The 103,317-nt window shown below is 42.0% G+C and carries 74 protein-coding genes (1 of these 74 only partly in view); 28 read left to right on the top strand and 46 right to left on the bottom strand.

What is annotated here, in order from left to right; genetic code table 11:
• Nucleotides 1–359 precede the first annotated feature (359 nt).
• Together NEE14_RS15835 and NEE14_RS15830 are read right to left on the bottom strand one after the other, a co-directional pair.
• Entirely contained in the window at nt 360–1,244 is an 885-nt protein-coding gene (locus tag NEE14_RS15835; protein WP_251966226.1) for an MlaD family protein, read from the bottom strand.
• 31 nt (nt 1,245–1,275) lie between these two features.
• Entirely contained in the window at nt 1,276–2,454 is a 1,179-nt protein-coding gene (locus tag NEE14_RS15830; RefSeq protein WP_251966225.1) for an N-acetylmuramoyl-L-alanine amidase family protein, read from the bottom strand.
• A gap of 355 nt (nt 2,455–2,809) precedes the next feature.
• Here NEE14_RS15830 and NEE14_RS15825 point away from each other — a divergent pair, with 355 nt between their 5' ends.
• Nucleotides 2,810–4,096 (top strand): M64 family metallopeptidase, encoded by a 1,287-nt coding sequence (locus tag NEE14_RS15825; RefSeq protein WP_251966224.1) that lies wholly within the window; start codon nt 2,810–2,812, stop codon nt 4,094–4,096.
• Nucleotides 4,097–4,266: 170 nt separating this feature from the next.
• Nucleotides 4,267–5,760 (top strand): IMP dehydrogenase, encoded by a 1,494-nt coding sequence (locus NEE14_RS15820; RefSeq protein ID WP_251966223.1) that lies wholly within the window; start codon nt 4,267–4,269, stop codon nt 5,758–5,760.
• 84 nt (nt 5,761–5,844) lie between these two features.
• Here the strand turns inward: NEE14_RS15820 and NEE14_RS15815 are convergent, their stop codons facing one another.
• Nucleotides 5,845–6,687 (bottom strand): phospholipase A, encoded by an 843-nt coding sequence (locus NEE14_RS15815; RefSeq protein WP_251966222.1) that lies wholly within the window; start codon nt 6,685–6,687, stop codon nt 5,845–5,847.
• 154 nt (nt 6,688–6,841) lie between these two features.
• On the opposite strand from NEE14_RS15815, the gene NEE14_RS15810 reads away from it, so the two are divergent.
• The gene (locus tag NEE14_RS15810) at nt 6,842–8,635 is read left to right on the top strand and encodes a MutS-related protein (RefSeq protein WP_251966221.1); all 1,794 of its coding nucleotides are present in this window, start codon (nt 6,842–6,844) and stop codon (nt 8,633–8,635) included.
• Nucleotides 8,636–8,664: 29 nt separating this feature from the next.
• On the opposite strand, the gene NEE14_RS15805 is transcribed toward NEE14_RS15810, so the two are convergent.
• From NEE14_RS15805 to ilvD, 16 genes are all read right to left on the bottom strand, one after another.
• A complete protein-coding gene (locus NEE14_RS15805) occupies nt 8,665–9,459 on the bottom strand; it encodes a M48 family metallopeptidase (protein WP_251966348.1) in 795 nt (264 codons plus the stop codon).
• 50 nt (nt 9,460–9,509) lie between these two features.
• On the bottom strand, nt 9,510–11,738 hold the full coding sequence (locus NEE14_RS15800; protein WP_251966220.1) for a S9 family peptidase: 2,229 nt from the start codon (nt 11,736–11,738) through the stop codon (nt 9,510–9,512).
• 499 nt (nt 11,739–12,237) lie between these two features.
• Nucleotides 12,238–13,437 (bottom strand): aminopeptidase C, encoded by a 1,200-nt coding sequence (locus NEE14_RS15795; protein WP_251966219.1) that lies wholly within the window; start codon nt 13,435–13,437, stop codon nt 12,238–12,240.
• Nucleotides 13,438–13,549: 112 nt separating this feature from the next.
• Nucleotides 13,550–17,239: a methionine synthase gene (metH, locus tag NEE14_RS15790; protein WP_251966218.1), complete on the bottom strand. Its 3,690-nt coding sequence runs from the start codon at nt 17,237–17,239 to the stop codon at nt 13,550–13,552.
• 79 nt (nt 17,240–17,318) lie between these two features.
• Nucleotides 17,319–17,780, bottom strand: coding sequence for an SsrA-binding protein SmpB (gene smpB / locus NEE14_RS15785; RefSeq protein WP_251966217.1), 462 nt, complete (start codon nt 17,778–17,780; stop codon nt 17,319–17,321).
• A gap of 15 nt (nt 17,781–17,795) precedes the next feature.
• Entirely contained in the window at nt 17,796–18,353 is a 558-nt protein-coding gene (locus tag NEE14_RS15780; protein ID WP_338578753.1) for a YIP1 family protein, read from the bottom strand.
• A 49-nt stretch (nt 18,354–18,402) separates the two neighbouring features.
• Entirely contained in the window at nt 18,403–19,188 is a 786-nt protein-coding gene (locus NEE14_RS15775) for a hypothetical protein (protein WP_251966215.1), read from the bottom strand.
• Nucleotides 19,189–19,308: 120 nt separating this feature from the next.
• On the bottom strand, nt 19,309–20,097 hold the full coding sequence (locus NEE14_RS15770) for a hypothetical protein (RefSeq protein WP_251966214.1): 789 nt from the start codon (nt 20,095–20,097) through the stop codon (nt 19,309–19,311).
• Between the two features lie 22 nt (nt 20,098–20,119).
• The gene (locus NEE14_RS15765) at nt 20,120–21,367 is read right to left on the bottom strand and encodes a porin family protein (protein ID WP_251966213.1); all 1,248 of its coding nucleotides are present in this window, start codon (nt 21,365–21,367) and stop codon (nt 20,120–20,122) included.
• Entirely contained in the window at nt 21,364–21,894 is a 531-nt protein-coding gene (locus NEE14_RS15760; RefSeq protein ID WP_251966212.1) for an RNA polymerase sigma factor, read from the bottom strand. Before NEE14_RS15760 ends, NEE14_RS15765 begins: the two co-directional genes overlap by 4 nt.
• 408 nt (nt 21,895–22,302) lie before the next feature.
• Nucleotides 22,303–23,781 carry a glycoside hydrolase family 10 protein gene (locus NEE14_RS15755; RefSeq protein WP_251966211.1) on the bottom strand — a complete coding sequence of 493 codons (1,479 nt, stop codon included), beginning with the start codon at nt 23,779–23,781 and terminating at the stop codon, nt 22,303–22,305.
• Nucleotides 23,782–23,972: 191 nt separating this feature from the next.
• On the bottom strand, nt 23,973–25,016 hold the full coding sequence (ilvC, locus tag NEE14_RS15750; protein WP_251966210.1) for a ketol-acid reductoisomerase: 1,044 nt from the start codon (nt 25,014–25,016) through the stop codon (nt 23,973–23,975).
• Between the two features lie 49 nt (nt 25,017–25,065).
• Nucleotides 25,066–25,809, bottom strand: a complete 744-nt coding sequence (locus NEE14_RS15745; protein WP_251966209.1) for an acyl-[acyl-carrier-protein] thioesterase — start codon at nt 25,807–25,809, stop codon at nt 25,066–25,068.
• A gap of 26 nt (nt 25,810–25,835) precedes the next feature.
• The gene (ilvN, locus tag NEE14_RS15740) at nt 25,836–26,387 is read right to left on the bottom strand and encodes an acetolactate synthase small subunit (protein ID WP_251966208.1); all 552 of its coding nucleotides are present in this window, start codon (nt 26,385–26,387) and stop codon (nt 25,836–25,838) included.
• Between the two features lie 18 nt (nt 26,388–26,405).
• A complete protein-coding gene (gene ilvB, locus NEE14_RS15735; RefSeq protein ID WP_251966207.1) occupies nt 26,406–28,100 on the bottom strand; it encodes a biosynthetic-type acetolactate synthase large subunit in 1,695 nt (564 codons plus the stop codon).
• Nucleotides 28,101–28,120: 20 nt separating this feature from the next.
• Nucleotides 28,121–29,956: a dihydroxy-acid dehydratase gene (gene ilvD, locus NEE14_RS15730; RefSeq protein WP_251966206.1), complete on the bottom strand. Its 1,836-nt coding sequence runs from the start codon at nt 29,954–29,956 to the stop codon at nt 28,121–28,123.
• A gap of 797 nt (nt 29,957–30,753) precedes the next feature.
• Between ilvD and NEE14_RS15725 the strand changes: the two genes are divergently transcribed.
• From NEE14_RS15725 to NEE14_RS15690, 8 genes are all read left to right on the top strand, one after another.
• The gene (locus NEE14_RS15725) at nt 30,754–31,950 is read left to right on the top strand and encodes a DUF4105 domain-containing protein (protein WP_251966205.1); all 1,197 of its coding nucleotides are present in this window, start codon (nt 30,754–30,756) and stop codon (nt 31,948–31,950) included.
• 73 nt (nt 31,951–32,023) lie between these two features.
• Nucleotides 32,024–33,637, top strand: coding sequence for an alkaline phosphatase family protein (locus tag NEE14_RS15720; RefSeq protein WP_251966204.1), 1,614 nt, complete (start codon nt 32,024–32,026; stop codon nt 33,635–33,637).
• Nucleotides 33,638–33,755: 118 nt separating this feature from the next.
• On the top strand, nt 33,756–37,136 hold the full coding sequence (gene secA, locus NEE14_RS15715; protein WP_251966203.1) for a preprotein translocase subunit SecA: 3,381 nt from the start codon (nt 33,756–33,758) through the stop codon (nt 37,134–37,136).
• Nucleotides 37,137–37,237: 101 nt separating this feature from the next.
• Nucleotides 37,238–38,413 carry a glycerate kinase gene (locus tag NEE14_RS15710; RefSeq protein ID WP_251966202.1) on the top strand — a complete coding sequence of 392 codons (1,176 nt, stop codon included), beginning with the start codon at nt 37,238–37,240 and terminating at the stop codon, nt 38,411–38,413.
• A 109-nt stretch (nt 38,414–38,522) separates the two neighbouring features.
• Complete coding sequence (locus tag NEE14_RS15705) at nt 38,523–39,254, top strand: hypothetical protein (RefSeq protein WP_251966201.1); 732 nt, start codon at nt 38,523–38,525, stop codon at nt 39,252–39,254.
• A 245-nt stretch (nt 39,255–39,499) separates the two neighbouring features.
• On the top strand, nt 39,500–41,383 hold the full coding sequence (locus NEE14_RS15700) for an ABC-F family ATP-binding cassette domain-containing protein (protein ID WP_251966200.1): 1,884 nt from the start codon (nt 39,500–39,502) through the stop codon (nt 41,381–41,383).
• A 14-nt stretch (nt 41,384–41,397) separates the two neighbouring features.
• Entirely contained in the window at nt 41,398–42,573 is a 1,176-nt protein-coding gene (locus NEE14_RS15695) for an MFS transporter (protein WP_251966199.1), read from the top strand.
• Nucleotides 42,574–42,844: 271 nt separating this feature from the next.
• Nucleotides 42,845–43,222 carry a hypothetical protein gene (locus tag NEE14_RS15690; RefSeq protein WP_251966198.1) on the top strand — a complete coding sequence of 126 codons (378 nt, stop codon included), beginning with the start codon at nt 42,845–42,847 and terminating at the stop codon, nt 43,220–43,222.
• A 91-nt stretch (nt 43,223–43,313) separates the two neighbouring features.
• Here the strand turns inward: NEE14_RS15690 and NEE14_RS15685 are convergent, their stop codons facing one another.
• Both NEE14_RS15685 and NEE14_RS15680 read right to left on the bottom strand, forming a co-directional pair.
• The gene (locus tag NEE14_RS15685; protein ID WP_251966197.1) at nt 43,314–44,561 is read right to left on the bottom strand and encodes a DUF4934 domain-containing protein; all 1,248 of its coding nucleotides are present in this window, start codon (nt 44,559–44,561) and stop codon (nt 43,314–43,316) included.
• 107 nt (nt 44,562–44,668) lie between these two features.
• The gene (locus NEE14_RS15680; RefSeq protein ID WP_422394717.1) at nt 44,669–46,183 is read right to left on the bottom strand and encodes a Gfo/Idh/MocA family protein; all 1,515 of its coding nucleotides are present in this window, start codon (nt 46,181–46,183) and stop codon (nt 44,669–44,671) included.
• A 564-nt stretch (nt 46,184–46,747) separates the two neighbouring features.
• On the opposite strand from NEE14_RS15680, the gene NEE14_RS15675 reads away from it, so the two are divergent.
• The 4 genes from NEE14_RS15675 (at nt 46,748) to NEE14_RS15660 (ending at nt 51,250) form a co-directional block, all read left to right on the top strand.
• Nucleotides 46,748–47,947: a pyridoxal phosphate-dependent aminotransferase gene (locus tag NEE14_RS15675; protein ID WP_251966195.1), complete on the top strand. Its 1,200-nt coding sequence runs from the start codon at nt 46,748–46,750 to the stop codon at nt 47,945–47,947.
• Nucleotides 47,948–47,961: 14 nt separating this feature from the next.
• Nucleotides 47,962–49,206: an ABC transporter permease gene (locus NEE14_RS15670; protein WP_251966194.1), complete on the top strand. Its 1,245-nt coding sequence runs from the start codon at nt 47,962–47,964 to the stop codon at nt 49,204–49,206.
• 126 nt (nt 49,207–49,332) lie between these two features.
• Complete coding sequence (locus tag NEE14_RS15665) at nt 49,333–50,469, top strand: PCMD domain-containing protein (protein ID WP_251966193.1); 1,137 nt, start codon at nt 49,333–49,335, stop codon at nt 50,467–50,469.
• A 22-nt stretch (nt 50,470–50,491) separates the two neighbouring features.
• Nucleotides 50,492–51,250 carry a porin family protein gene (locus tag NEE14_RS15660; RefSeq protein ID WP_251966192.1) on the top strand — a complete coding sequence of 253 codons (759 nt, stop codon included), beginning with the start codon at nt 50,492–50,494 and terminating at the stop codon, nt 51,248–51,250.
• 71 nt (nt 51,251–51,321) lie between these two features.
• Here NEE14_RS15660 and map read toward each other — a convergent pair whose 3' ends face one another.
• Nucleotides 51,322–52,179: a type I methionyl aminopeptidase gene (map, locus tag NEE14_RS15655; protein ID WP_251966347.1), complete on the bottom strand. Its 858-nt coding sequence runs from the start codon at nt 52,177–52,179 to the stop codon at nt 51,322–51,324.
• Nucleotides 52,180–52,337: 158 nt separating this feature from the next.
• Between map and NEE14_RS15650 the strand changes: the two genes are divergently transcribed.
• The 6 genes from NEE14_RS15650 to gcvP all read left to right on the top strand — a co-directional run bounded on the left by NEE14_RS15650 (nt 52,338) and on the right by gcvP (nt 61,931).
• The gene (locus tag NEE14_RS15650) at nt 52,338–54,686 is read left to right on the top strand and encodes a transglycosylase domain-containing protein (RefSeq protein ID WP_251966191.1); all 2,349 of its coding nucleotides are present in this window, start codon (nt 52,338–52,340) and stop codon (nt 54,684–54,686) included.
• Between the two features lie 43 nt (nt 54,687–54,729).
• On the top strand, nt 54,730–56,790 hold the full coding sequence (locus tag NEE14_RS15645) for an acetate--CoA ligase family protein (protein ID WP_251966190.1): 2,061 nt from the start codon (nt 54,730–54,732) through the stop codon (nt 56,788–56,790).
• Nucleotides 56,791–56,896: 106 nt separating this feature from the next.
• Nucleotides 56,897–57,748, top strand: a complete 852-nt coding sequence (locus NEE14_RS15640; RefSeq protein ID WP_251966189.1) for a DUF3298 and DUF4163 domain-containing protein — start codon at nt 56,897–56,899, stop codon at nt 57,746–57,748.
• A 17-nt stretch (nt 57,749–57,765) separates the two neighbouring features.
• The gene (gene rsmG / locus NEE14_RS15635; protein ID WP_251966188.1) at nt 57,766–58,434 is read left to right on the top strand and encodes a 16S rRNA (guanine(527)-N(7))-methyltransferase RsmG; all 669 of its coding nucleotides are present in this window, start codon (nt 57,766–57,768) and stop codon (nt 58,432–58,434) included.
• Nucleotides 58,431–59,066 carry an MBL fold metallo-hydrolase gene (locus tag NEE14_RS15630; protein WP_251966187.1) on the top strand — a complete coding sequence of 212 codons (636 nt, stop codon included), beginning with the start codon at nt 58,431–58,433 and terminating at the stop codon, nt 59,064–59,066. Before rsmG ends, NEE14_RS15630 begins: the two co-directional genes overlap by 4 nt.
• Before the next feature lie 12 nt (nt 59,067–59,078).
• Entirely contained in the window at nt 59,079–61,931 is a 2,853-nt protein-coding gene (gene gcvP / locus NEE14_RS15625; RefSeq protein ID WP_251966186.1) for an aminomethyl-transferring glycine dehydrogenase, read from the top strand.
• A gap of 80 nt (nt 61,932–62,011) precedes the next feature.
• Here the strand turns inward: gcvP and NEE14_RS15620 are convergent, their stop codons facing one another.
• The 14 genes from NEE14_RS15620 to NEE14_RS15555 all read right to left on the bottom strand — a co-directional run bounded on the left by NEE14_RS15620 (nt 62,012) and on the right by NEE14_RS15555 (nt 82,151).
• Nucleotides 62,012–62,698: a hypothetical protein gene (locus tag NEE14_RS15620; RefSeq protein WP_251966185.1), complete on the bottom strand. Its 687-nt coding sequence runs from the start codon at nt 62,696–62,698 to the stop codon at nt 62,012–62,014.
• A gap of 113 nt (nt 62,699–62,811) precedes the next feature.
• Nucleotides 62,812–63,474, bottom strand: a complete 663-nt coding sequence (gene bioD, locus NEE14_RS15615; RefSeq protein WP_251966184.1) for a dethiobiotin synthase — start codon at nt 63,472–63,474, stop codon at nt 62,812–62,814.
• 13 nt (nt 63,475–63,487) lie between these two features.
• Nucleotides 63,488–64,276: a malonyl-ACP O-methyltransferase BioC gene (bioC, locus tag NEE14_RS15610; protein ID WP_251966183.1), complete on the bottom strand. Its 789-nt coding sequence runs from the start codon at nt 64,274–64,276 to the stop codon at nt 63,488–63,490.
• Nucleotides 64,243–64,908 (bottom strand): DUF452 family protein, encoded by a 666-nt coding sequence (locus NEE14_RS15605; protein ID WP_251966182.1) that lies wholly within the window; start codon nt 64,906–64,908, stop codon nt 64,243–64,245. The genes bioC and NEE14_RS15605 overlap by 34 nt, the downstream gene beginning before the upstream one ends.
• A 117-nt stretch (nt 64,909–65,025) precedes the next feature.
• Nucleotides 65,026–66,183 (bottom strand): 8-amino-7-oxononanoate synthase, encoded by a 1,158-nt coding sequence (locus NEE14_RS15600; protein WP_251966181.1) that lies wholly within the window; start codon nt 66,181–66,183, stop codon nt 65,026–65,028.
• On the bottom strand, nt 66,180–67,454 hold the full coding sequence (gene bioA, locus NEE14_RS15595) for an adenosylmethionine--8-amino-7-oxononanoate transaminase (RefSeq protein ID WP_251966180.1): 1,275 nt from the start codon (nt 67,452–67,454) through the stop codon (nt 66,180–66,182). Before bioA ends, NEE14_RS15600 begins: the two co-directional genes overlap by 4 nt.
• The gene (gene bioB, locus NEE14_RS15590; protein ID WP_317259003.1) at nt 67,451–68,428 is read right to left on the bottom strand and encodes a biotin synthase BioB; all 978 of its coding nucleotides are present in this window, start codon (nt 68,426–68,428) and stop codon (nt 67,451–67,453) included. The genes bioA and bioB overlap by 4 nt, the downstream gene beginning before the upstream one ends.
• 64 nt (nt 68,429–68,492) lie before the next feature.
• Entirely contained in the window at nt 68,493–68,834 is a 342-nt protein-coding gene (locus NEE14_RS15585) for a hypothetical protein (RefSeq protein WP_251966178.1), read from the bottom strand.
• A 23-nt stretch (nt 68,835–68,857) separates the two neighbouring features.
• On the bottom strand, nt 68,858–70,375 hold the full coding sequence (locus NEE14_RS15580) for a peptide MFS transporter (protein WP_251966177.1): 1,518 nt from the start codon (nt 70,373–70,375) through the stop codon (nt 68,858–68,860).
• 30 nt (nt 70,376–70,405) lie between these two features.
• The gene (locus NEE14_RS15575; RefSeq protein WP_251966176.1) at nt 70,406–71,476 is read right to left on the bottom strand and encodes a DUF4831 family protein; all 1,071 of its coding nucleotides are present in this window, start codon (nt 71,474–71,476) and stop codon (nt 70,406–70,408) included.
• A gap of 227 nt (nt 71,477–71,703) precedes the next feature.
• Nucleotides 71,704–73,179, bottom strand: coding sequence for a SusD/RagB family nutrient-binding outer membrane lipoprotein (locus tag NEE14_RS15570; RefSeq protein WP_251966175.1), 1,476 nt, complete (start codon nt 73,177–73,179; stop codon nt 71,704–71,706).
• Between the two features lie 25 nt (nt 73,180–73,204).
• Nucleotides 73,205–76,462, bottom strand: a complete 3,258-nt coding sequence (locus NEE14_RS15565) for a SusC/RagA family TonB-linked outer membrane protein (RefSeq protein ID WP_251966174.1) — start codon at nt 76,460–76,462, stop codon at nt 73,205–73,207.
• Nucleotides 76,463–77,441: 979 nt separating this feature from the next.
• Nucleotides 77,442–79,058, bottom strand: coding sequence for a RagB/SusD family nutrient uptake outer membrane protein (locus tag NEE14_RS15560; protein ID WP_251966173.1), 1,617 nt, complete (start codon nt 79,056–79,058; stop codon nt 77,442–77,444).
• Nucleotides 79,059–79,097: 39 nt separating this feature from the next.
• Nucleotides 79,098–82,151 (bottom strand): SusC/RagA family TonB-linked outer membrane protein, encoded by a 3,054-nt coding sequence (locus NEE14_RS15555; protein WP_251966172.1) that lies wholly within the window; start codon nt 82,149–82,151, stop codon nt 79,098–79,100.
• Between the two features lie 426 nt (nt 82,152–82,577).
• Here NEE14_RS15555 and NEE14_RS15550 point away from each other — a divergent pair, with 426 nt between their 5' ends.
• The 4 genes from NEE14_RS15550 to NEE14_RS15535 all read left to right on the top strand — a co-directional run bounded on the left by NEE14_RS15550 (nt 82,578) and on the right by NEE14_RS15535 (nt 88,080).
• On the top strand, nt 82,578–84,689 hold the full coding sequence (locus NEE14_RS15550; RefSeq protein ID WP_251966171.1) for an alpha amylase C-terminal domain-containing protein: 2,112 nt from the start codon (nt 82,578–82,580) through the stop codon (nt 84,687–84,689).
• Nucleotides 84,690–84,698: 9 nt separating this feature from the next.
• The gene (locus NEE14_RS15545) at nt 84,699–85,673 is read left to right on the top strand and encodes a type I phosphomannose isomerase catalytic subunit (RefSeq protein ID WP_251966170.1); all 975 of its coding nucleotides are present in this window, start codon (nt 84,699–84,701) and stop codon (nt 85,671–85,673) included.
• 84 nt (nt 85,674–85,757) lie between these two features.
• Complete coding sequence (locus tag NEE14_RS15540) at nt 85,758–86,321, top strand: methylated-DNA--[protein]-cysteine S-methyltransferase (RefSeq protein WP_251966169.1); 564 nt, start codon at nt 85,758–85,760, stop codon at nt 86,319–86,321.
• 88 nt (nt 86,322–86,409) lie between these two features.
• A complete protein-coding gene (locus tag NEE14_RS15535) occupies nt 86,410–88,080 on the top strand; it encodes a putative transporter (RefSeq protein ID WP_251966168.1) in 1,671 nt (556 codons plus the stop codon).
• 141 nt (nt 88,081–88,221) lie between these two features.
• On the opposite strand, the gene NEE14_RS15530 is transcribed toward NEE14_RS15535, so the two are convergent.
• From NEE14_RS15530 to NEE14_RS15490, 9 genes are all read right to left on the bottom strand, one after another.
• The gene (locus NEE14_RS15530; RefSeq protein ID WP_251966167.1) at nt 88,222–89,451 is read right to left on the bottom strand and encodes a serpin family protein; all 1,230 of its coding nucleotides are present in this window, start codon (nt 89,449–89,451) and stop codon (nt 88,222–88,224) included.
• Between the two features lie 69 nt (nt 89,452–89,520).
• Complete coding sequence (locus NEE14_RS15525) at nt 89,521–90,717, bottom strand: class I SAM-dependent methyltransferase (protein WP_251966166.1); 1,197 nt, start codon at nt 90,715–90,717, stop codon at nt 89,521–89,523.
• A gap of 6 nt (nt 90,718–90,723) precedes the next feature.
• The gene (gene rseP, locus NEE14_RS15520; RefSeq protein WP_251966165.1) at nt 90,724–92,049 is read right to left on the bottom strand and encodes an RIP metalloprotease RseP; all 1,326 of its coding nucleotides are present in this window, start codon (nt 92,047–92,049) and stop codon (nt 90,724–90,726) included.
• Between the two features lie 32 nt (nt 92,050–92,081).
• Nucleotides 92,082–93,230, bottom strand: a complete 1,149-nt coding sequence (locus NEE14_RS15515) for a 1-deoxy-D-xylulose-5-phosphate reductoisomerase (protein WP_251966164.1) — start codon at nt 93,228–93,230, stop codon at nt 92,082–92,084.
• Nucleotides 93,231–93,242: 12 nt separating this feature from the next.
• Nucleotides 93,243–94,121: a M23 family metallopeptidase gene (locus NEE14_RS15510; protein ID WP_251966163.1), complete on the bottom strand. Its 879-nt coding sequence runs from the start codon at nt 94,119–94,121 to the stop codon at nt 93,243–93,245.
• Between the two features lie 13 nt (nt 94,122–94,134).
• Nucleotides 94,135–94,656, bottom strand: coding sequence for a ribosome maturation factor RimM (rimM, locus tag NEE14_RS15505; RefSeq protein WP_251966162.1), 522 nt, complete (start codon nt 94,654–94,656; stop codon nt 94,135–94,137).
• A 13-nt stretch (nt 94,657–94,669) separates the two neighbouring features.
• Nucleotides 94,670–95,974 carry a UDP-N-acetylglucosamine 1-carboxyvinyltransferase gene (murA, locus tag NEE14_RS15500; protein ID WP_251966161.1) on the bottom strand — a complete coding sequence of 435 codons (1,305 nt, stop codon included), beginning with the start codon at nt 95,972–95,974 and terminating at the stop codon, nt 94,670–94,672.
• On the bottom strand, nt 95,971–96,570 hold the full coding sequence (locus NEE14_RS15495) for a DUF4290 domain-containing protein (RefSeq protein ID WP_251966160.1): 600 nt from the start codon (nt 96,568–96,570) through the stop codon (nt 95,971–95,973). The genes murA and NEE14_RS15495 overlap by 4 nt, the downstream gene beginning before the upstream one ends.
• Before the next feature lie 152 nt (nt 96,571–96,722).
• Nucleotides 96,723–97,679, bottom strand: coding sequence for a diacylglycerol/lipid kinase family protein (locus tag NEE14_RS15490; RefSeq protein WP_262922336.1), 957 nt, complete (start codon nt 97,677–97,679; stop codon nt 96,723–96,725).
• 205 nt (nt 97,680–97,884) lie between these two features.
• Between NEE14_RS15490 and spt the strand changes: the two genes are divergently transcribed.
• From spt to trxB, 3 genes are all read left to right on the top strand, one after another.
• Nucleotides 97,885–99,072 (top strand): serine palmitoyltransferase, encoded by a 1,188-nt coding sequence (gene spt / locus NEE14_RS15485; protein ID WP_251966158.1) that lies wholly within the window; start codon nt 97,885–97,887, stop codon nt 99,070–99,072.
• Nucleotides 99,073–99,620: 548 nt separating this feature from the next.
• The gene (locus tag NEE14_RS15480) at nt 99,621–100,274 is read left to right on the top strand and encodes a LolA-like putative outer membrane lipoprotein chaperone (protein ID WP_251966157.1); all 654 of its coding nucleotides are present in this window, start codon (nt 99,621–99,623) and stop codon (nt 100,272–100,274) included.
• Between the two features lie 31 nt (nt 100,275–100,305).
• Nucleotides 100,306–101,259: a thioredoxin-disulfide reductase gene (trxB, locus tag NEE14_RS15475; RefSeq protein ID WP_251966156.1), complete on the top strand. Its 954-nt coding sequence runs from the start codon at nt 100,306–100,308 to the stop codon at nt 101,257–101,259.
• Between the two features lie 91 nt (nt 101,260–101,350).
• On the opposite strand, the gene NEE14_RS15470 is transcribed toward trxB, so the two are convergent.
• On the bottom strand, nt 101,351–103,317 hold the 3' portion of the coding sequence (locus NEE14_RS15470) for a cation:proton antiporter (protein WP_251966155.1). It continues 328 nt past the right edge of the window; only the last 1,967 of its 2,295 coding nucleotides appear in the window; the start codon falls outside the window, past its right edge; it ends in the stop codon at nt 101,351–101,353.

Below are 103,317 nucleotides of genomic sequence, written 5' to 3'. Positions count from 1 at the left end.
CGTTTATATTTCTCCCAAAACTTTTTTCGCTCTTATTAGTACTGCAAAGTTTAGAAATAAATTCTAAAAAAAAAAATCTATTTCGACTTGTATTTTTCAAATAAATTTATCTCTCTTAATTTCAATAATTTAATCTATAAACCTAACATTCAACGCATTACGATTTCAACCATAGAAAAATTAAACTAAAAGCCTAATTTCTATTATCATTTTGTCAGAAACCCGTTTATGAATGTCAGGCAATTAAGAACACCTATTCTTCTTATAAAGAAGAAATTATGGCAATGCTCTGAACCATCTCTACAAACATCCCAAAAACAGAAAGACAAAAAGCAAAATTTTTCATTTTATCTAATGCATCAGAATACAGAGAAGTGAACATAGCGCTTCGGATTCTCACGTAAATCAAGCAGAAGTTTTGACGCATTGTCGGAAGTACTGTTCAGATTATCGTACAGAGCCCTATCGTTCAGGAGTAAACCTAAGGTATTATCCTTTGAATTAAACTTCTCAGTCGTCACTTTCAAGTTAGCCAAAGTAGCATTAATGCTTTCAACAGTTGATTGTAAATCCAAAGTTTTCAATTCACCACTGACATCCGAGAAATTGGCTGTTATGGTTTTCAGGTTTGTCACAATCACCGGCACATCACTCGATAACAACTGATTTAACTGGCGAGTAGAAACCTCCAAGTTGGCTGTAGACTTTTCTACATGTTCCAAAGACTGAGTCAAAGCTGGATGATTTACGATCTTTTCAAGTCCGCCTAAAATGGAATCAATCTTCGGCAACATGGCTTCTACCGAAGGCAGCAAGTCTTCCTGAACGGATTGCATCATATCTTCTGTCATCCGACCTTCAATCGTATCTCCCGGTTTGTAATATTCCGAAACATACTTGTTCAAATGGATATGAAGCTCAGCTCCACCTAAGAAACTGTTGACGATGCTGATATAGCTTCCTTTATTTATTTTCATTTCTTCTTCCAAGCTGATGTCTACGATTATTTTATCTTTTGATTCATAATCGTATCGAATCTCACGAACCAAACCCACTTTGAATCCTTCCACATAAACCGGGCTGGAAATTGTGACTCCTTTCACATTCGTAAAAGCAACTTCATAGTGATTTACAGGCTTAAATAGATTAATGCCTTTCAAATAATTGATTCCGAAATAAAGTAAGATCAGGCTGATAATAGAGACTAATCCAATCTTTGCTTCCTTGGTGAATACTTTTTTCATCTTGTTATCCTGTTATTTTTTTAGTTTCAAATTAATTATTTACTTGTTTTCCATCCTTAAAAACGACAATATAAGCGTCTTTAAAGTCTTTTACAACGCTACGCCACAATTTCTTTATTTCGTTGTAACTGGACGTTGACCCGTAAAAGTATTTATAAAATCGCCTTCCTTCTACACACTCAACAGGTTCGTACCCTTTGAACAAGCGGGAATTAGCCGATAACTTCTTATCAGATGTCAGAATTTGAATCTTATATAAAGTTCCCGAAGAGGTCTGATTCGAAATCTGCTGTTCACTGTTTCTTTTTGAATCTGACTGAGCGGCCATACGTGCCTTCTTCTTTCTCAGTATATCTTCCTCACTTCCTGCCGGCGGATTATCATCTGTATCATAATCGGTAGCAGAAGAAGCAAAGTCTGCAGCATAATCATCCGCCGCTGGCTCCACAACATCCCAGCTTTTTCCAAACGAAGTACCCTGGCGGGCATCATATTCCCGTTTATAGCGGTCAAAAGCATTTGATATAGCCTTGGCCAGCTGTTGTTGTCCGGATTCTGAAGCCAAGTAACGTTCTTCTTCTCTATTTGAGATAAAGCCCACTTCAATCAGGACGCTTGGCATACTGGTCTTTCTCAAAACCAGAAAACCGGCCTGTCTGACACCTCTGTCATCTCGCCTGGAAGAAGCGAAACACGTTTGTATGTCGGAGGCTAATGCAATACTCTGCTGCATGTGTTTATTCTGGATAAACTCAAATATGATATATGATTCCGTTGAATTAGGATCAAATCCCTCATATTTCTGTTCGTAATTATCCTCTAACAAGATAGCTGAATTTTCCCGCATAGCGACTGCCAGATTTTCTTCCGTACGGGCCAAACCTAACGTATATGTTTCAGTTCCTTTTGCCTGATTACCCTTAGCTACTGAGTTCGTATGAATGGATATAAACAAATCGGCTTTGTTCCGATTGGCTATTTCGGCCCGTTCATCCAGTTCTACAAATTTGTCAGTACTACGCGTATAAACAATCCTCACATCGGAATGTTTACTCGCAATAAGTTTCCCCAATTTCAAAGCGATAGATAAATTTATTGCTTTTTCATTGATGATTTTCCCCCGTGCACCTGGATCTTTTCCTCCATGCCCAGCATCAATCACAACGACAAAATCCTTTACAGCTGCCTGTAAGACTACTGGAACAACCATAAAAAGAGATGCAAATGATATAATATACAATAATTTACGAATCACTTTCTGAAGTTTCTGAAAATTCGGTCACAAAGGTAATGTTTTTTTAATTTGACTGGTAATACTTTAGATATAATTAAGAGCTACCCCTGACTACCTCCTGACCAATATCCTACTATATTTTAATTGTTTGACATCTGTCGAAAAGCTTTTTCATATATGTGGTAAAGCTTTTTGACAGATATGAAAAAGCTTTATCATATATGTCAAAAACACAAAAGACAACGAATAAATATTATTTCGATATATTTTCACATCCAAACAAACCAATTTCAAACTAAAAACACTACATTTGCCGAAAAACAACAGCATTATGAAGAAAACAATACATTTAATTTTAGGCATTCTCTGTTTTATACCGAGTTTATTTGCCCAAACAACATTCGACACTTACTTTGAGAGGAAGAGTCTGCGAATTGATTTTTCTTTAAGTGGAAACGCTAAGGAACAGTCGGCCGCCATTGAACAGTTACGAAAGGAACCGGTCTGGGGCGGACCTTTAAATAACTTGATCGATCAATTTTATTATGGAGGTTATTACGTAAACATCTATGATAAAGCGACAGACAAATTGATCTACTCGCGCGGATTCAATACATTGTTTGAAGAATGGAGAACGACAGATCAGGCAAAAACCGAAACACAAGCCTGGACAAACAGCGTATCGGTCCCTTATCCGAAGAATCCTATCGTTATGGAACTGACGGCACGCGACCGGAGCGACATGCAGTTTCATACCTTATTAAAGATGGATATCGATCCGAGCAGTATCTTTATTGACCAGGGAAACTTAAAGGCAAACCGGGTAACTCCTATTCTTAGCAACGGCGATTCGAATGAAAAAGTAGACCTTGTCTTCTTGGCTGAAGGCTACACCGCTGCCGAACAAGATAAATTCGTAGCCGATGCCAAACGATTCATGGAAGCTTTGTTCAAAACTCCACCATACGACCAGCGCAAAAATGACTTTAACGTATGGGCAGTTGGCAGTGTTTCGGAAGAATCGGGTACCGACAGCTCTGGTAAAGGCATCTTTAAAAACACCATTTTCAATACAGGCTATTACACATTTGGTATTGACCGGTACCTGACTACCCGTGACATGAAGTCTATCCGTGATGCAGTCTGGAATGTTCCGACAGATGCAATCTTCATCTTAATTAATGCGGATACATATGGAGGCGGAGGAATGTATAACTTCTATGCCTGTGGTACAGCCGATCATCCTAAGACTCCGGTGGTATTTACCCATGAATTCGGACATAGTTTTGCCGGACTTGCCGACGAATACTTCTCATCTGAAGTAGCTTATAACGACTTCTATAATCTGAAATTTGAACCTTGGGAACCCAATATTACCACATTGGTCAACTTCGAATCAAAATGGAAAGATTTATTGCCTGCCGGCACACCTATTCCAACGCCATTAGATGATGCCCATAAAGATAAATGTGGAGTATTCGAAGGCGGAGGTTATTTGTCAAAAGGTATATATCGCCCGGTAGATCACTGCATGATGCGCGACTATGCACCTTTCTGTCCGGCCTGCACAAGAGCAATCAACCGGATGATTGACTATTTCTGCGACAAAAAATACTAACAGCAAACAGATTTACTTCTGATAACCCTAAAAAGGAAGTCTTCCGTCAAACGAAAGATTTCCTTTTTTTATGGAATAGCATGAATCTTTCCCTTGCCAATATTATAAATCCAAGTAAAATCCTTATCTTTGCAAGATAAAACTTTCATCCAGTAAATAAATAGAATCTTATGGCAATTTACTTAAATGATGTATCAAGAACTTTTGGTGAATACTTGCTTATTCCTGGGTTAACAACAAAAGAATGTACTCCGGCGAATGTATCGCTAAAAACTCCACTTGTTAAACACAAAGCAGGCGAAAAAGCCGCTATCGAACTGAATATTCCGTTTGTATCAGCTATCATGCAATCTGTTTCTGGCCCGGATTTGGCTATCGAACTCGCTCGCAACGGCGGTTTGTCATTTATATTCGGATCTCAGACAATCGAAAGCCAGGCTGAAATGGTTCGTAAGGTAAAGAAGTTCAAAGCTGGATTCGTTGTTAGTGATTCAAACTTGACTCCCAACCATACATTAAAGGATGTAATCGCACTGGTAAAAAAGACAGGACACTCAACCATCGGTATTACAGAAGATGGAACGCCTAACGGGAAATTACTGGGTATGGTAACAAGCAGAGATTATCGCGTTGAAAAAGATGATCCGGCTACTCCAGTAAAAGAATTTATGACTCCATTCTCAAAGCTTATCGTTGGAGAATTAGGAGTTACATTAAAAGAAGCCAATCAAATCATCTGGGAACACAAATTAAACACACTGCCAATTATTGATCAGAATCAGAATCTGCAATATTTTGTATTCCGCAAAGATTACGACAGTCATCACGAAAATCCCAATGAATTGTCAGGTAAAGATAAAACATTGCTGGTCGGTGCCGGTATCAATACACGTGATTATAAAGAACGTGTTCCTGCATTGGTTGAAGCCGGTGTTGATGTAGTTTGTATCGACTCTTCTGACGGCTATTCTGAATGGCAATCTGATACGCTTCACTGGATCAAAGAAACCTATGGCGACAAGTTGCTGGTTGGTGCCGGTAATGTAGTTGATCAGGAAGGTTTCAACTACCTCGTAGAAGCCGGAGCCGATTTCGTTAAAGTTGGTATCGGAGGCGGTTCTATCTGTATCACCCGTGAGCAGAAAGGTATTGGCCGTGGTCAAGCTACAGCTTTGATCGACGTAGCCAGAGCTCGCGATGCTTACTATGAAAAGACAGGAATCTATGTACCTATCTGCAGCGATGGTGGTCTTGTTCACGACTACCACATGGTATTAGCTTTAGCTATGGGTGCTGACTTCCTGATGATGGGTCGTTATTTTGCCCGCTTCGATGAATCACCTACCAAGAAGCTTAAAATAGGAAACAACTTCGTAAAAGAATATTGGGGCGAAGGTTCTAACCGTGCTAAAAACTGGCAGCGTTATGACATGGGCGGAAATGAAGCACTGAAATTTGAAGAAGGTGTTGACAGCTACGTTCCATACGCAGGTAAGATGAAAGACAACCTCGAAGTAACTTTAGGTAAAATCAAGGCAACCATGTGCAGTTGTGGTTCAATCACAATTGAACAGCTGCAGAAGAGTGCTAAAATTACGTTGGTTTCTTCTACTTCAATTGTAGAAGGTGGAGCTCACGACGTTATTCTGAAAGATCAGAATTAATTCCAGATAAATATAAAAACAAGTGTATCGAACCAATTGAGATATGGGTTTGATACACTTGTTTTTTTATGTCTAAACAGGCCGTTAATACAAACTGAAATCTTGGGGTTTGATCACAAAGCCTACCCGAAGCATGTTTTTATATTGATTATACTCCAATAAATTCTCGCCATAACCATTATAATACTGAATAAAGAAGAACTGATTTTCCCGTTTGTTAAACTTATAACTTAATTCAAGTTGCGTATTAAAACCAAACCAGGCCTTCCTCTGTGTAATCAAGGCTCCAATCTGCAAGCGTTTATTACAAGTCCGATAATTTACCGCAAATTGAAAGATACCGTTATATTTCAGGATATCTTTATTGTTTTCACCATCAATAATTGGAATCCAGGTTTTAAACTGTGTTTCCCAATTATCATTTAAGACCAAAGCACACGAAAACGTTATCTTATTCCAACTTCGAGAATCGATGCTGTCTCTCCCATTCGATTCATGTTCCAACATCAAATAAGCTTTTCCGATATATTTGTTATGCCGGATAATCAGATGTCCTAATCCAATTCCGGGATTAAAGTTCAGATCACGCATAGGAAGCGATTCACGGAATACATCCCAAAAAGCTTTCTGCGTATATTGAATGAATAAATAAGAATCGAAAGGGAGTTTACTTTTCGTCAGCCTTTGGGAAATACTCAATTGAAACTTTACATCCGAATTATGGCCCGTCGGCTTGGTACCTAAAGGAATACCGCCTGAAAAATAGTTATCACGGAACAACGTAAAATAAGGCATCTTGTCTAATACAGCACGCACACTATCCGCATTGTACCTTACCTTCACGTCTACGTTTTTCTCCTCCAAAATCTGCCCCCATGATAAGGACACAAAGAAACACATGCACACAAGAATAATAAACCGTTTCATCTCTCTTTAACCTATTTTCTTACGGACCCAAAGTTATTAAGAATAAAATCAGCCCAGAAAACGGACAAAATGTAAAAGTGTTCTATTTGTACGCGTTATTGTGCACTTTGGATTTTATTGTAAATTTGTTCTCTCAAAACAGACTAAAAGGAAAATGGAAAATCTATCAACGTACTATCAAGAGCTCATACATACACTTACTATCGAGAAAAATCAATTGAACCGGACAATCCATATCATCGGAACCATTCGATTACTATTGGTTATCGGAGCCTTGCTTCTCCTATACTTATTCTACCACGAAGGCTGGCAGATTATCGTTGGAATCATCTTACTTTTCGGACTACCTTTCATCGGATTGATGATCTTCCACAACCGGTTATTCTTCAAACGGAAATACATTGATACCCGATGCGAACTTGTATCCAACGAATTGAAGGGCCTTGACCTCGACTATCAGGCATTCGATGGTGGTTCGGAATTTATTGAAGGAGGACATTCTTTCGCTTTAGATCTGGACCTATTCGGGAACAAATCTCTTTTCCAAGCTATCAACCGGACTGTCACCGTAGAAGGAAAAAAGCGATTAGCCACGTGGCTCAAACAGCCATTAGACCAGAAAAACGATATATATCAACGGCAAGAAGCCATTCAGGAGTTAGCCAAGCAGCCAGAACAATTCCAACATTTCTATACCAACGGGAAAATGGCTCAAGAGGAAAGCAACAGCCTGCATAAGATGAAAGATCTGAGTCAGGAAACTTCGTTCTTCAGCCAAAGCACATTTTGGAGAATCATGATTTGGGTCATACCCATAGGTTGGATATTATTAGTAATCGGTCATGTTGTGGCCGGCATAGCAGAGAAATGGTTCGGAATTTATATAGCTTTTTGTCTGGTCGTCGGTTATTGGCGTGCCAAAGAAGTGAACCGGCTTTATCAGTCTGTCGATAAAATGGAACTTATATTCAATGGATATGCGAATCTGATCAAGTGCATTGAAGAAAGAGATTTTTCCTCGTCTTTATTACGGCAGCTAAAACAGTGTTTCCAACGTAACAACCAATCAGCTTCCGTATCCTTGAAACAACTATCGCACCACATCGGAGCATTGAACCAGCGCTTTAGTCTGGCCGGTGTTCTATTGAATCTATTTTGTTTACGCGACATTCGCCACGCCATCGCTCTGGAAAGATGGAGAGAGCGGCATCAATCCGATATGTTATCTTGGATAGAAACGCTGGGAACCTTCGACGCGTTCTATTCCTTAGGTAACTTTGCCTTCAACCATCCGAAATATGTTTATCCAGAAATAGCGGATACATATTTCCAGATGCAAGGGAAAGGACTCGGGCATCCGCTAATGAAAGCGGATATCTGCGTAACCAATGATATTGATATACCCCGGAAGCCCTGGTTCCTGATTATTACCGGAGCCAACATGGCTGGAAAAAGTACCTATCTGCGGACCATCGGTGTCAATTATTTACTGGCATGTACGGGTTTGCCTGTCTGTGCGGAGAAACTGGTAGTTTATCCTGCCCATCTGGTAACCAGCTTACGGACTTCAGACTCGCTGTCTGAAAACGAATCCTATTTCTTTGCGGAATTAAAACGGCTGAAAATGATTATCGACCGTTTGCAATCAGGAGAAAAGCTATTTATTATATTGGATGAAATCCTTAAAGGAACCAATTCCATTGACAAGCAAAAAGGATCATTAGCCTTAATGAAACAACTGATAGCCAACCAGAGTTGCGGCATCATTGCTACGCACGACCTGGTATTGGGAACTTTGGAGCAAGAGTTTCCCGAACAAATCAAGAATTTCTGTTTTGAAGCTGACATCCAAAATGAAGAACTCAGCTTTTCGTACCGGATGCGGCCTGGAATCGCACAGAACATGAATGCTTGCTTCCTAATGAAAAAAATGGGAATAACCGTCTGACCAGGTTATTCCCACATTTTATACATCATTTATTTCTTGCCATATTGGGCCTTGATGCTTGGCAAGGCTTTCTCAATATCAGCGATTCGAGTCGCATCGCTGGGATGCGTACTCATAAACTCGGGCACTTTACCGTTTGATCCCGCCGACATTTTCTGCCAAAAGCCAACCGCGACATCCGGATTATAACCAGCCATCGTCATCAGGACAAGTCCCATATAATCGGCTTCCGTTTCATGTTTCCTTGAAAAAGGTAACATCACACCGTACTGTGCTCCTAATCCGTAAACCGTACCGGCAACCTGCTGCACTGCCGCGCTCTTATTTGCCACTGCCGCACTAAGAATAGCACTTCCATACTGTGCCACAATCTGCTGACTCATACGTTCATTGCTATGTTTTGCCACGGCATGAGCCACTTCATGTCCTATCACAACAGCCAGTTCATCATCCGACGATACCAGATTCATCAATCCTTCATATACAACAATCTTTCCTCCCGGCATGCAGAAAGCATTTACCTGATCATCTTTGACCAGATTAAATTCCCACGAGAAATTCTGGATTTCGCTCTCCAGACCATTCTGTTTCAGATAAGCTTCAGTAGCTGCCGCAATCTTCTTCCCTACACGAGTCACCATACTGGCATCCTTGGTTGAAGTTGACTTTTTGGCAGTCTTCATATAATCTGAATACTGCGTCAAACTGGCGGACAGAACCTCTTGGTCACTTACCAGCAACAATTGTTTACGACCGGTTAATGGGACACTTCCACAACCGTATAACATAAACAATACTCCCATTGATAAAATCCACTTTTTCATATTCATATTATAGATCATTTATCGGTTCCTCTTTGTTGGACTATCCGGTTTTATTTACCTCCGGCAGGCAAATGCTCCAGCCAGTACTTAGCCATCGATTTACGTAAATGCAGACTGGTACCCTTACGCTCATAGATTCCATGACTACGCATCGGGTAACTGATCTGCGAGAACATCTTGCCATATTCTACCAATTTATCTACAAGCATCTCACAGCTCTGATAGTGTACATTGTCGTCGCCCGTTCCGTGGATTAACAGCAAATTACCTTCCAACCCGTTGGCATACGTAATCGGAGAACCTTTCCGGTATCCTTCCGGATTATTCTGAGGTGTATTCATATACCGCTCCTGGTAAATCGTATCATACAAACGCTGATCAGATACGAAGGCAATAGCTATACCCGTATGGAATACCGAAGGATAACGGAACATACAATTCAATGTCTGGCTGCCGCCACCACTCCAGCCGGTAATACCGATACGGCTCAAGTCAATGAACGGATACTGACGGGCCAGATCCTGAATACCTCTTGCCTGATCTTCGCACGCAAAGGTTCCGACTTCTCCATAGATACATTTACGCCATTCACGGCCTCGGGGAGCATTGGCTCCACGGTTTTCGATACTAACATAAATATATCCCTGATTTACCATATACTGATTCCATAAATCTCCACCAGACCAGACATCCTGAACCGTTGAACCTGCCGGCTCTCCGTAGACTTCGATAATCACCGGATACTTCTTGTTCGGATCAAAGTTCACAGGCTTGATCATACATACATCGAGCATCAGGTCTCCACTTTTGGCTTTTACAAATTCTTTCGGGTTCAGTCCTAAAGCCTTGTATTGTGCTTTCGCTTCCGCATTATCTTCGATCATACGTACCGACTTATGTCCCGGGAAAGAAACCATATCTATCACCGGAGGCGTTACGGCGTTACTGAACGTGTGTACAGCCCACTTTCCTGTCGGCGACATGGAATAACTATGCTGGCCGGCCTCATCCATCGGGCTCTCCCGCTTTACTTCTCCCTTACCAAACAACTTGGCACTGTACAGATAGCGTTGGGTATAATTATCAGGAGAAGCGATAAAATAAACCAGCCCTTTCTTCATATCCATACCCACTGTCGAGATATAATCAAAATCTCCGGCTGTAATCGGTTGGATATCTTTTCCATCGCGGCTCACCCGATACAAATGACGCCAACCGCTCCGTTCGCTTTCCCAAGTAAAATACTGATTGTCTTTCAACCAACGAATATGATCGTTCGTTTCAACCCAGGCTTTATCCTCGTCGGTAAAAATATGCTTTGGCTGGCTGCTCCCGATCTGAGCAATCCACACCTTATTGGTATTCTGCGGACGGTTCAGCTGCTGAATAAACAATTCATTGCTATTCGGGATAAATTCCATGCGTGGAATATAATGATTTCTCGGATCACCCGGAATATCAATCCACGTTGTTGCACCGCCATTCACCGGTACATATCCTACCTTCACTGCCGAATTGGTCGTTCCTGCCTTCGGATAAGGGAAATGAAGAATCTTGGGATACAATGAATCTACATTATCAATGATATCAAACACGCCCGTACCTTCGGTATCACTCTGCCAATACGCAATATATTGTCCGTCCGGACTCCAACGGAAACCGTCACGACAACCAAACTCTTCTTCATACACCCAGTCGAATGTACCGTTGACAATAGTCTCGCTACCATCCGTTGTCAGTTGTTTAACCGACTGAGATGTGAGATCTTCCACATAAATATTATTTTCTGACACATAAGCCACCTTGGATGCATCCGGCGAAAATTTGGCAAACATCAAAGAAGATTCCGGACGATCCTTTCCGATCTGACGGAAACTTTTATCAGACAAATCCAATACCCAATAATCGCCTCTTGTATCATATCTCCATACACGCTGTGTATTGGTATAAACCAAGACCTTGCTGTTATCTGCACTCCACGAGATGCTCCTTACTGGAACTGACTTTCCTGTTGCTTTATCGACAAACCACGATGCCGGAATCAATACTTCCCGCTCGTTGTCTTTCGCCCGATAAGAAACGATATCCGTACCGCCCTGTTCCGGATTGGCTTCCACGCGGCTGTAATGTTCGCCGTCTTTCAGCCAGCTCATCGCTCCCATACCTTTTGTCTGAATAACCTTACCCGCAACAGCATCTTCCAGATTTAATTGCACTTGCGCCTGCGATCCTCCGCCTAACAGCAAAAGGATCGCAGTCAACCATCCTGTCCACTTCATGATATTTATCCTTTTGTCAATTATTACTTAAATTTATCTACCGTAAAGATAATTCTATTTTCTTTTCAATCGATCTTTTTTCAAGTAAAATCTATATTCACTAACCATTTTCTTCCAATCCGCCCTTCTTGACGAGACACGGACCTTGAATCACCTCATCTATCAGATAACCAATAAAATAAAACAGACATGAATGATCTTTCAACAAACAAATAACAAGAAATACTTCAAAAGACGATGCCTTTCCAAACAAAACCAACGAAAACCGAAAACGATTCTCACGGGTTTCGTTTTTGATTCCCGTAAGTTTCTATTCCAAAACACGCCGGCTTTTCATCAAAACACGCCGGCTTTTACCGAAAAGCCGGCGCGTTTTAGAACAAAAACAGGCAGCAAATATATTCCCGTTCTATATCCTTATAAAAAAGGCAGTTATCGCTTCATCCCAAAATACAGATGAAGCAATAACTGCCTAACTATCCTTATTGATTATCTTACCTTATTTGATATGAAGTTTATCCTTGATAGCCTGAGGAAGAGCATCCTTGTGAACAACAATATTCATTGTCTTATACTTCACAAAGTTCTCAGAGATGTACCAAGTTCCTTTGTATTTATTATCAGTTCCCCAAGAGTTCTTGATCATATAGAACTTCTTTCCGGTCTGATCTTTAGCAATACCGTAAATCTGCATACCATGATCGTCGGTAGTTTCGTAATTATCATAAGCCTGCTGACGCATTTCTTGCGTAATTTCCAGCTCTTTGCAAGGTTTCTCCATCATCTTCTTGATTTCGGCATCCTTTTCAGAAGTACTCAAACCCAACCAGCGATCCTGATCAGAACCACTGCGTTCCATTGATTCGATATCAGGAATTACACCGATACCATTACGGGTAAAGCCCTTTTCACTTACATCCGAACCCCAGGCAATTGTATATCCGGTGTTGATTGCATTGTCAAATACCTGCATCAATTCATCGATCGGAAGATTATACGAATCAGCCCAACGCCAGTTATCTTCTACTTCGATAGGGAATTCTGTATAGAACGGATGGTGTGTATAAGAAGTCAATGATACATAATCGTCCGGATTAATACCTAATTCAGCAGCAAAGCTCTTCGGTGTATATTCCTTTCCGTTGTAAGTAAATTTCTCAGGAGCTGTACCTAAATAAGCATCAATAATTCCATCAAAACCTTTTTTCCAAGCGGTAGAAAGTTTGCGGTTCGGATTCTTGATGATCTCATCCAGATAAGCACGTGATGCACTTTCCAATTCATTATGAACGTGCATGTCTTCACCATATTGCAAACCGTTCATCACTGATTCCGGAACAATACCATATTCTTTCCAAGCCTGAAGTACATCTTCAAATGAACCGCCCTGTGCATAGTTTAATTTACCATGCAGACGAACAAACTTTTCAGCTTTGTCTTTATAGTTCTTGCTGACAATAAACATTTCAGACAAATCGTACTCGCCTTTGCCCATACGCAACAACTCTGATTCCAAGAATCCCAGCGTAGAGAAACACCAGCATGTACCTGTACGGTTCTGATTCTTCACCGGAGTTATCTTTAACTCTTTCACCGTAGTGAATACATATCCTTCGTCTTCTGTCTTCTTTTTATCCTTTGCAGAGACGGATGAAAGCGCGAATGCAAGCATCAGCGCAGATACAAAAAATTTCTTCATGACATGATGAATATTAAATTAAAACAATTTAGTCAGCAAATATACAAAAATGTATGGATTATGCAAATCCAGTCTTTATTTGCTCTTTATCTGCACAGAAAGAAACAAGCTTTCACCGTATATTTTTGCTGAGTACTTTCCGTATAGTTTCTTCCGGCAATCCGCGACGGGCCGCGTAATCTTTGGCTTGAGCCTCATCAATCTTACCGATCATGAAATATTCACTTTGCGGATGTGCCAAATAAAAACCACTGACAGATGCGGTCGGAGCCATCGCTCCGTTTTCCGTCAGCTGAATTCCTATCTGCGATAAATCTAACAGCTTGTCCAACTCAAAGTTCAACAACTGATCCGGCAACGAAGGATAACCGACAGCCGGACGAATACCCTGATATTTCACCTTAAACATATCTTCCATCGAAAGATGTTCATCCGGAGCATATCCCCAGTATTCTTTCCGCACCTTTTCGTGTAAATATTCTGCCGTCGCTTCCGCCAGCCGGTCGGTCAATGTCTGCAGCAACATGGCATGATAAGCGTCATTGTCCTGTTCAAACTCAGTCTTCAGCTTTTCATATCCAGCTCCACCGGTCACGGCAAAAGCGCCGATATAATCTTTCTTTCCGGCCGACTTCGGCATAATGTAGTCCGCTAATGATTTATAACAGCCATCCCGTTTTACCTGCTGTCTCAGTGTGGGTATCCGAAGATCGTTTACCCAAATATCATCTCCGTCACTTACTGCCGGGAAAAATCCATATACAGCCTTGCAATATTCTACCTTTTCTTTCGCCAGACGAGTCAACAGACGTTGGGCATCCTTAAACAGTTGCATTGCTTCGGCAGCCTTAGCCCGTTCTTTTTCCGGGAATCCAGCCAGCCACATGGCCCGACAGGAATCACATCCATGAATACGGGAAATCTCGTCGAACCGTCCCGTCAATCTCCAGGCATGGAAAAAGAAGGTCCAATGAATATAAGGAATAATCTCTTCAATTGGAATGAAAGGAAGGACATGCACTCCCATCTGACGAGGCTTAACCGGCTGATAAGAATCCCAATCCAACCGGACAGCCTTCGCCCGCGCTTCCTGCAACGGAACCAGCTCGACCTGTTGTTCTTCCATGGTTTCCCTCAAATCCTGATACTCCTTATTCAAATCTGCCACATAAGCATCGTGCGTAGCCGGATTCAACAGCTTGGCAGCCACCAACGGATTCTGCGAAGCATCCGATACATGAATAACCGTTCCGGTATAATGCGGCGCGATCTTAAAAGCCGTATGCAGTTTGGAAGTAGTAGCTCCGCCCACCATAATAGGAATATGTAATCCGGCCTTTTGCATTTCATCCACTACGTGCACCATTTCGTCCAAAGAAGGCGTAATCAAACCCGACAAACAAAGAATATCCGGTTTCTCTTCCTGCACCGTTTTGATGATGGTCTCGGCAGGAACCATCACGCCCAAGTCGATTACCTCATAATTGTTGCAAGCCAGGACGATTGAAACTATATTCTTTCCGATATCATGCACATCGCCTTTCACCGTCGCAAAAACGACTTTACCAGCCTTAGCAGAAGAAACGGTTTCTTTTTCTGCCTCAATAGCCGGCTGAAGAATGGCAACTGCCTTTTTCATCGTACGGGCTGTCTTCACAACTTGAGGCAAGAACATCTTCCCGGCTCCAAACAAATCGCCCACTTTATTCATGCCGCTCATCAAAGGACCGTCTATAATAGCCACAGCACGCGGATAAACCTGCAAAGCTTCCTGCAAGTCAGTTTCCAGATAGTCGCCAATACCTTTTACCAAAGCATATTCCAACCGATCTGCCAAAGGAAGCGTTCTCCAGACTTCCTGCTGCTGATGATCTGTATTTCCCTGTGCCTGGACATGCAACTGTTGCGCATAAGCAATCAGCTCTTCCGCAGCTTCCGGCCTGCGATACAAGATAACATCTTCCAGCAAATTCCGAAATTCAGGTTCGATATCTTCATACAATACGGAAGTAGAAGGATTAACGATACCCATATCCATGCCTTTTGCTATCGCATGATAGAGGAATACGGCATGCATGGCTTCCCGAACGTAATTATTTCCACGGAAAGAGAAGGACAGGTTACTAATACCACCACTTACTTTCGCGCCAGGCAGATTTTGTTTGATCCACTCGACTGCCCGGATAAAATCCAATGCATAGCGGTTGTGTTCGTCCATTCCGGTTGCAATCGCCAGCACATTCGGATCAAAGATGATATCATTCGGATTAAATCCGATTCCTACAAGCAACTGATAAGCTCGCTGGCAGACTTCTATTTTCCGTTCGAATGTATCAGCCTGACCTTTCTCGTCAAAAGCCATGACAACGGCAGCGGCGCCCAGTTGCTGTACACGACGTGCATGCTGCAAAAAGCTTGCTTCACCTTCCTTCAAGGAGATCGAGTTAACAATACTCTTTCCCTGCACACACATCAAACCGCTTTCGATAACATTCCATTTCGATGAGTCAATCATTACCGGAACACGGGCGATATCAGGTTCTGCGGCAATCAGATTCAAAAAGGTTACCATTTCCTTTTCGGCATCCAATAGTCCGTCGTCCATATTGATATCAATCACTTGCGCTCCGTCTTCCACCTGTTTTCGGGCAATACTCAAAGCTTCCTCATAATTCTTCTCTTTAATGAGGCGAAGGAACTTGCGTGAGCCGGCCACATTACAGCGTTCGCCCACATTGACAAAGTTATTTTCCGGTTTTACCTCCAACAACTCCAGACCGGATAACCACAGACAATCTGGTTTAGGAGCAGGCACATGCGGTTTAGCACCAGCAACCAAAGCCGGAAACTTAGCAATATGCGCCGGTGTCGTACCACAACAGCCACCTAAAATATTGACCAGCCCTTCTTCCACAAAAGGCTTTACATGTTCGGCCATCGTTTCCGGCGTTTCATCATAACTGCCTAAACTGTTCGGTAATCCGGCATTCGGATAAGCACTGATATAATAGGGAGCTACATTGGCCAACTCTTCCAGATAAGGTTTCATATCCGCCGCTCCAAAAGAACAGTTCAACCCGACACTAATAATATGTGTATGCTGAACAGAAGCCAGGAATGCCTTCAACGTCTGTCCGGACAACGTCCGTCCGCCCTGTCCCGCCAACGTCAAAGACAGCATTATCGGCAAGTCGATTCCCTTTTCTTTCAGAACCACTTCAGCAGCTTCCAGTCCGGCTTTGGCATTTAACGTATCAAATGTTGTCTCGAACAAGATAATATCAACACCACCATCAACCAAAGCTTCTACCTGTTCTTTATAAGCAGCATACAAATCCCGGTAAGTCACTGCCCGATAAGCCGGATTACTGACATCCGGACTCATGGATGCCGTCTTATTGGTCGGACCTACCGAACCTGCTACAAATATTGTTTTTCCAGGATGTTCTTTCATGTATGAATCTGCCAGTTCACGCCCTAAACGAGCCGAAGCTAAATTCATTTCCCGGACATATTCCCCCATGCCATAGTCTTCCATCGAGATGGCATTCGCATTGAATGTGTTTGTTGTGAAGATATCAGCACCCGCATCCAGATACTGCCGATGAATATCCCGAATGATATCCGGACGTGTTATACTCAACAGATCATTGTTTCCTTTTAACATACCGGGAAATGCAGCAAACTGCTCTCCCCGATAATCGGCTTCAGTCAAATGATACCCTTGGATCATTGTTCCCATTCCTCCATCTAACAGAAGAATGCGTTCTTGCAAAAGATTCAAAAAGGTTTCTTTATTCATATTCAAATTGTCATGATTATCCTATAGTCATACAGAACATTGATGTCCTATTTATATGCAAAAAAAGCATTGACTCTTGTCAATGCCTGAATGCACGAGCCATTTCCCGTTTATCATCCCTTTCCTTAATCGAATCACGTTTATCATATTCTTTCTTTCCTCGGGCGATAGCAACAATCAATTTAGCCAATCCCTTGTCATTAATAAATAAACGGGTAGGAACGATCGTAAAGCCGCTGGCCTTGACTGCCCCGGCTATCTTCCTCAATTCTTTTTTCTGCAACAGCAGTTTCCGGTCTCGACGTGCACTATGATTATTATATGTGCCATAGAAATATTCAGCAATATACATATTCTTCACCCATAGTTCACCCTTGTCGATGATACAAAACGTATCAACCAGGCTCGCCTTTCCTTGCCGGATAGATTTAATTTCAGTTCCTGTCAAAACAATACCTGCGGTATAGGTATCCAGCAGTTCATAGTCGAACGTAGCACGTTTATTTTTTATAGAAACATTCTTTTCGAATTTCTCTTTCATAGACTTCCTTTTTTATTAACGCAATCCCGGCATCAGCAAGATCAATACTTTTTCTATTAGATGCGGCATCGCTATGATTAATACAGAAGCAAAAACCGTAAACTTCATCTGGTTCGTTTCTTCTACCTGCATAAAGATGGTTGCTCCTTCCCATACGATATAAAACGTATATACAATAAAGATATACAAGAAAAAGAAATCGGGTAAAAGCATCCAGACAATATCCAACGTAAACATCAAAGCAGAAGAAAAGCCGACAAACATCTGGCACAACGGCAAATTCTTATCTTTCTTGAAAAAGCCTTGCCATAGTTCGTTCAACAAATAAGAAGCCAGATAAAAACCACCAAAAGTGGAAACAAAAGTGACAATGGCCGATTTTAACGCCAGTTCGATATCAAACTCCTGACGGGTGCAGACACTGAAAAAAGCAGCTACCGTCAAAACACCGATAAAAGGATATAAATAATTGCTTTGGAAAGCTTCATATCGCATTGAACCCGTCTCCAGCTCATCTTTCTCCCGACGCTCCTGCAACATCTTCCAGGTTTTTGTCGGTTGAGAAATCATCATTATCACTAATTTTACGATTTCCTTATACATAGTTTCTCAATCTTTTCAATTACAAATTTAGTATATTAGCACCGTTTTGCAAATTATCCGGATATTTATCCAACAAAATTGTATAAATATCTGAATATTTCCAACTATACACAGCACTTTCCTCCGAGAAATACTCCGGATAGACCAAACGGAAATTCAAGGAATCACCACTGACATATCCCCTGTCGACAGCGTTTTCTATAAAGTCTTTGATATGAAAAGCCTGAGGAACAACAGTCGAAGTAGTAAATACCGTATCATCTGCCTGGTAGGAAGAGGTAGAACGAAGGTATAACTGCAGACAGCGAAGCCCGGTTATCTCGTCTAAAACGGGCTCAGCCTTTGGATCATAAGAGATTGAAAAGGAATCTGTCTGCGTATGGTAATACTTCTTGTATTCCGGATACAGGAAGAAATATCCATCCACATAAATTCCTCTTTCGATAGAAACATCCAAATAAGATTCATCGAGACGAACAGCCAACGTATCTGGCTCCGGATTCAAAGGCCAGTTTTTTACGGGTAAATAATTAAGAATATCCACCTGATAAATAGAATCCTTATTTTCGGGAGAGGAGAAATTAACCTGATAATCAACCAAACAACAATCTCCATCTTCTACCGCCTGATTTTGGAAATCGGAAGAAGTGATCTGTATTCCCGAACGCAGCTGAATAACTTTTTCAGGAGTTAACCGGACGACTCCTGCTTGCGAACCATACGTATAGACTTCTCCACTTTCACCCATACACGAGACAAGAGCAAAAGCCAAAAGTAAGGAAATCGCATAGCCTATTCTGATCATAATTTACCTTTTATTCCTTTCGTTATAGGTGGCAAAGGTAATAAAAAGAAAGAAAAAAGTCGTATTGGTTGGGAAAAACTCCTGCCAATACGACTTGTATCTATCTGAACAAAAGATTTCTTACCTAGAAGTACTATCATCTGTTACTGACATTTGGGCTTCTTCATAATCCCAAGTCAGTTTGTTATTATCTTTATCCAATTCATTGACAAAGTTAAATCTCAAATAATAGCTCTTATTGCCTGCAGCTTTCTCTATTGAGTTGGCACGGTCAATCACATCTTTCAAATAAAATGCATTAATAATAGATGAATTGGAAGCACCCGTATCGTCTCCTTCGGCCATAGCACGCATATATAAGTTATAATACCGCTTACCATTCTCTTCTACGGCTTCCAATTCACGCGGATACATCATTTTGAATGTCAGCGTCTGCTTGCTTCCGGCTTTCACTGTCGACGGGAAGATCAACCAGCCACGTACGTAGTTATTGAACATGCTTGACTGGAAAGCACTTACCATCGGAATTTCGTTCGCTAAAATAATCGTTGTATCTGCTTCTGAAGAGATAAACGATGCCCGATACTGATCAATAAGTGTAGGTGTAGTTGTCAACGAAGCGGTCAGATAGCCCGTTGATCCCCAATTTGTATTCTCTGGCGTATTATAATCCACATGAACTCCAACAGCAACACAGTTTCCGGCGTCAAAATTACCTGAAGTTGTCAATTCAGGAATGTAAAAATAGGCACTTCCCACATCTACCATCGCCATATAACCCGCTTTTTCATTCAAGAAGACAATTCCTGTCGCAGAAAAATCTGCAGTATTTCCACCATTACCCAGACAAGAAGTAAATAAAGTCATGGCAGACACCAACGCTGCCGCTAAAAAGCTTAATTTTTTCATTTCTATTTATTATTAGTTCTTATTAAAATCCAAAACGAAAACCAAACTGCAATCCGACGTAAAAAGGCTTTTCTGAATGAATCGTTTCTACATCGCTTCCGTTGTCAAAATAATAATCAGCGCCGACTTCGGCATAAGCACTTATAAAACGAATGATCGGATAACTGACACCTACCCGGCCGTTGACAGAAAAGTAAGGTTCTTTCATCCGTTCTTTCTCAGTCACCGACTTCAGTTTCTCAACCGGAGAATACAAATCCGTACATACTTTCCCGGCAACATTGAGTTCTACCTTTCCTCCGGCCGAAGCATAAAACAAGAATTTATTCCATTCAGCTATCTTATAAGTAGCACTAACCGGTATTCCCAAGAAGTGCAGACGTTGTTCAGATTCAGCTCTGTATGTTTTATTGGTAGTCCATTCCGAAACCAGATACGAATAAGAAAGCCCCGTTTGCAATGACCACCGATCACTTAAATAACGGCTTACCGACAAACCGAACGACAATGGCATCTTATGTTTCACATCTGTCTTCGGCACCTCCTCAAAGGCTGATGTTGCATTCATCAACGACAGATATTCATTCGTCACTGCAGAACTTCTCAACGCAAAGGCATTCACCGAACTGCTGTTTCCGGCAGAGATACTTCCGGCGCCCATTCCAAATCCCCATTTCCGTGACTTTGGTTGTGCTTTTGCCTGAGCAGGTTGTTCCTCCACAACGGTTCGGGTCTGCACCGGCTGTTTTTTTACAGCAGTTGATTCTTTAGCCTGAACAGGAGATTCAGCTACCTGTTCTCCGACTGTCTCGGTTTCTACCGTATCTGCTGAAGCTGTTGCTATCAACTCTTCTAAAGATTTATCTGTAATACGATCATCAGCTTTCCGCGTATTAACTGACAAAAGCCGGGCACGAGTAACAGATTTGTTTACTACCGCCTCATGCTTTCCAACCGTATCATTTTCTTCTGCCGCAGCCACCCAATCCTCTTTTACCGCCTGTTTTTCGGCTTCCTTCTTCACTTCCATGGCCATCTTCACCAGTTCATCTTCATCTTTACTCCACGGAATACCGAAAGAAAGAACGACCAGCACGGCAACAGCTGCTGCTGCCAACCACTGATATGTATGCTTCCGATAGAAAGGAATGGACGGACGATCCAGCCGCTTTTCTATCGCCTCCCAGTCTTCTGGTGCAGTTTCGACTTCAAAGTCATACAACTTCGAACGAAACAAATCATCAATATGATCCCGGTCCACCTTTTTCATTTGTACAATTCTTTTATCCGTTTCTGCAATAACTGCCTCGCCCGAGTAAACTGAGAACGGGAAGTACTTTCTGTTATGCCCAAAGCCTCGCTGATTTCCTTATGCGAATAACCTTCTATGGCAAACATATTGAACACCGTTCTGAACCCGACTGGCAATTCCTGAATCAACTTCATCAATTCGGCTGCCGACAAATGTTCGATTGCCGAACTGTCTGACTGAACCAGATCTGCCGAACTGTCCAGATCCGTTGATTCACGCAGTACATCCGATTTCCGCAAATATTCCAAAGCTCCGTTCACAAATATTTTCCGAAGCCATCCTTCAAACGAACCAGTTCCAGTATACGAATGTATATTCATAAACACCCTTACGAATCCATCCTGCAACAAATCACGGGCCGTCTCCATGTCATTGACATAGCGTAAGCATACCGCCAGCATTCTACGAGCATATTTTTCATATAATTCCCGTTGAGCCAATCGGTTTTTGCTTTTGCAACCCGCTATCAGTTGTTGTTCGTCCATCCTCACGCCTTCATTCGCCTGTAGTTCTTCCTTTTATTTTTACGGGAACCAACATTTAGAATGATGAATTTAGTTAATAAAACGCTGCATCTATCCTGACAAAAAACAAAAATTTTTATCGCCGCAAAGATAAGTGCATTTCTTTTAATATTCCCTCCCTTTTCCTTGAAAAATTCATTTTCAGGCTTTCTGCCTTAATCTGAGCCAATTGCCACTTTAGTGAAGTCTTTATGGTCTATCAATTACCACATTTGGTCTTTCACGTTAAATTTATACTTCTTCACCCCTGTGGAACGATCGTTCCACCCTTGTGATACGATCGTTCCACAAGGGTGAAGAGATCGTTTCACCTGGGTGAAACGATAAAAATCTTGTATTGAAAAGGCTTAAAATCTCGAAGAAGCAACATTATTTTTCGTACTTCGAATAATAATAATACGTTTCTTTAGAAGGACGTCCTTCCAGATGATACCGGTTGGACGACGTAACTACAAACAAATACCCTTGTTCGCGATTAGACTGTACAGGCAGATACAATTCCGTTCCCCGAATGCCAGTGGCTAAAATATACTTGGAAGAATCCGTATTCATCGTGTCTGTCAGGGAATAATAAACCGTATACGTCAGGTCCTGCTTTTCGGAAGCAGGTTTAGTCCAGCTGAGTTTCAACTCACCATCAAGGCGTTCTACCCGGATTTCGGAAGGTGATTGCGGAACTGAATCGCACAACCAAGTAAGCGGAGGCAGCATGGCCGGATATTTGTAGTAATTATTTTTCAGCTCATCATAAATACCTTTTTCATTCGAAAGGATATTGAGGCAACGGAAGAAGGTGCAGCCTGCTCCTCCATAATAACGGCTATAGTCAATCTGGTCGGTAATATCCGTCAAAGCCCAGTCGGCTTCTTCTTTTTCCAGGCGATAAGCGCCCAAACCCGGAACAATCAGCCGGCCATTGCTGTTTTCCACCCAATTATCGACAAAGGGAAAGAAATTTTTATGCAGATAATACATCATGGGGACAATCATATCCTGCTTTCCGCTCTGCATCCAGGCTTTCGGATCCTGGTAAACACTTTCATAAGCCGTCCAACCGGCATTGGGGACTTTCGGTATTCGGCTATATTTTCCTAACGGAGAACTGCTGACCTGCACCCAGGGTTTAGCACCTTTCACCCAATCATAAATCTGTCCGACCATCCGGTTGATATTATCCCGACGCCACTGATACAGATCTTTTTTACGGCCATACTTACGGTACACATTCTTATCAGGAAAAGAATTGGCCGACTCCGGATAACGGATATAATCGAAGTGGATGCCATCAATATCATAATTCATGACGATCTCTTTCACCAACGACAGAATATAATCGGCAGTTCCGGGAACACCAGGATCAAGATACCATTCTCCTTTATGTTTCTTACAAAGCTCTGGATGCCGTTTCACTACCGACTGTTTTCCCTGTTTACGGATCAACTCGTCTTTTCCCAAAGGGAAAGTAACAAACCAGGCATGACATTCCATTCCTCGCTGATGACATTCCTTTATCGCATAAGCCAACGGATCATAACCAGGAGAAACCCCTTCTTTCCCAGAAAAGACGAACGACATTGGTTCAATAGCAGAACGATAGGCGACATCACCCCGCAACCGTACCTGAAAGAATACGGTATTGAAATTAGCTTCCTGCAAACGGTCGAGCATGTCACTCAAAGCCTGTTGCTGAGCCTTCCGGGAATGTTCAGAATTCGCGGCAAAGCGAGGCCAGTCTAACCCATAAACTGTCGTCAACCAAACGGCCCGAATTTCATACTTGGGCGAATCAGCCGCCTGCATAAAACAAGAAACACAAAATAAAAACAGGGCAACAAATCTCTCTTTCATCCTCATCTGCTATAAAAACCAGACAAAATTACAAAATGTTGCCTGTTTCTCTTTATAAATAACATGAAAAGCGATCTACAAAGGCACATGAATCCTCATCTGCCTTTTGCCACAATAAAAAAGGAATCAACCGGTGGTTCCTTTCAAAACCACGGGCTGATTCCTTATCTAATTTCCAAAAAGGACTCTTATTAATTGTTTTCCGGACGCAATTTACGGACAACAGCACCAGTACGCCACATTTCGCTTTCGCGTAACTGACGAAGTTCTTCGTTCAACTTCTCACGATAATCCGGCTGAGAGTTAGCATCGATAGAACGCTGAGCTTCATTTCCGCAAGCTACTTCGTTATACAGTTTTTCGAATACCGGTTTAACAGCATCGTGGAACGGGCCCATCCAGTCCAAAGCACCACGCTGAGCAGTTGTTGAACAGTTAGCATACATCCAGTCCATACCATTTTCACCGAACAGCGGCATCAATGACTGAGTCAATTCTTCTACTGTTTCATTGAATGCTTCAGAAGGTTCGTGTCCGTGTTCACGCAAAGTTTCATACTGAGCCAGCAACAATCCCTGGATTGCACCCATCAATGTACCACGTTCACCTGTCAAGTCTGAATAAACTTCTTTCTTGAATGTTGTTTCAAACAGATAACCTGAACCGATACCGATACCTAATGCGATAACACGTTCCCAGGCACGGCCTGTTGCATCCTGATAAATTGCATAACTTGAGTTCAAGCCACGTCCCTGCAAGAACATACGGCGTAAAGAAGTACCTGAACCTTTCGGAGCAATCATGATAACGTCTACATCTGCAGGAGGTACGATGTGTGTACGATCTTTATACGTAATCGCAAAACCATGAGAGAAATACAAGGCTTTACCTGCAGTCAGATGTTTCTTGATCATCGGCCAGCACTGGATCTGAGCTGCATCAGAAAGTAACACCTGAATAATTGTAGCCTTTTCGCAAGCTTCTTCGATGCCGAACAAAGTCTCACCCGGAACCCAACCGTCAGCTACGGCTTTATCATAAGTCTTACCCGGACGCTGACCAACAATCACGTTGAAGCCATTGTCACGTAAGTTCAAGCTCTGGCCAGGACCCTGTACACCATAACCGATTACTGCGATGACTTCATCTTTCAACACTTCTCTTGCTTTTTCCAAAGGAAACTCTTCGCGGGTTACTACATTTTCTTCAACACCGCCAAAATTCATTATTGCCATTTTCTTTTCTTTTTTAATTGGAACGGCTTTCACCGCCCTTATTAATAACTCAACTAAATATCACTTTACTGCGTACCACTACTTCGGTACCGTTCTTTTTCACTTCGATTAAGTATTCATCTTCGTTCACCTGTTCCTGATAAAAGCTTAATGTATCCCCATAATAACTTTCAGCTACATAAGCCATCTCAAACCGGCGAACTCTTTTCTCCTTAAACTGACTGAGCGGAAAAAGATCCAAAATATGCTCAATATATTTGATACTGTTTACATGACCGTTGATGTCGATATCACTGTACTTTGTCTGATATTCGGCAACAGGAGCCGAACTCGTCATCTTTATCCTTCCGGGCTTCTCTATCGGACAAGCCTTATCACAGACATAATCCATGATGCTGCCACCATGTAAGGTTAATAAATCGGCCGGCTTACGTGTTTCCATACTGATCATTGCCCAAACGGAACGAGCATACCCAATCGTTTTACCGTCTTTATCCAGCAAAGAGAAATTACGGTCAGTAAACAAACGGTAAACATTCTCGACCCATGTCTGAATACTGAACTTTTCATACTGTTCGGGCATTTCATCCAACTCAATAGCCAGACGGGAAAGCACCCAGGTATAATGATTCTCCTGCAGGAAAGCCATACCGAATCCCCGATCAGAAGCGTGGAAGCCCGCGCAATTCAGCAAATGATTTCCAAGAACACTCATCGTCAGCTTTCCCGTAAAATCCACATGGAAAGGTTCAGCTACGAACTCATAAGTTCCTATTTTAGCATCTTCCGTCATAAAAACACGATCACTTTATTTACAGATTACTTTTCCTTCTGATATCTTTCCTCCCGATGTGCCAAATATTCGTTCACCCGTTCGAAACAGCTGGTAGAAACAGCGATTCGACCTGACCGTACGAACTGAAGCACACAGTTCAGAGAACTCAATTCCTGATACAAGGAAGAAATATCTTCGCTCGTTCCTGTCATTTCCACAATTGAAAAGACCGGATTCACTTCTACGATATGGGCACTGTATTGACGTATCAGTTTCGAAGCCTCCGGAGTCGACTGAAATTCCGGAGTGGATACCTTATATAAGGCTATCTCGCGCTTAAATATTTCGTCATCCTTAAAGTAATGAGCCTGGATTACATCCATCTTCTTTTCAATCTGCTTGGCAACTTTCTCGACAATATCCGGGGTTGCCCAACAAGTAATCGTATATTTATGAACGCCCCGAATAGATGAAGCAGATACATTCAAGCTCTCGATGTTCAATTGCCGCCGAGTAAAGACGGCTGTAATCTGATTCAAGATACCTGCAATATTCTCAGAATGAACGATAATTGTATATAAAGTCTTATTTTCCATAATCTACTTCCTCCCGAATTAACATTCCAATAACATCTGATTGACAGAAGATCCCGGAGGAGTCATCGGCAATACATAACCTTCTTCTATCACACAAACTTCCAATAAGAACGGACCATCCGTTTCCAGCATCTCCCGAACTGCATCTTGCAGATCCGAGCGGTCAATTACTCTCCGCGAAGGAATTGAATAAGCGGCAGCTATCTGCATATAATCAGGATTCATCATCGGAGTGAAAGAGTATCGGCGATTGAAAAACATGGCCTGCCATTGGCGGACATTTCCCAGATAATTATTATTCAGAAGGATGATTTTAACAGGAGACTTCTGTTCCATAATGGTTCCCAATTCTTCTATGGTCATCTGTAAACCGCCATCACCCATGAAGACACAAACCGTACGATCAGGACGACCGAATGTTGCTCCTATCGCAGCAGGTAATCCAAAACCCATGGTTCCCATTCCGCCTGATGTTACAATACTACGCTGGCGTGAGAACTTAAAGTAGCGGCATGCCATCATCTGGTTCTGACCTACATCGGTAACCAAGATAGCATCGTTGTCGGTCGCCTCGCTGATTACATGTACAACTTCACCCATATTCAACGGGCCTTCTTCCGGAAATACTTCCTTACGTATTACCTGATTGAATTCTGTCTCTTCATACTGACGGAAACTTTCGATCCATTCGGTATGCCGGTTATTCTGAATCAACTCCGTAAGTAAAGCCAATGTTTTCTTGCAATTGCCCAAAACAGGAACATCAACCGGGACATTCTTACCCAATTCAGATGGATCTATATCCAAATGGATTACCTTCGCCTGCTTGGCATAGGTTTCCAGCTTTCCTGTTACACGATCGTCAAAACGCATACCGATTGCAATCAAGACATCACATTCGTTGCTCTTCACATTCGGACCTAAATTTCCATGCATTCCTAACATACCTTTATTCAACCGGTGAGTTGAAGGTAAAGCAGAAAGTCCCAACAAGGTACATCCGCAAGGAATATCAGCTTTCTCAATAAATGCCAACAATTCCTGCTGGGCATTTCCCAATTCAACTCCTTGTCCGACCAGTGCCAACGGCTTCTTCGCCGAATTAATCAGCGCAACCGCTTCGGCTACTTCCTTATAATCAATTTCCGGATCCGGATCATAACTACGTATGAAGTCAACATCCATCGGTTCATATTCTGTCATCTCGGTCTGCGCATTCTTGGCAAAATCCAATACAACCGGACCCGGACGACCACTACGGGCAATATAAAAAGCTCTCGATACAGCCCAAGCTACATCTTCTGCCCGCCGAATCTGATAACTCCACTTCGTAATAGGCTGGGTTATACCTACCAGATCTACTTCCTGAAAAGCATCTGTTCCTAAAAAGCCGGCACCTACCTGACCAGCTATCATCACAATCGGCGTACTGTCAATCATGGCATCAGCAATTCCTGTTATGGTATTAGTTGCTCCCGGGCCGCTTGTTACCAGACAAACACCTACTTCTCCGGATACACGTGCGAAACCTTGCGCTGCATGAGCAGCACCTTGTTCATGACGAACCAATATATGATGGATCTTATCCAAATGATCATATAATGCATCATAAACCGGCATAATAGCTCCTCCCGGATAACCGAAGATAGTCTTTACACCTTCATGTTCCAATGAGCGCATTAACGCTTCTGAGCCTGTTATTGTTTCTTTCATATATAATTCTTCGATTTAGCTTAATCTTCAATTATTCTTACTCCTCCCTTATCTGCCGACGAAACCATCTTTCCATAAGCCTTCAGAGCTTTCGATACTTCACGCTGACGGAACGGTGGAGTAAACGCTTTCTTTCCACGGGCTTCCTCTGCTTTCCGACGTTCAGCTAATTCCTCATCTGTCAGTCGTACCCGTATCGAACGGTTAGGAATGTCTATTTCAATAATGTCACCATCTTTTACCAATCCGATATTTCCTCCCGCAGCTGCTTCCGGAGAAATATGACCAATAGACAAACCGGAAGTACCTCCACTAAAACGACCGTCTGTGATCAAAGCGCATTCTTTACCTAAATGACGGCTCTTGATATAGGAAGTCGGATATAACATTTCCTGCATTCCCGGACCGCCTTTCGGCCCTTCATAGGTAATCACGACCACATCTCCCGAAACGACCTTACCGCCTAAGATTCCTTCGCAGGCCGCGTCTTGTGAATCAAATACCTTGGCCGGACCCGCAAACTTCCAGATGCTTTCATCAACTCCGGCAGTTTTGACAACACAACCATCAACAGCGATGTTTCCTTTCAGTACGGCCAGACCTCCATCCTTAGAATAAGCATGTTCAACATCACGGATACAACCAGCCGAACGGTCGGTATCCAATTCCTGATAATAATTCTCCTGCGCACCCATCGTAATACAGAAGCGATTACCCGGTGCACTTTTATACTTCTTCAACGCTTCTTCCGTTACATGCAGCGAAGTAATTCCGAATTGATCTATTGCTTCTGCCAATGTCAAGCCGTCGGCACGTTTAACAGAACCATCAATTAATCCGGCCTTCAGCAACTCATGCATGATTGACAAAACACCACCAGCCCGATTGACATCCTGTACATGGTAAACCAGAGTGTTCGGTGCTACTTTGCAAAGGCAAGGAATCTTACGAGATAACATATCAATATCATCCATCGTAAAATCAGCATTCGCTTCCTGAGCTATTGCCAATAAGTGAAGAACCGTATTGGTAGAGCCGCCCATGGCTATATCAAGAGACATGGCATTCAAGAAGGCCTGTCGTGTTGCAATCTGACGTGGCAAGACACTTTCATCTCCTTCTTCATAATATTTATAAGCATTCTTGACAATCAGTTTGGCAGCATCCCGGAACAACTGTACCCGGTTTGCGTGTGTAGCCACAATAGAACCATTACCAGGCAAAGCCAAACCAATGGCTTCATTCAGGCAATTCATCGAGTTAGCCGTAAACATACCCGAACAACACCCACAACCCGGACAAGCATGGCGTTCTACTTCGCCAATCTGTTCATCACTGACAGAAGTATCAGCTGCTTCAATCATGGCATCAATCAAATCCAGATGACGACCATTCCATTCACCCGCTTCCATCGGTCCTCCCGATACAAAAACGGTTGGTATATTCAATCGCATGGCAGCCATCAGCATGCCCGGAGTGATTTTATCACAATTACTGATACAAACCATGGCATCTGCCTTATGAGCATTTACCATATATTCAACGCTATCAGCAATAATATCACGCGAAGGAAGAGAATAAAGCATTCCATCATGCCCCATGGCTATACCATCATCAATAGCAATGGTATTGAATTCAGCTGCAAAACATCCCAACTTTTCAATTTCTTCTTTGACGATCTGCCCGGCTTCATGCAAATGTACGTGACCCGGAACAAACTGGGTAAATGAATTGACAATAGCAATGATCGGTTTTCCGAATTGCTCTTTCTTCATTCCATTGGCACACCACAAGGCTCGTGCCCCTGCCATTCGGCGTCCTTCAGTACTGAAGGAACTTCTTAACGGATTCTTCATATCTGTACTCCTTCTTTATTGCGTTTCTTAAGTCTCAATCTCTTTCTTATTTCTTAGTAAGAAAAAAGCCTTTCCCCGAATAGAGAAAGGCTGTAAGAAATATCGTTGTCACTTTATTCGTATCTTGCATACCTTTCTCTTTACCAACTAATGACTAGCAGGACCACGACCAAGATAATATGCAAAGAAATATTCAACATTTTTATTCTTTTGTCTTTATGTTTGTTTGACGGTGCAAATGTAGAATAATAATTCTAACCAACAAAGAATTTAAAAGGAAAATATAAGTATTTCTTTCAAATATCAATTAAAGACTTGTTTCTACTTGCACTTTAACAGTGCTCTTTTCCTTCTAACATCATTATAATTAGGGCAAAAAAACCTATAATTTATTTCTTTTATATATAATAAGGTATTAGAGATCTATGTTTTCTCAGTCCTTAAAATGAGAATCAATCAAACATATTTGCTTCCACCAGCCCATCTGTCATCTTCCGCATTATTCATGTCATTGCTTTCTCTATAGTTTGTTTTGAGAATAATTCCAACGAGAATCAAAAACGATTCTCGTTAAAATCCAATTTAAAATACGGGAGTTTCAAAAAGCGTTTATCCGGACACTTGGACCGAAATTAGCATAGGCTTGTTGTTGCACTACATATTCTTTTGTGTATGTGACAGAATTTAGGTTACTTTGTATCCAGAAAACAGGATTAGTTCCAGACGCTTTCAGGATGTTCTTTCGTCAGAAAAAGCAGATGCTACTGGACATATCCACTTTTACTTTAATAAAAAGCATGAAAAAGATTCTTTTATTAGTGGTGGGATTGCTTTTCATTCAGAGTGCTGTTTATGCCCAGCTTTTGAGTGAAAAAGCACAGATCAGCCTGCTGACAAGCTCTCCGTATGAAGGAGAAGTATTTACCCTTTACGGTCATGCTGCTCTCCGACTGAAAGACGAGCCTCGAAATATGGATTTGGTATTCAATTATGGCATCTTCAGTTTCGAAAAGCCCAATTTCATATACCGGTTTGCCAAAGGTGAAACGGATTACATGTTAGGAGTAATGAAATATAGCGATTATATTGTCGAATATCAATTACGAGGCAGTACGGTTACAGAACAGATCTTGAATTTATCGCCAGTCGAGAAAGAGCGGATATGGGGAGCTCTATTGAAAAACTATGAACCGAAAAACCGAGAATACCGGTATAATTTCTTTTTCGATAATTGTGCCACCCGACCGGCACAACTGATAGAAAACAATCTATCAGGGAAAGTCGATTATTGCTGGAAACCTGAGCCCCTGACCTTCCGGGATGTAATCAACCACTGTACGCGAAATCATGCTTGGTTGACTTTTGGATGTGACCTGGCTTTGGGAAGTCCTACGGATCGAATCATGACTCCCCACGAAATGTTGTTCTTGCCGGAATATCTGAAAGAAGCTGTTGCCAGTGCAATTATCATCTCCGACGACGGCTCAACCCGTCCTTTGGTCCGCCAAACTAATGTTTTGGAAGCCGAACCAGAGGAAGCCCCAACCGAATGGTGCACACCTCTATTGTGTGCAATCGTTTTATGGTTAGTCGTAGGTATCCTGACCGTATGGGAATCCAAACGTCACATCCATCTTTGGGGCTTGGATTGTGTGTTATTTCTGATAGCCGGTTTGTCCGGATGTGTCCTCTTCTTTTTAGGTTTCATATCCGAACATCCCTGTACATGGCCTAACTGGACAATGGTTTGGTTGCATCCGCTTCAACTACTCGTTCTACCATTTAGTATCGTAAAAAAAGCAAGAATAGCTGGATATTATTATCATTTTATTAACTTTGCGGCGATTATGCTGATGCTGGTAAGCTGGTATTTCTTACCGCAACACTTTAATACAGCCTTTATTCCATTGATTCTCACGCTTTGGATACGATCAGCCTCGGTTATTTTTGCTGGTTATTTTCGTAAGAGAGAGGAAATAGAAAAAAGGAAATAAGCAGAGGAAGCATACATCCAGGCACAGAAAATAAATTCTGGCCTGATTTTTGTAGGAGAATACATAAGTAAACATGGATAAAAAAGTACGAAAAATATTGTCTTCACTGATTGCAATTCTGGCAGTCACCAATTTGGAAGCTCAGCAACAGGTTCCTAAATTGGTGGTATGCGTCACTGTAGATCAGTTGCGAGGAGATTATATTGAGTATTTTTACAATACATTCGGCGAAAGAGGGTTTAAACGGTTATTCAATGAAGGCAAAGTTTACCAGAATATTCGCTTTGACTTTTCTAATTTAGACGAAGCCAGCGCTTTTGCAACCCTATTTACCGGTTCCAATCCATGCTTTAATGGCATATCTTCAAATTACAAGTATGATTTTTCCAATGAAAAAGAGATCTCTATTTTATGGGACTCTTCTTATTTGGGAAACTACACACGTGAAAACTATTCTCCAAAAGCATTGTTCAGTTCTACTATCGGTGATGAACTGAAAATTGCCTCCAAAGGAAGAAGTGACGTATATGCTATTGCCCCTAATGTAGAAGCCGCCATTTTGTCAGCTGGCCATGCAGCCAACGGAGCATTCTGGATTGACAACCTAAATGGGAAATGGGCAACTACAACCTATTATAAAAGCGTTCCCTGGTATGTAGAGCGGTATAACAGCGGTACCGAATCTCTATCGGCACGATTGGACAAAATGGTATGGACGCCGTCATTACCTCTTGACAAGCTGAACGCTTTTCCGTATACCTTAGACGAAATTCCTTTCAAATATACCTTCAACGAACGTGACGTTGCCTGCTATCCACGACTGAAGACGACTCCTTTTGTCAATAAAGAAGTAAACCGTCTGGCCATGCAGTTTCTGGAATACGCCGGATTCGGTACACGAACAGCACCCGATATGCTTTCGGTTACCTACTATGCAGGTAACTTCTTGGGTAATATGAATAAGGAATATACCCACGAAATTCAAGATACCTACTGCCAACTGGATAAAGACATCGAGCAATTATTAGATGCCATCGACAAAAAAGTAGGACTTTCTAAAACCCTGGTCGTATTTACGGGTAGCGGCTATTATAAAAGCGAAGAGGAATATACGCAGGAACTGGACTCCTACGTAACAGGAGGTGAGTTTCATCCCAAACGCTGCGTCGCCTTATTAAATATGTATATGATGGCTATCTATGGTCAGCAGACCAACTGGGTAACCGGTTATTATAATAACCAAATTTATCTGAATAGGAAAGCTATCGAAGATGCGAAACTGGATTTGGCAGAAGTACAGAATAAAGCAGCAGCCTTCATAAAAGAATTTAGTGGAGTTCAACATGTAACAACAGATAACAGTCTGGTGTTTGGCGACTGGAATGAAGGAACCGCCAAATTCCGTCAAGGTACTCATCACCTAAAGCGGGGCGATTTAATTATTGAATTACAGCCAGGCTGGAAAATCAATAAAGATGATCCCAAAGAAAAAGTAAAAGTAATTCGAAATAATGCAGTACTTACGCCATTGATTTTCTTGGGTAACGGCCTAAAGCCAGAGCGTATTTACCGGGAAGTAAAAGCTACGGAAGTTGCTCCGTCTGTGACCTATATCCTAAGAATCAGACCACCGAATGCTTCACAATCGTTACCACTTCGGGAATTGGCTGTTGGTAATGGACAATAGCCAATTCGTTAGAATAACTGACGATCAACCTTCCATTGCATTATAATTTTTCAAAGTAGTAACTATCCAATTGGCATAAATAAAGGAAAGAAATGCCAATTGTCAATTCAATAAAAATATGGGATTTAATGAATTTTTGACGAAGTTGTTCGGTAATAAGTCACAGCGTGACCTGAAGGAAATCACTCCGTATGTAGAAAAGGTAAAAGCCGTCTATCCGTCAATCAAAGAACTTTCGAATGATGAACTGCGTGGTCGTATCGATGCCATCAAACAGCGCATACAAGATTACGTAGCGGATGAACGCGCTAAAGTCAATTCTCTGCGCGAAGGTATTGACAGCAAAGAACTGGAAGAACGTGAAGCTATCTGGGCCGAAGTAGACAAAATTGAGAAAGAAATCACAGACAAGATGGAAATTGTTCTGGACGAAGTGCTTCCTGAAGTGTTTGCTATCGTAAAAGATACAGCACGCCGTTTTGCCGAAAACCCAGAAGTAGTTGTAACAGCAAATGATTTCGACCGGGATTTAGCAACTCGTTTTGATTTTGTCCGCATAGAAGGAGATAAAGCTATATATGCCAATCACTGGATGGCTGGAGGTAATGAAATAACTTGGGATATGGTTCATTACGATGTCCAGTTGTTTGGTGGTGTCGTTTTACACAAAGGTAAGATTGCTGAAATGGCAACCGGTGAAGGAAAAACACTGGTAGCTACTTTACCTGTTTTCTTAAATGCCTTGACCCGTAACGGTGTTCATGTTGTTACTGTGAACGATTACTTGTCAAAACGTGACTCTGAATGGATGGGCCCGTTATATATGTTCCACGGTTTATCCGTAGATTGTATTGATAAACATCAGCCTAATTCAGATGCTCGCCGTAAGGCTTATATGGCAGATATTACTTTCGGTACCAACAACGAATTCGGTTTCGATTATCTTCGTGACAATATGGCCACGAGTCCTAAAGACTTAGTGCAGAGAAAACATAACTATGCTATTGTCGATGAGGTTGACTCCGTATTAATTGATGATGCCCGTACACCATTGATTATATCCGGTCCTATTCCACGTGGAGAAGAACAACTGTTCGAAATGTTCCGCCCGAATGTAGAAGTCGTAGTAAACGCACAAAAGGAACTGTGCCAGAAATTATTGATCGAAGCCAAAAAGAAAATGGCAAGCGACGATCCGAAAGTAGTAGAAGAAGGTACAGTCCAATTATATCGTGCATACAAGGGTTATCCCCGCAGTAAAGCCTTAATTAAATACTTGAGCGAACCCGGTGTGAAAGCACAGATGTTAAAGACAGAAGAATACTTCATGTCAGAGAACATGCGTCACATGCACGAAGCAACTGATGAACTGTATATGGTCATCGATGAAAAGAATAATAGCGTCGAACTGACAGATAAAGGTATCGACTTGCTGACGGGTAACTCAGACGACCCACAGTTCTTTATTCTTCCGGATATTGCGACCGAGTTATCTCAGCTTGACCACATGGAAGGTACAGAAGAAGAAAAGCAGGCAAAGAAAGATGAAATCCTGGCCAACTATTCTGTTAAGAGCGAACGTGTACATACAATCAATCAGCTATTGAAAGCCTATACACTGTTTGAGAAAGATGATGAATACGTAGTCATCGACAACAAGGTAATGATTGTTGATGAACAGACAGGACGTATCATGGATGGTCGTCGTTATTCTGACGGTTTGCATCAGGCTATCGAAGCCAAGGAACGTGTAAAGGTTGAAGCGGCTACACAGACTTTCGCAACAATCACGCTACAGAATTATTTCCGTATGTACCACAAACTGGCAGGTATGACAGGTACAGCCGAAACAGAAGCCGGAGAATTCTGGGATATCTATAAATTGGATGTGGTTGTTATTCCAACGAACCGTCCGATTGCCCGTATTGATATGAACGACCGAATCTATAAGACAAAACGTGAAAAGTATAATGCCGTTATAGAAGAGATCGTTCGTCTGACAAATGCAGGTCGTCCGGTTCTGGTAGGTACAACATCAGTTGAAATCTCCGAATTATTGAGCCGTATGTTGACACTCCGCAAAATCAAGCACAATGTATTGAATGCGAAGTTACACCAGAAGGAGGCTGAGATCGTAGCATTAGCCGGACAAAGCAGCACAGTTACCATTGCTACAAACATGGCCGGTCGTGGTACGGATATCAAGTTGTCGAAAGAAGTAAAAGAAGCCGGCGGTTTGGCAATTATCGGTACGGAACGTCACGAAAGCCGTCGTGTTGACCGTCAGTTACGTGGTCGTGCCGGTCGTCAAGGAGACCCGGGATCTTCAGTCTTCTTTGTATCATTGGAAGATGACTTGATGCGTTTGTTCGCTTCTGAGAAGATTGCCAATCTGATGGATAAATTAGGCTTCAAGGAAGGTGAAGTTCTGGAACACTCTATGTTGAGTAAATCTGTTGAACGGGCACAAAAGAAAGTTGAAGAGAACAACTTCGGTATCCGTAAGCGCCTGTTGGAATATGATGACGTCATGAACTCACAACGTAATGTCATCTACACCCGCCGTCGTCACGCCTTAATGGGTGAACGTATTGGACTGGATGTATTGAATACGATTTACGATACCGCCATTGCTATTGCCGATCAGTTTGCAGAAAGCTTAGATTATGAAGGCTTCAAGATGGAACTGTTCAAGACATTTGCTATGGAACCTCCGTTTACTGAGGATGAATTCAAAGGAATGAAAGCAAACGTTTTGGGAGAGAAACTGTTCGAAGCAGCATTGGCAACCTATAAGCAGCGTATGGAAAGAATGGCTCAGGTTGCAAATCCTGTCATCAAACAAGTATATGAAAACCAAGGTGCTACTTACGAAAACATCATGATTCCTATCACGGATGGCAAACGTATGTACAATATTTCATGTAACTTAAAAGAAGCGTACGATACAGAATCGAAGAGTATTGTAAAAGCATTCCAGAAGAGAACGGTATTGCTGACAATTGATGAAGCTTGGAAAGAACATTTGCGTGAAATGGATGAACTCCGTCATTCTGTTCAGAATGCAAGCTATGAGCATAAGGATCCGTTATTGATCTATAAACTGGAATCATACAACTTGTTCAAAGACATGGTAGATGTTATGAACCGTAAAACTGTATCTATCCTGATGCGCGGACAAATTCCGGTTCACACCGTAACGGAAGAAGAACGCAAAGAACTGGAAGCTCGTCGTGCAGCCATGCAAGCACAAATGGCAGCCCAACAGGCAGCTGCAATCCAAGCTGCTGCAGAAGCTCGCCAGCGCATTCAAATAGAGAAAGCCAAAGAAGAGGAACGTGAAGATATGAGTAAGTACCGGGCTGAAAAACCGGGAGCAGAAGGTGAAACGACTGCAGCTCAAGGTCCTGTTCGAGCAGAAAAGCGTGTCGGACGAAATGATCTGTGCCCATGTGGAAGTGGTAAGAAATACAAAAACTGCCATGGCCAGGGATTATAATCCCCATCATATTATTTAAGATGAAAAGAATACAGACGGATTTGCAAAAGCAGGTCTGTCTGTATTCTTTTTTATTTAAACTGTTATCAGTTTGTCAGAACATGAGAAAAATAGTAATAGCCATTGATTCATTTAAAGGTTGTCTTTCATCAGAAGCATTGGAAAACTCCATCGAAAAAGGCATTAGAAAAGTATGGAAAGATGGTATAATCTGTAAATTGCCGATTGCCGACGGCGGAGAAGGAACTGTTGAGGCTTTAACCCGTGCGCTGGGAGGAAAGAAAATAACATGTCGAGTACAAGGTCCATTACGCTCGCCTGTCGAAGCGGTGTACGGCTGGATTCCAGAACGTCAGATGGCTGTTATCGAAATGGCTTCAGCAAGTGGATTACCACTAATTCCCTGGGCAGAAGGGAATGTAATGCGTACGACATCGTATGGTACCGGACAGTTGATAGCTGATGCCTTACAACACGGGTGCAAGCACATCTTATTGGGCATTGGAGGAAGTGCTACCAACGATGCCGGTATAGGCATGTTACAAGCCTTGGGATTTCGTTTCCTCGACCAGCAGGGAAAAGAAACGGGCGACGGTGGTAGCTGTTTATCTCAAATATGCCAAATAGACACATCACAGGTATTACCTCAACTAAAGACCTGCGACATAGAAGTTGCTACGGATGTCAAGAATCCTTTTTATGGAGAAAATGGTGCAGCCTTTGTATTTGCCCCACAAAAAGGAGCCAATCAAGAGCAAGTCAAATTGCTGGATGACGGATTAAGATCATTTGCCAAACTGATTCAGGCTAAACAGGGGATAAATGTTCAGGACATTGCCGGTGCTGGTGCGGCAGGAGGATTAGGCGGTGGCTGCGTAGCTTTCCTACAAGCTCATTTAACACCTGGCATCGACAAGATAAAGGAGTACCTGAATTTCGATCAGTTAATTCATGATGCCGACCTGATCATTACCGGAGAAGGGAAAGTTGACCAGCAGACTTCACAGGGGAAAGTTGTAGACGGGATTATCAGATCGGCCCAGAAATATCAGATTCCCGTTATTATACTGACAGGAAACTGCCAGGAAAAAAATGAAGAAATAGATGAGAATCCTTTCGTCTCCTGCTTTTCCATTCATTCTGCACCTGTGTCATTTGATGAAGCAATTCAACCCGAATATGCAGCACAACAGATTGAACGGATAGCCCAGATGTCTTGCAAACTGTTCCGGAACGGTTACGAAGCAAGTATTTTGTGTAAAAGAAAAGAATTATGAATTTGTAAAACTCAAACTTTCTTTTAAGCTAAAAAAGCATAACAGGTTTGGATATCTCTTATCAGTTATCTATATTAGCCGACGTTTTAAATAAATAAAGAGATTAACCATGAAAAAAATTGTATTATTAGTTGCATTTTGCTTAAGCATAGGAAATGTTTTCGCACAAGATGCAGACAAGTTAAGAGATGAAGGTGATGCTGCCTTAAAAGCAAAGAACTACCCTGAAGCCGTAGCCAAATATGGTGAGTACTTAAAATTGACAGAATACAAAGATACCGTTCGTATTTTCAACTGTGGTTTTAGCGCTAATCAGGCAAAGATGTACGAAGAAGCAGCCAAATATTTCGATATGGCTGTAAAATACAACTACAATTTGGACGATTCATACACGGGTGAAGCAATGGCTTATCGTAACCTGAACAAAACAGAAGAATTCGTATCAACTGTTGAAGCTGGTTTGAAAGCTCTTCCAGGAAACGCTAATTTGGAAAAATTACTGTATTCATATTGTATCAAGCAAGGACAGGCTGCTCAAAAGAAAGGCGATATCGAAGGAGCTGAAGCTTTATACAAGAATGTATTGATCGCTTCTAACAAGAAATATCAGGAAGGTGCTTTATATAGCTTAGGTGCCATGTTGTATAATCAGGGAGCAACGACTTTGCAGAAAGTGACTCCACTGGCTACAACAGAACCCGATAAATATAAAGCTGAAAAGGCGAAGGCTGATGAACAACTGAAAGAAGCTAAGGGTTACTTGGACAAAGCTTTAGAACTTAACCCTAACAATGCCAACGTCAAGAAACTGGTAGATGCTATTGCTGCAACTTTGCAATAAAAACAATATCTAACCAACTTATAAAATGTACGGGTTACGATAACAGATCAAAGTTATCGTAACCTTTTTTTACTTCCAACGGATCTGCTTACAATGATACGAGAATCTAAAATGATTCTCACTAATTTCAAAATCAAATTCCATTAGTTTCGAATTTAAAGCTTACCAGTCGCTTTTCTTCCCCTTTTGCCCCTAAAATTGATTCGCTTCATATATCTTTGCGTAACATTTTAAATTTAGGTTGAATGGTTAGTTTTCTTCAAGTGGATGGATTAACGAAGAGCTTTGGTGATTTAGTACTCTTCGAGAATATAACTTTCGGTGTAGCGCAAGGACAAAAAATAGGTTTGATTGCCAAAAACGGTTCTGGAAAAACAACATTGTTGAATATCATCGCCGGAAAAGAAGATTATGACAGTGGTTCTATTGTCTTCCGGAATGATTTGCGTGTCGGTTATCTTGAGCAGGCGCCACATTATCCAGAAGGATTAACCGTTCTGCAGGCTTGTTTTTATTCTAAAAATGAGACTGTACAGCTATTGGCTGAATACGAACAGGCTTTGGTGGAAGATGATACCGATAAATTGAACAGCCTGCTTGAACGAATGGACAGCCTGAAAGCCTGGGATTATGAGCAGCGAGCCAAACAAATCTTGGGCGAATTGAAGATTCACAACCTGGAACAAAAGGTGGAAAGTCTTTCCGGTGGACAGCTAAAACGTGTCGCTCTGGCCAATGTATTGATCACAGAGCCGGAACTGATTATTCTGGATGAGCCGACCAACCACCTGGATCTTGAAATGACAGAATGGCTGGAAGATTATCTGAACCGTTCAACTATCAGTATTTTGATGGTGACGCATGATAGGTATTTTCTGGACCGTGTATGCAGTGAAATCATAGAAATAGATCAAAAGCAAATTTTTCAGTATAAAGGCAATTACAGCTATTACCTCGAAAAAAGGCAGGAACGCATTGATGCACAAAATGCAGAAGTGGAACGTGCAAGCAACTTATTGCGGAAAGAACTGGACTGGATGCGCCGTCAGCCACAAGCACGCGGGACAAAGGCCAAATATCGTATTGATGCCTTTTATGAACTGGAGAAAAAAGCGCACCAGCAACGCGAAGCGGGCCATGTAAACTTAGATGTAAAAGCATCGTACATCGGCTCAAAAATATTCGAAGCCGTTGATGTATGCAAACGGTTTGACGACTTAAAGATTACCGACCATTTCAATTATACGTTTGCCCGTTATGAAAAAATGGGAATTGTAGGGAACAACGGTACCGGAAAATCTACTTTCATAAAAATGCTGTTGGGCGAAGTGAAACCAGACAGCGGACACTTCGATATCGGAGAAACAGTCCGTTTTGGTTATTACAGTCAGGAAGGTTTACAGTTCGACGAACAAATGAAAGTGATTGATGTTGTTCAAAACATTGCTGAATATATCGATTTGGGTGACGGCCGCAAGATGGGTGTCGCACAATTCCTGAATTACTTTTTATTTACTCCCGACCGTCAGCACAGCTATGTTTATAAACTGAGTGGCGGAGAAAAACGCCGTTTGTACCTTTGTACGGTATTAATGCGCAATCCGAACTTCTTGGTATTAGACGAGCCTACGAACGACCTTGACATTATCACATTAAATGTACTGGAAGAATACCTGCGTAGCTTTAAAGGATGCGTAATTGTTGTATCGCACGACCGCTATTTCATGGATAAAGTAGTAGATCATCTGCTGGTATTCCGCGGGAATGCTGATATCAAAGACTTTCCGGGCAATTATACGCAATACCGGGCATGGAAAGAGGAACAGGATCAGCTGAAGAAACAACAGGAACAAGCTTTGCAGAGCAAGCAGGCTCCGGCAGAAGAAAAGAGTCGGAAACCGGAAAAAGAAGTTAAACGGCGACTGACCTTCAAGGAAAAGAAAGAATTTGAAGCCCTCGATGCTGAAATACCGGCTCTGGAAGCAGAAAAGAAAGAATTGGAAACAGCCATGAGCAGCGGTACTTTATCGACCGATGAACTGTTGGCTAAATCGGCCCGCATCTCCGAATTAATGGAAGAACTGGATGAAAAGACAATGCGCTGGCTGGAACTGAGTGAATGGGTTTGAAAAACAGGATCAATATGGAATCATCGAACAAACCGGTTTTATGGAATCGTAACTTCGTACAATGTTGCTTTTCTTACTTTCTGATGAATTTTGCCTTTTACATGCTGATGCCTACGATGCCAGTCTATCTGACGGAAGAATTAGGTATCGGAAAATCAGAAGTCGGCATTGCATTGTCCAGTTACACGATCGGCGTTCTATGCGTGCGTCCTTTTTCAGGATATCTGGTAGATTGTTTTTCCCGAAAGCCGTTGTATTTGTTTGCTTTTACTTTATTCGGACTCTTCTTCTTCGGATATTTCTTTACAGCTCTAAGTCTGTTATTGATCATTCGGTTTCTGCAAGGCGGTTTCATGGGGTTAACGTCTGTTGCCGGCAACACCATTACGATAGATGTCATTCCTTCTGCCCGAAGAGGAGAAGGAATGGGTTTCTATGGGTTAACGATCAATCTGGGCATGTCACTGGCACCACTGGTAGCAGTTGCCGCATACGCCCACCACGGCTTTTCATCCATCGTCTGGATTTGTTTGGGTATTTCGTTAGCAGGCATACTTTCTGTCCTGTTCATCCAATATCCGGCTCGTAAACCCGTAAAACGTCCCTCCTTTTCGTTAGACCGTTTTATTCTGCTGACAGCATTGCCAGCTGCTGCAGCTTATATATTGATTGCTATCCCCTACGGCATGATTACCTCATTCGTCGTATTGTATGGAAAAGAAATCGGCATTACAGAACCGGGTTATTTCTTTGTGTTCATGGCTATCGGCGTAGGCATTTCCAGATTAATCTCTGGTCGTCTGGTCGATCACGGGAAGATACATCAAGTGGCTTCTTCATCCATTATTTGTCTGATTGTATTCTTTGCTTTATTTGCTACCATCCATGATCCAGCTGTATTCTATGGTTCTGCCCTATTCATTGGACTTGGTTTTGGCACTGGCGTACCTGCATTTCAGTGCTTATTTGTCAATGTCGCCCCACATAACTTACGTGGAACCGCTACTTCTACTTATCTGACTTCATTTGATGTGGGTGTCGGTATTGGTATGCTTCTGGCTGGTTTTATCTCTGCGCATATTAACTTGTCGGCTGCTTATCTTTTTGGGTCATTTTGCTGCGTAATCTCTTTACTGGTTTACTGGCGTTGGACAAAAGCCTCCTATGAGAAGCATAAGATATTACAATGACATTACAAAATGATGGTAATTATGGCGAATTAATCTCATTTAGCTGCTTATTTCAGCTATACAATTGTAAATAGAAAGCCATAATCCTTGATATATATCAATTACAACAACGATTTTACATTTATTAATAGTGCTAGATAGTTATGCTATAAAACATCTATATATCTTTGCCTTCGAAAAAAGAAATGATATCAACACTGGATGTTGGTAGAATGAGTTTAGGTTATATTTTAGGTTGTTTTTAGGTTTAATTATTTTAAGATTATTGATTATGAAACGTTTAGGTTTATTCGTTGCAGCCGTATTAATGAGCGCAACAGTTAGTTTTGCAAGTAACAAAAAACTTCCGTTCTCTGCAAATACATATCAGTTGAGCTGTTATTTGCAGTTAACATCTGATCAGGTTAAGGAAGTAGAAAACATCAACGATTACTTCCACGAAATGCAGAAAGCAAGTCTGCGTGCTTCAGATGATCAGAAAGAAGCTAAGATGCAGAAAGCAATCTACAGCAACTTGAAGTTGATGAAAAAGGTGCTGAATACAGAACAATATCGTAAATATGTTGCATTGATCAACGTAACTAACAACAACAATCGTTTATCTGGCTTTGATGTTGTTCCTGATTCTTATTTGGCAGATAACAAGTAAATTCAATTACTTACCCTATAAGAAAGAGACTTAGGCCCCACGCCAAAGTCTCTTTTTTTATATAGACACTGAATCTATCCATTCCACCAGTTTATTTCATCAAGACAACCACCGGATTATCATCCGCCCTGATAGCTTTTAAAGCTTGTATTTCAGCTGGAAGTTCTGCTGCATCCGAATGCTCTTCAAACCATTCTGCTATTGTTTCGGCCGGTATTAGCTGAGCAAATTCGCCATCAGCTGTTACAAAAGTAGGTTGTAAAGGCAAGAATCCGTTCAGATCGTTTTCCATTCCTTCTTCGTAAGCTGCCACCTTTACCTCTCCGCTTTTTTTCAGATAAAGCGCATTATAGGCTTTTCGCTTGTCTTGCCGATAAAGATTGACGACAAAACGCAACCACAAGAAGCGGTCGTTTTCCATGACTTCCAACGGATAGATAGCGTCGTCTTTCTGCGCGTCATACCTGTCTTCCCGCTTCCACGTCATAGCTCCGAAATCAAACCGCCGTTCAGGCAATAAACCGTCTTTTGTCACCTGATAAATGGTATCATTGAAGAGCTCGCGAAAATAAAGCTTTTTGCCTACGTGCCAGAAAGGATGTTCGGTTGGAATGAGCCCCATTTCATCTCCATTTTTGTAATGGATAAAAATCATTGAATGCCCCATCAATGCCTGTTGGAATACAGCAATGCTTTCAATATCGGCTTGGTTTCCGGAAACAATGGCTTTTTCTTCTCCATGAGAGGGAAAAGAAGCCAGCAAAGTTGTATCACGATAAAGAATGACTCGGTCGGGTTTTGTGGCAGTAGCAGATGTGTGTTTCACCAAGGTTTGCTTATCTAAGTAATCATTCGAATCAATCCCAAACAAGCCATCACTTAATTCTACTTCTTTCGATGTGCCGACAAAATTCCCATCTGTATCATAAATAGCAGAAACGCCGTCACCCTTCAAGAAATAAAGATATCCGTTTGCCGCATCGAGCCAGCCGGTCAGTTCCCGACATCCTTCCGGATCATTCCCGATATGTCCGACTGATGCTACAAACCGCCCATCAGATTTATTAAAAGAAAAACATTGCTTTTGGGACGAAGAGACAATCAAACGGTTTCCAGCCACACGTATGGAAGGAGCATTTCCGACTAAAACACTGTCGGTTGTTTCTAAGGGGATATATGTTACTTCCCGAAAATAATCAGAAGCCTTTAAGGTTGTTATGGTAGAATAGGCTGATCCTACAGGAATCGTTTCCAATTCTCCTTCCGTAGTGGAAGAACTGCAACTGCATCCTAACCATATACTCAAGGGTAAAGCCCAATACAAAGAATTTATTTTCATGGTCAGTCAGATAAATATTAAAAAGTTAACAATTTGATGAGCCAAGAAGAAAACAAGGGAACACTGCTCCCAAAAGCCTTGTTCCCTTGTCAACTGCTTACTATATTTTATTTCTTTGCAGCTTTCTTAGCAGCCTTAGCTTCTTTCTTGGCTATTTTTTCCCATTCTTTTGCGCCTAATTCTTTCTGTTTCGCAGTAAATTCTTCAGCGATCTTCATTGAAGCGGCTTCTTCTTCCGGAGTAGCAAACGCATGTTTGTATCCTTTTACATCGTTCCAATGTCCGCGAGTGAAGTCGGGGAAGGCAACGGCAGCACAACCGTTATCCATAGAAATAGCACCTAATTCAGCCAAGCTACACCATTCAGCCAAATCATATACATCCATATCCAAAGGCAGGCCGTTCTGCAGGCAGTATACCAAGCGTGAATCCATGATGAAGTCCATACCACCGTGTCCACCTACTTCCTTAGCCATCTCACCGTATTTCTTCAAGATCGGATGCTGGTATTTCGCAACCAACGCTTCCATTTCTTCCTTCGGCAAGAATGAATGTGTACTCAAATTATCAACTTTCGGCTGAACACCTGATGCTGCCATCTGTTCTGAATCGAGAGCATAACCTTCTACCGGATACTTATTGGCAAAACCTTTAGTTCCAGTCAGCTGATACAAACGGTTATACGGTTGCGGATTCATAACGTCATGCTGGATTTCGATTACTTTTCCATTTTCTGTACGAATCAAAGTAGTCGTATGATCACCATTGCGGAAGTTGTCGCACTTCTCGCCTGTAGCCTTTTCAACCAAGGCTTTACCATGAACCGATTTCGTATCCATAGCTACCAAAGTAGTCATGCGGTCGCCACGATGGATATCCAAAGCCTGAGCAACCGGGCCTAAGCCGTGAGTAGCGTACACATCACCGCGATTTTCCATATTATAGCGCAAACGCCAGCCTAACTTATCTTCTTTTCCGTTCTTCCAATAGTAATCCCAGAAATCATCCAAGTTGTGGATATAAGCACCCTGGGCACGGATTACTTCACCGAAAACTCCCTGCTGAGCCATATTCAAGGTATTCATTTCAAACCAGTCGTAGCAGCAGTTTTCCAAAATCATACAATGCTTGCGTGTCTTTTCTGTCAGGTTGATCAATTCCCAGCACTGTTCCAGATTCATGGCAGAAGGAACTTCGATGGCCGTGTGCTTACCGTTTTCAAGTGCACATTTGGCAATCGGGAAATGATGATCCCAATCAGCAGCAATATAAACCAAGTCAATATCTTCACGCTGGCAAAGTTCTTTATAGCCTTCAGCTCCAGAATAAATGGCTGCTGGCGGCAGACTTGCCTTACGCAAAATATCCTGACATTTCTCGGCACGTTCTTTCTCGTAGTCACACAGCGCTACAATCTGAACACCCGGAATGTAAGTAAAGCGCTCCACCGCACCCGGACCACGCATACCTAAGCCGACGAAACCTACACGGACAACATTTAGCTTCGGAGCTTTCATTCCCAAAGCATGTTCCTGACCAGCAGGACGTTCAGGAGTATCAATTACAATCGTTCCCTTTTCCCAATGCCACTTCGTTGAAGGAGACAAAGATTGCGCGTTCATGGATACGGGAGTACAGATAAGCGCGAACGCTGCGCAGGCTCCGATCACCCACTGAGTAATTTTCTTCATGTCTTTATTATTTATAAATTATTTAATGTATATAGGCTGAATTAAATTCAATTTTCATCTATCTCACTACCACTTACAAGTAAATAATGTAATTATCATCCTTTGAAAGGACAAATATATTCAAAATATTGGAATAATCAGCCTTTATTTCTTAAAAATTATCCGAGTATCACCAGATAGTCGCCTGTTCTACGTATGCAAGAGATTCGATTCTGCCTGGAAAGTAATTGTTTGACAATTGTCAAAAAGCTTTTCCACATATATGATAAAGCTTTATCACATATATAGAAAAGCTTTACGACTTCTGTCAAACAATCAAAAGATAACGTATTCTATATTCAAAGCTAACGAATGTTGTATTCTCTCTTAATGATAATCCGGCTGGACCAACATAAAAAGCAAGAATGAAAACTTAGAAATAAAAATCAGTTCCACCTTGGCGATTAGTAATTAATCCCTATCTTTGTGTTTCAAATGAACAAAAATTAAGAAATAATGCCGAATATCTCACAACGAGGAGTCAATATGCCGGCTTCTCCTATCAGAAAACTTGTTCCGCTGGCCAATCAGGCAAAAGCTAAGGGAATTAAAGTGTATCACCTCAATATCGGGCAACCGGATGTGCCAACACCCGAAGTCGCGATGGAGGCGATGCGCCATATTGACCGCACCGTGCTTGAATATTCGCCCAGTGAAGGAATCCGCAGTTTCCGAGAAAAATTAGTGAAGTATTACGCGAAATTCAATATTATAGTCGACGCTGACGATATTATCATTACGACCGGAGGTTCGGAAGCCGTATTCTTCTCGTTTATGGCCTGTCTGGATCCAGGGGATGAAATTATTGTTCCCGAACCTGCCTATGCCAACTATATGGCATTTGCCATTTCGTGTGGCGCAGTCATCAAAACCATCCCTTCCACCATTGAAGAAGGATTTGCTCTTCCCTCGGTAGAACGGTTTGAAGAACTGATTACTCCGCGTACCAAAGCCGTTCTGATCTGTAATCCGAACAATCCGACCGGCTATCTATATACCCAGAAGGAAATGAATCAGATTCGTGATATTGTCAAGAAATACGATCTGTTCTTATTTTCGGACGAAGTTTATCGTGAATTCTGTTATACAGGCGCACCTTATATTTCTGCCTTCCATCTGAAAGGGATTGAGAACAATGTGGTACTGGTTGATTCCGTATCCAAAAGATACAGCGAATGTGGTATCCGTATCGGAGCCCTGATCACCAAGAATCAGATGGTGAAAGAGAATGTCATGAAATGGTGCCAGGCCCGCCTGAGTCCGCCTTTAATCGGTCAGATTATTGCAGAGGCATCATTGGATACACCCAATGACTACATGCTGAATGTATATAATGAATATGTAGAACGGCGTAAATTCCTGATCGACGGATTGAACCGGATTCCGGGATGTTATTCGCCGATTCCGATGGGAGCTTTCTATACGGTGGCAAAACTGCCAGTAGACGATGCCGACAAGTTCTGTGCCTGGTGCTTGAGTGACTTCGAATATGAAGGACAAACCGTCATGATGGCGCCGGCATCGGGTTTTTATACTACACCCGGGTTAGGAAAAGACGAGGTACGTATGGCTTACGTGCTCAAAAAAGAAGACCTGGCGAAAGCGCTGATCGTACTCCAAAAGGCACTTGAAGCGTATCCGGGCCGAACCATTTAACAAAAAGGAACTGGATGAATCTGGAACTATTTATCGCAAGAAAGATACATTTCGACAAGAATGGTGACAGACAAGCTACGCCCCCGGCTATCCGGATTGCCATGATTGGCATTGCTTTAGGCTTGGCTGTCATGATTCTTTCTGTAGCCATTGTGATCGGATTCAAGAAAGAAGTGCGGAATAAAGTCATCGGATTCGGTACGCATATTCAAATATCCAATTTCGACAACAATACCTCCTACGAAACCATACCGATTGCCTTTTCGGATACCTTGTTGCAAGCGCTGGCTGCGAATCCGGCTATTGCTCACGTAGAAACCTTCGCTACCAAACCGGGGATTCTAAAGACGGAGCAGGATTTCCAAGGGATTGTCTTGAAAGGTGTTGACGAACAGTATGACTGGACTTTCCTGAAGAAAAACCTGAAAGAAGGAGATATCCTACATTTTGATCCGGATAAACGATCAACCGACGTATTGATCTCAAAATACCTGTCTGACCTGTTAGGCTTGAAACTGGGAGATTCATTCCTCACCTACTTTGTCGGCGAAGAAGTCCGCGTTCGGAAGTTTCACATTTCCGGCATCTACGAAACTGGTTTTGCCGACTACGACAAACTGTTTGTCTTTGCCGACATCAGACAAGTCAGACGTTTGAACGGATGGGACGACGACCAGGTAAGCGGCGTCGAACTATTGGTTCACGATTATGACCAGCTCGACCAGACAGCCGAAGATCTTTACTTCGAAATGGCCAACCGGCAAGACCGCGAAGGCAACAGCTATTACGTCCGTTCCATTAAAGACCTGAATCCGATGATATTCAGCTGGCTGGATGTACTCGACATCAATGTCGTAGTTATCCTTGTCCTGATGCTGGCCGTTGCCGGCTTTACCATGATTTCCGGCTTACTCATTATCATTCTGGAACGGACCAATATGATCGGCATTCTGAAAGCCTTAGGGCAGAACAACCGGAGCATACGGAAAGTATTCTTATATGTATCATTCTTCCTCATTGGCAAAGGCATGCTTTGGGGAAATGTAATCGGGATAGCCATTTGCCTGCTTCAATCAACAACCCATATTCTCAAGCTGGACCCAACCATTTATTACCTGGATGCCGTTCCTATAGATTTAAGCCTTACCTCGCTGATATTATTGAACATCGGGACACTGGCAATTTCCATGTTAATGATGTTAGGACCTTCTTATCTGATTACCCAAATAAGTCCGGCCCGGAGTATACGTTTTGAATAAGGACAAGACCTGTTCGCTTAGAGAAACGAACGGTAAGTGTAAAAAGTCACAACTTATTGGCAAATTGTCCTGTTTATTTAATTGAAGCATATCATACATGAATCATTATTTTAATTGATCGCTCAAATGAAAATATTACGAGGAATTATCACTACCCTTTGGATTTGTGTAGGATTGACATCCTGCATACAAGACGAGCCATTATGCCCGGAAGCAGAAATAGAGTCATTTACGCTCCCGGCTGAAATTCTGTTTAGCGACCCGGTAATCAACCAAGGCCAGAATACAATTCAGGTACTGTTAAACCCAAATACAGACCGAAGCGCTTTAGCTCCGCAAATAACAGTCACCGAGTATTCAACCGTATCACCAGCTTCCGGCGAAACAGTTGATTTTACGGAACCGGTAACCTATCGCGTAACAGCGCAAGACGGCATCCATACCCGCGACTATCAGGTACAGATGATCGTAATGCAAGACGAAGATGTCTATACATCGCTGATGAAAAACTTTGATTTTTCCTATTGGGAAGAAAACAGCACATTCCATTACGCGACTCCCGTACAAAAGACAAATGATGGTACTACCTACAGTATCTTTTCAACCAGTAACCAGGGTGTTGCCTTGTATCAGCAATTTCCGGTACCCGAACAGTATCCTACGTATGCAATCGCACACAATGACGGTTATGCAGCTAAAATGATAACGAAAGTAGGACCCGGGAATATTTTAGGTCTTCAATACATACCCATCGTAGCAGGTTCCTTATACACAGGTACCATGAATCTGTTAAATGCTCTCCGAGATCCATTGACAGCCACGCAATTGGGCCGATCATTCAATCAGATACCAGTCCGTTTTACCGGTAAGTATAAATATAAAGCCGGATCGGGTGATTACATTGGTTCGGACGGAAACCCAAAACCGGGCGTAAAAGATTCATGCGCCATATATGCCGTTTTCTACCGGACCGATGAAAACCTGCAAGTATTGGATGGAACAAATGTACACAGTCATCCTAATATCATCCTGCAGGCCATGCTTCCTGACCGGTCATCAACAGCAGGAGACGACTTTCAGGCATTTGATATAGAATTCAAGCGGATGAACGACGAAGTAATTGATTTCAGCAAGCATGAATATAAATTAGCAGTTGTTTTCTCTTCCAGCTTTTGGGGAGACCGCTACGAAGGAGCACCAGGCAGTGAACTGGTAGTCGATGACGTAAAAATCATTACTGAAGGCGATGAAAAGGGTTTATAGTATTAATATAGGACAAATGAATATGAAAAATATATGGATTATACGAATAGCAGCCTGTTTGCTGCTTTTATCGGTAAGCACTTCTGTTTTTTCCCAGGAATTCAGACAGAATTGGGAAAAGAAAGTCTTTGCAGCCTATAACTTAGGGGGAACAAGTCCGCTTCCTATTCCAGCTGAAATCCGTAAAATCAACTATTGGAAACCCGGATTTGGCGGCACATTAGCTTTCCATCTGACAAGATGGCTGGATGCAAATTGGGGAGTTACAACCGGTTTAGCCATCGACTTGAAAGGAATGAAAGTAGAAGCAGATGTAAAATACTTATATACAAGCCTGGTTGTCGGAGAAGGTGATCATGCCGGTAAATTCACAGGAACTTTTTCCGGAAAAGATCAGACCAATGTTCGCAACGACTATTTAGTTTTGCCTATTATGGCGGCCTGGCGGCCAAATGACCAATGGGCTGTACGCTTGGGCGGTTATGTTGCCTTTCAGAATGATGCCAAATTTGAAGGCGTAGCATCAGACGGCTATATACGCAACGGCGGACCCACCGGAGAGAAGATCACTGTAGAAAGTGCCACTTATGATTTCGCTAATGAAGTCCGTTCGTTTGACGCTGGCATAATGGCGTCGGGCGACTGGTTCTTTACAAAGAAGATGGCAGCAACCGCACAACTTTCCTGGGGCTTAGTACCTATCTTTCCATCAGATTTTGAAGGCTTATCCTATAAGATGTATAACATCTACCTTTCTTTGGGAATTGCCTATCGGCTATAAAGAGAAAAAGATGGCACGAACTCCTCCCTGTGAAACATTCGTGCCATACATTCTTTTCTGTAAGCCCTAATTCAGTGGGTCAATATTTCCAATCCATGATCCGTCATTACAAAAGTATGCTCCCATTGCGCAGAAGGCAGTCCGTCATCCGTCAATACCGTCCAGTTATCATCCGCATCAATATAAACATCATAACGTCCCATATTGATCATCGGTTCAATGGTAAACACCATTCCCGGAACCAGCAGCATGCCTGTTCCTTTTCTTCCGAAATGGGTGACTTCTGGTTCTTCGTGAAATTCCAATCCAACGCCATGACCGCATAAATCACGTACTACGGAGTACCCGTTCTTCTCGGCATGTTTCTGAATGGCATGACCTATATCGCCTACAAAGCCAAAAGGTTGAGCCGCCTCCATGCCTATCTGCAGACATTCTTTCGTCACTTCTACCAGACGGCGTTTAGCCGGAGAAACATTTCCGATCATAAACATACGGGAAGCATCCGAATAATAACCGTCTAAAATCGTTGAAGCATCTACATTGATGATATCTCCGTCTCGCAGAATTTCTTTCTCACTGGGAATGCCATGGCAAACCACTTCGTTGATAGAAGTACAGACACTTTTCGGGAAGCCTTCATAATTAAGAGGTGCCGGAATAGCTCCGTGATCCATCGTATACTCATAAACTAACTTATCAATCTGTGCCGTCGACATTCCTTCTTTAATTTCATGCTCAACCAGATCAAGAACGCCAGTATTGATTACTCCACTACGACGGATTCCTTCAATCTGCTCCGGAGTCTTTATCAGGCTTCTCTTCGGAACCAAATGTCCTTTATTCTGGTAATACAGCACTTGCTTGTCCAACTCGGTCAAAGGCTGTCCTTTGATCAAGTGCCAATTGTTGATTTTTCTTCTTGACATCATTGTTTTCCTTTTTAGTCATACAAAAGTACGCAAACCTTTTATTATAATCCCACAGTTATATAAGTATTATTCATTCTCTTTCCTAAAAAGCACAAACAGTTTGGAAAGAAATACGTATCTTTGTCATCTGTTATTATAGAAATACCCAATATACAATGGCATCAAAAGTAACAAAAGGTTTCTTAATTCTATTTTGGTCATTATTCATCGCCGGCATAGTTGCCGTCTATCTACTTTTTGCAGCTATAGCCAATGGCTCAATCGGTTATATGCCACCTGTGGAACAATTGGAAAACCCGATTGACAAATACGCATCACAGGTTATTTCTTCAGATGGAAAAACAATAGGAAGTTATGCGCACAGTTCAGACAACCGCATCTTTGTTACATACAACGACTTGTCTCCCGACTTGGTAAAAGCTTTGATTGCAACTGAAGACGTCCGATTCGCTGAACATAGCGGCATTGACGCTATCGGTCTATTCCGTGCCATTATCAAGCGAGGCATTCTGATGCAGAAAAGCGGTGGTGGAGGAAGTACCATCACCCAGCAGTTAGCGAAACAGTTATTTTCGCCAAGCGCTGATAACTTTATGGAACGACTGTTCCAAAAGCCCATCGAATGGGTAATTGCCGTACAGTTGGAGCGGTATTATACCAAAGAGGAAATCATCAATATGTACTTGAACAAGTTTGATTTCCTTTATAACGCTGTTGGAATCCAGTCGGCAGCTTCTGTCTATTTCGGGAAAACACCGAAGACACTGACCATCGAAGAAGCAGCCACGCTGGTAGGTATGTGCAAGAATCCCTCCTATTTCAATCCAGTTCGCAGAAACGAACGCACACGCGGACGTAGAAATACAGTTCTTGACCAAATGCAGAAAGCCGGATACATCACACAGGCTGAATGTGATTCTTTGAAAAAGCTGCCTTTGAAACTCCATTTTCAGAGGATCGACCATAAAGATGGTTTAGCCCCTTACTTCCGGGAGTTCTTGCGTATGACGCTGACGGCCAAAAAACCGAACCGGAAAAATTACGCTTCTTGGCAAGAACAGAAATTCAAGGAGGATTCTGTTTCATGGGAAACAAATCCGTTATATGGCTGGTGCAATAAAAATAAACGGGCCGACGGTGAGTTTTATAATCTCTATACCGACGGCTTAAAAATATACACCACCATTGATTCACGCATGCAGAAGTATGCAGAAGATGCCGTACGTGAACACATCGGAGAATACCTGCAGCCTCAATTTACAAGAGAGAAAAAAGGACGTAGCTATGCCCCGTTCTCTCGAGACCTTACAACAGGAGAAATAGATACTATTCTGATGCGTGCAATGCATCAGACCGACCGTTATCGCTGGATGAAGAAAAGCGGTATGAAAGAAGCTGAAATGCGGGCAGAATTCCAGAAGCCTGTAGAAATGCGTGTATTCACCTGGAACGGTCCTGTTGATACCATCATGTCACCGTGGGATTCTATCCGTTATCATAAAGGCTTTCTGCGTTCAGCCTTCATGTCGATGGATCCGCATAACGGATACGTTAAAGCTTATGTCGGAGGCATTGATTACAACTATTTCCAATATGATATGGTGAATGGAGGACGCCGGCAAATTGGCTCAACCATTAAACCTTATTTATATTCATTAGCCATGATCGAAGGAATCAGTCCCTGTGATGAAATGCTGCATGTCCAGCAACAACTGACAGATGAGAATGGTAAATTATGGATTCCAAGAAACTCTAATAAGAAACGCATTGGCGAAATGGTCAGCATCCAATGGGGATTACAAAATTCAGACAACTGGGTAACCGCTTACCTGATGAGTAAGTTATCGCCATACACATTTGTCCGCTTATTACATTCCTTCGGATTAAAAGGTGACATAGATCCAGTCGTTTCTGTCTGTCTGGGGACACCCGATGTTTCAGTAGGAGAAATGGTTAGTGCCTATTCAACTTTTGCCAATCAGGGCATTCGTGTAGAACCTTTATATGTAACTCGCATAGAAGACTCGTACGGTAACACCATTGCGAACTTCACAACTCAAGTCAATGAAGTCTTGACGGAAGATGCTTCATACAAGATGTTGCATATGCTGCGAAGTGTAATCGATGGTGGTACAGGCGGACGTATTCGCGGACGTTATCACATCAAAGCCCCGATGGGAGGTAAAACCGGTACGACACAAAATAACTCTGATGCCTGGTTTATGGGCTTTACTCCAAATCTGGTTTCAGGTTGTTGGGTTGGAGGTGAAGAACGATCCATTCATTTTGACCGGATGGAATGGGGACAAGGAGCGGCTTCTGCGTTACCTGTATATGGTTTATTCATGCAAAAAGTCTATGCTGATAAGTCTTTGGGTTATTCGGAAGAAGAAGATTTTGAGATTCCGGAACAATATAAAGACCCTTGTGCTAACAAATCGTCAGAATCCACAACGACTAATCAAGAAAATTACCCTAGTGGAATAGACAAAATGTTCGAATAAATCACTATATTTGCCATTATTCACTCAATAAAGCGAAGAATGTATGGTTAACAGAGAGTTGATTTGCCCTCAGAGTATCGTTGTTGTCGGTGGTTCAAATAATATACATAAGCCCGGAGGACGACTGGTTAGAAATCTGTTAGATGGGAAATTTAAAGGCAGTTTGTATGTAGTCAATGCAAAAGAGACAGATGTTCAGGGTTTAAAATCCTATCATTCCGTCCAAGACATACCGGAAACGGAAATGGCTATCATTTCTATTCCAAGCAAAGCCTGCGTAGAAGTAGTTGACGTACTGGCTCACCAGAAAAACGTAAAAGCCTTTATCATCATTTCGGCCGGATTTGGAGAAGAAACGAAAGAAGGAGGAATACTTGAAGACAAAATTCTGGAAATAATCAACGAAGTAGGAGCTTCGCTGATCGGTCCGAACTGCATCGGTTTAATGAATATTCATTTCCATGGTGTCTTTACCCAACCGATTCCTGAGTTTCATCCAGACGGTGTTGATTTTATTTCCAGTTCGGGAGGAACAGCTCTATTCATCATCGAATCAGCCTTAAGTAAAGGATTGAGATTTTCATCGGTATGGTCAGTTGGAAACTCCAAACAACTAGGTGTGGAAGATATTCTGGAATATATGGACCGGAATTTCAACGCTGCTACCGATTCCAAAATCAAGATGCTTTATATCGAACAGATCAAAGATCCGGACAAGCTCTTATATCATGCATCATCTCTCATTAAGAAAGGATGCAGAATAACAGCCATTAAGGCAGGCAGTACTGAATCAGGAAAACGAGCAGCCTCTTCTCATACAGGAGCCATTGCCAGCTCTGATTCAGCCGTAGAAGCTTTATTCAGAAAAGCGGGTATCGTTCGTTGTTATAGCCGTGAAGAATTAACGACTGTCGCCAGTATCTTTACCCTAAAAGAAGTAAAGGGTAAGAATTGTGCCATCGTAACACATGCCGGTGGACCGGCAGTCATGCTTGCCGATGCATTATCAAAAGGACGATTGAATGTTCCAGATCTAAACGGACCTATTGCAGAAGAACTGAAAAGTAAGTTATATCCAGGAGCAGCCGTTGGTAATCCAATTGATATCATCGGAACAGGAACTCCAGAGCACTTGGCAACCGCTATTGACTATTGCGAGAACCGGTTCGATAATATCGATTTGATGATGGTTATTTTCGGTAGTCCGGGATTGGTTAAACTCTATGATGCTTATGAAGTACTTCACAAGAAGATGGAAGAATGCCGAAAACCAATCTTCCCAGTATTACCTTCTATTGTAACAGCCGGTCCAGAAGTACAAAGCTTCATCAAGAAAGGCCATGTCAATTTCTCGGATGAAGTAACACTTGGTACTGCCTTGGCACGTGTCCTTAATACTCCGAAACCAGCAAGTACGGATATTCAGCTTTATGGAGTTGATGTTCCGGAAGTAAGAAGGATTATTGACCGCCTGCCATCAGAGGGCTATCTAAGTCCAGAAGAAACTCGTTTGTTACTTAAAGCTGCGAATATACCATTGGTAGAAGAATTTACTTCAAGCGACAAAGAAGAATTACTGGCTTTTGCCCGTAAAATAAAATACCCAGTAGTAGCAAAAGTGGTAGGTCCAGTACATAAAAGTGATATTGGTGGTGTTGCCTTAAATATCCGGTGCGATGAACATTTACTGTTCGAATATGAGCGTATGATGAAGTTGCCTGGAGTAACAGGCATCATGGTTCAACCGATGTTGAAAGGCCAAGAATTATTCTTAGGTGCTACCTATGAAAACAAGTTCGGTCATATTGTATTCTGTGGCTTAGGTGGTATTTTCGTGGAAGTATTGAAAGATGTCAGCTATGGTCTTGCGCCACTATCCTATGAAGAAACATTCTCTATGATTCATTCATTGCGGGGTTATCCGATTATTAAAGGTACACGCGGGCAAAAAGGAATTGATGAACAACAATATGCTGATCTAATTGTTCGCCTATCCACATTACTTCGTTTTGCAAATGAAATAAAAGAAATGGATATAAATCCATTGGTTGCAACCGATCGAGGTTTATTTGCCGTGGATGCTCGTATTCGCATCGAGAAATAATAAGAGATCATAAAGGTTGTTCTTTTCAAGAAAGGAACAACCTTTTTTATTTGTTTTACGGTAATATTCCCGTACATTTGCATAAATCAATAAAAATATAGAGAGAATGAAAACACATCTTCTGAAAACGATAATCAGTTTGGTCTTTTTCGGAGTTTTGCACACCAGCTGTCAGTATACCTCACAAAAGGAAACAGACAATGCTGTTAAATTCGATTCAATTCTGGTTGATAAGACTTATCATTTGCTGGATAATCCGGAGAATCCAAACTGCAACCTGCAAATTAAATTCATTTATCCTGTTTCTGTAGAGAAAAGTCAATTGGCCGATATCCAGAAACAATTTGTACTGGCTTATTTTGGTGAAGCATACGAAAACTTATCGCCTCAAGATGCCGTAGCTAAATACACAAACGATTATCTGGCAGCATATAAGGAACTGGAACCAGATTACGAAGAAGAACTGAAAAGAGCTGAAGACGGAACACCTATTGGTGCCTGGTTCTCTTATTATGAATTATCATCTAACCAGATTCAGTTCAATCAGCATGATTTAATCTGTTTTACGGTAAACTTTGAGAATTATACTGGAGGAGCTCACGGTGCTCATGCCTATAATCATTTTGTCATAGACTTAAAAAGTGGGAAAAAACTGACTGAAGAGGATATATTCACAGATAACTATCAAGAAGCTTTGGCTGAAATTCTGGTAAATCAAATAGCCAAACAGAATAATGTTACCGATCCAAAAGAATTGGAAAACATGGGATTCTTTAGTGTGGACGAGATCTATCCAAACAATAACTTCCTGGTTGATGAAACAGGAATTACTTATACATTTAATGAATACGAAATAGCAGCATACGTAGTCGGTCCGATTCATGTACATATTCCTTATGAGGAAGTACAATTATTATTGAAGAAAGAGAGTCCGATCGCATCGTTAGCTGGCTTATAATATGATAATTGATAAATATGGAACAAGATAACAATCCTATTCGTCCTGCCTGTGTAGACGAGCAATTGGCTATTCTGCAAGGATATTTTCCACATTTGAATGAAAAGCAGATTAAGCAGTTCAGCTCTTTATATGAACTGTATGCTGATTGGAATGCTAAAATCAATGTTATATCCAGAAAAGATATTGAGAACCTGTATCTTCATCATGTCTTGCACTCATTAGGCATTACGGCCATGTTGCATTTTAAAGACGGTTCATCCGTCATGGATTTAGGGACAGGAGGTGGATTTCCGGGAATTCCATTGGCAATTTTATTTCCAAATGTTAAGTTTCATCTGGTTGACAGCATCGGAAAGAAGATTAAAGTCGGACAAGCCGTCGCTGAAGCAATCGGATTACAGAATGTAACATTCCGTCATTGCCGGGGAGAAGAAGAAAAACAAGCATTCGACTTCGTAGTAAGCCGGGCAGTCATGCCTCTCGCTGATCTTGTAAAAATCGTCCGGAAGAATATCCGAAAAGAACAGATCAATGCTTTGCCCAACGGGCTTATCTGTCTAAAAGGAGGCGAACTGGCACATGAAATACTACCGTTCAAAAACCAGGCTATCCAATTGGACCTGTCAGATACATTCTCTGAAGAATACTTCAAAACCAAAAAAGTAGTTTACGTACCGCTATGATGGAGATCAAACAATTCACGGTTAATTTCTTTGGAGAGAACTGCTATTTGTTATATGACGAAACAAAGGAAGCCGTTCTTATAGATTGCGGATGCATGAACAGACAAGAGTTTTCTCAAGTTGAAGGATGCATCACCCAACAGCAATTAGTCATTAAGCACCTTCTTTGCACCCATTATCATGTAGATCATCTGATGGGTGCCGCTTTGGTTTATCAGCAATACGGACTTCTTCCAGAAGTTTGTCAGGAAGATACCGTCGTGTTACCGTCTATCAGCCAGCAAGCAGTGATGTTCGGATTACCCTACATACAAGAAACTGCTATCGGAGCTTATCTGAACGAAGGAGATGTGATTAGTTTCGGCCATACTAAACTGACAGTAATAGCTGTTCCAGGACATTCTCCCGGCAGTGTTGCCTTTTATGAGAAAGAACGAGGGTGTGTCTTTGTAGGCGATGCCTTGTTTGCTGGCAGCATCGGGCGAACAGATCTTTGGGGCGGAAATGCTCAGCAGTTGGTTGACTCTATTCACAAGGCATTATTTACCTTGCCTGACTCAACGGTTGTTTATCCGGGACATGGTCCGATGACAACCATTGCTTATGAGAAATCAAATAATCCTTACTTATAAAAATATCAACTTATGGATACAACTAAATTTGTTAATCGCCATGTAGGTATCACAGCGGAAGATCTTCCAGATATGCTGAAAGCTGTTGGTGTGAATACACTTGACGAGCTGATTGACCAGACTATTCCGGCCAACATACGTTTGAAGCAGCCGTTGAACCTGCCCGAACCCATGACAGAACGCGAATTCGCTGAACATATTAACGAATTAGCTTCAAAGAATGAAGTTTTTACTTCTTATATTGGAATGGGTTGGTATGATACTATTTGTCCGGCACCTATTCAACGCAACGTATTTGAGAATCCGGTTTGGTACACGTCTTATACACCGTATCAAGCTGAAGTTTCACAAGGCAGATTGGAAGCCTTACTGAATTTCCAGACAGTTATCTGTGATCTGACAGGTCTTCCTTTGGCTAACTGTTCTTTGCTTGACGAAGCTACTGCTGCAGCCGAAGCTGCAACCATGTTCTTCGGAGCTCGCAGTCGTGCTCAAATCAAGGCTGGAGCTAATGTTATATTCGTAGACGAAAAGGTATTTGCCTCTACACAGGCAGTTATCCATACTCGTGCTATTCCACAGGGAATGAAGATTGTGACAGGCGACTATAAGACATTTGCTTTCACTCCGGAAGTTTTCGGAGCTATTGTACAGTACCCGAATGCAGATGGTTCAATAGAAGACTATCAGGAATTCATCAATCGCGCACATGCTAACGGCACAAAAGTAGCTGTTGCAGCAGACCTAATGAGTCTGGTATTATTGACTCCTCCGGGAGAATGGGGCGCCGACGTCGTATTCGGAAGCAGCCAGCGTTTTGGTATCCCAATGTTCTACGGCGGACCATCAGCAGCATACTTTGCAACAAAAGATGAATATAAACGTGCGATTCCGGGACGTATCATCGGTATCTCAAAAGATGCTTACGGCCATCCGGCTTACCGTTTGGCACTGCAAACCCGTGAACAGCATATCAAACGTGAGAAAGCAACATCCAATATTTGTACAGCACAGGCTTTATTGGCAACAATGGCCGGATTCTATGCTGTTTACCACGGAGCAGAAGGATTGAAGAACATTGCCGGCCGCATTCATGCAACAGCCGGTTTCGTAGCTAAAGAGCTGGAGAAATTAGGATACAAACAATTGAACAAAGATTTCTTCGATACGCTGAAGATTGAATTACCAGCCAATGTATCTATTGAAGCATTGCGTGAAATTGCTTTGGAATGCAAAGTCAACCTGCGTTACTTCGACAGCGGTCTGGTTGGAATCAGTATTGATGAAACAACTCAACCAACAGATGTTGGTGTCCTGATGTACATCTTCTCGGGTGCAGCCGGCAAAGATTATATGTTACAGGAAGCCATTCCGTGCCAGACTTATTTTGATCCGAAGTTTGCCCGTACATCAGCCTTCCTGCAAGAAGACGTCTTCAAGAAATATCATACCGAAACAGAACTGATGCGTTATATCACTCGTTTGGGAAGAAAGGATATTTCTCTGGCTCAGTCGATGATTTCTTTAGGTTCATGTACCATGAAGTTAAATCCGGCTTCAACCATGCTGCCTCTGAGTTTGGCTCAATTCCAGAATATTCACCCGTATGCACCGGAAGATCAAGTGGAAGGTTATAAGGAACTGATCGAAAACTTATCTTCTTATCTTTGTGAAATAACAGGATTTAAGGGATGCACTTTACAACCTAATTCAGGAGCTGCTGGCGAATACACGGGTTTACGCGTAATCCGTGCTTATCTGGAAAGCATCGGTCAAGGTCATCGAAACATTGTTCTGCTGCCGGCTTCAGCCCACGGAACGAACCCGGCCAGTGCTATCCAATGTGGATTTACAACAGTTACCGTAAAATGTGATGAAAACGGAAACATTGATCTGGAAGATTTCCGGGCAAAAGCGGAAGCCAACAAAGACAATCTGGCAGCCAGCATGATTACTTATCCGTCTACTCACGGTATCTTCGAAGCGGATATCAAGGAAATGTGTGAGATTGTTCACGCCTGCGGCGGACAATTATACATGGATGGAGCCAATATGAATGCGCAAGTCGGATTAACTAATCCGGGAACAATCGGTGCGGATGTTTGCCACTTGAACCTGCATAAGACATTCTCTTCTCCTCACGGTGGTGGCGGTCCTGGCGTAGGTCCGATCTGTGTAGCAGAACATCTGGTTCCATTCTTGCCTCAACATCCGGTTCTGTTTGGAAGCGACCTGAATACAGTTGCAGCTGCTCCTTATGGTAGTGCAGGTATTCTTCCTATTACATACGGATACATTCGTATGTTAGGAACTGAAGGATTAACAATGGCTACCAAGATTGCCATTTTGAATGCTAATTATTTAGCAGCTAAGTTTAAAGATACATACGGAGTTGTCTATACTGGAACAACAGGACGTGTAGGCCATGAACTAATTCTCGAATGCCGTACCGTTAAAGAACGCACAGGAATTGATGAAAGTGATATTGCCAAGCGTCTGATGGACTTCGGTTACCATGCTCCTACTCTTTCTTTCCCAGTCCATGGAACATTGATGGTCGAACCGACTGAAAGTGAAAGTAAAGCTGAACTGGATCGCTTTGTAGAAGTTATGGAATGTATCTGGAACGAAATCAAGGAAGTTGAAAATGGAGAAGCCGACAAGGTTGATAATGTACTGAAGAACGCTCCGCATCCGGAATATGAAGTTACTGCTAACGAATGGGATCACAGCTATCCACGCAGTAAAGCTGCATTCCCACTCGAATGGCTACACGACAGCAAGTTCTGGATCAATGTGGCCCGTGTCGACAATGCTTATGGAGACCGTAACTTGGTTCCAACAATCTGCAATTGCCAGATTTAAGCCTTTATCACTCCCCTAAAATAAGTTACAGCGGCAATACCAATCTTATGAAGAATGGCATTACCGCTGTTTCTTTTCTACTATTTCTTTCGGGCTGCTACAGCCAACAAAATGCCTAAAATTACTCCTAATAGTGCGGCAAACAAGACCCGAGCTTCTTCAGGTAATAAGAAGGTAACAGTATGTGCTGGTATCCAGAAGAACGGAATCGTTTTCTTAAATACAAAATTCCACTGCACATTCCAATTCAAATGGGTTATGATTTGTGTCATCGGAATAGGTGTCAATAAGCTCTTTACCGAACCGCCGCATTGCAGTATATGTGTATCAGTTATTTTATGAAAAGTCATAAATACAGGAGCAAAAATACCGTTCATACCTAATGAAATACAAAAAGCAACCCAGAATTTATCCATACAGAAACTTGCCGCCATCACTTCGACTGCATTTGTCATTCCCATATATACTAATAATTGTGGAACACCTTTTGAGAATACAATCATAGCCATATTGATACCTACTCCCAATATTCCCCATACTACCATACGTGGAATTATACCAAAACCTGGTCGATTATAAACACCCGTGCTGATTCGTAGGCCCAAACACTCACCTAAAGTTGAAAGGATGGCAAACTTCAGGAAACTCATTATCATGCCATGTGCAGCATTAAACGATTTATACCAAGCATATAAATCAGGACTTAGTACAAAGGGCAGAAACAGGACCGCCACTAACAGGAGAAATAAAAAATCGCTCTTTTTCATCTTTTTGTTATGTTTTTCATGACTATTTTGGCAAACATAACAGAATTATCTGATTTTAACATCATGAAACCCGAATATTTTTCATTTAACAGATAAAAAAAGAGCGATATTTATTATAAAAGTGCAGCTACATCAGGCAAAGTATCGTCTTTTGTTGCATCAGGCAACAGAATAATTGGAAGCTGCGGCAATCGTTCTTTCAAATAATCCAATGTATTCTTTTCGATTGCGGCATCTTCTTCCGGATACCGGTTATAAACCAAGGCTGCGACTTTTATCCCGTATTGCTTACAAGCTGAAAGACTTAACAGAGTATGATTAATACTGCCTAATCGACCATTCGTGACTAAAATTACCGGATACTGATGTTCCTGAATATAGTCGATTGTCAGGACATGATGATCAACAGGCACCATCAATCCGCCGGCTCCTTCCAATAAGACATATTCGTATTTATCCTGCAACTGACGGGTAGCCGAGGCAATTACCGCATAATCAATGGTACGACCATCGCGGTCAGCAGCCATGTGCGGTGAACACGGATAAGTAAAGATATAAGGACAAGTCAGCCCTGAACGATCTTCTTCCGTCAATGGAATTCCCTGTATTTTCCGGTGCATTTCAATATCTTCAGAAATTTCCAGACAACCGGTCTGTACCATTTTCTGCGTGATAACTGTTTTCCCTGCGGCAGCAATAGCTTTAGCCAACAAACCTGTCGCATACGTCTTCCCGATATTGGTATCAATACCGGTAACAAATAAAACTTTTCCCATTGCTTTCTACTTATTATTTTCTGACGGCCAATACATATAATGGCCGATATGTTAATGTTACTTGTTGATTTACGGTTCCAAATCTTTCCTGATAGGCGGCACTGAATGCCCGAAGCCGTCCAGGCGTCCAAAACTCAGCATGATTCCCGGTTACACCTGTTTCTTTCAAGTGCCGCAGTACTGCTTTCGGCGAAGAGAACAACAGACGGATTTCACTTTCTTCGATATGCTCCATATCATACAGAGAGCTCAACCAGTCACGCCATTGCCCAGCCGAAGGATAGACAAGTCCTTGTCCGGTCAGTTCCCGAATTTCACCTAAATTTCCCGGTAAGAAGGTGGAAAACAACAAAACATCGCCCGACTTCTGACAACTGGCCAAGCGTTGAACAAAGGGTCCGGGAGCCGGGAACCATTGGAACACAGACGAAGATGCAATCAGTTCAAACGGACCTATCCAAGGATAAGCAGTAGCATCCGCACAAACAAAATGCGTATTTACAGCACAAAACCGCAAGGCTTTTTCGGCACAAGCCGGATACAGATCATTCAGCGTCCAGACAGCCGAAGTACAAGAGGATTGCAGATAACGGGTGAATCCACCGGTTCCGCAACCGATTTCCAAGGCCGTTGCGGGCTGGAAACCATGTTTTTGCTGATATATTTCCCATACAGCCGACAAATGCCGAGCAATCTGCTGTTGGGCTACGGCAGACTCATCATACGTAGAACAAGCCCGATTGAACTTCCGGCGAACCCGTTCCTGGTCTATTTCACTGATAGTTCGTTCCATTGTTTCCATAAGCCAAAAGGATCATGAGGAGCTTCTATTTCTTTTATCCGGACATTCCGACGCTGCCAATGTGCTAATTGATTGGCCGTTGGAAAGATCCGGTCTGATAAACCGACGATGGCCTGGTCCCACGAAAAGGATACTGGTTTATCTTTTCGTGCCTGAATAGCCTGAAACAAGAAACGAAGTTCATCGGATATCTCTTCCAAAGGTCGTGACGGCACTCTTTCCCAGGCCGCTAGTCGCTCCTTGCTGGCACACATCCGACGATTAAACCGACGGATGCCGTCTGGTGTCAGATTATCCAGTGTTCCCCGAAAAATCACTTCCGGAATACCTTCAGTATCATGGATAGGACAACCGGTTCCATTAATAGCAATCTTTTGTTCCCAGACGACCGAAGACCTCCCGCCAAAAAGTTGCTCTGCAACCCATACACCCAATGACCAGGCGATTAAGGTAACAGAACGATAAACAGACAAATCTTCATTAAAATTCAGATCTCTATAATCTGATACGAACCAGACGTCTTGATCCTCTTCTGCTTTCATCGTATAAAAGAAGGTGGGAGAAACCGACCAACCACAAAAGAACAACAGTAATCGTGCATATTTTTCGTTTATAAATTTATCTACCTGCATATGTATGAAAACACGCCGGCTTTTTTTCTAAAAATACGCCAGCTTTTTATTAAAATACGCCGGCTTTTCATAAAAATACGCCGGCTTTTTTCTTACAGTTCTTACAAAGCCTATATTTCAGGCATTTATTCCCTCTGAGAGATGTGCTACCAGATGATTAATTTCCTCATCTGTCATATCGGCTGTCAAGGAAAAACGGATGCGGGATGTTCCCTTCGGAACAGTTGGCGGACGAACCGGAAGGCAATAGAAACCATGCCGTTGCAACTGTTCTGCCGTCCATACACATTCCTCGTTTTCACCCACAATAAACGGAACAATATGACTGTTCGATATCTCTCCTCCATGGCCATGAAGCACAGCTGCCAGCCGGCGGCTGATGGCCGCCAAATGCTGACGCCGGGATTCCATCTGAAGCAAACGCCGGAACAGGAAAGTAGTCCAGGCTATCTGGGCCGGAGGCAAAGCGGTACTGAATATCAGAGGGCGCATTGTATTAATCAGATAATCACGGATCACCTGACTGCACAAGACATAAGCACCCATTGAAGCCATCGCTTTTCCGAATGTTCCAACTAATAAATCGATCTCCTGCAGACAACCGCACTCTTCGGCGACACCTAAACCACGGGCTCCTCGAACTCCGATGGCATGTGCCTCATCGACATACAGCATAACATTCGGATAGTTCCGCTTTAATGAAACCAGCCGATTCAAATCGGCCACATCACCATCCATACTGAATATGCTTTCGGTTGCCACTATGACCTGCTCATACCGGGAAGTCTCTTTTTGAAGTATCTGCTCCAGATGATCATAATCATTATGCCGGTATCGGAGGAAAGAAACGCCGCTCAACAGCAAACCGTCGATGATACTGGCATGCACCAGCTTGTCGGCTACTAAAAGCGTCTGCTTATCGGCCAAGGCAGGTAAAATTCCAGTATTGGCATGATAACCGCTATTAAACACCAGCGCGGCCTCACGTCCAAATGTATGTGCCAACAGTTGCTCCAACTCTTCATACACCGTAAAGTTTCCGGTCAACAGCCGGGAAGAGGACGAAGACAAAGGCAATGAAGAAGCTCGCAATGAATCCAAGAACTCATTCCGAAGCCCTGTATCATTGGCCAGTCCTAAGTAATCGTTAGACGAAAGATTCAGCATCCGCTGGCCATTCCGCTCAATCCATTTACCATCGTGGACAACATGCGGTAAACTACGCAAACAGCCTTTCGAAGCTAAATCATTCAATAGTTTCTGATAATCTTTCATGACAAAACTCGTAATAAACCCGTCGTCAGCTGATGCAATTCTTCGGGAGATATAATAAATGGAGGCATCACATACACTAACTTACCAAACGGACGCACCCAAATGCCTTCTTCTACAAAACGCCGTTGCATATAAGCCATATTAACCGGTTCTTTCATTTCAACAACCCCAATGGCTCCCAACACACGAACTTCACGGACCGTTGGGTAATCGGCTGCCGGAGCCAGTTCTGTTTTCAACTGAGTTTCGATGCGTTTTACCTTTTCCTGCCAACCACTCTCCAACAACAAAGAAACCGAAGCAGAAGCCACCGCACAGGCCAACGGATTACCCATAAATGTCGGACCATGCATAAAGCATCCGGCCTCGCCCGAACAGATCATATCAGCAATCGGCTGTGTAGTAATTGTAGCTGATAAAGTCATGTACCCGCCAGTCAAAGCCTTTCCGATACACATAATATCGGGTTCCACACCCGCCCATTCCCAGGCAAAGAGTTTTCCCGTCCGACCGAAGCCGGTAGCAATCTCGTCGAATATCAGCAATACGTTGTATTGATTACACAACTCACGGGCACGCACCAAATATGTCGGCGAATAAAAATACATACCGCCCGCACCTTGTACTACCGGTTCCAAAATCAAAGCTGCAATATCATCAGCGTGATGCTGAAGCAAATCTTCCAAAGGATGAATGGCTTCCTCGTTCCACTCTTCCGCAAAACGCACCGGCGGCTGCGGAATAAAATACTGTACCGGCAGACTTCCGGCAAAGATGCCATGCATACCTGTTACCGGATCGCAAACCGACATGGCGTGCCACGTATCACCGTGGTAACCGCTTCGAATAGTTGCAAATGCATGTTTCCGGGCTTTTCCCTGAGACTGCCAATATTGGATGGCCATTTTCATGGCTACTTCCACAGCAACTGAACCTGTATCTGCCAGGAAGACCTTATCCATTGATGGAGGAAGAATCGGTAATAACTTCGAAACCAGTTCGACTGCCGGCTCATGTGTAATACCGCCAAACATAATGTGGCTCATTTTCTTCAGCTGAGCCTCGGCAGCCGCATTCAAAACCGGATGATTATACCCGTGAACTGCCGCCCACCAGGAAGACATACCGTCTATTAACTCTCTTCCATCCGCCAAACGAATACGGACACCCTGCGCACTTGCTACAGGATAAACAGGCAACGGATCAATCGTTGAGGTATATGGATGCCAGATATGTTCCCGGTCAAATGCTAATAACTCTTCTGTTGTCATTTTTCCCAATCTGTTTGTTCCGTCAGCGAATAACCTTCGGAGGTGAATAATTGTCTGTCTGCTTCTACCCGGCTGCCGATTGTCGTCAGTAAATCACCGATAATAGCAGAGTTAATACCTATATATAAAGCCTTACGCTGTACCGCTTCACTCAACTGGGCACGACCACCGGAGAAACGCAAGAAAGCTTTCGGATTGATAAAACGGAAAAGAGCTACCGTTGTCAGGAATTCTTCATCAGACAAAGGGACAGCATGTTCCAATGGAGTTCCGGGTATCGGCTGCAATAAATTAAGAGGAATGGAAAGAATCTCTTCCCGCTGGAGGAAAAGAGCCATCTCAATACGCTGCTCCATCGTCTCTCCCATTCCGATAATACCGCCGCAACAAACCCGGAATCCGATTTCACGTGCCATATGGATCGTTTCCATCTTCTGCTCTATTGTATGAGTTGTACACAATTCAGGAAAATAGGAAGGAGCTGTTTCGATATTACAATGATAATTCTCCACACCACTATCATACAAAGCCTGCAATTCTTCCCGTTTCAACAGCCCCATTGACGCACAGCACTTGATACCGCAATGCTTCTTAATCGCCTTTACCGTTTCCACAATCTGCTGCATACCCTGTGCATTGACACGCTTTCCACTTGTTACCAAGGCAAAACGACCGATTCCCTGCTGATAATTATAAACAGCATGGCGCACACATTCTTCGGCTGGCAACAACGGATACAGATTGACTTTCGTCGGATAATGAGCCGACTGAGCACACCATTTGCAGTTTTCTCCGCAATTACCACTTCGGACGTTAATGATAGAACACGTATCAAACTTATTCCCCATATAATAACGGGTTATTTCATGGGCAGCAGCGTACAATGCTTCACGATCTTCATCCAGCAAAGACTTTGCCTGCTGTTCGTCCAGCCATCTGCCGTCCAAAACTTGTTGTTTTAATTCTTCAACCAACATATTTCTCTCTACTAAACAAAAAAGCGGACAGACATCCCGAAGGATATCTATCCGCTTTCATCTATGATTTATTATAATTATTCCATTCGTTTTCTTCACTGGCAACAACAGGCAAATCAAATACCACCGGACATAAGAATCCACTTATTCCTTTCTGCAGAAGTTCTGTTTCATCTTCACAAATATCTTCCTGCACCTGTACATCTACTGACATCAGACCAACCAACGAACACAAATAACCGTGCAACGAAAGGTTCTTGGCCTGAAAACGATCAGCTACATAAGTAGCCAGTTGTCCGATATTTACGGTATGATGAATACTGATAAAAGCAGCATACGCTTTCCGGCTCCATTTTCTGAAACGGAGAACAACCGGCTTATATGTCCTATACTGCTTTCTCATCGCCAATAATTGTTTACTGTACTTTACTTAGCAACTTTCTCCAATCGCTTCAGGATGATGAATATGAAAAGAGCAGCTACCAAACAGATGCCAACTAATACGCCCCAAACGACCGTCAGAGAAGCGCCCCACATCAATGCAGGGATACTTACAAGCAGATTACCAATAGCTGTAGATACAAACCAGCCACCCATCATCATACCTGCATATTTTGGAGGAGCCACTTTCGATACAAAAGAAATACCAATCGGTGAAAGCAACAACTCAGCAAATGTAAGAATCAGATAAGTTCCGATCAACAGGTTTGGAGTTACATCAGCCATATGCTGCGGCTGACCAGCTGCATCGAACGTAGGAGCAGGAAGACCGATTGAACCAATGGTCATTAATATATAAGCCACTGCTGCTACCAACATACCTAATCCGATCTTCAATGGAGCAGAAGGTTCTTTACCCTTCTTGGCCAACATACCGAACAAGGCTATTGATACTGGAGTCAATGCAACAACAAAACAAGCATTAAAATGCTGGAAAATCGGAGCACTTACATTCGTTACATCCGGCAGTCCGTTGTATTTATAAATCAAACCTGCAATTGCTGCTAGAATAACAACAGCAGAAATAGTTTTTCCTTTTCCTGTTGTACTTTGGAACAAACCAAACAGGCCATACACAATGAGGATACCAAATACAAGATTAATTACATCAAAAGCCATGCTGGCAATTCCTGTTGAAGTCGTTGCCGTATAATCACGGGCAAAATAAGTCAGCGTTGAACCGTTCTGATGGAATGCCATCCAGAAGAAAATAACCACCGCAAAAACCAGACAGAGACAAACGATACGTTCTTTAGTGGCAGCCGGACTTAATTCCTCAACCTTCGAATCAGAAGAAGAGGCTGCTACTTTTGTACGGTCAGCATGTTTGAATGTTCCACGGAACAAATAATAAACAATAATAGAAAAAACCAGCGAAGCACATGCTACAGCAAAAGCCAGGTGATAAGAATCAGCTTCGCTCATGCCTAACGATGTCTGTGCCCATTCCATCATTTTGATGGCAGCTGTAGGAGCAAACATAGCTCCGATGTTGATAGCCATATAGAAAATCTGGAAACCAGAATCTCGTTTGTTGGAGAAACGAGCCTCGTCATATAAGTTACCGACTAAAACCTGTAAGTTCCCTTTAAAGAGTCCTGTTCCCGCACAGATCAATGCCAAAGCACCGCCCATAGCTGCAATAGCAGGTATGCCTGTTCCTAAAGGAATGGCCAATAACAAATAACCGAAAAACATAATGGTGATACCGATAGTCACCATCTTCCCGAATCCATATTTATCGGCCAGCATTCCTCCAAATAAAGGCAGGAAATAAACAAAACCCAGGAAAACGGAATAAATCAAACCAGCTGTTCCTGTTGAAAAACCGAAGTTGGCTTGTAAAAATAATACAAAAACTGCGAGCATGGTATAATAGCCAAATCGTTCACCGGTATTGGCCAAGGCTAACGCATACAATCCTTTAGGTTGTCCTCCAAACATATAAGTATAAGTTAAATATAGATTAATAAATTATTGAATGATCTGCTTGATCGCTCCCGTTTCAGGATAGAAATAAACCTTCACCGGAGCTTTCTTATCTTCAAACATGACAGGCGCCAGAGCCTCACGTGTTCCAAACTGAGTAATCTGAGCTTCTCCTTTGTACAGAGATTTCCGGCTCGTAAAGATTTCAACGCTAGCCTTACCCGGAACATTATAAACAATACCCTTCAAGCTCTTTTCTTTCTTTTCAGCCTCTTTCGGATCCAATTGTGGAGCACGATCTGTCGCCTTCAAGTTCATATAGACGGGTTGACCGGCCAAATCATCGGCATCAACAACACCCAAATGTTCTGAAAAACGGAACAGGATTTCTTTTTCTAAATCACCATCCGGCTCAACAGTTACCTCATAATGATCCGTTGACCGGGTCATAACACCCACAAAAAGATTGGTCAAAGCTTGTTCTTGAGCTTCCAGCTCTTCAATCACCAGCTGCATAGCCTGACCGTCAGGTGGCAGATTATCAGCTTCACCTGTCAAAATATTCATACGGCTTTCACGGATACGGTAAATCTGTTTAGCAGCGACCTCAGCCTGTTTAGCCGTAGATCCAGCCATCAACAGTTCTTCCGAAAAAACAGAGACATCCGTTGCTACGGCTTTCTTAGCCTTTTTAGCTGAAGTATTTCCTTCTACAGTCGAATCAGGCGTGTATTCAGCATTAATCGAACATAACAGACCATCTTCCGTCAAATAGGTATATGGAGCAACTGTTCCGGGCTTGAAAGAAACAATATACGTATTATCTTTATCTGGAACACCTCTGTTGATGAGCTTTACCTTTCCTAATTCATAATAAACTTCATCTTGAGTAATCACTTTCTTAACCCCCAAGTATTTCTCGGCGTACTGATAATAAGGTCCAGCCTTACAAGTTACTTTCGTAACTTCTGCATCAACCACCAAATTCGTCTTTGGCAATGAATAAGTAATGCCATAATCATTGGCTTTTACTGCATTTGCCTTAACCACTTTCGTCTGAGCAACAGCCGAAAACGACGCCAGCAGCCCTGCTAATAATACGATATTCCTGATCATATCATCTATTCTTTTTGTTCTTTTCCTTTAATACGGTTACAAACATACAAAATTTCTTGTATTTAGACAACATTTCATTTAAAGTACAATTAGCCCCTTTTCCAATCCTAAAAACAACGTTTATCAGAAAGTTACATCCAGCTATTTAATAAAAAAGAGACCTTTGATAAGCTCTCTTACCAAAAGGTCTCCTATGTGTGTGTAATTATGAAAAGGTTGAAAAGTCTTTAATGAACATTTGTACGTGTATCCCACCACATCTGTTTACCCCATGTATTATCTACAACATCTACCGTTGCAGCTTCTACATTTTCTTTATTGTACTGATATTCATTATCCGGATATGGCATACGGAACGGAACATCATTATGGGCAGTTCCGAAGCTACAGAATTTACCCGGATATTCGCCCGATGTCCGGATTTCTTTCGGATAACCAGTTCGGCGGTATAAGCTCCAAGCCTCGCAGTTTTCTTTAAACAGAGCGACCCACTCTTCCATATAGATCCGTTCGAGGGTGTTATCCCACTTCCCGGCATTCGCCAAATACGTTTCGGCATCAGCAGCAGAAACACCATTGTCTTCCATGGAGATTTTCACGGCAGTTTCGTATGCTTCCTGAGCAGAAATACCCACGTTCCAACCCCGCATAGCGGCTTCTGCCATGATGAAATAGTTCTCACAAGATTTCAATATAGGCGTAAAACCTGCCGGTTCTTCACGATACATAACTCCCATACGAGATATGGTCTGAATGTTAGACGGTGCAGATAATGCTCCATTTTCATATCCACGATAGACGCCATCAGTAGCTGCCGGCTGCATAATCGCTGAAATTCGAGGATCTTCTGTACTTAACAAGTGATTGACGAAAATATTACTCATACCATAATCATCACGTGTACGGAAATCATTGTAATAAGGTTCAAAGTAAGGAGATGAACCTTGCCAGTAGAAATAAGCATTCTCTGCGCTGGTTTCCAATACCGGATAACTTGTCAGGTTTTGGCAAACTTCTTCAATGGTACTCTTTGCCAAATCCGGAGCTACGTTTACAATACGCATGGCGGCACGCAGGCGCAACGAGTTACAGAACTTCTGCCATCTCTGAATATCTCCGCCAAACAAGAAGTCACCCTCTCCAATATTGTCGGAACCTAATCCTGCAGCCATTTCATCCGCAATGGCTTTCAGATTCTCCAAAATAGCCGGATAAATAATTTCCTGAGAGTCATATTTCGGCTTCATTTGGCCATCCTCTACCTTGTTGGCTTCTGTATATGGTATGTCTCCAAACTGGTCAGTATTCAGCAGCCACAAATATTCCTTGAAGATACGGGAAGCCCAACGGATGTTTTTAAGCTCGTCCGCATTTTCTTCCGTCAGAGCCAAGATATCATCCAACAACACAATTCGTCGGTAGCAGTTAGAGAACTTATTACCATATGTATTGTTAGTTGGGAGATAGTTGTAGTTATCCATATACTGAATCTTGACAATATACCCCGCCCATGCTTCCGTGGCATCAAATCCGGCCTGTCTTGACATAGTTTCGCGTAAGGCATATCCCAGCATATTGGTGGGAGCACCCGTCTCCAACGCATCCGGGTCACTGTTAATCTCATCAAAGTTACTGGTACAACCTCCCAACATCAAAGAAACAGCCAAAGAGGCAACCGTTGTCAGTTTAAATATATTTTTCATACTCAATGCTTGTTAAAACGATTAATTAAAATGTAAGATTTACTTTCAGACCGAAACTGCGAGACGACGGAACAGCAGCCTGCTCGAAACCGACACCACGGCTATCACTGGATACACCACCAGTTTCCGGATCCAGACGCATCGTGTTAGATTTATGTACCCAAAGCAATGCCAAGTTGTTACCAATCAACGATACCGTCGCATTGCTGATATAACGGGTCTTAGCCATCCATGCTTTCGGGAAAGTATATGAAATATAAGCCTCACGCAATTTTAAGAACGAACCATCAAAGGTGTAATATTCAGAAACCTCATTCTTAAACCAGCTATATGCATTCGTCTTGATCGTATTGGTTACCCAATTACCACTGGCATCTTGCATAACAAAACGTTCATCATCCATCACATCCACACCTGCCACGATTTCACGTTCACGGATACCATTCTCGGCAGTAACGATAGATGTACCGGCAGAATAACTGTGATTCATGGTCTGTGACCAAATATCACCACCAATACGCAAATCCAGCAAGAATCCAAAGTTGAAATTCTGGATCGTGAAATCATTTCGCCAGTTTAACAGGAAATCAGGAGTTACATTTCCGAAATTAACAGCACTTTCAGTCTGGGCAAGTCCATTTGAATTGACTTTGATCGAACCAATCTGATCAGAGGTAGCAGTACCTGCTTTTACATCATCGGCTGTTATACGGGCAAAACCGGTTCCAACTAAAGAACCCCACTTCTCCCCTTCAACGGCTTGTGTTGCAATACCCCATGTCCAACCAATACCATACGTATCCAATCCCATTTCCGGATACAACTCAATAACCTTACTGTTATCCTTCGAGAAATTGAACGTACTGGTCCAATTCAAACCTTTCTTGCTCTGCAAGATATCGCCACTTAACTGAATTTCTACACCCTTGTTTTGGATTTCACCGGCATTGATCAGCAAAGATGAATATCCAGTAGAATAAGGAACGGTTACATTCAAGATCTGATCGGTTGTCGTCTTTTTGTAATAAGCTACGTCCAAATGTAAACGGTCATGCAAGAATCCGAATTCGGCACCAATTTCCCACGTCTTTATACTTTCCGGTTTCAAATTCTCATTCGGATAAGTCGTACTCTTATAAATCTGAGCAACTCCATTGAATGAACCATCCGTATCCAAGTAATAATAGGCACGGTTACGATAAGCTGTCGTTGCGTTACCGATTTCAGCCCAACCACCACGCAGTTTCAAAAAAGAAAGTGCAGAGCCGTCACCTTTCAGCCAAGGCAAAGTTTCTGTAGCAATCCAGCTCAAACTGGCCGAAGGATAAAAGAACGATTCATTGATTGTAGAACTCCAATCGTTACGGGCACTGACATCTAAATACAACTGGTTCTTCCATCCGACAGAAGCATTGGCATAGACAGAGTTTGAACGAATATGACTGTGGTCCATTGCTGTAACAGCATCACTTTTCTTATTAGCGATTGTATAAACACCCAATACGGTCAATGCTGCCGCACCAAATTCAGTATTCTCCCAAGACACATCCCGGTAGTTGGCACCCGCCATCGCTGTAATGTTGAAATCACCGAACGTCTTGTTAAAGCTAGCGATCAAATCTAAGTTTAACTCTGTATTCTTATCATTTATCTGAGAGAAACCTCCTTCCGGATAGTCGGAGCGGTCAATATAGTGACGCTCAAAAGCAGTTGAATTATAATAATCCAATCCGGCACGACCTTCTATCTTCAAAAATTCAAATGGCTGATAATACAATGAAGTCTTACCAAACACACGGTCACGCTGATAGCTGTTCGTATTCTCATATACCGTGAAATACGGGTTCATATGATAATTAGTATTCCAGTTATAATAGGTATAATTACCGGATGCATCTTTCTGATCCCAATTTTCTTTCAAGGTCTGCATATTAATCTGACGTCCAGACCAGGCAATCAAAGAGTTGATCGGGTTGTTACCACCATATCCCTGACCTACCAAGTTATCACTTTGGGTACGCGTATAACTGGTACTCAGATCATACGTAAAATATTTATTTAATTTGATAGATGTATTCAAAGAGGCTGAATATCGCTTCTGGTCAGTGTTAGGAACCGTACCCGTCTGACCACGATAAGAAAGAGAAGCACGTGTACTTGCTTTTTCTGAATTGGCAGCGACCGAAATAGTATGATTCTGAGATACACCTGTCTGGAAGAAATCCTTCACATTGTTCGGACGAGAAACCCAAGGAACCTTTTCACCATTACTGTCGTATTGTACCAGGTTTAATCCGGCATCCAAACGAGGTCCCCATGATTCATCATAAAAGTCATTGATACCATTCGATCCATCCACCCAGTTGAAACCATACTGCTCAGCATATTCCTGATAACTCAAATTCGGGGCGTTTAATTGCCAGTGATATTCATCACCGTTATTACCTTGTCCGTAAGAATTCTGAACCTTTGGCAAATTAGCTACTCGATCGATTGTGATATTACCGTCGTATGAAACTTTCACACCATTATTTTTCTTTCCTGATTTGGTAGTAATCAAGATAACGCCGTTACCGGCACGCATACCGTACAAAGCGGCTGAACCACCTTTCAAGACAGTCATTGACTCAATATCTTCCGGGTTGATATCGTTCAGACCAGAACCATAGTCAACACCATTATATGTATTATCACCTGTACGCTGCGTATCATTCGAAATAGGTACACCGTCAACAACGATCAGAGGCTGCTGGTCACTCTGCAAGGAAGAGTTACCACGGATAGAAATACGAGATGAAGCACCAACACTACCACCAAACTGGTTAATCTGTACACCGGCTACTTTACCAGACAAAGCACTCGTTACATTCAGTTGTCCTGCCTTTGTCAAATCTTCAGATCCTACTTCCTGAACGGCATAAGCCAATGATTTTTTCTCACGGGTCAAACCCATTGCCGTAACGACGACCTCATCCAAATTCTGTGAATCAGTAACCAGCTTAACTGTCATTTGCGGTTTTACTGCCAATTCCTGACTCTGCATTCCTACATACGAAATCACAAGCGTTTTAGCGCCTTCCGGTACTTCTAAAGAAAATGCTCCGTCAAAATCAGTTACTGTTCCTGTTGTTGTACCTTTCACTACGACTGTAGCACCAATTACTGGGGTATTATCTTCCATCGATATTACCCTACCCGTCACCTGAGTCGTCTGAGCTGTTGCAATCATCGTCCCCATACAAGCGGAAGCTGCAACCAATAAAATTAGCCTTCCTTTTTCCATCTTCATTTCCTTAAGTTAGTTATTACATCTTACTGAATCCAATAATTAAATAACACATTCTTGTCAGATAAAATCTTTTTGCCCATAAACCATACAATCGACAAAATTCATACTATTACTCAACTAAGTCCAAACACAACTTATTCTTTTGAAACCAATTAGAAGCAGGCCTAACAACCAATTCATTTCTCAAGTTTACAGTAATATTCTTTATTTCTGCCTTCTCTTCAGACTTTTCAATCTTAAAACAGACACAGTTGTGTTTGAACTATGCTATTTTTCCAACAGATCAGAAAAGGCTTCCATAAAATATTAAGAACTTATTTAATTATTTACTCGGTGGATTCTTTGTCTAATTTTAACGACAATACTTAAAATCAGCAAAATTAAAAACTGTTATTTTCCCAGTTCAATACCACCTTTGCTGTTCATATTTTTATTATTCATTATTAATTCTGCGGTAAAAATAATAACAAATCATTTTAAATCAAAATATAATCACACTTTAACACTTTTAACCCCTAAATTTTAACAAACCATATTCGCAAAACAATATTAATATAAACAAATAAAACAAACATCTATTTGCATTCCACTATCAAGAAAACATAAAAGACACTTTATTGCGGCCTGATTTTATAAGAAACCGATTATTATTTCCAGAAAAACTGAATATTCAATGTCAAAATGACACTTTAATCGCAAAGTACACAATCAAAATATTTCCATTAATGAAAAACAAATAACAATATAATGTTAAATCAAATTTTAAGACATACAAGTCAAATCCTATTAGCTTTGTTTTTAATTCTCGTTGGTTTTGATTTCAATTCTCACGAATTTCAATTTAAGCTCACACTACATATTAGATTATCTTCTTTGAAACCAACTCGAGCAAGTATAAAACAAAAAAATACCGGAACAAATTCCATGAAAGGAATCTATTCCGGTCAATTATTTTAGAATGATACTGTCTCAATTAATACCCCGGATTCTGCGTCCAGTTACTATTTGCATTCAGCACATCTTGAGGAACGGGTAATATACGGCATTCTTTATCAAAACGGGCTGTCGGGAAACCTTTTTTATGGAAACCATATTCACTTTCAAAGGTTCCAAAACGGATCATATCATTTCTACGCCAGTTTTCGTCAAAGAACTCACGTCCTCTTTCATCCAGAATATCCTGTAAAGTCGGTGCAACTTCCAGCAACGGAGCACTCACATATCCCCGAATCTGATTGAAAAGAGATAATGGCGTATCCCCATTTGTCGCCTGTGCTCCACGAAGAATTGCCTCAGCTTTCGTCAACAGAATATCCGCATAACGGAAAATAGGTACATCATTACTTTGATTACGTCCATGCTCACGATACTCTGTCGGATCCGGATAGAATTTAATAGAGCGATATCCTTGTGACCATCCATTAAAATCGGCCCCTACATTCAACTGCTCATTTTCAGCTTTCAATGTAATTGTTTTAGAGAACACCAACGGAGTCGTACCCTGATAAAGGAATACTTCATCTGTAGGTTCGTAAGTAGCTCCATCAAATTTATAAACCGTACCACCCAGAACAGCATCGTTACGCTGATCCCCTTCTAAAGAAAACAAATCAGAGAATTCAGGGTTCATAGCAAAGTTTCCGGCACATGAATTACCCATCTGCCCACCATAATATCCGCCATTTCCATCATCAATACGACGGAAGGTACGATAACGGCCATAATACATTCCCTGAGCGGAAGTACAATCAAAAGGCATGGCATATATAAAATCCTTGATCTGTGCTCCGTTGTCCGGATAGAACTTCCGACGATATTCATCGCTCAGGTCAAAGAGACCGCTCTGTATGATATCATCACAATACTTCACGCAATCTGCCAGTTTGGCATTGGTCAGATCGGGGGTATAAGTCGTTACATCTCCACAAGTATAAACAGCCCAGTTAATATATAGCTTGACCAGCAGAGCCTCAGCCATCCACTTATTGGGTTTACCATAGGTAGATTCATTGCTGCTCGTATTTAAATAAGGCAGACAGTCCAATAGTTCACTCTCAATATACTCGGCTACCTCTTTTCTCGGACTCCGTTCAACAGCTTCATCTTCATCCGGTATTTTATCCAAAATAGGAACATCCCCGAAACTATCCATTAATATAAAATGATAGAAAGCACGCATAGCCCGGGCTGGAGCAATAATAGACGGATCAGCCTCGTCACCTCCAAAATCTTTAATTACAGTATTACAACGGGTAATACCACTCGACAAATCACTCCAATAGCTTAAACCTCCATCTGTTGGCAAATAATTGTGGAGCGAAGTGTGACTGTATGTTCCGCCATCATAATAATCACCATCAAAACTGATTCCTGTTGCTTCGTCTGACGATAAAGTCTGAATCTGATTATAGCTACTACCTAAGGCACTACGAAAAGCATAATATACATCCGCCATTTTTGCCTCAACCGCTACTTCTGAAGATGAAGGATATTCCGTGTATTGCGAATCAATATCAACATCAAGATCGGTACAACTTGCCGTCAGTCCTAGTAAACCGGCAGTCATCAATATCTGAATTTTCTTATTCATTTTTTTATTCGTTTTCAGTTATTAAAAATACATGTGACATTAGAAATTAACCTTCAAGCCTATCATATAGGTACGTGTGTGCGGATAATAATTTTCACGCCAGTCAATACCCGGAGTCAGTCCTCCCAATGAGACTTCAGGGTCAGTACCTTTATAACCTGTAACGGTAAAGACATTGTTACAAGTCGCATAAAGAGTCAGATTATTGGCCCAATCACTCAGATTACCAAAATTGTATGCAAGAGACAAAGTCGCCAAGCGTAAATAACTACCATTCTCCAAATAACGATCAGACGGAACCTGGGCATTCACATCTGTAAATAGCTGGTCGGTCATAACTTCCTTCAAAGCATTTTTACCAGAAGTAACCAAAGAAACAGAATTATACTGTGCACGCAGCGCATTGAATATCTTATTTCCCAATACACCTTGGAAGAATAAATTCAACGACCATCTCTTATAATTTAAGGTATTATTCCAACCATAAGTCAGCTTCGGTTGTGCACTGCCCGTTTTAGTTCGGTCTGTATCTCTCAATTCTGTTGTCGTTTCACCGGTCCGTTCACCTGTTTCCGGATCATGAACATAAAACTGAGAAACACCATCTTCGGTATAACCTGCCCATTCGTAAGTATAGAACTGTCCGATCGGAGCCCCTTCCATCAGGCGCTGTACGTACTTATCACTATTACCGGCTATACCTGGACTCGCCAAATCCTGATAATCGACAGAGAAAGTCGCATTCGATAATTTTTCAACCACATTCTTATTATGCGCCAAGTTTAAAGTCGTATTCCATTCAAAATCGTGAGTCTTGACCGGAACCGCATTAATAGTTAATTCAATACCTTTATTACTGATATCACCCACATTGGCCGTCATCGTATCGAAAGGATACCGGTTAGTAGATACCGGATAATAATAGATCAGATCACTTGTTTGTTTGTTATAATATTCAATCGTACCATTCAAACGGCTGTTGAAAAATGCAAAATCCAAACCAACATTAAACATACCTGTACGCTCCCATTTCAAATCAGGATTTGAGTTATTAGTAGCAGCCAAAGTATGTTTATTCGACGTATTTCCATTGGCATCCGTATAGCTGAACCATCCCGACACACCATAAGTTTCTCTGGCCGTATATGCATCAAAGCCTAATGAGTTACCACTCACACCATAACCTACTCTAAACTTCAAATCATCGAAGATATTCAGATCTTTGATAAAATCTTCATCAGACAACCGCCAGGCTGCTGAAACAGATGGGAAGGTTGCCCAACGGTTGTTCTTTCCAAAAGCAGAAGAACCATCCCGACGTAAAGTTGCCTGAAGGCTGTACTTATCATTAAATACATAATTCAAACGACCATAGAAAGAAATCATACGTAATGTAGATTTTACCTTACTTTCAACCCCATCTATACCATCGATCGTATTGGCATAAGTCAGATTATTATAGGTAACATCATCATTATAAAAATCCTTCACAGTAAGACCAAAACCATCATCCGTCATGGTTTCCTCCCAAGAATATCCCAGCATGACACCCAAACGGTGACGGTCGGCTATTGTAGTATCGTAATTGACATACGTTTCAAACACACTCTTAGTACCCATATACGTATTTCGGGTTGCCTGACCATTGTTCCGGACATACTGTGATTTTGTAGAATGATATTCACTATACGTACTCTGATCCGTCATATACGAATAATTGGCACTCCAGTTCAGTCCTTTAAGAATATTCAAATCTGCCTTACCGGTAATCATCATATTCTTATCAATGGTTTTCTGCGTATCTTCATAAATCAGAGACAACGGATTATAATATTGTGTAATACCAAACGATTCGTACCAGGAACCATCGTCATTCCGGACAGGCTGAGTAGGAGAATAATAAAGCATGGCATCTGTAACACTTTCTCCATTTCCTTCCATAACAAATCCATCATGAGTAGACTGACTACCATTAACCCCCAATGACAAAGTCAAATGATCTTTCAATACTTTTGACTGAGCCAATGCCCGCGCATTAAAACGCTGCATATTTGAACCTAAGATCACACCTTCGCGGTTCACATAATTCAGACTGATATTATAGTTGGATTTATCATTTCCACCACTGACAGACACATTATGATTATGAGAAACGCCTGTACGCTGTACTTCTTTCTGCCAGTCAGTATTGGCTCCTTCATCGTTAGGCAATGTATAATTGTTAGCCGCAGCATAGCTTCTTAAATCGTCAGCCGTCATCATATCCATATTCTTGGCCACTCTATCGAAAGCTACATAACCACTATAACTTACATTGGCACGGCCGGATTTACCACGCTTTGTAGTAATGATGATAACACCATTAGCCGCTTTTGATCCATATATCGCTGTAGCTGTTGCATCACGCAAAACGTCAATTGTTTCTATATCATCCGGAGAGACAAAAGAAAGATCAACTCCCGGAACACCATCTATAATATAATAAGGTTCCATAGCAGCACCTTCACGCAAGGTAGATGCACCACGCAAAGTAATAGAAGAAGACTGATTCGGATTACTAGACTGTGTGATCGTTAAACCAGCTACTTTTCCTTGCAACAATTGAGCAGGATCTGTATATACACCTTGATTTAAGTCATCTGACTGCACTGTAGAAATTGAACTCGTAACATCTTTTCTTCGCATCGTACCATAACCGACAACGACAACTTCTTCCAATAATTCGGAATCTTCTTTCAAGACAATTCTCATTTTCCTATCAGCCTTTACTTCCAAAGACTGATAACCAATAAAAGAGACTTGCAGCAAAGCTCCCTTTTTAACATCCGACAAAGAAAAGTTTCCATCTAAATCTGTCACTACTCCATTTGTCGTTCCGGCAACCAGCACATTGGCACCCACTACCGGCGCGCCTGAAGCGTCCACCACTATACCTGTAACAGTTATTCCAGATTGTTGCGTACCAGGTACTGACTCGACTACCTGTTTCTTCGCTTCATCAACCGAGTTTTCTGAAGCTGCATTTAAAGAACAAGGGATGGCAGAAGAACTTACACAAACTGCAAGAACTGCCATCGTTTTCAAATTTTCCATAACTAACCTATTAGAAAAAATCACATTAAATTCTCGAATAAAACTCAAATCAAAATGAGTATAAGCTACAATTTCCTTAATAAAAACAAGTTGTATTTATCCGCTAATCCTACTTGCTTGCTGATTTTAAAATTCTTTATCAGCGGCAAAAATACAAATAAAAACTAAAAAGCTTTTATTATTTTTATAAATATGGCGCAAATTTAAATGGAACATATTACGTTTATCTTACAAATTAGTAACATTATACATACCACTTCATACAACTTCAAGCAAAACAATCTCACTCAAACTCATATAAACATTCTATGTCAATCTAAAAAGGGACTTCTGCAAAAAGAGCTTACAAAAAGAAAATTACCAGAGTTCGGATTATCCTCAAATTTTTCTTTATCTTTGCAAAAGAACTAATTAATTTGAAATAACATGGAGTCTCTAAATCTAATAAAAAATGACCCGTGGCTGACACCGTATAAAGACGCCATTGAAGGACGTTACCATTATGTCATAGACAAAGAAAAAAGTCTGACAAATCATGGAAAAATGACGCTGTCTGAATTTGCCTCAGGCTATCTTTATTTCGGGTTACACAAGACCACCAAAGGATGGATTTTTCGGGAATGGGCCCCAAATGCAACCGCTATTTATTTAATCGGGACATTCAACAACTGGCAGAAAAACGAAGAATACAAACTGACTCGTATAGAAAATGGGGTATGGGAAATTATACTTCCGGAAGAAAGACTGAATCACCAGGATTTATATAAACTTTGGATTGAATGGGATGGAGGATGCGGTGAACGGATTCCGGCCTGGACTCGCAGAGCCGTACAAGACCCTGATTCCAAAATATTCAGCGCCCAGGTTTGGAACCCTGAAAAGCCCTATAAATTCAAGGTAAAGAAATTCAAGCCTGACACTTCTCCTTTAATGATCTATGAATGCCATATAGGCATGGGAACAAATGAGGAAAAAGTTGGCACATATAATGAATTCCGAGAAAATGTTTTACCCAGAATCATAAAAGACGGATACAATGCTATCCAGATCATGGCAATACAGGAACATCCATATTATGGGTCGTTCGGGTACCATGTAAGTAGCTTCTTCGCTGCTTCCTCCCGTTTTGGCACACCTGACGAATTGAAACAGCTCATTGATGAAGCCCATAGCCAAGGAATAGCCGTAATCATGGATATTGTTCACAGTCATGCTGTAAAAAATGAAGTGGAAGGTTTAGGCCGTTTTGATGGTTCATATAACTTATATTTCCATGGAGATGGACGTCGTGAGCATCCGGCATGGGATTCGCTGTGTTTTGATTATGGAAAGAATGAAGTTCTCCATTTCTTGTTATCAAACTGCAAGTTCTGGATGGAAGAATATAAATTTGACGGTTTCCGCTTTGACGGGGTTACGTCAATGTTGTATTACAGCCATGGTTTAGGCGAAGCTTTCTGTAACTATGGAGATTACTTCAACGGTCATCAGGATGGAGACGCAATTGCCTATCTGACATTAGCCAACAAACTGATTCACGAAGTAAACAAAAATGCCATTACCATTGCAGAAGAAGTAAGTGGTATGCCTGGTTTGGCCGCTAAGATCGAAGACGGTGGATATGGTTTTGACTACCGTATGGCGATGAACATTCCTGATTTCTGGATCAAAACTATTAAAGAAAAAAAAGATGAAGATTGGCATCCATCAGCTATTTGGTGGGAAACGACCAATAGACGTGCAGACGAAAAGACGATCAGCTATGCAGAAAGTCATGATCAGGCATTGGTAGGCGACAAGACTATCATTTTCCGTCTGATTGATGCCGACATGTACTGGCATATGCAGAAAGACGATCATAATTTTATGGTTGAACGAGGCATTGCTTTACATAAAATGATTCGCCTGGTTACAGCTTCTACTATTAACGGAGGCTATCTGAATTTCATGGGTAATGAATTCGGACATCCGGAATGGATTGATTTTCCACGTGAAGGCAATGGCTGGTCATACAAATATGCCCGTCGCCAATGGAATTTGGTTGATAACATGGATTTAAAATATCATTACTTAGGTGACTTCGATCGGGAAATGGTAGAATTGATCCGAAGTGTCAAGAATTTCCAAGATACTCCTCTACAAAAGGTGTGGGATAACGACGGCGATCAGATTTTGGCTTATATGCGTAAAGATTTGGTATTCGTATTCAACTTTAACCCAACCAAATCATTCACAGATTATGGCTTCCTGACACCCAAAGGAGAATATGAAGTAGTTTTGGATACTGATTCTCCCAAATTCGGAGGTTTCGGTTTGAATGACGACTCTGTCCATCATTTTACTCAGTTCGATCCTCTTTATAAAAAGGAAAAGAAAGAATGGTTGAAACTGTATGTTCCAGCACGTTCGGCTATGGTTTTGCGCAAAGTTAAACCAGCCAAGGAAGAAAAGGCAGCTAAAGAAGACAAAAAATCAACTAAGGCTGTTTCTAAAACAAAAACAACAAGCAAAAAGGCAACAAGTAAAAAACAGAAATAATTGATAAATATGTTGTATCCATTAACATTTAAACCCATCCTGAAAAAAGTCATTTGGGGTGGTTCAGACATTTGCCCGTTTAAGGGCATCACTCCTGTCCAAGAAGGAATCGGAGAAAGTTGGGAATTATCTCATGTAGACGGAGATTATTCTATTGTAGCGGAAGGTGAATTAGCAGACAAGTCTCTTGACGAACTAATTAAAACATACGGCAAGGAATTATTAGGTGAACACGTTATGGAACGCTTTGGCACACGTTTCCCTTTGTTGATCAAGTTTATCGATGCGCGTGATAATCTGTCCATACAAGTACATCCTAATGATGAACTGGCTAAAGCCCGCCACAATTCTTTTGGTAAAACAGAAATGTGGTATGTGATTAAAGCCAGAGAAAACGCTTTTTTATATTCAGGTTTTTCTCAGCAGATAGATGCGAATGAATATGTTAAACGCGTTCAGGAAAATACCATCATGGATGTGTTGAAACGTTACGATGTGCAAGAAGGAGATGTATTTTTCTTGCCAGCTGGACGTGTCCATGCAATTGGAGCTGGCTGCTTTATTGCAGAAATCCAGCAGACAAGTAACATTACTTACCGTATTTATGACTACAACCGGAAAGACAAGAACGGTAATACCCGTGAATTGCATACCGAATTAGCCAAAGATGCCATCGACTATACTTTGTATCCAGATTATAAAACTCATTACAAGGCTCATTCGAACGCGACAGTTAATTTGGCAGACTGCAAATACTTTACAACCAACTTAATCGACATGGATGCTACCATGACTCGTAATTTTGAGGAGTTGGATTCGTTTGTTGTATACATCTGTATGGATGGAAAAGCAGTAATTACAGATGATAATGGTTATGAAATTCACGTACATCAAGGTCAGACCGTATTAATTCCAGCATGCACTAAATCAGTGACTATCGCACCTGCTCCACAGGCTAAATTCCTGGAATCATATATCAAATAAAATCTCTTCTTCATGATAGATTGAAACGCAGGTTCGTTTGACAATGTCATTACAGAACCTGCGTTTGTTTTTAATAATCAATATATGAAAGACTCTGTCATTATTCAGATAAAAGAAATCTCACCTCATGAATTTCCTGTTTACTGTCAAGAATTAACCATCACTTATGGATGTGCAGAATCTCCGTTTGGCAAAGTATTAATAGCATACGTACCTGACGGCATTTGTTATCTTTCTTTTGTTGATAACGACCTTGAAGAACAATTGATGGAGTTAGAAAAATGCTGGAAAGGAGCATTATTGATTCCTGAAACCAACAAGCATACTCAATCATTATTAGCTATACTACAAGAAACGAGCACAAATACACCACCACTTTCTGTCTGCTTGTATGGAACAGACTTCCAACGAAAAGTTTGGAAAGCCCTTTTACAGATACATAAGGGAGAAACAACTTCGTACACACAAATCGCACAAATTATCGGACGCCCTAAAGCTGTACGGGCAGTTGCCTCTGCTATTGCTAAAAATCCTGTCAGCTGGATTATCCCCTGCCACCGTATCCTACACAAAGACGGCAGTTTGAGTGGTTATCGATGGGATGCAAAACGTAAACAACAACTCTTGGAATGGGAGAAAAACAAGTAATTTCACTATCAAAATGATTTTTAATCCTGATTATATCAATTAATTCACCCAGTTTATGTAAGTTTGCACCCCTAAAACTCTATTCCGTATGAATTGGATACAAGATACATTTCTCCAGCCCACGATGATACAGACTGTGGCTGTTATTTGCATAGTTTGCGCCATCGGTGTCTATTTGGGAAAACTTAAATACAAAGGCGTTTCTTTAGGCATTACATTCGTTTTCTTCACAGGCATTTTAGTCAGTCATTTCGGAGTAGTTGTCAATAGCGACATGCTGTCATTTGCACAGAACTTCGGTTTGATTTTATTTGTATACACATTAGGATTACAAGTCGGTCCAGGCTTTTTCTCATCACTAAAGAAAGGAGGAGTCATGCTTAACTCTGCAGGTCTTGCGGTTATCTTCATCGGATTGATCATGACTGTCGTACTTCATTACGTCACAGGAATATCTGTTTCCGATATGATGGGACTTCTCTGTGGCGCAGCCAACAATACACCTTCGCTTGGTGCAGCACAAGAAGCTATGCTGCAGATCAACACAGTTGATGAAAAAAGCATTACGGACATGGCTTTAGCTTGTGCTGTAGCCTATCCTATGGGAGTTATCGGGATGATTTTAGCCATCATCGTATTAAAAGCCCTGTTTCAGAATAAGAAAAAAGAAACTAATGCAGAGATAGGACAAACACAAACCTACGTAGCTGAATTTCAAGTATGCAATCCAGCCATTTACCATAAGAGTATAAAAGACATCATGACGCTGACGGAAAAGCATTTTGTCATATCACGTGTCTGGAGGAACGGGAAAGTAAGTATTCCGACTTCTGATACGACATTAGAAGAAGGGGATCATCTGCTGATTATTTCCGTCAAGGCAGATGTAGATAATATCAAGGTTCTGTTTGGAGAACAGGAAAACGTCGATTGGAACAAACCAGATATCGACTGGAATGCCATCGACAGCCAGCTGATTTCCCGCCGTATCGTTGTAACCCGCAATCGTATTAACGGAGTGCGCCTGGGTTCTCTTCGCTTACGCAATCTCTACGGCATCAACATCACACGAGTGAATCGTGCCGGTATCGACTTATTAGCTTCGCCAGACCTGCACCTGCAGATCGGTGACCGCCTTACTATCGTAGGTGAAGCCAATGCCGTCAACAACGTAAGTAAAATCTTAGGAGATCAACTCAAACGCTTACGCGAGCCTAACTTGTTGGCGATTTTCGTAGGATTGACTCTTGGTGTGGTTATCGGTTCTATTCCACTGGCCATTCCGGGAATGAATACACCTATTAAATTAGGCGTGGCCGGCGGCCCAATTATTGTAGGTATTTTAATGGGAGCTTTTGGCCCACGTATTCACCTGACAACTTACACGACTCAAAGTGCGAATCTGATGATGCGCCAGTTCGGTATCACCATCTACTTAGCAGGACTGGGAATCAGCTCCGGTCAGCATTTCTTTGAAACTGTCTTCCGTACGGAAGGGCTGTTGTGGTTGGGTTTAGGATTTGCCCTCGCCATCATTCCGGTATTACTTATTGGCTTGATAATGGCTCGTTTCTTCCAAGTAGATTATGCCAAGAACGTCGGAATGCTCTGTGGTTGTATGACGAACCCGATCGCCCTCGATTATGCCAACACAACCGTTGATAACGATGAGCCTTCGGTTGCCTATGCCACCGTTTATCCGCTTTCTACTTTTATGCGTATCATCACAGCTCAACTTATCATTATGTTGTTTCAGTGAAAAGCTAAAGATTAAACAAACAACTATATACTATTAAGATAACATACAAACTTTATAAAAGCGTAAAGACACAAAAAGAGCGTAAAGGGAAAAGGTTAATACTTTCCTTCCTTTACGCTCAATCATCAGCTAAAAGATTTATTATTCTGGTGAGCCGACTTGCCCCATAAACAGAACGGTACCAGTAGATGGTTCTATGATTTGGAACAAGAACGGACGATCTAAGAAAAAATCCACCTCTTCTTCGGGCAAGGGACTCATTAAATCTCCTTCTATCACGGTTACTGCGGCACCTTCCGAACCTTCTTCATCCACTTTCAAGCGAGTGGCCTGCTGCACAAGGGAAATATACGTGGCGACATCAGACATGGACGAGAAATCGGCTTCGCCTAAAAACGCCTTTTTCATGCCTAAGGCCTGCAAAGCAGGTATTAAATCCATTTTGTTCTCGAGGGTGAAGCGAGGCATCTTCAAGTTAATATCTGCTAAGACTACATTTTTCCATAGATTCCCGTCCGGTCCAGACAAGGCTTGCAAGACTTGATCCATGCCAACTCCGGCCTGAGGTAAAATCAATCGCATAACATACGAACCGTTCTGATAAGGAAGATTCGTGCTTGTGAACCATTCGTTTTTCACATAAGCCGCCATCCGTTTAGCTTGCATAAAATGAGATTTCACTGGTGTTCCTGAAGAAGTAATAAAATTACCTTCCTGTGTCTTTTCCGGGGCAAACTCCGATTCCCACCGAGCCTTGAAGTACAAGGAATTCAACAGATACACTATGGCGGTCGGATTCACCTCATCCAAGATGGACGGGATCAAGCCTTCTGTGGTTTGGTTGCACCAAGCGTTGATTTGATCAACAGCTGAAGGATCGGAGAAGTCGAGTTGTGAAACCATTGCGGAATAGTTCTCTATATTCATCTTTTGGAAATCCTCTTTGAGGGGAACTCCGGCATTGCCCCAAACCGAATTGGCCGTCTTAACCGTGATAGCTGAGTTTACAGTATGCAGTCCTTCAATCAGTTTCTTGAAATATGCATTTACTTCTTCTTGGGAATATTGGGACAAGCCCAATGTGTACAAAATCTCATCGTGTGTTTCCCCATTCGCACCATTCGATAACATAGCTAACGCACATTGCAGACTAAAAGGTGAAACCAACCAGTTATCCGTTCTCTCACCCAATTGCCGATACACCTCGAGAGAAAGAACCGAGGAAAAATCACCTTGTTGGGCTGCCATTTCTTTTTCAATCGCATTCAAATCAATGGGTTGCATGGTAGGGGAAATGGATTGTTCTTCCACATCGTCGTTACATGCCGTAAAAGGCAAGCATAATAGCATTCCGAATAAAACCCGCTTCATAAGACCTATTATTTAAATCAGTTTTATTACTTAAATCAACAACCATACAAAATACTGCATGGATTCAGATTAAATATTACTGACTTTCCGACAAACCACCAACACTTTCCCTCCATCCGACAAGGTCGTGGCAAAAAGATAAACATCACCACCTTCCTGAATCTTGGTCTTCTTCCGGAGTTCATCGACCGACATGGGGAAATTACGGACGGTGATATTGGCTTGTGGCATTTCCTTAGTAATCGATTTACAGACTTTATTGGAGAAAGGAATGACTTTCTCAACCCGGAACGTACGGCCGGGAAAACCGGCAACAAGAGTATCGGAAGTATAAAGATGGCTGCTAACGTGTAGTTTCTCCAAACCATACTGCTGGGCAACTGATTTAAAAGCACCGGCTTTTAAAATAGAAGCATTCGGTTCGTAGAGATAAGTACTTACTTGAGTTGCCAAAGCCAACGGAGCATTCCGTTCTTCTTCAGCCGTAAAAGTAAAAGAGTGTTCTGTTCCCGTGGCCGTAAAGTCCACACAGTAAACCGGAGAGTTAGGAACGGTCGCTTCCCGACGGATATCAAAAAGCAATTCTTTACATTCATTCCGGACAGACAAGACATGAATAGCAACTGTGCCCGGCAATAAAGATTCAGTCTGTTGCAGGTCTGCCATCGGCGACAATTTGGCTATGACGCGCGGAGCTTTCTGCAACAATAAGGGAAGTAAGCGAGGCAGATCCGGTTCGCAATCCGACAAGGCAAAGACGCGTTTGTTGCCTTCACCCCGCCGTGCCGGATCTAAATAAAACACATCCACTTCAGGCAAATCGGAAACAATATCAACCGAATTTTCATTCTGCACCGTAATATTATCCGCACCTAATACCTGAAAATTATGACGGGCAGCCTCACAATAAACCGGAAAACGCTCGATATAAGTCAACCGACGAACCTTTCGGGAGAAGAAATAACTGTCAATTCCCAAACCGCCCGTCAAATCACAAAGCTTATCTGATGAAGACACCAAACGCTGTTTATACAAGGCTGTCCGTTCAGACGAACATTGCTCAGCGGCAATCTTGGCGGGAAAAACCAATTCTTCGTTGGCATACCACGAAGGTAATTTTTCCCGAATCTGCCGACGAGAAAGAATCTGATCTACTAGAAAAGGAACATCCAGCTGTGGATATTTCTTCGCTCCCAATAATAACCGGTTCGCATCATCGGAAGCATGATCACGGATAAATTGCTTTTCTTCGGAGGTCAGATTCATAACAGACTATTGAAAGAAGTATCGGATAATATCGTTTCCGTTCGCATAAAGTAACAGGGCGAACAAGAGGAACATACCTGTCATCTGCGCATATTCCAAGAACTTATCGCTCGGTTTCCGACGAGTAATCACTTCGTAAAGCAAAAACAGCACATGACCACCGTCCAACGCCGGGATTGGCAAGATATTCATGAAGGCCAAGATGACAGACAACCAGGCTGTACGTTCCCAGAACAATTCCCAATCCCAAGTAGAAGGGAACAATCCACCAATCGAGCCAAAACCACCGATACTAGAAGCACCTTCTTTGGTAAAGACATACTTCATATCACTGGTATAACCTTTCAGGGTTCGGAATCCTTTCGCAATTCCGGCCGGGAATGATTCAAAGAAGCCATATTTAACTGTTACCAGACCAAACAATTCAGCCGGAGCTTTCACAGCTACCCCTATTTTTCCCAATGAATCGACTTGCATTGTCAATGTATCCAACGTACCATTCCGATAAAAGCCAACGGCAATCTCCTGATTCTTATTATCAGCCAAACAAGTAGCCACCTCCGAGAACGTCGGAGTAGCCTGCCCATTAACCGAAACGATGCTATCTCCAGCCTGCATACCAGCAAGAGCTGCCGGCGCATTGGGTTCGGGTACTTCTTTTATCACCATTGGGAAACGAAGAGCAGCAAAGCCTTTCTTGTCACGTAACAATCGTTGCATCATATCTTCCGGAATCGGAATGACGGTTTCTACGCCATTACGTAAAACCGTCACGTTCTGAGCTTCCACCACACTGCGCAAGCAATCTTCACCAAAACGGTCTAAGGTCAGTGTATCTGCTTTTAAGAGAATATCACCATCCTTGAAGCCCACGTTCTTGAAGGTTTCACTATAATCCATACCCATTTTCATATTCTTGAGCGGCATATACGTATCGCCCCATGTAAACAGGATCATGGAATAAATGAAAAGAGCCAGCAGAAAGTTAAACAACACACCTCCCACCATAATCAACAGACGTTGTCCTGCCGGTTTTGAACGGAACTCATACGGTTTCGGGGGCTGAGCCATGGCTTCTTTATCCATACTCTCATCAATCATACCGGAGATCTTACAATAACCTCCTAAAGGCAACCACCCTACTCCATATTCCGTTTCACTGTTTTTCGGCTTGAATTTGAACAAAGAAAACCACGGGTCAAAGAAAAGGTAAAATTTCTCTACTCGTACTTTGAAGATACGAGCAAAAATAAAGTGTCCGAATTCATGTATTAAAACCAACAAAGAAAGGCTTAACATGAACTGGATGGCTTTAATCAAAAATGTTTCCATTGAAATTAAGTTCTATTCTATATTTAATTGTTTCAAAATAACTGAGCGGCAATCCGCCGTGCCTCTTTATCTGTCTGCACATAATCTTCATAAGTCGGACGCTGGATAAACGATGCTTTTGCCATCGTCTGTTCAATGACATCACTCATCTGCAAGAAGCCGATCCGGTCTTGCAGGAAGGCAGCTACGACTACTTCATTGGCAGCATTCAGGATACAAGGCATATTACCTCCCTGCTTAACAGCTTCAAAAGCATACGCCAAGTTACGGAACCGCTTCATATCCGGTTCTTCAAACGTCAGAGATGCATACTGGTAGAAATCCAGTCGAGGTTCATGACTCTTCATCCGTTCCGGATAAGAGAATGCATACGCAATCGGGAGTTTCATATCCGGAATACCTAACTGGGCAATCACGGCACCATCTTCAAACTGTACCATGGAATGAATCACGGATTGCGGATGAACAATAATCTGAATCTGTTCGGGAGCAACACCAAACAACCACTTGGCCTCAATCATCTCAAAGCCTTTGTTCATCATCGAAGCCGAATCGATGGTAATCTTGGCACCCATGTGCCAGTTCGGATGCTTTAATGCCTGTTCCTTCTTCACCAAAGCCAACTCTTCCATCGTCTTTTGGCGGAAAGGTCCACCCGAAGCAGTCAGCAACAATTTCTCAACCGGATTATCATACGTACCATTCAAACACTGGAAGATTGCAGAATGTTCTGAATCAACCGGCAAGATAGGTACCTTATATTCAGCTGCCAGAGCAGTAATCAACTCTCCGGCAACCACTAATGTCTCTTTATTCGCCAATGCGATGGCCTTTCCAGCCTTAATAGCGGCTATGGTCGGTTTCAACCCGGCATATCCCACCATGGCAGTCAATACCATATCAATCGGTTTTGCCTGAACCACCTGCGCAATAGCATCCGATCCGGCCCAGACTTTGATAGGCAAGTCTTCCAGAGCCTCTTTCAGCTCCGGATATTTTCGTTCGTTGGCGATTACCACCACTTCCGGCATGAATTTACGTGCCTGATTGATCAAAAGGTCCACCTGGTTATTGGCTGTCAATGCATAGACTTCGAAACGATCAGGATGTTCACTAATTACCTCAAGCGCCTGTGTCCCAATCGAACCTGTTGAACCTAATATAGCTAATTGTCGTTTCATGAAACTTACTTACTAAAAAACAATGAAATCTTCCGGATTAACCGGCTTTCCATTATACCATAACTCAAAATGCAAATGAGGACCTGTTGATAATTTCCCAGTATTACCCACCAACGCAATGGCTTCGCCTGCCACCACCTGTTCTCCTGGTTCTTTCAACAGCAATTCATTATGCTTATATACAGAAACAAATCCATTCTTATGCTGCAACTGAATAACATTTCCCTGGTTCGGATCATAACCGGCGTACATCACCGTCCCGTCTAAAGTAGCCAATACACTTTCTTTGGGAGCAGCAGCAATATCCACTCCAAAATGATGTATGTCAGCCTGATAATACGAGGAGATCATACCATTCACCGGCTTATAAAAGAATAATCCATCAACAGGCAACGGGTTTGTATTCAGAACAGCTAAGTTATATTTCTCTTCCTGCTCAAAATTCTTTACATATTCTTCTTCTTCCGGGCCCCGTGGAATCTCAAAATCTGCATCAATCCGGGCCAACGAATCGATCTCCCGAATAGAGTCAAGTTCAATGGTACCACTGATGATGCCCGTTACATTCTTCAGATATAAATTCTGGATCTCGATCATCCGTCCCAATGAATCCGCACGCAACGCATTCTGAACAATTTCCTTACGGACTTCAACATCCAGATAACCGGGCAGGTAATTTCGAATGGGCGTCATAATAATAATCAAAGCCGTAAACGCAACCAGGGAAAAGGCAAATACTCCCAAGGATATAAATACCGACAACTGAGATAACCGGAACGACCAGACTTCCTCCAAAGTATTCTCATTGATAAACGAAAGCTTGTACTTAAAACGGATCCGTTTCCAAAAAGATAATTTATTCGTATTTCGTTTGCGTTTATTCCACTTCATAGCCCGTTTTTCTTTACAAATCCAGCAAACCTTCCGGCAATGCGACAAACAATTCGCGCTTGTCAAAATCAATATGCTTTACCAGCTCTTCGGCTGCCGGCAACAACAGCTCTTTACCCTGGTAATTGATTTGCAACAAGACATTGACCGTCGATTCATCCACATCAGAGATTTCCCCCAACTTGCCGGCTTTTTCATCAATCACCGTAAAACCAATAAAATTATCCCAGGTCATATCGCCCAGCAATTCATCTTCATCTACCAGATCCAACGGATAATAGACATCCCGGTTCGAAAATTCTCGAGCAGCTTCTTCCGTATCGACTCCTTCCAGTTTCAACAACATAGTAGACTGCGTCTTATACCGGTAATCTTCCAGGAAAAAGGGAACCAGAATCCCATCCATGTCACATATAATATACGGATCGTCTGTATCATCAAACACATCACAATCCGTCACCAAAGTAATCTCGCCTTTGATTCCATGTGGTTTGGTAAATTGCCCTATCTTAAAAACTTCTTCTGACTTAATCATATCAACATTCTCATTACAATCGTGTAATTCGTGCACCAATCTGATTCAACCGCTTGTCAATATCCTGGTAGCCGCGATCTATCTGGTCGATGTTATGAATTGTGCTTGTACCTTCCGCACTCATTGCCGCGATCAGCAAAGCAATACCGGCACGGATATCCGGCGAAACCAAGGTAGCGGCACGGAGCTTAAAGCGATTTCCAAGACCAATCACAGTTGCCCGGTGCGGATCACACAAGATAATCTGTGCTCCCATGTCAATCAGCTTGTCGACAAAGAACAAACGGCTCTCGAACATCTTCTGGTGAATCAGTACACTTCCTACAGCCTGTGTGGCAACAACCAGGAAGACACTCAGCAAATCAGGAGTTAGGCCCGGCCACGGAGCATCTGCTATCGTCATGATTGACCCGTCAATAAAGGTATCAATCTCATAGGAATCATGTGTCGGTATATGGATATCATCCCCCTTCTGTTCCACGGTAATACCCAATCTGCGGAACGAATCAGGTATGATTCCTAATTTATCATATCCCGTATTCTTGATTAGGATGTCTGATCCTGTCATGGCTGCCATTCCAATAAAACTTCCTACTTCAATCATATCCGGAAGAATGGTATGTTCTGTGCCATGCAGTTCCCGGACACCTTCTACCGTCAATAAATTGGAGCCAACTCCAGAAATCCGGGCTCCCATCCGGTTTAGCATAGCAGACAACTGCTGCAGATAAGGTTCGCAGGCAGCATTGTAAATCGTTGTTGTTCCTTCTGCCAGTACAGCTGCCATCAGGATATTGGCTGTTCCAGTTACGGAGGCTTCATCCAACAACATATAGGTTCCCTTCAGATGCTTGGCTTCCACTTCATACACCCGACGGTCCGGATCGTATGTGAATGTAGCTCCTAACTTCTGGATACCGACAAAGTGCGTATCCAGACGCCGGCGACCAATTTTATCTCCTCCAGGTTTCGGAATCATGGCCTTCCCGAAACGGGCCACCAACGGACCAACGACCATAACCGAGCCGCGCAATGAGGCACTCTTCCGCAGGAACTCTTCGGTCTGCAAATATTCCAGATCAATATCATCTGCCTGAAAAGTATAGGTACCAACTGCCGGGTGTTCCACCTTTACACGCATATCACGCAAAAGCTGGATCAGATTATTGACATCCAGTATATCCGGAACATTGTGTATCGTGACCTTTTCAGGGGTAAGCAATACGGCACAAATCACTTCCAGGGCTTCATTCTTGGCACCCTGCGGAGTAATTTCACCCGACAATTTATGTCCTCCTTCTATGACAAACGAACTCATCTGTTTTTCCTCGAGAAATTATTTTTCTTATTATTATTACGGGCTAATATTTCACGACTTTCAGTCAGTTTATGGACCTCTTCATCCAAAATTATCTTTCCCCCCGATAATTCATCGAGGTCCTTGAATATTTTCCGGTCATCTACACTTTCCTTATTCCAGGTAAGAAATGACTTTTTCATCTGAGTAGCCAGCAGTCTTACCAACTGGTCTTTTTCCGGACCTTCCGGATATTCGGTAGCCTTCCGGATCATCAGTTCCAACGTCTTACCGTAATGGCGATAACGAATCCGTGAATTATTATAAGGTATCCGTTCCGGACGTGTAAACAACTCTTCCTTTTTTACAATTTCATACGGATAATCAATATCCAGCTTAAAATCAGACATGATGGCCAGATGATCCCATAATATATGCTTGAAGTCATTTACATCCCGCAGATGAGGGAACATATTTCCCATCACGTTGATGATGGCATTCGCACATCGTTTTCTTTCTTCCCGGTCTTTTATGGTTACACAATAATCCACCATGTTTTGGATATTACGACCATATTCAGGCAAAGCCAATCGCTTTTCTTGTGTATTGTATTTCATTCGTAATTTATTGTTTGCGTGCAAATATACTCAATTCATCTTTGATAATAATCGATTTGCCTTGAAAACAATTCGTTCAGGCAATTCGTTTTGACATTAATTAGAGAAAGACAGAAGCTTTTCCATTCTCTGATTTTCCTTGCGGTCCGCGATTATCGGAAGATAAAAGGCAACCGCTTATCCATAAAACGGGATATCTCACCGAAAAGTTCATGAACTTCCTTGCGTAAAGACACTGTTTCGGGAGTAAATACCTTTAAAGAATGCGGAATCATGGAAATATCAATCCGGCTGTCGGCCATGACGGGCTCACCATCCAGATGCATGACGCCCGGGTTATTCCGGATAATGGATAAAGAATGCGCCTTCATCGTCTTGATCTTGCTATTCTTATCAATCTGCTTGGTAAACAACTGGATGGCCAAGGCCGGAATATCTATCGGAGTAAAGGGCGAAAGTATGGTAACATCCATTTGCCCATCCTGAATGTTGGCCTGCGGTGCAATATAGGCATTATTTCCATACTGCGAGGCATTGCCGCAAGCTACTAAAAAGGCCTTCTCCTTTACCTGGCAATTATCAATCAGCAGATCGTACACTTCCGGTTTATAGCTTAAATATTCCTCTATCGTACTTTTTATATAGGTAAGAGAACCCCGTCGTTTTTGGCCGGCAAATTTTTGACTGACCGCGGCATCAAAGCCAACACCACAAGTACAGAAAAAGGCCCGGTCGTTTGCCCGGCAGCAATCAATAACGGCCTCTTTTCCCCGGCTGATTACATCCAATGCCCTCTTCGGATCCATCGGTATATGCAACTCGCGGGCCAGTCCATTGCCCGACCCCATCGGGATAATTCCCAATGTAGCATTCGTATGAATCATCGAACGGGCTATTTCATTGACTGTTCCGTCACCTCCTACCGCAATGATACAATCCGCGCCCCTCTCTATTTCCCGACGGGTGATAAAACTGGCGTGCCCGGCATATTCAGTAAACGCAAGCGATAAATCATAACCAGCATTTGCACACATCACTTCTATCATCTTCGGAATCTTTCGCTTCGACCCAACCCCAGATATCGGGTTTATTATTGCTTGCACCCTCATTTAATCAGTTTTTTTCGAGATTTCAATATATTTCCGCAGCAAAAATAATGCTTTTGGCAAAACTTTTAAGTTATTTAGATTGAAGAAGTAAAAAAATTACTACTTTTGCGGCTGATAAAAAGGTGAAAGAAAGAGCGAATTTAATCAAAGAGTTCTTTTAAAGAAACATTTGAGAAGATAAAAACAAAAATTCTCTTCATTAAATATGAAACTATTACAAGAGAAACTAGCTAAGTACGATGCACCGCAGCGAGCCATGGCTGCCGGTATCTATCCGTATTTCAGAATGATTGAAAGTGATCAAGATACCGAAGTTACTATCAGTGGTAAGAAAGTATTGATGTTTGGTTCAAATGCTTATTTAGGATTAACCAACCATCCGAAAGTAAAAGAAGCTGCTATCGAAGCCATTAAGAAATATGGTACGGGTTGTGCAGGTTCTCGTTTCTTAAACGGAACACTGGATTTACATGTTCAGTTGGAAAAACGTCTGGCTGATTTTGTAGGTAAAGAAGACGCGATTGTGTATTCAACCGGATTCCAGGTAAATCTGGGTGTCGTATCTTGTCTGACTGGTCGTGAGGACTACATTTTATGGGATGAACTGGATCATGCTTCTATTATCGAAGGCCACCGGTTGTCTTTTTCAACCAAGCTGAAATACAAGCACAACGACATGGAGTCACTTGAAAAGCAGCTCCAGAAATGTGAACCGGACAAAATCAAGCTGATCGTCATGGACGGTGTATTCAGTATGGAAGGAGATATAGCCAAATTGCCGGAAATTGTAGCTTTGGCCAAAAAGTATAACGCCAGCATCATGGTTGACGAAGCTCATGGTATTGGTGTATTAGGTGATCACGGTCGCGGAACTTGTAATCACTTCGGAGTAACAGACGACGTAGACCTGATTATGGGTACTTTCAGTAAGTCGCTGGCTTCTATCGGTGGTTTCATCGCTTCTGATAAAGATACCATCAATTACTTACGTCATAATTCACGTTCTTACATCTTCAGCGCCAGCAATACGCCCGCCGCTACTGCAGCAGCAGGTGCAGCTTTGGATATCATGCTGAACGAACCGGAACGTATCGAACATCTGTGGAAACTGACACATTATGCATTGGACGGTTTCCGCAACATGGGATGTGAAATTGGTCGCACAGAAACACCAATTATCCCGTTGTTCATCCGTAACAACGACTTGACATTCCTGATTGTGAAGGAATTGTTTGAAGCAGGTATTTTTGTGAACCCGGTTGTTTCTCCGGCAGTCGCTCCAGAAGATACGTTAATCCGCTTCTCATTGATGGCTACACATACAAAAGAACAATTGGACCGTGCTTTAGAGGCCATCCATACTGTATTCAAAAAGCATAATTTGATTCCATAATAAAATTTAAGAACAGTTGTTAAAGCCGCTTCCTGATTCGTTGGGAAGTGGCTTTTTTTGTATATACGCGTAAACCAACAATTCCAAACACGTTTAGGCCATACATAAAAACTGACATGGACAAAAACAAAATAGATTAATTTGATTAAATATCCTTTTTAATGGATTATTCCTTAGAACCAAACTTTCCTCTCGTTTATTTCTAATTCATTTCTCGTTATATTTTATATTTTTGACAGATGTCGAAAAGCTTTAGCACATTCGTCAAAAAGCTTTAGCACATATATGGAAAAGCTTTACGACTACTGTCAAAAAATTAAAAAGTAACGAGTTTTGCAGATGAAAGTAATAGGAATAACAAGACTTTCATACTAGATTCAGATTCTTTTTCCTAAATGTAGGGAAAGGTTTGACTTCTTGTCTCTTCTCCACGAGTAGCGAGATTTCGATATGAATAGAGACAAGGAGATCGTAATCAGCCTGGATGCATTACTAAAGCCTTGTTCACTCGAATTTTTGTACTATCTTTGTCCGGAAAGAAAAAAGTTATGATGCAATTACGAAGCTATTTTACATGGATTTGCTGTTTGATACTTATCGGTTTTACCGGTAAAGCACAAGCACAAGACGCACAGGCCATTTTGGACAAAGCTGCCCAAATGTATGAACAGTCCAATGGAATAAAAGCCAACTTCGCCATCCATTCGGTTGTTCCGCAACAAAATATTTCGGAAAGTTTTGAAGGAATAATTGAAATGAAAGGTGATAAATTCAAGTTGGAAACACCGGATATGATTACTTGGTACGACGGACAGACGCAATGGGTATATGTTATGCGCAACGAGGAAGTAAACGTCAGTACGCCAAGCGGAGACGAATTGCAATTAACCAATCCGGCAGTTCTGCTTCGGCAATATAAAAAAGGATTTTCGGTACAATACAAAGGGACCAGCACAACGCGACAAGCCAAATCGGCTTATGATATTACGTTGATACCGAAAAAGAAAAGTGACATCCAGCAAATCGATTTGCAAATCGAAAAGATGAGTAATATTCCGGCAGCCATTACCATTACGGATAAAAACAAAGCGACAGTCAGCATCTATATCAGTAAATGGGAAACAGGCAAGAACCAAGCCGATTCATTTTTCTCATTCAACGAGTCCGATTATCCGGATGCTGAAATAATAGATTTGCGATAAATTCAGAATAACAAATAAAAAGTATATTACAATGAGTGATACAAACAATGAAAAAGTTCGCTGTCTGATCATAGGTTCCGGACCGGCCGGATATACAGCAGCTATTTATGCTTCACGTGCTAATTTAGCACCGGTATTATACGAAGGAATTCAACCGGGAGGCCAGTTAACTACTACAACCGCAGTAGAAAACTTCCCCGGTTATCCAGAAGGTGTAACAGGTCCGCAGTTGATGGAAGACCTGAAAAAGCAGGCACAGCGTTTCGGTGCAGATATTCGTATGGGCATTGCTACCGCAACCGACTTATCCGCAGCACCGTACAAAGTTACGATTGATGGAGAAAAGGTGATCGAAACAGAAACCTTAATCATCAGTACCGGAGCGACAGCCAAATATTTAGGTTTACCTGATGAAGCTAAATATGCTGGTATGGGTGTTTCAGCCTGCGCTACTTGTGACGGTTTCTTCTACCGCAAAAAGAACGTAGCAGTTGTAGGCGGAGGCGATACAGCCTGTGAAGAAGCACTTTATTTAGCAAGCTTAGCCAAACAAGTATATCTGATTGTCCGCAAACCCTATCTGCGTGCATCCAAAGTCATGCAGGAACGAGTATTCAAGACACCCAACATTACTGTGTTGTTCGAGCACAACACATTAGGTCTGTTTGGAGAAAACGGGGTAGAAGGCGCTCATCTGGTAAAACGCAAAGGTGAACCGGACGAAGAATTGGTTGATATTGCTATTGACGGTTTCTTCTTGGCGATTGGTCATAAGCCAAACTCAGATATCTTCAAGCCATGGATTGAAACCGATGAAGTAGGCTATATCAAAACGATCGACGGCACACCACGGACGAAAGTACCTGGAGTTTTTGCAGCCGGTGACGTAGCTGATCCGCATTATCGCCAAGCTATTACAGCAGCAGGAAGCGGTTGTAAGGCTGCAATCGAAGCTGAAAGATACTTGTCAGAACACGGGAAATAATTTCCTATTACTGACTTATACAGAAAAAGCGAATGGACAAAGTAAAAACTTTCATCCATTCGCTTTTCATTTTTGTATTATATGTCTACAGTTACTTGCTCAAAATCAAAGTTGACGGCATCTTCTGCAATTCTTCATTGGCTACTTCTGAAACCAAATTCCAGGTATTATAACTGATCAGCATAAAATTATAGGCAGACAAAACTGTTTGCGTCAGCTTGTTTCCACTACATAAAGAACCCTTATGCTGCAATTCGGTATATTCAAACAACTTTTGAGAAACAATATCCGCATCTTTGGCTCCATTTGGCAGCAGATTAAGAATTGTCAGATCTGAATCAGTCGTCTGTTTCAGATGATCAGCATAATTCAGCAAGAACAAATCCTCTGCAAAATGAATAACAATTAAGGTATTACTTGCCTTAACGAATTTACGATTGACAAAAACACCAACCGGACACAAGCTCTGCTCTATAAACATCTTCGTTTTATCCTTCAATAATTCTCCCGGATAAAACCACGATTCCGGAGCTTTAAAATGGCGCAGGAATTTATCATAGAAAGAATTCCGGTACTGATTGGCCGCAATATCGTTTGGCAAATCACTCAATGAAATTCCGGCTCCAACCAATAAGAAGTCATATCCTTCCTTATTGGCAATCTCACAAATATCTTGTCCAGCATTATTCGAAACCTCATAGCGTGTCTTTAAAGGAATATTCAACTTCTGCGCACCATATAATATAGGGCCAAAACTGACTTCCTCAAAATTATCCGTATGCAGCGGATTCACATCCGAACCGACAGTCAAGTGAAGAGCCGTTATTTCCAGCTTATCCTTTGTATGCGCAAACATCTGATGAGCTACATCCAACATGACTTGTCCATTGCTGGCACGCCCAAAAGAAAGCAATACCTTGAAAACACCCGGTTGTGGTTGTTGCCATTCCACTTTATGCGATTTATATTTACCAAAGACTTGATAGCAGAATTGGATAAACGAAATCAACGGTGTCGTCATAAACGTCGTTACCAACGTCATTAAAACCAACATGACAAAGATTGGAGGCGTAAGAATTTTCATGTCGTAACCAATAGTAAGCACCACCAACTCCATGAGTCCTCTTGTATTCATCAAAGCACCGATATAAAGGCTGTCTTTCCATGTTTCTCCCACAAAACGAGCTGCCACCAACGATCCTCCAAACTTACCTATGATCGCAACCAATATAAAGATTCCACACATATACCACAATTCCGGACTATTCAACAATCCTATTTCCGTTCTTAGTCCTGTAGAAACAAAGAATAAAGGCAGGAACAATGCCAGTGAAACATCTTCCACTTTCTCTGTCATAATCTTCCGGAATTTGATATTGTCAGGCATGACAACTCCGGCAACAAAAGCTCCAAACAAAGCATGAAGACCTAAGATTTCCGTCAAATACGAAGAAATAATTAACAAAAGGAACATAAAAGCAACAAGTCCTTTATCTACTACTTCTTTATTATGATATATGTGTCCGATCATCCTCAAGAAAGGTCTGACCACAGTAAACATCAACAGCAAATATATGAACGAAAAACCGATGTTATAAATGGCACTCAACATGCTTCCAGCCTGAGCTATGGCTACAACTACGGCCAACAAGCACCAGGCTGTAATGTCTCCATTTGCGGCACTCGCCAAGGATATTGTTCCTAAATGACTTTTCGTTAACCCTTTTTCCTGAATAATACGGGCTAAAACCGGGAAAGCTGTAATACTTAACGCTATACTCACAAACAGAGCAAAAGAAAGGAAAGGAGTACTCTCATACGCATACTTTGTATATAAGAAATAAGCTGTCACCATTCCCAAGAAGAAAGGGAAGATCGTACTGGTATGACTAATCAGAATTGTTTCCTTTAATTTCTGCCTTACTTCCGTTATATTTAATTCCATTCCAATAGCAAACATAAACAGGATAAGCCCAAACTGACTCAACATATTTATATTCTGCAAAGAATCCAATGGAAATAAGAAAGCGGAAACAGAAGGCATGACATGTCCCAATA

It is taken from the genome of Parabacteroides sp. AD58 (genome assembly GCF_023744375.2).
Lineage (GTDB): Bacteria > Bacteroidota > Bacteroidia > Bacteroidales > Tannerellaceae > Parabacteroides > Parabacteroides absconsus.
Note: the sequence above shows the minus strand (reverse complement) of the source record. Positions and strands in the feature narration are given on the sequence as shown.

Bases quoted from the DNA above. Each gene is read 5' to 3' on its own strand.
- NEE14_RS15800 (WP_251966220.1), bottom strand. From the start codon at position 11,738: ATGAAGTGGACAGGATGGTTGACTGCGATCCTTTTGCTGTTAGGCGGA.
- NEE14_RS15755 (WP_251966211.1), bottom strand. From the start codon at position 23,781: ATGAAAGAGAGATTTGTTGCCCTGTTTTTATTTTGTGTTTCTTGTTTT.
- rsmG (WP_251966188.1), top strand. From the start codon at position 57,766: ATGGAACAAGATAACAATCCTATTCGTCCTGCCTGTGTAGACGAGCAA.
- NEE14_RS15745 (WP_251966209.1), bottom strand. From the start codon at position 25,809: ATGACGGAAGATGCTAAAATAGGAACTTATGAGTTCGTAGCTGAACCT.
- NEE14_RS15560 (WP_251966173.1), bottom strand. From the start codon at position 79,058: ATGAATAAGAAAATTCAGATATTGATGACTGCCGGTTTACTAGGACTG.
- NEE14_RS15695 (WP_251966199.1), top strand. From the start codon at position 41,398: ATGGAATCATCGAACAAACCGGTTTTATGGAATCGTAACTTCGTACAA.
- NEE14_RS15660 (WP_251966192.1), top strand. From the start codon at position 50,492: ATGAAAAATATATGGATTATACGAATAGCAGCCTGTTTGCTGCTTTTA.
- NEE14_RS15670 (WP_251966194.1), top strand. From the start codon at position 47,962: ATGAATCTGGAACTATTTATCGCAAGAAAGATACATTTCGACAAGAAT.
- NEE14_RS15495 (WP_251966160.1), bottom strand. From the start codon at position 96,570: ATGAAATACAATACACAAGAAAAGCGATTGGCTTTGCCTGAATATGGT.
- NEE14_RS15810 (WP_251966221.1), top strand. From the start codon at position 6,842: ATGGAAAATCTATCAACGTACTATCAAGAGCTCATACATACACTTACT.
- map (WP_251966347.1), bottom strand. From the start codon at position 52,179: ATGTCAAGAAGAAAAATCAACAATTGGCACTTGATCAAAGGACAGCCT.
- NEE14_RS15780 (WP_338578753.1), bottom strand. From the start codon at position 18,353: ATGATGATTTCTCAACCGACAAAAACCTGGAAGATGTTGCAGGAGCGT.
- NEE14_RS15650 (WP_251966191.1), top strand. From the start codon at position 52,338: ATGGCATCAAAAGTAACAAAAGGTTTCTTAATTCTATTTTGGTCATTA.
- NEE14_RS15720 (WP_251966204.1), top strand. From the start codon at position 32,024: ATGGATAAAAAAGTACGAAAAATATTGTCTTCACTGATTGCAATTCTG.
- NEE14_RS15570 (WP_251966175.1), bottom strand. From the start codon at position 73,179: ATGAAAAATATATTTAAACTGACAACGGTTGCCTCTTTGGCTGTTTCT.
- NEE14_RS15585 (WP_251966178.1), bottom strand. From the start codon at position 68,834: ATGAGAAAGCAGTATAGGACATATAAGCCGGTTGTTCTCCGTTTCAGA.
- NEE14_RS15490 (WP_262922336.1), bottom strand. From the start codon at position 97,679: ATGAGGGTGCAAGCAATAATAAACCCGATATCTGGGGTTGGGTCGAAG.
- NEE14_RS15775 (WP_251966215.1), bottom strand. From the start codon at position 19,188: ATGATCAGAATAGGCTATGCGATTTCCTTACTTTTGGCTTTTGCTCTT.
- NEE14_RS15820 (WP_251966223.1), top strand. From the start codon at position 4,267: ATGGCAATTTACTTAAATGATGTATCAAGAACTTTTGGTGAATACTTG.
- ilvN (WP_251966208.1), bottom strand. From the start codon at position 26,387: ATGGAAAATAAGACTTTATATACAATTATCGTTCATTCTGAGAATATT.
- NEE14_RS15640 (WP_251966189.1), top strand. From the start codon at position 56,897: ATGAAAACACATCTTCTGAAAACGATAATCAGTTTGGTCTTTTTCGGA.
- NEE14_RS15600 (WP_251966181.1), bottom strand. From the start codon at position 66,183: ATGAAAGATTATCAGAAACTATTGAATGATTTAGCTTCGAAAGGCTGT.
- trxB (WP_251966156.1), top strand. From the start codon at position 100,306: ATGAGTGATACAAACAATGAAAAAGTTCGCTGTCTGATCATAGGTTCC.
- NEE14_RS15535 (WP_251966168.1), top strand. From the start codon at position 86,410: ATGAATTGGATACAAGATACATTTCTCCAGCCCACGATGATACAGACT.
- NEE14_RS15545 (WP_251966170.1), top strand. From the start codon at position 84,699: ATGTTGTATCCATTAACATTTAAACCCATCCTGAAAAAAGTCATTTGG.
- NEE14_RS15575 (WP_251966176.1), bottom strand. From the start codon at position 71,476: ATGATCAGGAATATCGTATTATTAGCAGGGCTGCTGGCGTCGTTTTCG.
- NEE14_RS15705 (WP_251966201.1), top strand. From the start codon at position 38,523: ATGAAAAAAATTGTATTATTAGTTGCATTTTGCTTAAGCATAGGAAAT.
- rseP (WP_251966165.1), bottom strand. From the start codon at position 92,049: ATGGAAACATTTTTGATTAAAGCCATCCAGTTCATGTTAAGCCTTTCT.
- NEE14_RS15530 (WP_251966167.1), bottom strand. From the start codon at position 89,451: ATGAAGCGGGTTTTATTCGGAATGCTATTATGCTTGCCTTTTACGGCA.
- NEE14_RS15525 (WP_251966166.1), bottom strand. From the start codon at position 90,717: ATGAATCTGACCTCCGAAGAAAAGCAATTTATCCGTGATCATGCTTCC.
- NEE14_RS15765 (WP_251966213.1), bottom strand. From the start codon at position 21,367: ATGAAAAAGGTGGACCGGGATCATATTGATGATTTGTTTCGTTCGAAG.
- NEE14_RS15580 (WP_251966177.1), bottom strand. From the start codon at position 70,375: ATGTTTGGAGGACAACCTAAAGGATTGTATGCGTTAGCCTTGGCCAAT.
- bioC (WP_251966183.1), bottom strand. From the start codon at position 64,276: ATGGAAACAATGGAACGAACTATCAGTGAAATAGACCAGGAACGGGTT.
- NEE14_RS15480 (WP_251966157.1), top strand. From the start codon at position 99,621: ATGATGCAATTACGAAGCTATTTTACATGGATTTGCTGTTTGATACTT.
- NEE14_RS15710 (WP_251966202.1), top strand. From the start codon at position 37,238: ATGAGAAAAATAGTAATAGCCATTGATTCATTTAAAGGTTGTCTTTCA.
- NEE14_RS15700 (WP_251966200.1), top strand. From the start codon at position 39,500: ATGGTTAGTTTTCTTCAAGTGGATGGATTAACGAAGAGCTTTGGTGAT.
- ilvD (WP_251966206.1), bottom strand. From the start codon at position 29,956: ATGAAGAATCCGTTAAGAAGTTCCTTCAGTACTGAAGGACGCCGAATG.
- NEE14_RS15550 (WP_251966171.1), top strand. From the start codon at position 82,578: ATGGAGTCTCTAAATCTAATAAAAAATGACCCGTGGCTGACACCGTAT.
- NEE14_RS15815 (WP_251966222.1), bottom strand. From the start codon at position 6,687: ATGAAACGGTTTATTATTCTTGTGTGCATGTGTTTCTTTGTGTCCTTA.
- NEE14_RS15725 (WP_251966205.1), top strand. From the start codon at position 30,754: ATGAAAAAGATTCTTTTATTAGTGGTGGGATTGCTTTTCATTCAGAGT.
- NEE14_RS15620 (WP_251966185.1), bottom strand. From the start codon at position 62,698: ATGAAAAAGAGCGATTTTTTATTTCTCCTGTTAGTGGCGGTCCTGTTT.
- NEE14_RS15685 (WP_251966197.1), bottom strand. From the start codon at position 44,561: ATGAAAATAAATTCTTTGTATTGGGCTTTACCCTTGAGTATATGGTTA.
- NEE14_RS15630 (WP_251966187.1), top strand. From the start codon at position 58,431: ATGATGGAGATCAAACAATTCACGGTTAATTTCTTTGGAGAGAACTGC.
- ilvC (WP_251966210.1), bottom strand. From the start codon at position 25,016: ATGGCAATAATGAATTTTGGCGGTGTTGAAGAAAATGTAGTAACCCGC.
- smpB (WP_251966217.1), bottom strand. From the start codon at position 17,780: ATGAAAGAGAAATTCGAAAAGAATGTTTCTATAAAAAATAAACGTGCT.
- murA (WP_251966161.1), bottom strand. From the start codon at position 95,974: ATGAGTTCGTTTGTCATAGAAGGAGGACATAAATTGTCGGGTGAAATT.
- NEE14_RS15680 (WP_422394717.1), bottom strand. From the start codon at position 46,183: ATGAACGCGCAATCTTTGTCTCCTTCAACGAAGTGGCATTGGGAAAAG.
- secA (WP_251966203.1), top strand. From the start codon at position 33,756: ATGGGATTTAATGAATTTTTGACGAAGTTGTTCGGTAATAAGTCACAG.
- NEE14_RS15510 (WP_251966163.1), bottom strand. From the start codon at position 94,121: ATGAAGTGGAATAAACGCAAACGAAATACGAATAAATTATCTTTTTGG.
- metH (WP_251966218.1), bottom strand. From the start codon at position 17,239: ATGAATAAAGAAACCTTTTTGAATCTTTTGCAAGAACGCATTCTTCTG.
- NEE14_RS15645 (WP_251966190.1), top strand. From the start codon at position 54,730: ATGGTTAACAGAGAGTTGATTTGCCCTCAGAGTATCGTTGTTGTCGGT.
- NEE14_RS15825 (WP_251966224.1), top strand. From the start codon at position 2,810: ATGAAGAAAACAATACATTTAATTTTAGGCATTCTCTGTTTTATACCG.
- NEE14_RS15540 (WP_251966169.1), top strand. From the start codon at position 85,758: ATGAAAGACTCTGTCATTATTCAGATAAAAGAAATCTCACCTCATGAA.
- ilvB (WP_251966207.1), bottom strand. From the start codon at position 28,100: ATGAAAGAAACAATAACAGGCTCAGAAGCGTTAATGCGCTCATTGGAA.
- gcvP (WP_251966186.1), top strand. From the start codon at position 59,079: ATGGATACAACTAAATTTGTTAATCGCCATGTAGGTATCACAGCGGAA.
- NEE14_RS15835 (WP_251966226.1), bottom strand. From the start codon at position 1,244: ATGAAAAAAGTATTCACCAAGGAAGCAAAGATTGGATTAGTCTCTATT.
- NEE14_RS15795 (WP_251966219.1), bottom strand. From the start codon at position 13,437: ATGAAGAAATTTTTTGTATCTGCGCTGATGCTTGCATTCGCGCTTTCA.
- NEE14_RS15690 (WP_251966198.1), top strand. From the start codon at position 42,845: ATGAAACGTTTAGGTTTATTCGTTGCAGCCGTATTAATGAGCGCAACA.
- NEE14_RS15665 (WP_251966193.1), top strand. From the start codon at position 49,333: ATGAAAATATTACGAGGAATTATCACTACCCTTTGGATTTGTGTAGGA.
- NEE14_RS15565 (WP_251966174.1), bottom strand. From the start codon at position 76,462: ATGGAAAAAGGAAGGCTAATTTTATTGGTTGCAGCTTCCGCTTGTATG.
- NEE14_RS15675 (WP_251966195.1), top strand. From the start codon at position 46,748: ATGCCGAATATCTCACAACGAGGAGTCAATATGCCGGCTTCTCCTATC.
- NEE14_RS15805 (WP_251966348.1), bottom strand. From the start codon at position 9,459: ATGAAAAAGTGGATTTTATCAATGGGAGTATTGTTTATGTTATACGGT.
- bioD (WP_251966184.1), bottom strand. From the start codon at position 63,474: ATGGGAAAAGTTTTATTTGTTACCGGTATTGATACCAATATCGGGAAG.
- spt (WP_251966158.1), top strand. From the start codon at position 97,885: ATGAAACTATTACAAGAGAAACTAGCTAAGTACGATGCACCGCAGCGA.
- NEE14_RS15555 (WP_251966172.1), bottom strand. From the start codon at position 82,151: ATGGAAAATTTGAAAACGATGGCAGTTCTTGCAGTTTGTGTAAGTTCT.
- NEE14_RS15770 (WP_251966214.1), bottom strand. From the start codon at position 20,097: ATGAAAAAATTAAGCTTTTTAGCGGCAGCGTTGGTGTCTGCCATGACT.
- NEE14_RS15515 (WP_251966164.1), bottom strand. From the start codon at position 93,230: ATGAAACGACAATTAGCTATATTAGGTTCAACAGGTTCGATTGGGACA.
- NEE14_RS15605 (WP_251966182.1), bottom strand. From the start codon at position 64,908: ATGCAGGTAGATAAATTTATAAACGAAAAATATGCACGATTACTGTTG.
- NEE14_RS15760 (WP_251966212.1), bottom strand. From the start codon at position 21,894: ATGGACGAACAACAACTGATAGCGGGTTGCAAAAGCAAAAACCGATTG.
- bioA (WP_251966180.1), bottom strand. From the start codon at position 67,454: ATGACAACAGAAGAGTTATTAGCATTTGACCGGGAACATATCTGGCAT.
- rimM (WP_251966162.1), bottom strand. From the start codon at position 94,656: ATGATTAAGTCAGAAGAAGTTTTTAAGATAGGGCAATTTACCAAACCA.
- NEE14_RS15830 (WP_251966225.1), bottom strand. From the start codon at position 2,454: ATGGTTGTTCCAGTAGTCTTACAGGCAGCTGTAAAGGATTTTGTCGTT.